A 112,870-nucleotide genomic window follows, 5' to 3' on the forward strand; every position below is an offset into this window, starting at 1 on the left:
CGGCATACGGCGGGATCTGGTTGTCGAACTCGGTCTCGATCCACCGCGTGTGCACGGTGAACGGCTTGTCGCCCTCCGGGGCGAACGCGGGGTCCTCGACGACGACGCGGTGGAACGGCAGCACCGTCGGCATCCCCTCGATGGCGAACTCGGCCAGCGCCCGGCGCGAGCGCTCGAGGGCCTGCTGGCGGTCGCGGCCGGTGACGATGAGCTTGGCCAGCATCGAGTCGAACGCCCCGGCGACGACGTCGCCCGAGACGACACCCGAGTCCAGGCGCACCCCGGGCCCAGAGGGAGGGTCGAAGACCGACACGGTGCCCGGCGCGGGGAGGAAGCCGCGGCCGGCGTCCTCGCCGTTGATGCGGAACTCGATCGAGTGGCGCACGGGCTCGGGGTCGTCGTATCCGAGCTGCTCGCCGTTGGCGATGCGGAACTGCTCGCGGACGAGGTCGATCCCGGTGACCTCCTCGGTGACGGGGTGCTCGACCTGCAGGCGGGTGTTCACCTCGAGGAAGGAGATGCGGCCGTCCTGGGCCACGAGGAACTCGCAGGTGCCGGCACCGACGTACCCGGCCTCGGACAGGATCGCCTTCGACGCACGCCGCAGCTCGGCGTTCTGCTCGTCGCTGAGGAACGGCGCGGGCGCCTCCTCCACGAGCTTCTGGTGCCGGCGCTGCAGCGAGCAGTCGCGGGTGGAGACGACCACGACGTTGCCGTGCTGGTCGGCGAGGCACTGGGTCTCGACGTGGCGCGGCTTGTCGAGGTACTGCTCCACGAAGCACTCGCCGCGTCCGAAGGCGGCGACCGCCTCGCGGACAGCCGAGTCGTACAGGTGCGGGATCTCCTCGATGGTCCGGGCGACCTTGAGGCCGCGACCGCCGCCCCCGTATGCCGCTTTGATGGCCACCGGGAGTCCGTGCTCCTTGGCGAAGCCCACGACCTCGTCGGCGTCGGCGACCGGGTCGGCGGTGCCGGCCACGAGGGGGGCATTGGCGCGGGCGGCGATGTGCCGGGCCTTGACCTTGTCGCCGAGGGAGTCGATGGCGTGCGGCGGCGGCCCGATCCAGGTCAGCCCGGCGTCCATGACGGCCTGGGCGAAGGAGGCGTTCTCGGAGAGGAAGCCGTAGCCCGGGTGCACCGCGTCGGCGCCTGCCTTCCTCGCGACCTCGATCAGCTTCTCCTGCACGAGGTAGGAGTCGCCGGGGGTGGTGCCGCCCAGGGCGTAGGCCTCGTCGGCCACCCGCACGTGCAGGGCGTCCCGGTCCGGCTCGGCGTACACCGCCACCGACGTGAGGCCGCTGTCGGCGCAGGCACGGGCGACACGGACGGCGATCTCGCCGCGGTTGGCAATGAGGACCTTGGAGATGGGCGCCATGTCGCGGAGCCTAGCCGTTTCCGCCACGGCATCCGCAGGGTGCGGGATGTGGCCTCCGCGACAGTCCGCGGCCGCGACCTCCCGTGCTGGCGGCGGGCCCTATCGTGTGGCGCATGAGCCCCGCCGACGACGACGCCCGCGCCCTGCGCAACCTCGAGGAGACGGTGGAGCGGGACTTCTCCCGCGCCATGTCCTACGGCGACTACCTCGAGCTCGACCGGCTGCTGTCGGCGCAGCACCCGCGCAGCGTCCCGCCGCAGCACGACGAGCTGCTCTTCATCATCCAGCACCAGACCTCCGAGCTCTGGCTCAAGCTGATGCTGCACGAGCTGCGCTCGGCCCGGGAGCTGCTCGCGGCGGACGACCTCGCCCCGGCGCTCAAGCGGCTCGCCCGGGTCAAGCACATCCAGGTCGTCCTCACGGGGCAGTGGTCGGTGCTCGCCACCCTGACGCCGAGCGAGTACGCCCTCATCCGGCCGTTCCTTGCCACCAGCTCGGGGTTCCAGTCCTGGCAGTACCGAGCCGTCGAGTTCCTGCTGGGCAACAAGAACGCCGAGATGCTGCAGGTCTTCGACCACGACGAGGCGGCCCGCTCGATGCTCGCCGAGCTGCTCCACCAGCCGAGCCTCTACGACGAGTTCCTGCGCCACCTCGCGCGGACCGGGTATGCCGTGCCGCAGCGACTGCTCGAGCGTGACTGGTCCCAGCCCTACCGGTTCGACGAGGCGCTGGTCGACACCTTCGCGGGGGTCTATGCTGCGCCGCACGACCACTGGGGCGTCTACGAGACCTGCGAGGAGCTCGTCGACATCGAGGACAACTTCCAGCAGTGGCGGTTCCGGCACCTGCAGGTCGTCACCCGCACCATCGGGCACAAGCGGGGGACCGGTGGGTCGTCCGGCGTTGACTTCCTGCGCCGGGCGCTGGACCTGACCTTCTTCCCCGAGCTGTACGCCGTCCGCACCCGGGTCTGACGGGACGGCCGTGCCGGGGGCGGCGCTACAGGACTGCGCTGTGCGCCAACCCCGCTCCGGCTGCTGCAACGAGGCCGCTGACGAACGTCCCGATGATGAACCGCTCGGCGGCACCCGAGCTGGTGCCTGCCTGCAGCTCGGGGTACCTGGCGAGTCCCTTGACCGCCAAGGTGATGGCTACTCCCTCGGGCCACCCGGCGAGCAGGGACGCGTAGATCGCGACGCGTTCGAGGACCCCGATCCAGATGCCACCCCGCAGCACCCCGCTGGGGCTGATCTCGGGCTCCGCGGGGCTCTCCGACCGGTGCGAGCGGTCCACCAGCCAGAACACGAGGGAGACGAGCAGGTGCCCCGCAAGCAGGGTGAGCGCACCGATGACCGTGACCGACACGACCTGCATCATGCGCCCGCTCCCGTCTGGTCCAGCAGCCACTCGAGGCTGCGTGACGCGCGTTCGGCCTCACGGTAGGCCGCTGCCCGCAGTCGCTGCGTCACGGCCGATGCGGACACGCCGAGCGCGCCGGCGGCCTCGGCCCGGCTGCCCCCGCGCACGAGGTCGACGACCTCCCACCCCTCAGGGGTCCGACGTCGCCAGGTCGAGACCAGCAACCACAGGACCCCCTCAGACTGCTGGACGAGGAGGTCACCGCCGCCTGCGAGGAGGTGCTGCTCGCCCGTCGGCTCGCCGCCCGCCCAGGCCACGGCGCAGTCGGCGGGCGAGCTGCGCGCGCGCTCGATGGCATGACGGGCAGCAAGGAATGCCGGCCCCGTGGCCTCGCGCGCCGAGCCGGACAGGCCGCTCGACCGGTCCGACGACACCCCGACCCCGATCCGCCACTGTCCCTGCCGGGTCAGCGTCTCAACGGCCCGGACGACCCCGGAGGAACGGTCGAGGACGCCCTGGAGCTCGTCGCCGACCGTCCGCTCGAACGCAAGGACGAGGCCCTGAGTGGGGCCCACGGCAGCATCAAGGGCCGCAAGCGCCTCCGGCACCCTGTCGCCGACGCGCCTGCTGTGGACCTGGTCGGCGGTGAGGACGAACATGACTGAAGGCTACAGCCTGAACTGGCTCCAGTTAAGCCTCAAGGCTGAACTCTCTGATCTCGTGCCCCGCCACGACGGTGCGCCGTCTCCTGGCGTCGTCGGCGTGCCTTCTCCTCGGTGTCGAGCCGGGCGGCATCCTCGGGTCTGGGCGCCGAGCCGCCGAGTCTCGCGGGGAGCCACCAGGACCCGGGTGGCTGCTCCTCGGGCGGGTGCGCGGCGATCGCCTCCTCGAGCATCCGGCCCATCACCGCGCGCAGGTCGGCGGTGTCGGCGACCGGGTCCGTCGCGGCATACCTCCTCGGGGTGCCCACGCGGATGGTGATCGTGCGCCCGCGGCTGAGGTCGCGCGGATGGTCCTTGGTGAGCAGGCGCTGGGTGCCCCACAGGACCACCGGTACGACGGGGACGCCGGCCTCGGCGGCGATGCGCACCGCACCCGTCTTGAACTCCTTGAGCTCCATCGACCGGGAGATCGTGGCCTCGGGGAAGATTCCGACGACCTCGCCGTCGCGGAGGTACTCGACCGCGGTCGCCAGCGACCGCCCGCCCTCGGCGCGGTCGACCTCGATGTGGTGGACCGACCGCATGACCGGCCCGATCCACCGGTGCTTGAACAGCTCGCGCTTGGACAGGAACCGCACCAGCCGACCGGACGGGTCCGCTGCCAGCCCGCCGTAGACGGGGTCGAGGTAGCCGACGTGGTTGAGCGCCAGCACCACCCCGCCGTGACGGGGGACGTTTTCGGCGCCCGTCAGCGCGATCCGCTGCCCCAGCAGCCGGATTCCTGCCTTGGCCGCCAGCACGATCGGCGGGTAGGTCAGGTCGCGCACGGCCCCTCCTGCACGTCCCGGGCCGGAGCGCTCGCCGGCCTCCCTGCCGACGGTAGCGGGCCCCGGCATACTTCCGGGCATGGCGCGGGTCATCCACACGGCACAGGCCCTCGTCGACGTCGTGGTCGAGGTGGACGCGCTGCCCCGTCGTGGCGGCAACGCCGTGGCCCGCAGCTACGCGCGGTATGCCGGCGGTGCCGTGAACATCCTCGTCGCGGCCGCGCGGTCGGGCGCCGACGCCGTCCTCGCGGGTGCCGTGGGCGAGGGGCCGAACGGTGACCTGGTGCGGTCGGCGCTGGCGGCGGAGGGGGTGCAGGTCTCGAGCCCGGTGGTCGCCGGCCTCGACACGGGGATCTGCGTCGTCATGGTGGAGCCCAGCGCCGAGCGCACCTTCGTCACGACCCAGGGGGCCGAGCGGCGGATCAGCGTCGCCAGCCTCGGGACGAGCCGGCCGGGGGGAGGGGACCTGGTCTGCGTCAGCGGGTTCTCCCTGGTGGGGCGGACCCGGGACCCGTTGCTGGAGTGGCTCGACGACCTCGACGACCACGTGGTGGTCGTGCTCGACCCGGGTGCGGCGTTCGGGGACCTGGCGGCGGCGCTGCAGCAACGGGTGCTGGACCGGACGTCGGTCTGGACGAGCAACGCCGAGGAGGCCCAGCAGCTGACCGGGTGCGCCGACCCCGCGGACTCGGTGGCTGCGGTCGCCGAGCGGCTCGCCGGCGACGCGGTGACGGTGGTCCGCGACGGCGCGAAGGGGTGCCACCTGCGGGTGGACGGGCGCACCGAGGCGCTGCCCGGGTACCCGCAGGACGCGGTCGACACCAACGGGGCCGGCGACACCCACACGGGGGTGCTGGTCGCCGAGGTCTCGAGGGGCACCGACTGGGTGACCGCGGCGCGGCGGGCCAACGCCGCGGGCGCGATCAAGGTGACCCGGCGTGGGCCTGCCACCGCGCCCACGGCCGCCGAGATCGACAGGTTCCTCGCCGCCCAGGACCACTGACCGGGGCCCACCCGGCCCGGTGGTGGTGGCCGGCCGCCGGTCCGGGAGGCCGCCCGGTCGCCCGCTCATGCGTCGAGGAGTCAGGACATGCCGACGTCGGGTCGGTGACTTCAGCATGTCCTGACTCCTCGACGCCGAGCCCTGGGCTGGAGGCGAGCCGGGGTCAGCGGACGAGGTCGAGCAGCGCCATCGCGCCGAGCCCGGTCGCGGCGGCGCAGACCAGCACGAAGGAGGCGGTCCACAGGCCGCGGGGCACCCGGGTCAGGGCCGCGAGCACGGCCGGGTCGCTGCCCCGGTCACGGCTGCCGACGACGGCGCCCAGGTGTCGCCAGGCCCCGACGAGGAGCACCACGCCGAGCGCGACGAGCACCGTCGCCTGGAGCCGGTCGTCGCGCCACCACCACAGGGCCGCGTTCCCCGCGAGGGCGGCCAGCATGACGACGGCGGTCAGCGCCGAGCGCGCCCGGACCAGCGCGACCACCAGCACGACGATCCCGGCGGTGACCATGGGGGCGGACCAGCCCCGACCGGCCGCCCAGACCATGACCGCCCCGAGGACGGCCGGTGCCGGGTAGCCCGCCCAGGTCGTCAGCACACGGCCCGCGCCTCGGGCCGGACCCACCGTGACGGCGTGCCCGGACATGTCGCCACGCAGCACGAACCCGGTGAACCGGCGTCCCACGGCCAGGCCCACGAGGGCGTGCCCCAGCTCGTGCACCAGCGTCACGACCACCCGCAGCGCCTGCCAGACGGGTGCGACGCCGACGACCACGAGGGCGGCGCCGAGCGCGGTCAGCACGGTCGGGGTTGCCAGGGCGACCCCGTGCGTCGGCACGACCCGTGCGCCGACCTCGTCCCAGTTCACGCCGGCGAACCTAGTCGACGGCGCTGGGCACCTCCTGTGCCGGGCGGTCCCGTGCCGGGCGGCCCCGTGCGAGGGCGGCGCTCAGTGCAGGCGGTCGAGGTCCTCGCGGCAGCGGCGCTCGAACTCGTCGAGCTCGGTGAGGGCGTCCTCGAGGTCACGCCGGCGCTGTTCGAGGTCGGTGCGGCGCTCGTCGATCTGGCCGAGCACGTACTCGAGCTGGCTGGCCTTGCCCCGCGGCCGGTCGTACAGGTCGATGATCGTGCGGATCTCCTCGAGCGGGAACCCGAGCCGCCGCCCGCGCAGGATCAGCCCGAGCCGGGTGCGGTCGCGGCGGTGGTAGACCCGCTGGGTGCCGCGGCGCTGGGGGGAGATGAGGCCGAGGTCCTCGTAGTGCCGGACCGTGCGGTGGGTGACCCCGAACTCCTCGGCGACCTCGCGGATCGTCCAGGTCCGCTGCTCGGTCGTGGTGGGGCTTGGCATACCCGCGAGTATTGCTTTACGTTTACGTCAACGTCAAGCAATGACGGGTATGCCGCGCGGCCGGGCGACCCCCGAAGGCGCACCCACGAAGGAGAAGCGATGTTCGAGCTGAGCAAGGAGCACGAGGACTTCCGCAAGGTCGTGCGGGAGTTCGCGGAGGCCGAGGTCGAGCCGCACATCGCGCAGTGGGACAAGGACCACCACTTCCCGTCCGACCTCGTGCCGAAGATGGGCGAGCTCGGGCTGTTCGGTCTCGTGGTGCCCGAGGAGTTCGGCGGCATGGGCGACGACGGCGACTTCACTTCGCTCTGCGTCGCGATCGAGGAGCTCGGCCGAGTCGACCAGTCGATCGGGATCACCCTGTCGGCCGGCGTGGGCCTGGGCATCAACCCGATCCTCACCTACGGCACGCAGGAGCAGAAGGAGCGCTTCCTGCCCGACCTGGTGGCCGGCCGGGCGCTGGCGGGCTTCGGCTTGACCGAGCCCGACGCCGGCTCCGACGCCGGGGCCACGCGCACCAAGGCGGTACGAGACGGCGACGAGTGGGTCGTCAACGGTGCCAAGGCGTTCATCACCAACTCCGGCACGGACATCACCTCGGTCGTCACGGTCACCGCCCGCACCGGCACCAACGACGACGGCTCGGCCGTCCTCAGCGCGATCATGATCCCTTCGGGCACACCGGGTTTCACGGTCGAGCCGGCCTACGACAAGCTCGGGTGGCACGCCTCCGACACCCACGGGCTCACCTTCGAGGACTGCCGCGTCCCGGCTTCGAACCTGCTCGGCAACGAGGGCGAGGGCTTCAAGCAGTTCCTCAAGACCCTCGACGACGGCCGCATCGCCATCTCCGCGCTCGCGGTCGGCATGAGCCAGCGGATGCTCGAGGAGACGACCGAGTACGCGAAGACCCGCAAGGCGTTCGGCAAGCCGATCGGCGTCAACCAGGGCATCTCGTTCCAGATCGCCGACCTCGCCGTCATGGTCGAGGCCTCGCGCCAGCTGACCTACAAGGCCGCGTGGCTCAAGGACGAGCTCGAGCGCGGCCGCCGCTCGGTCAGGGAGGTCAAGCAGGCGGCCGCGATCTGCAAGCTGTACTCCACCGAGGCGGCCGTCACCGCGACCCGCATCGCCACCCAGGTGTTCGGCGGCAATGGCTTCATGGAGGAGTACCCCGTCGCGCGCTTCTACCGCGACGCCAAGATCCTCGAGATCGGCGAGGGCACCTCCGAGGTGCAGCGCATGGTCATCGCGCGCCACCTCGGCCTGCCCACCGCCTGACCACGGCGCAGAACCCAGTGCCCCGCAGCGCTTTCCGCCGCCAACCGAAGTTCGAGAGGGTATGCCGGTGACCTCCACGCCAGCGTCGTCCACCCGGTCCGCGTCCAGCGGGCCCGGTTCCGCACCGTTCGCCGTGGGCGGTGACTCGGGCTCGGACCCCAAGGTGACGGACGTCCGCGAGCGGCTCGCCGCGGCATACGACGCCTCCGCCTCGGCGCCGGAGAAGGCGCAGGCCAAGCTCGACAGCCAGGGCAAGCTCTACGTCCGCGACCGGATCGCCCTCCTCTTCGACGAGGGCTCGTTCGTCGAGGACGGCCGCTACGCCAACGCGACCGCGACCGGTCTGCCCGCCGACGGCGTCGTCACCGGGCGGGGGACCGTCGACGGCCGCCCCGCCATCGTCATCGCCAACGACCCGACCGTGAAGGCGGGCTCGTGGGGCGCTCGCACCGTGGAGAAGATCGTCCGGGCGACCGAGATGGCGCTGCGCGAGGAGCTGCCGGTCTTCTGGTTCGTCGACTCGGCCGGCGCGCGGATCACCGACCAGGTCGAGATGTTCCCCGGCAGGCGGGGTGCCGGCCACATCTTCCACAACCAGGTCGCGTTGTCCGGCAAGGTCCCACAGGTCTGCTGCCTCTTCGGGCCCAGCGCCGCCGGCGGGGCGTACATCCCGTCGTTCACCGACCTCGTGATCATGGTCGAGGGCAACGCCTCGATGTACCTCGGCAGCCCGCGCATGGCCGAGATGGTCGTGGGGGAGAAGGTGTCGCTCGAGGAGATGGGCGGCGCGCGGATGCACTGCACCGTCTCCGGCGTGGGCGACCTGCTCGTGTCCGACGACGCCGAGGCGATCGAGATGGCCCGGCTCTACTTCTCCTACCTGCCGGCCTCCTGGCGCTCGGAGCTGCCGACGTACGCCCCGGAGGGGCCTTCCCGCCCGCTGACCCGGCACACCGTGCCCGAGCGCGAGAGCCAGCCGTTCGACATCCACGAGGTGATCGACGGCCTCGTCGACGACGAGTCGTTCTTCGAGGTCAAGCCGCTGTTCGCGCCCGAGCTGGTCGTGGGATTCGGCCGGATGGCCGGCGAGACCGTCGGCATCGTCGCCAACAACTCGGCGGTCAAGGGCGGGGTCCTGTTCACCGACAGCGCCGACAAGGCCGCGCGGTTCATCTGGCTGTGCGACGCGTACTCCATCCCGCTCGTCTACCTCGCCGACGTGCCCGGCTTCATGATCGGGTCCGAGGTCGAGCGCGGCGGCATCATCCGGCACGGCGCCAAGATGGTCTCGGCCGTCTCGTCGGCCACCGTCCCCCAGTTCTGCGTCATCGTCCGCAAGGCCTACGGCGCAGGGCTCTACGCCATGGGCGGCCCGGGCTTCGCGCCCGACGCGACGATCGGGCTGCCGACGGCACGGATCGCGGTCATGGGTCCGGAGGCTGCCGTCAACGCGGTGTACGCCAACAAGATCGCCGCCATCGAGGCCGAGCAGGGCACCGAGGCCAGGGACGCGTTCGTCCAGCAGATGCGGCGCGAGTACGAGGAGGACGTCGACCTCGAGCGGCTTGCCGCCGACCTCGTCCTCGACCAGGTCATCGAGGCCGACGCGCTGCGGGACGAGCTGCTCCTGCGGCTGCGCTACGCCAGGGGTCGCGAGCGCCACTTCGCCACCAAGCGCCGCGACATCCCCCCGGTCTGACCGGGACCCACCCCGCAAACCAACGGTTGCGCGGCATACCGCGGGTTGTCGTCCCACGGTTTGTCGAGCAACCGTTGTTTTGCGCGGGGAAGGTGCCGCCCCTCGGGTCAGGCGCCGCGCAGGCCCTGGGCGCCCCGGAAGGCGGCGGCGCGCAGCTCGCGCCACGGCACGCCGACCTCGGCGAGCAGCTCGCGCAGCAGCGGCAGGGACAGCCCGACCACGTTGCTCGGGTCGCCCTCGATGCCGGCCACGTAGGGCGCCCCCAGGCCGTCGAGGGTGAACGCGCCGGCGACCCGCAGCGGCTCGCCCGTGGCGACGTACGCCTCGACCTCCTCCTCGTCGACCCGGGCGAAGTGGACGGTCGTCGCCGCGGTGGCACCGAGCGTCGCGCCCGTGCCGCCCTCGTCGTCGTCTCGGGTGTCGACGACCCAGTGCCCGGTGTGCAGCACCCCGGAGCGGCCGCTCATCCGCGACCAGCGCGAGACGGCCTCCGCGACCGACGCGGGCTTGCCGTGGATCTCCCCGTCGAGCTCGAGCACGGAGTCGCAGCCGAGGACGAGGGCACCGTCGACCTGGGCCGCGACGTCCTCGGCCTTGGCGCGTGCCAGCAGGAGGGCGACGTCCTCGGCCTCCAGCTCGTCGCCGTGGATGTGGCGGGCGTCCCGGACGACAGCGTCCTCGTCGACCTCGCTGACGACGATGCTGGCCTCGACCCCGGCCGCGAACAGGAGCTTCTTGCGGGCGGGGGAGGCGGAGGCGAGGACGAGGTGCACGGTCACGGGCCCAACCTAGCCGGTGCCGTACCGGCGCTCAGCCGACCTGCTCGTCGACGAAGCACCACCGCCACGCCTCACCCGGCTCGAAGCTGCGCATCACCGGGTGCCCGGTCTCCTCGAAGTGCTTGTTCGCGTGCTTGTTGGGCGAGGAGTCGCAGCAGCCCACGTGCCCGCAGTCGAGGCACAGCCGCAGGTGGACCCAGGTGTCGCCGAGCTCGAGGCACTCCTGGCAGCCGTGGGGGGTCAGCGGCGGCACGAACCGGTCGTGGTGGGCCGCGAGGTGCTCGCACTCGTCGACCGCGCGCTCCGGTGGCAGCAGCGGGTCCGCGCGCAGCTCGTCCGAGCGCTCCTCGATCCGGTCGAGCATCGACTCCTCGAGGTCGAGCTGGGCCAGGACGTGGGTGAGGATCTCCTGGTCGGCGTTGCCCGCGTCGCGGATCCTGAGCAGCTCCTCGCGCTCCGCGGTGAGCATGTGCATGCGCAGCCGGCGGTATGCCGCGCTGGGCGTCTCGCTCGCGTCCTCCCGGCCCTGCCCGAGCCGCTCCCAGACGATGTTGGTGCGGTTCTCGGCCCGGCGCCGCAGCTGTTCGATGGTGCCCTCGTCCGCCTCGTCGTGCTCCTCGAGGGCCTTGAGGCCGGCGGCCACGGAGGCCTGCAGGATGGTGGCCTCCTGCAGGGCGTCCTCGCGGGGGTCGGGTCCACGGACGCCGAGCCGCCGGGCGAGCCACGGCAGCGTGAGGCCCTGCAGGAGCAGCGTGCCCACCGTGACGGACATGGCGGCAAGCACGAGGACCGGCCGCTCGGGTGTCTGCTCCGGGAGGGTGAAGGCCGCCGCGAGGGTGACGACGCCGCGCATGCCCGCCCACGAGATGACGGCGCTGCTGGAGGGCCTGAACTGCGCTCCGCCACCCTTGAGCCGGGACTCGACCCACTTGAACGGGAAGACGTAGAGCGGCCGCAGCACCACCACGGTCACGACCACCAGGGTGCAGATCCCGATGAGCCGGCCCAGGCCCACCCCCGAGCGGAGGGCGTCCTCGACGAGGCGGCGCATCTGCATGCCGAGCACGAGGAAGACGACGTTCTCGAGGATGAACTGGATGGTCCGCCAGTTGATCCGCTCGCTCAGCCTGGACGAGGCGTTCTGCACCACGGGCGACTTGTGCCCGAGGACGAGGCCGGCGACGACGACGGCCAGGACGCCGGACCCGTGGAAGTGCTCGGCCGGGAGGTAGGCGAGGTAGGGGACGATGAACGACAGCGACGTGTCGATCACCGGGTCGGTGACCTTGCGCCGCACGAACGCCACGGCCATGGCGACGACCGCGCCGACGCCGACGCCGAGGACCACCGCCAGCCCGAAGTCGACGGCGGTGGAGGCGAACGTGACGCTCCCGACTGCCACGATCGCGGCCGCGGCGGTCCGCAGCGACACCAGCGCGGTGGCGTCGTTGAGCAGCGACTCGCCCTCGAGGATCGTCACGATCCGGCGCGGCAGGCCGATCCGGCGCGCCACCGCCGTCGCGGCCACCGCGTCGGGTGGGGCCACGACGGCTCCGAGGGCGAAGGCGACCACGAACGGGACCCCCAGCGCCCACCAGGTCACGAGGCCCACGCCCAGGGCCGTGAACAGCACGAGCCCCACGGACAGCGCGAGGATCGGGCTGGCGTTGGCCCGGAAGTCCACGAGCGACGTACGGATCGCCGCGGCATACAGCAGCGGGGGAAGCAGGCCCACGAGGACGAGCTCGGAGCTCAGCGCCGGCTGAGGGACGGCGGGGACGAAGCTGATCCCCACGCCCACGACCAGCAGCGCCAGGGGTGCCAGGAACCCGAACCGCTGGGCGAGCCCGGCGACGAGGATGACCGCGGCGACGATGGCGACGATCGCCGTAGCTGCTTCCACGGGGGGAATCCTCGCACCCGCCGGGGTGCCCCGCCGACTCCCGTCTCACGGGAGCGAGGCCGTCCGCGCTGCTGCACCGGCCCTGCCGCCCCGGCGCCACGCGCGACGACCCCGGGCGGCGCAGTGACCGGCGACCGTGACCAAGGGCCCTGTCCCGACTGCCCTCGCGCCGTGAGCATCGGACGCGACGGAGGTGGACATGGGACCCGACGACCCGGACCTGACGCCCCTGGCCCCCCTGGGGCTGGGGCGGCTGCGAGCCGGCCCACAGCGTTCCCAGCGGCCGGTCTACGTGGACCTGCTGCCGCCCTGCAACGCGGGGTGCCCGGCGGGGGAGAACATCCAGGGGTGGCTGGCGCTGGTGCGGGCGGGACGGCACGAGGACGCGTGGCGGCTCCTCACCACCGACAACCCCCTCCCGGCGGTGCACGGTCGCGTCTGCTACCACCCGTGCGAGGGCGCGTGCAACCGCGTCGAGCTCGACGACGCGGTCTCCATCCACGGGGTCGAACGGTTCCTCGGCGACCTGGCGATCGAGTCCGGCTGGCGGTTCGACCCGCCGCCGCCGCGGCCCAGCTCCCGGCGGGTGCTCGTCGTGGGCTCCGGACCCAGCGGCCTCAGCGCGGCGTACCACCTCGCCCGCCTGGGGCACGAGGTGGTGGTCCGGGACAACGGACCGGAACCCGGCGGGATGATGCGCTACGGCATCCCCTCCTACCGGCTGCCGCGTGCCGTGCTCGACGCCGAGATCGCGCGGATCGCCGCCCTGGGCGTGGTCTTCGAGCAGGACCACCGGGTCACCGACCTCGCCGCCGAGATGCACGACGGTGGGTTCGACGCGGTGTTCGCGGCGGTGGGAGCGCACCTGTCCAAGCGGGTGGACATCCCCAACGAGGACGCCAGCCGGGTGATCGACGCCGTCTCGTTCCTGCGGGGTGTCGAGTCCGGCGAGCAGGGCTCGCTGGCCAGCCGCCACGTGGCCGTCTACGGCGGCGGCAACACCGCCATGGATGCCGCCCGGGTGGCCCGCCGGCTCGGTGCCGACGACACCGTGATCGTCTACCGGCGCACCCGGGAGCAGATGCCGGCCCACGAGGAGGAGGCGGCCGACGCCGAGCGCGAGGGCATCCGCATCACCTGGCTGCGGACCATCAGCTCGATGAACGAGCACGAGCTCACCGTGGAGGTCCAGGCCCTCGACGAGAACGGCCGGCCCCACGGGACGGGCCAGTTCGAGAAGCTCGCCGCCGACACCGTGATCCTCGCGGTCGGCCAGGAGAGCGACACCGGGTTCCTGCGCTCGGTTCCCGGGGTGCGGCTCGACGGCGACACCGTGCGGGTGGACCCCGTCACGCTCATGACCGGAGCGCCCGGCGTGTTCGCCGGCGGCGACGCCGTGCCGAGCGAGCGGACCGTGACCGTCGGCGTGGGCCACGGCAAGAGGGCCGCCCGCAGCATCGACGCCTGGCTCGCCGGCAAGCAGCACGCGCCGCAGCCGAAGCACCCGCCGGCCGACTTCGGGAAGCTCAACCTCTGGTACTTCGGGGACCACGGCCGGCGCGAGCAGGCCGAGCTCGACCCCGCCGAGCGGGTGCACGCGTTCGTCGAGGTGACCGCCGGGCTGACGCCGGAGGAGGCCGCCTACGAGGCGGGGCGGTGCCTGTCGTGCGGCAACTGCTTCGAGTGCGACGGCTGCCTCGGCGCCTGCCCGGAGGACGCGGTCGTCAAGCTCGGCGCCGGCCACCGGTACCGCTTCGACTACACCGCCTGCACCGGCTGCGGCACCTGCTACCGGCAGTGCCCGGTGCACGCCATCGAGATGGTGGCCGAGCCGGTCGCCGCGGAGCCGGACCCCCTCGGTGGGGGGATCTGACGTGCGGGCGACCGTCGACGGCAACGAGGCCGCGGTGGGGGTGGCCTACCGGCTGAGCGAGCTGTGCGCCATCTACCCGATCACACCGTCCTCGGCCATGGCCGAGCTCGCCGACGAGTGGGCCTCGCGCGACCGGCCCAACATCTGGGGCAGCGTGCCCACCGTCATGGAGATGCAGAGCGAAGGCGGGGCCGCCGGGGCCCTCCACGGCGCGCTGCAGGGAGGGGCGCTGAGCACCACCTTCACCGCGTCGCAGGGCCTGCTGCTCATGGTGCCCAACATGTACCGGATCGCCGGCGAGCTGACCTCGACCGTCTTCCACGTGGCCGCCAGGGCCCTCGCGGCCCAGGGCCTGTCGATCTTCGGCGACCACTCCGACGTGATGGCGGTGCGCCAGACCGGCTTCGCACTCCTGGCGTCGGCGTCGGTGCAGGAGGCGCACGACCTCGCCCTCGTCGCGCACGCGGCGACGCTGCGCTCGCGGGTGCCCTTCGTCCACTTCTTCGACGGCTTCCGCACCTCCCACGAGCTGGCGACCGTCGAGCTGCTGCCGGACGACGTGCTGCGCGCGCTGGTGCCGGAGGAGCTCGTCCGCCAGCACCGGCTGCGGGCCCTCAGCCCCGAGCGGCCCTTCGTGCGCGGCACCGCGCAGAACCCCGACGTCTACTTCCAGGCCCGCGAGACGGTGAACCCGTTCTACGCCCGGACGCCCTCCATCGTGCAGTCGGTCATGGACGAGCTCGCCGAGCGCTGCGGGCGGGCCTACCGCCTGGTGGAGTATGCCGGGCACCCCGAGGCCGAGCGGGTCGTCGTCGTCATGGGGTCTGGAGCGCAGACCGTCCGGGAGACGGTGGCCCACCTCGTCGCGAGGGGGGAGCGCGTCGGCGTGCTGCAGGTGCGGCTGTACCGGCCCTTCCCCGCCGAGCAGGTCGTGGCGGCGCTCCCGGCCTCCGTCCGCACGGTGGGGGTACTGGACCGCACCAAGGAGCCGGGCTCGGCGGGGGAGCCGCTCCACCTCGACGTCGTGGCAGCACTGGCCGACGCCCACGGGAGCGGCCGGCGCGCCACCCTGCCGCGGGTCGTGGGTGGCCGCTACGGCCTGTCGTCCAAGGAGCTCACGCCGGGCATGGTCGTGGGGGTGTTCGACGAGCTCGGCAGGCCGGAGCCGCGGCCGAGGTTCACGGTCGGCATCGTCGACGACGTCACCGGCAGCAGCCTGCCGTGGGACCCCGACCTCGACATCGAGGACCCGGCCACGGTGCGCGCGGTCTTCTTCGGCCTGGGCTCCGACGGCACCGTCGGGGCCAACAAGAACACGATCAAGATCCTCGGCGCCGATCCGCACCTGTACGCCCAGGGCTACTTCGTCTACGACTCCAAGAAGTCCGGCGGGCAGACCGTCTCGCACCTGCGCTTCGGGCCGCGCCCCATCCGGGCGCCCTACCTCGTGCACCGGGCCGGTTTCGTCGGCTGCCACCACCTCGGGCTGCTCGAGAAGGTCGACGTCCTCGACCGGGCGGCTGACGGTGCCACCCTGCTGCTCAACGCCCCGCAGCCACCCGATGAGCTCTGGGACGCCCTACCCGCGAGCGTGCAGCAGCAGGTCATCGACAAGGGCCTTCGGCTCTTCACGATCGACGCCGACCGCGTCGCGCGCGAGTGCGGCCTGCCGGGCCGCACGAACACGGTGCTGCAGACGTGCTTCTTCGCGATCTCCGGTGTGCTGCCGCGTGAGCGGGCCGTCGAGCAGGTGAAGGCCGCCATCCAGCGGACCTACTGGAAGCGTGGCACCGCGCTGGTCCGCCGGAACGAGGAAGCCGTGGACGCCGCCCTCGCCGCCCTGCACCGGGTGCCGGTGCCGGCGGCGGTGACCTCCCGGCGGGTGTCCGCGTCCGCCGTCCCGGCGACGGCACCACCGTTCGTGCGGGAGGTGACGGGCGCGATGATGGCGGGCCGCGGCGAGGCCCTCCCCGTGAGCGCGCTGCCGGTGGACGGCACCTTCCCCAGCGGCACCACGGCCTACGAGAAGCGGCGCATCTCCGACCTGGTCGCGCAGTGGGACCCCGACACCTGCATCCAGTGCGGCACCTGCTCGTTCGTGTGCCCGCACAGCGTCATCCGCTCGAAGTACTACGACGAGCAGGACCTCGCCGGCGCGCCTGCCGGCTTCGCGTCGGCGCCGCTCGATGCGGTGGGGCTGCCGTCGACGCGGTACACGCTGCAGGTCTACGCGGAGGACTGCACGGGCTGCTCGCTGTGTGTCGAGGCGTGCCCGGTCAGCCCGGTCGGGAGGCCGGACCGCAAGGCGATCAACCTCACCCCGGCCGCCGAGCGGTTCGACGTCGAGCGCGAGAACATCGCCTTCTTCGAGACGCTGGAGGTCAACGACCGGGCCCGCGTCGACTTCGGCACGGTGCGCGGGACGCAGTTCCTCCAGCCGCTGTTCGAGTTCTCGGGAGCGTGCGCCGGCTGCGGTGAGACGCCGTACCTCAAGCTCCTCACCCAGCTCTTCGGCGAGCGGGCGATGGTGGCCAACGCGACCGGCTGCTCCTCGATCTACGGCGGCAACCTGCCGACGACCCCCTGGACGAAGAACGCCGCCGGGCGCGGACCCGCCTGGTCGAACTCGCTGTTCGAGGACAACGCGGAGTTCGGGCTGGGCATGCGGCTCGCCGCGGACCTGCACACGCGGCTGGCGCGCGAGCGGCTGGCCGAGCTCCGTGACCAGGTCGGCACGGACCTGGTCGACGCGATCCTGACCGCCCCGCAGGTCCGCGAGCACGAGCTGGTCGCCCAGCGCGACCGGGTGGCCGAGCTGCTGGGCCGCCTGACCGACCTCGACGGACCGGCGGTGGCGGACCTGCGCAGCGTCGCGGACCACCTGCTGCGGCGCAGCCTGTGGATCGTCGGGGGTGACGGGTGGGCCTACGACATCGGCTCCGGGGGGCTCGACCACGTGCTCGCCAGCGGTCTGGACGTCAACGTCCTCGTCCTCGACACCGAGGTGTACTCCAACACCGGCGGGCAGTCCTCCAAGGCGACGCCGCTCGGCGCCGTGGCGAAGTTCGCGGCGGCGGGGAAGACCGCGGCCAAGAAGGACCTCGCCCTGCAGGCGATCGCCTACGGCAACGTGTACGTCGCCCGGGTCGCGATGGGCGCCGACCCGCAGCAGACCCTCACGGCCTTCAGAGAGGCCGAGGCCTACGACGGGCCGTCGCTGGTCATCGCCTACAGCCACTGCATCGCCCACGGCATCGACATGAAGGACGGGCTCGACCAGCAGTACCGCGCCGTCGCCAGTGGCCACTGGCCGCTGGTGCGCTACGACCCGGTGGCGCGGGACCACGGTCGCAACCCGTTCCAGCTCGACTCGCCGAGGCCACGAATCCCGTTGGCGGACTATGTCTACCGCGAGCTGCGCTACCGCCTGCTGCGCAACTCCGACCCGGCCGAGGCGGAGCGCCTGCTCGGGCTCGCCCAGGAGGCGGTGGACCGGCGCTGGGCCACGTACGAGGAGATGGCGACGCGTGGCCCGGCGGCCTTCGCCGCCGACGCCAGGAGGACCAGGTGACCGACCTCGGGACGCGCTACCTCGGGCTGGGCCTGCGCAACCCGCTCGTCGCCTCCGCCTCCCCGCTCTCGCAGACCGCGGAGGGTGTGCGGGCTCTCGCTGGTGCGGGAGTCGGTGCCGTGGTGCTGCCGTCGCTGTTCGAGGAGCAGGTGCGGCAGGAGCAGCTGCACGACCTGCGGGTCACCGAACCGCACGACGAGTCGTTCGGGGAGGCCCTGTCGTACTTCCCCAGCCGGGCCGGGTCTCCCGGCGAGGGCGCCCACTACCTGCACCTCGTGGAGCGCGCGGTCGGTGCGGCCGGCGCCCTGGGGGTGCCGGTCGTCGCCAGCCTCAACGGCTCGAGCCCGGGTGGGTGGGCCCGCTTCGCCGCGTCGCTGCAGGACGCCGGGGCGGCGGCGATCGAGCTCAACGTCTACCTCGTCCCCGGGGACCCGCACCTCTCTGGCCGTGACGTCGAGGACTGGCACGTCGAGATCCTCCAGGCCGTCCGCGACGTCGTGTCCGTCCCCGTGGCGGTGAAGCTCAGCCCGCACTTCAGCTCGGTCGGCCAGATGGCCCTGCGGCTGGACGACGCCGGGGCCGCCGGCCTGGTGCTGTTCAACCGGTTCCTGCCGCCCGACGTCGACCTCGAGACGATCTCCGTGCACCCCCACCTCTCCCTGTCGAGACCGGAGGAGGCACGGCTGCCGCGCACCTGGATCGCGATCCTGCGCCGCCGCGTGCGCGGCTCGCTGGCCGCGACGACGGGGGTGGAGACCGGCGAGGACGTGGTGAAGTACCTGCTCGCCGGCGCGGACGTCGTCATGACGGCCTCCGCCCTGCTGCGGCACGGGGAGGCGTACGCCGCGACCCTGCTCGCCGGGCTCGAGGACTGGATGGTGCGCAAGGGTTTCGCCTCGGTCGAGGACCTGCGCGGTCTCCTGGCCGTACCGCTCGGCACGGACGCCACGGAGTACGAACGGTCTGCGTACGTCAGCGCCCTGGACGGGGCGCGGCGCACCTACGGCGACCTCCGGATGCGCGACGACGCCTGACCCGCACGGGCCGACCGGCTCGGGCGGCCCGTGCGGACCCTAGGGGCTCGACCGGCCTTGACCGCCGTGGCCTCACAGCTCGCCGAGCACGGCCTCCCGCAGGGTGTCGAGGCCGACGCCCCCGATGTCGAGCGCGCGGCGGTGGAAGTCCTTGAGCGAGAACGCCTCGCCCTCGCGCTCGCGGACCTGGTCGCGCAGCTGCATCCAGAGCCGCTCGCCGATCTTGTACGAGGGCGCCTGGCCCGGCCAGCCGAGGTAGCGGTCGAGCTCGAACCGCAGCCACGCCTCGCCCTGGTTGGCGTGCGCGGTGAGGTACTGCCACGCCTTGTCGTAGGTCCACTCTCCGCCACCGACCTCCTGCGGCGCCTCGAACCCGCAGTGCACGCCGATGTCGATGACGACCCGGGCCGCGCGCAGCGACTGGCTGTCGAGCAGGCCCATCAGGTTGCCGGGGTCGTCCATGTACCCGAGCTCGTCCATGAGCCGCTCGGCATACAGCGCCCAGCCCTCGCCGTGCCCGGAGGTCCACGCGGCCATCCGCCGCCAGGAGTTGAGCAGCTCGGAGCGGAACACCGTCTGGGCGACCTGGAGGTGGTGGCCCGGGACGCCCTCGTGGTAGACGGTCGTGAGCTCCTTCCAGGTGCCGAACTCGGTGACGCCCTTGGGCACCGACCACCACATGCGGCCCGGCCGGGAGAAGTCCTCCGACGGCCCGGTGTAGTAGATGCCGCCCGTCTGGGTCGGGGCGATGAGGCAATCGATCGTGCGGACCGGGTCGGGGATGTCGAAGTGCGTGTCGGCGAGGTTGGCGATCACCTCGTCGGCGCGCTCCTGCATCCACGCCTTGAGCGCGTCGGTGCCGTGCAGCTGGTAGGCCGGGTCGGCGTCGAGCGCGGCGATGGCCTCCTTGACGGTGGCGCCGGGCTTGATCTGCTCGGCCACCTGCTCCATCTGGGCGGTGATGCGGGCGACCTCCTCCTGCCCCCAGCGGTAGGTCTCCTCGAGGTCGACCGTGGCCCCGAGGAACGAGCGCGACAGCAGCTGGTAGCGCTCGCGCCCGCACGCGTCCGCCTCCGGCGCCCGGTCGAGCAGGTTCTCGCGCAGCCAGGTGCCGAGCTCCCCGTAGGCCGCGGACGCCGCCCGCGTCGCCTCGGTGAGTGCCGTGGTGGCCCCCTCCGAGAGGTCGCCGTCGTCGTCACCGCCCGACAGCCGCGCCCCCGCGACGAGCGTCGCGAAGTAGCCGTCGTCGGCAGTCAGGTCGGCGCACTGCTGGATGCAGGCCTCGACCTGGCGGCGCGGCGCCACGTTCCCCTTGTCGGCGGCGGCGAGCAGGCTCTCCTTCCACTGCTCCAGCGCGGCGGGGATCTTCGTCATCCGCCGGCTCAGCACCCCCCAGTCCTCGTCCGTGGCCGTCGCCATGAGGTCGAAGCAGCCGCGGATCTCCTGCAGGGGAGAGGCGATGACGTTGAGCGCCATCTCGTCCAGGCCCGCGGCGTGCGTCTCCTCGGCCAGCCCGAGCCGCTCGCGCATGGCGGCGAGCGTGACCCGGTCGATGTCGTCGACGGGCGCCGCCGCCTCCAGGCGGGACAGGGTCTCGCGGCGCAGGTCGGCGTGCGCCTGGTGGCCGGCCGGCGAGAAGTCGTCCAGCTCCTCCTCGTGACCCGGGATGCCGAGGTACGTCGCGGTGATCGGGCTGAGGGCCACCTCGGCCGCCAGGTACTCGTCGGCGATGCGGTCGATGTCGGTCGGAGGGCGTGGAGTGGTGTCGGTCGTCACAAGTCGGGAACGTATACCAGCCGTCAGGGGGAGGCATCGGCAATAACCGGGCGATTCCGCCGCGCTCGGCTCGTAGGGTGGCGGCATGAGCGCCTCGGTCCTGTCCCTCAACCTCGGCGCGCCCGAGCCCAGCACCGCGAAGAACGTCGGGGTCACCGGCATCGGCAAGGCACCGGTCGACGCGGCCCGGGTGCGGGCCCCCGGCCCCAAGCACGGTGGCCTCGGCAGCGGCCTGGTCGGGGACTTCCTCGGCGACACCAGGCACCACGGCGGGGACAGCCAGGCCGTCTACGCCTTCGCCCGCGAGGAGCTGGACTGGTGGGCTGCGGAGCTGGGGCGGGACCTGCCGAACGGCATGTTCGGCGAGAACCTCACCACGACCGGCCTCGACGTCGACGGGGCCCTCGTGGGCGAGGTCTGGGCCGTCGGCGAGGAGGTCGTGCTCGAGGTCTGCGGGCCCCGGATCCCCTGCGCCACGTTCACCGCGCGCATGGGTGAGCGGGGCTGGGCCAAGCGGTTCGCCGCGCGGGGCCGCACCGGTGCCTACCTCTCGGTGGTGGTGCCCGGCACGATCCGCAGCGGTGACCCGGTCGTGGTGAGCTCGCGGCCCGAGCACGACATCACGGTGCCGGTGACGTTCCGGGCCTTCATGGGCGACCTCGACGCGGCCCGGCGGGTCCTGGACTCGGGCTGCCTCGTCGAGACCGAGGCCGCCGAGCTGCGCGACATGGTCGAGCGGCGCACCCCGGCGGGCGTCGAGCTCGACGCCTGAGGCGGGTCAGCGGACGCGGCCGTAGGTGACCGCGCTCGTCCACAGCCGCACCTTGGCGACCCGCTTGCCCGGCTTCGGTGCGTGCCAGATGTAGCCGGCACCGGCGTACACGGCCACGTGGTAGATCGTCCGCCCGCTGTGGAAGAACACGAGGTCACCCGGCCGGGCGCTGCTGCGGCTGATCCGGGTGGCGGCGGCATACTGCTGCTGGGCCGTCCGGGGCAGCAGCTTGCCGGCGCGGGCGTAGGCGTAGAGCGTCAGGCCCGAGCAGTCGAACCCGGTGCGCGGGCTGGTGCCTCCGTACCGGTACGGGACTCCGACCTGGGCGGCGGCGACACGGGCGGCGGAGGAGACGGTCCCGAGCGAGACCGCGGCGTGCGCCTTCGGGGTGGCGGCGGGGCTGACGACGAGCCCGAGACCGAGGAGGAGGGCGAACAGGTAGGGCGCCCAGGAGGTGGGCAGGGCACGGCGAAGGGAGCTGGGCAGGGACATGGAGGGTGGCCAATCTTCGGACCGCCTGCGAAGAGTGACCTGTCGGGTTCGGGCTACCGAACTGCCCGGCCGTGGCTGCTGCCAGCGGCTTCACCCCGAGGAAGCGCTCGTACCGCTCCCGCCCTGCTGGGTTCTCCGTCCCCGACACTCTCGGCAAGAATCTCTTGCCATCCGCACGGGTGTCGGGGCTCGGCGACCGGGCGGACCGCCCCACCCTGGCTGGTGGGGACTGGCTTCCACGGTAGGTCGGGGTCCGGTGAGGACCTAACCTCGCGGCGGATACCGGCCGAACGGCCCAGGCGGCCGCGGGGGCGTTGGGACTAGTGCAGGTGGGGGGGCGGGTGGCCTACCGGGGCCAGCCGGACGCCCGCCAGGCGCCCGGTCCGGGGGCCGCAGGGCGGCGCACCGCACGCTCGCGCGAGGCCCACTGCGACACCGGCCGCGGCGCCGGCGCCGGGTCGTCGGCACCAGCGGCCGCGGACAGCACCGCGAGCAGGGCGGCGACCTCCTCCGGGGTCGCGTCGCCCCGCACCAGCCGCAGCGGCGGCCGGTCCGTGGTCGGGTCGCACGTCCCCGCGGTGCCGTCCTGCCCCGGGTCGTCGCCCTCCTGGCGGCTCACAGCGGGATGTTCCCGTGCTTCTTGGGCGGCAGCGTCTCGCGCTTGGTGCGCAGCGCCCGCAGCGCCTTGATGACGTTCAGCCGGGTGTTGCTCGGCGTGATCACCGTGTCGACGTACCCGCGCTCGGCCGCGACGTAGGGGTTGGCCAGGGTGTCTTCGTACTCGGTGATGAACCGCTGGCGCACCTCGTCGACGTTCTCCCCGGCCTCGGCCGCGGCTGCGAGCTGGCGGCGGTAGAGGATGTTGACCGCGCCCTGGGCGCCCATCACCGCGATCTGCGCGGTGGGCCAGGCGAGGTTGATGTCGGCACCGAGGTGCTTGGAGCCCATGACGTCGTACGCGCCGCCGTAGGCCTTGCGGGTGATGACCGTGACGAGCGGGACGGTCGCCTCGGCATACGCGTAGATGAGCTTGGCGCCACGGCGGATGATGCCGTCCCACTCCTGGTCGGTGCCCGGCAGGAAGCCGGGGACGTCGACGAAGGTGAGCACCGGGATGTTGAACGCGTCGCAGGTCCGCACGAACCGGGCGGCCTTCTCGGAGGCGTCGATGTCGAGGGTGCCGGCGAACTGCATCGGCTGGTTGGCCACCACCCCCACGGAGCGGCCCTCGACGCGCCCGAACCCGCAGACGATGTTCGGCGCGAACAGCGGGTGCACCTCGAGGAACTCGCCGTCGTCGAGCACGTGGTCGATGACCGTCTTCATGTCGTACGGCTGGTTGGCGCTGTCGGGGATGAGGGTGTCGAGCTCAAGGTCGTGGTCGGTGACGGTGAGGTCGGCCTCCTCCTCGAAGGCGGGTGGGTCCTCGAGGTTGTTGCTGGGCAGGTAGGAGATGAGCGCCTTGACATAGTCGATGGCGTCCTGCTCGTCACTGCCCATGTAGTGCGCCACACCGGAGCGGGTGTTGTGGGCCTTCGCGCCGCCGAGGTCCTCGAACGACACGTCCTCACCCGTGACCGTCTTGATGACCTCGGGACCGGTGATGAACATGTGCGAGGTCTGGTCGACCATCACGGTGAAGTCGGTGACGGCGGGGGAGTAGACCGCGCCGCCGGCGCACGGGCCCATGACGAGCGAGATCTGCGGGATGACCCCGGAGGCGTGCACGTTGCGGCGGAAGATCTCGCCGTAGAGCCCGAGGCTGACCACGCCCTCCTGGATGCGCGCGCCGCCGGAGTCGTTGAGCCCGATGACGGGGCAACCGACCTTCATCGCGAAGTCCATGACCTTGCAGATCTTCTCGCCGAAGACCTCGCCGAGGGACCCGCCGAACACCGTGAAGTCCTGCGCGAACACCGCGACCGTGCGCCCGTCGACCGTGCCGTAGCCGGTGACGACGCCGTCGCCGTACGGCCGGTCCTGGTCCTGCCCGAACGCGGTCGAGCGGTGCCGCGCGTACTTGTCCATCTCGACGAACGACCCCTCGTCGAGCAGCATGTCGAGCCGCTCGCGCGCCGTCTTCTTGCCCCGCGCGTGCTGCTTCTCGACCGCCCGCTGCGACCCGGCGTGCGCGACCTCGGCGACCCTGCGCTTGAGGTCCTTGAGCTTGCCGGCCGTGGAGTGGATGTCGATGTCGTCCGGGACGTCCGTGCCGCCCGTCGTGGTGAAGCTGTCGAGGGGATCGGTGGTCGAGGCCATGGCGGCGAGCCTAGCCTTGCCCTCATGCGCGGACCGCTCGACAGTGAGGCATTGCACGAGGCGTTGGTCACGTCCGGGAGGCCGTGGACCGGGGTCGACGTGCACCCGGCGCTCGGCTCGACGAACGCCGAGGCGGCGCGGCTCGCCCGCCCCTTCCACGTCGTCCTGACGGACCACCAGCAGGCCGGGCGCGGACGGCTGGGGCGCACCTGGGAGACGCCGGCCCGCACTTCCGTGACGATGTCCGTCCTGCTGCCGGCACCGGAGACGGACCGGGGGTGGATGCCGCTCGTCGCCGGCCTGACCGTCCGGGACGCCGTGGCCGAGGTGACCGGCCTCGAGGCCGCGCTCAAGTGGCCCAACGACGTCCTCCTGCCCGCGGACGGTGAGCGCAAGGTCTGCGGCATCCTCTGCGAGCTGCAGCCGACCGGTGTCGTCGTGGGGCTGGGCGTCAACGTGGACCAGTCCCGCGAGGAGCTGCCCGTGGAGACCGCCACCTCGTTGCGCCTCGCGGGCGCCGAGGACGTGCGCCGCGAGGACCTCGTCGTCGCCGTCCTCACCCGCCTCGACCACTGGTACGGCCTGCTGCGCGGCGGTCCGCAGCAGCGCACCCAGGTGCACGCGGCCTACCGGAGCGCCTGCGTGACCATCGACCGCGACGTCGAGGTGCACGTCTCGGGCGGTGACGTGCGGCGGGTGCGGGCGGCCGGGGTGGACGCCGAGGGCCGCCTCGTCGTGCGCGGTCCGTCGGGGGAGTATGCCGTGGCGGCCGGAGACGTGGTCCACGTGCGGTCCGCCGCTGGCTAGGGTGGCGGCGTGACGGACGCCGGTCGACACCGCATCGTGCGGCCCGAGGACCTGGCGGGGCTCAGCCCCGACGACCTCGAGGCCCGGCTGCTGGGCCGACCGGCGACGATGGGCCGGCGCGACGTCAGCCGTGGGGCCGAGGTGTCCCTGCTGTCGGCACGCAAGTTCTGGCACGCCCTCGGGTTCCCCATCGTGGAGGACGAGGACGCCATGTTCACCGAGGCCGACCTCATGGCGCTCAAGGCGGTCGCCCGCCTCGTGCGCGACCAGGAGCTCGACGAGGCGACCGCGCTGGCCATGACCCGCGCCTTCGCGCGCACCGCCGACCGGCTCGCGGTCTGGCAGACCCAGCTCATGGCCGAGGCGCTCGCCGCCCCTGACACCGAGGCCGCTCTCGACGAGGCGGACGCCCGCGCCGTGCCCGACCTCGCGGCCGCCCGCGCGTCGGCGCTCAAGCTCGTCGACATGGCCGACGAGCTCGAGCCGCTGCTCGTCTACGCGTGGCGGCGCCACCTCACCGCCGCGATCTCGCGCATGCTCGCCGACGCGGACCCGCAGTCGTCGTCCGAGGGGGTGGTGCGGGTCGTGGGGTTCGCCGACCTCGTCAACTTCACCTCGCTGGTGCGCCGGATGACCGAGCGGCAGCTGGCGGTGATGGTGCAGCGGTTCGAGGCCCTGGCCACGGACGTCGTCACCGCGCACGGGGGACGAGTGATCAAGACTGTCGGCGACGAAGTGCTCTTCGTGCACATCGAGCCCTCCCCGGCCGCGGCCATCGCGCTCGACCTCGTCGACCTCATGGGCGAGGACGAGCTGCTGCCGGACGTGCGGGTGGGGATGGCCTTCGGGCCGGTGCTCTCGCGCCTCGGGGACGTCTTCGGCACCACCGTCAACCGGGCCAGCCGGCTCACGAGCGTGACCCCCGGCGGCGGCGTCCTCGTCGACGACGCCTTGGCGCGGGCGCTGGCCAGCCTGTCCGGCTTCGAGACCACGGCTCAGCGCCGCCGCGTCCTGCGCGGGATCGGCCCGGTCACGCCCAGCGCCCTGCGCCGGGCGGCTGGCGGGCGCGCGTCGGTCCTGGCCGACCTCGACCTGAGCTCCCCCACGAGAGGAACGACCCCATGACGAGCGAGCTGGTGCGGATCGAGCGGCACGGGGAGGACGGGCACGTCGCCGAGCTCGTGCTCGACCGACCCGAGGCGATGAACGCCGTCTCCACCGAGATGGCGCACGCCCTCGGCCGCGCCACCCGCGAGGTCGCCGGCGACCGCTCGGTGCGGGCCGTCGTCGTCAGCTCGACCCACCCGAGGGCGTTCTGCGTCGGGGCCGACCTCAAGGAGCGCAACTCCTTCACCGACGAGCAGCTGCGCGCCCAGCGCCCGCTGGCGCAGGCGGCATACCGGGGCGTCCTCGACCTGCCCGTCCCGGTGGTGGCGGCGGTCGACGGGTACGCCCTGGGCGGCGGCTTCGAGATCGCGCTGTCCTGCGACCTGGTCGTGTGCGGCGAGGAGGCGGTCGTCGGCCTGCCGGAGGTGTCGGTCGGGGTCATCCCCGGCGGCGGGGGTACGCAGCTCCTCACCCGGCGGGTGGGCTGGAGCCGGGCCGCGCGGATGGTCTTCACGGCCGAGCGCTTCACCGCCCGCCAGGCGCACGAGCTCGGGGCCGTGGACGAGGTCGTCCCCGCGGGCACGGCCCGGGACCGCGCCCTCGAGCTCGCGACCGTGGTCGCCGGCAACTCGCCCGTCGGGGTGCGCAACGCCAAGGCGGCCATGCGGCGCGGTTTCGACACCGACCTGGACGCCGGACTGCGGATCGAGGACGACCTGTGGGCCGCCACTGCCTTCTCCGGCGACCGGGCCGAAGGAGTGGCCGCGTTCAACGAGAAACGCCGACCGCAGTGGCCCGGTCGCTGAAGACGCGTCGCTTTGCCTACGATCACCCCCATGACCCGAGTGCTCCTCGCTGAGGACGACCCCGCCATCTCCGAGCCGCTCGCCCGCGCGCTGCGCCGGGAGGGCTACGACGTCGACGTGCGCGCCGACGGACGGGCAGCGCTCGAGGCCTCCGCGGACAACCCCGACCTCGTCGTCCTCGACCTGGGCCTCCCGTACGTCGACGGCCTCGAGGTCTGCCGCCGGATCCGCGCCGAGGGCCGCACCGTCCCGGTGCTCATCCTCACGGCCCGGGCCGACGAGGTGGACACGGTGGTCGGCCTCGACGCCGGCGCCGACGACTACGTGACCAAGCCGTTCCGGCTGGCCGAGCTGCTGGCGCGCGTGCGGGCGCTCATGCGCCGCAACCCGGCGGACGCCCCGAGCGCGAACGAGCTGGTGCGCATCGACCCCGAGGGCCGGCGCGCCTGGTTCAAGGACGAGGAGCTGCAGCTCACCGCCAAGGAGTTCGACCTGCTGCGGGTGCTCGTCCGCGAGCAGGGCAAGGTCGTCTCGCGCGAGCAGCTCATGCGGGAGATCTGGGAGACCGCGTGGTTCGGGTCGACCAAGACCCTCGACATGCACATCTCCGTGCTGCGCCGCAAGCTCGGCGACGACGCCGCGCAGCCGCGCTACATCGCCACCGTGCGCGGTGTCGGGTTCAGGTTCGAGCGCGACGACGTCTGACCCCGCCCCATGCGCCACCAGCTGATCCGCTCGACCGTCCTCGCCGTCGGGCTCGCGATCGTCATCACGATGGCCCCGGTCGGTTTCGCGATCTGGAACGCCACTGTCGGGGAGGGCCGGGGCGTCGTCGGCCGCTGGCTGGCCGAGGGCACCCCGTCGCAGACCTCGATGCGACTGGCGGGGGTCGTCCTCGCCCTGGCGGTCCTCGCGCTCGCCGCCGGGGTCCTCGTCGCCATCCGCCAGGCGCACCACCTCTCCCAGCCGATGCGCGCCCTGGCGGACCGGGCCGAGCGGCTCGGGGCGGGTGAGTCGCGGATCCAGCCGCTGCACTCGGGCATCGCCGAGCTCGACCAGGTGTCGCAGGTGCTCTCCCGCAGCGCCCAGCGGCTCACCAAGTCGCTGGCCTCCGAGCGCGACTTCGCGGCCGACGCCTCGCACCAGCTGCGGACCCCGCTGACCGCGCTGCTCATGCGGCTCGAGGAGATCTCGGTGACCGACGACCTCGAGGTCGTGCAGGAGGAGGCGAACATCGCCATCGCCCAGGTGGAGCGGCTGACCCGGGTGGTCGACGACCTCATGGCTCGGACCCGACGTGGCGGTGACGAGCCGAAGGCCACCGTGTCGCTCGACTCGGTCATCGCGGCGCTGCAGCGCGAGTGGCAGCCGGCCTTCGAGCAGGCCCGGCGCAGCGTGCACGTCCACGGCGAGCGCGGGCTCGTCGTCCAGGCCAAGCCGGTCGACCTGTCCCAGGTGCTGTCGACCCTGCTGGAGAACGCGCTCGCCCACGGTCGGGGCACCGTGGACGTCCATGCCCGGCGGAGCGGCCCGTCGGTGGTGGTCGAGGTCAGCGACCAGGGCGAGGGCGTGCCCTCGACGATCGCGCCGCACATCTTCGAGCGGTCGGTCACCACGACGGGCACCGGCCTGGGGCTGGCACTCGCCCGCGACCTCGCGGAGTCCAACGGTGGCCGGCTCGAGCTGATCCAGGCCCAGCCCGCGATCTTCGCGCTCTTCCTCAGCGAGTCCGACGCCGCCTGACGGCACCCCTGCTCAGCCGCGGCGTCCAGACCGGCGGCTGCCCGGGCACACGTGCGCCCCGGCAGACGTGCCTCCCGGCATCCGTCCCTCCCGGCGGGTCGTCCCTGCAAAACGGCAGTTGCGGGCATGAGACGGCACTCCAGAACTGCCGTTTCACGTCAGCAACTGCCGTTTTGCCGGGAAGGGGTGCCCGGCGTGACCGCCAGCCCGGCCTGAGGGGCGGCCCGAGAGGCGCGGGGCCCGTCCACTCAGCGGTGGTCGGCGAGGGGGGAGGTGTCGACGAGCGGCTCGCGGCGGAAGACGAACTGCCGGTAGGCCCAGAACCGGAACAGCGTCCCCAGGGCGATGCCGATGACGTTCGCGACGTTGTCCGCGGCCAGCGACTTCAGGCCGAACCCGTAGTGGGACAGGGCGATGCAGCCGGCGCCGATGAGCAGGGCGACGCCGTTGGTGAGGAAGAACAGGCCGGCCTCGTGGTGCGCCGGCCGGTTGCGGCGGTGGCGGAAGGTCCAGGTCCGGTTGCCGATCCACGCCACCGCGGTGGCGACCGAGGCCGAGACGACCTTGGCGCCGGTCGGCTTGTCCTCCATGACGGTGTGCCGCAGCACGTTCATGAGGCCCACGTCGACGACGAACGAGACGGCACCCACGACGCCGAACTTGATCATCTCGCGGTAGAGCACCCCGATGGCACCGCGTGCGCGGTCGAGGACAGGGGTGTGGGCCACCGCAGCAGGGTACCGGTGCGACCTGTGCCCGGCCGCCGGTCGGCGCAGGAGCCGCCGGTGGGCCCGGGTGCCGCCGGTCGGCGCAGGACCGGTCCACGTGGGAGGCGCGAGACCACCCGGTCCGGCCGCCTCGATATCCTCGCCGCGTGACCTCCCCCCAGCGCGCCCCCGGCGGCTTCCCCGTGGTCGGCGTCATCGGTGGCGGCCAGCTCGCGCGCATGTGTGCGGGACCGGCCGCCGAGCTCGCCGTCTCCCTGTCGGTCCTCGCCGAGGCGCCGGATGCGGCCGCCGCGCAGGTGATCCCGTCCGCCCCGGTGGGGTCGCACACCGACGTCGACGCGGTGCTCGCCTTCGCCGAGGGGTGCGACGTGGTCACCTTCGACCACGAGCACGTGCCGCCGGAGGTCCTCGAGGCGCTGGAGGAGCGCGGCGTCCCCCTGCACCCCAGCCCCGCCGCCCTCGTCTTCGCCCAGGACAAGCTGGCGATGCGTCACCGGCTGACCGAGATCGACGTCGCCTGCCCGGCGTGGGCGCAGGCCCGGACCGTCTCCGACGTCGAGACGTTCGCCGAGCAGGTCGGCTGGCCGATCGTCGCCAAGACACCCCGGGGCGGGTACGACGGCAAGGGCGTGCGCGTCGTCGGCTCCACCGGGGAGCTGGCCGACTGGCTGGCGCAGGCCGAGACCGACGCCGCGCAGGGCAGCGGACCGATGCGCGACGGCCTGCTGCTGGAGGAGAAGGTCGACTTCGTGCGCGAGCTCGCCGTCCTGGTCGCCCGCAGCCCGTCCGACCAGGCCGCTGCGTGGCCGGTCGTCGAGACGGTCCAGACCGACGGGATCTGCACCGAGGTGCTCGCCCCGGCGCCCGACCTCGACCCGCACCTGGCGGCGGTGGCGACGGAGGCGGCGCTGCGCATCGCGGAGGACCTCGGCGTCACCGGGGTCTTCGCCGTGGAGATGTTCGAGGTGCGCGACCCCGAGACCGGCACACCCGAGTACGTCGTCAACGAGCTGGCCATGCGCCCGCACAACTCCGGCCACTGGTCGATGGACGGCGCGGTGACCGGGCAGTTCGAGCAGCACCTGCGGGCCGTGCTCGACCTCCCGCTCGGCTCGCCGGCGCCTCGGGCGTCGTGGACCGTGATGGCCAACGTGCTCGGCGGCGAGTACCCCGAGCTCTACCCGGCATACCGGCACGTCATGGCCCGCGACCCCGGGCTCAAGGTGCACCTCTACGGCAAGTCCGTCCGGCCCGGTCGCAAGATCGGTCACGTCAACGTCAGCGGCACCGACCTCGCCGACCTGCGCGAGCGCGCCCAGCACGCCGCCGACTACCTCACGGGAGTGGTCACCGAATGAGCGACGCCACCGCCACCCGGCCGCTCGTCGGCCTCGTCATGGGCAGCGACAGCGACTGGCCGGTCATGGAGCAGGCGGCGCTGGCGCTCGAGGAGTTCGGCGTGCCCTACGAGGCCGACGTCGTCTCCGCGCACCGCATGCCCGACGAGATGATCGCCTACGGGCAGCAGGCCGCCGGGCGTGGACTGCGCCTCGTCATCGCCGGGGCCGGGGGAGCCGCCCACCTGCCCGGGATGCTCGCCGCCATCACGCCGCTGCCGGTCATCGGCGTGCCGGTGCCGCTCAAGCACCTCGACGGCATGGACTCGCTGCTGTCGATCGTCCAGATGCCCGCGGGCGTGCCCGTCGCCACCGTCTCGATCGGCGGGGCCCGCAACGCCGGTCTGCTCGCCGTGCGGGTGCTGGCCGCCGGCGAGGGTGCGTATGCCGAGGGGCTGCGCGAGCGGATGACCGCCTTCCAGGCGTCGCTGCGCGACGCCGCCCACGCCAAGGGGACCGCCCTGCGGCAGCGCACCGCCCGCTGAGGGGTGCTGCCACCCCAGCCCACCGGGCCTCATGGGGCCGCCGTCAGCGGGCCATCCCGGCCGAGCGCACGGTCCGCCACTCGATGCGGGGGCAGGTGTCCATGACCACCGACAGCCCGGCGTGTCGGGCACGACGTGCGGCAGCCTCGTCCACCACGTCGAGCTGCATCCACACGGCGTCGATCTGCAACCGCTCCCGGTGCGCGATGGCCTCGTCGACGACCGCACCCACGTGGTCGGAGTTCACGAAGCAGTCGACCACCTTGAGGTCCGTGCCGTCGGGGATGTCGCCGAGCGAGGCGTAGGCGGGCGAGTCGTGGACCTCCTGCGCCGCGGGGTGCACGGCGACCAAGCCCTTGCCGAGCTCCATCTTGAGCCAGCGAGCCACGTCGTACGCCGGGCGGTCGCGGTTCGGCGAGAGCCCCACGACGGCCCAGGTGCCGGGGTCGATGAGGAGCTCACGGATGAGGTCGGGGTCGTTCTGGTGCTTCAGGCTCACCATTCCAGCATCACACGGTTCGCCCCCGTCGCAAGCAGCCCCCCGCCTACCATCGTGGCGTGACGATGATCCACGACTCGGCAGACGTCGCCGACAGCGCCCGCATCGGTGAGAACACCCTGGTCTGGCACCTCGCCCAGGTGCGTGAGGAGGCGGAGGTGGGCGCCGACTGCATCGTCGGTCGCGGCGCCTACGTAGGTCCAGGGGTGCGGATCGGAGACCGCTGCAAGCTCCAGAACCACGCCCTCGTGTACGAGCCCGCGGTCCTCGAGGACGGTGTCTTCGTCGGACCAGCCGTGGTGTTCACCAACGACTACTTCCCCCGGGCCGTCAACCCCGACGGGTCGCTGAAGACGGGGGACGACTGGGATGCCGTGGGCGTGGTGTGTCGTGAGGGTGCCTCGATCGGCGCGCGATCGGTGTGCGTCGCCCCGGTGACCATCGGCCGCTGGGCCCTGGTGGCAGCGGGATCGGTGGTCACCCATGACGTCCCCGACTTCGCTCTCGTGGCCGGGGTCCCCGCACGTCGGATCCGCTGGGTGGGACGGGCCGGCGTGCCCCTGGAGGGAGGCGACCAGGGGCGCTGGACCTGTCCGACAACCGGGGAGTCCTATGTCGAGGATGACGGTGTCCTCCGCCTCCATGGCGCCCCATAGGGCCGCAGCGACGGGTCGGTCAGCGCGGGGCCCCGTGCAGTCCTAGGGTGAGGGGCGCACCCAAGAACTCTCCCCGAGGAGCACCATGAAGTTCGGACTGTTCATCCCGCAGGGCTGGAAGATGGACCTCGTCGGGATCGAGCCGAGCCAGCACTGGGGCGTGATGGCCGGGCTGGCGCGCCGGGCCGACGCCAACGAGGACTGGGCGTCCATCTGGGTCTACGACCACTTCCACACCGTGCCGGTCCCCAGCGAGGAGGCCACCCACGAGGCGTGGACGCTGATGGCCGCCTTCGCCGGCGTGACCGGCCGGGTGCGGCTCGGGCAGATGTGCACGTGCATGAGCTACCGGAACCCGGCCTACCTGGCGAAGGTCGCGGCGACCGTCGACGTCGTGTCCGAGGGCCGGCTCGAGATGGGCATCGGCGCCGGCTGGTACGAGCACGAGTGGAAGGCCTACGGCTACGGGTTCCCGGGTGCGGGTGAGCGGCTCGCCCGGCTCGACGAGGGCGTGCAGATCTTCCGCCAGATGTGGACCGAGGGGACGTCCACCTTCGCCGGCAAGCACTGGACGACCGACGGCGCGCTGTGCCGCCCGCTGCCCCTGCAGGGCACGGCCCAGCCGGGCTCGAAGGCCAACAACATCCCGATGTGGGTCGCGGGCGGCGGCGAGAAGGTGACGCTGCGGATCGCCGCGCAGTATGCCGACTACACCAACTTCGGCTCCGGGGTGCCGGAGGACTTCCAGCACAAGTCCGAGGTGCTGCGCCGGCGGTGCGACGAGGTCGGCCGGGACTTCTCCGAGATCACCCGCACCACCAACCTCGACATCGTCATCGGTGCCGACGAGCGGGAGATAGAGGACCGGCTGGCCTGGCTCGACGACCACATGAAGGGCGCCGGTGTCCCGGACGCCCAGCGCGAGCGCCGGCTGGGCGAGCTGCGCCGGTCTCCCGGCGTCGGGACCGCCGAGCAGCTCGTCGAGCGGCTGCGCGAGCTCGAGGGCCTCGGCTTGCGGTACCTCATCAGCTACTTTTACGAGGCTGCGTACGACACCACCGGGATCGCGATGTTCGAGCGCGACGTCATGCCCGAGCTGCTCGACCACGAGGAGCACGGACACCTGTGGCACCTGCGGCAGGAGCTCTGAGCCGCAGGCCCACCGGCCCGGTCCGCCGGGGCCGCCCGGGCCGGTGGGCGTGGCGGGAACCACAGCGGGGAGCGGTGCCGACTCGGCATACCAGCGGGTAACCTGAGCGACTGTGAGTGGGAACCCGAACTTCGACCTCTTCCGGATCTCCGAGGACCACGAGGCGCTGCGCGAGGCCGTGCGCGCCGTGGCCGAGGACAAGATCGCGCCCTACGCCGCCGCAGTCGACGAGGAGGCGCGCTACCCGCAGGAGGCGCACGACGCCTTGGTCGCGAGCGACTTCTTCGCCCCGCACATCGCCGAGGAGTACGGCGGCGTCGGCGCCGACGCGCTCGCGACCTGCATCGTCATCGAGGAGGTCGCCCGGGTCGACGCGTCCGCGTCGCTGATCCCGGCCGTCAACAAGCTCGGCACCATGCCGCTCATCCTCGCGGCGAGCGAGGACGTCAAGCAGCGGTACCTCCCGCCCGTGGCCGAGGGCCGCTCGACGTTCTCCTACGGACTGTCAGAGCGCGAGGCCGGCTCCGACACGGCGGCGATGCGGACGCGCGCGCGCCAGGACGGTGACGGGTGGGTCCTGAGCGGGCAGAAGTCGTGGATCACCAACGCCGGCGTCTCCGACTACTACACCGTGCTCGCGGTCACCGACCCCGAGGGCCGGCGCGGGGCCAACGTCACGGCCTTCGTCGTGGAGAAGTCCGACGAGGGGTTCACCTTCGGGGAGAAGGAGCGCAAGCTCGGCATCAAGGGCAGCCCCACCCGCGAGCTGCACCTCGACAACGTCCGCCTCCCGGGCGACCGGGTCGTGGGCGAGGTCGGCGCCGGCCTCAAGATCGCGCTCGAGACCCTCGACCACACCCGCGTCACCATCGGCGCGCAGGCCGTCGGCATCGCCCAGGGTGCCCTCGACCACGCCGTCGCGTACGTCAAGGAGCGCAAGCAGTTCGGCAAGCACCTCGCCGAGTTCCAGGGCCTGCAGTTCATGCTCGCGGACATGGCCATGAAGGTCGAGGCAGCCCGCCAGATGGTGTATGCCGCGGCTGCCAGGTCCGAGCGCAGCGACCAGGACCTCACCTTCTTCGGCGCCGCCGCCAAGTGCTACGCCTCGGACGTCGCCATGGAGGTCACGACGGACGCGGTCCAGCTGCTCGGGGGCGCGGGGTACGTCCGCGACTTCCCCCTCGAGCGGATGATGCGCGACGCCAAGATCACCCAGATCTACGAGGGGACCAACCAGATCCAGCGCGTCGTGATGGCCCGCCAGCTGCTGGCCCGGGGGCGCTCGGCCTACTGACCCGCTGGCCGCCCGCCCGCTGGCCGCCCGCCCCGTGGCCTGCCACCCTGGTGGCAGGCCACGAGGTGACCAGCGCACCGGAGGTGTCAGCGCCGTCCGTCGCTGGGGCCGCCGACGTGTTCGTGCGCCAGGACGGCGTGCTCCTGGGCCGAGTGCTCGAAGGCCTCCTCCTGGTCCGCCGGTACGGGCTGGGCCACCTGGTCCGAGAAGTACAGCCGGGTGGCCCTGCGGCGCAGCCTGCCCGTCCACCCGGGCTGGCCGTCGAGCAGGTCGTGGCCGTCGACGGGGGAGCCGGCCGCCGCTCGGGCGCGGTAGCCCACGGTGACGGACGGCCCGACGGCGCGGCCGTCGCTGTGACCGTCGAGGACCACCTGCGGCTGCTCGTGCGAGATCGCGGCCCAGCGCTCGTACGCCGAGAGTGGCTCGTGCTGCTCGAAGAAGCCACCGCCCGCCGTCCGGACGAGCCTGCCGGTCTCGGCCCCGTGGACGACCTCGCCCCGGTCGCGACGCTGCAGGCCCAGGCAGATGCGGTAGGCGACCCAGGCGACGGCCGGTGGGGCGAGGAACACGGCGACCCGCAGGGTCCAGGTGATGGCCTCGATGGACAGGTGGAGCTTGATCGCGATGATGTCGTTGCCGCCGGCGAGGAACAGGCAGAGGTAGAACGTCAGGGCGCCCGCGCCGATCGCGGTGCGGGTGGCGGCGTTCCTCGGCCGGTCCAGGAGGTGGTGCTCCTGCGGACCGGCGTGCGTCGCCCACCGCTCCAGGAACGGGTAGGCCACGGCGACGACGTAGAGCGTCGGGATGAGCAGCACCCCCGGTAGGAGCACGTTGAGGCTCAGCGTGTGGCCGAACGCCTGGAACTCCCAGGAGGGCATGAGCCGCAGCGCCCCCTCGGCGAAGCCCATGTACCAGTCGGGCTGCGACCCCGCGGACGCGGCCGTCGGGTCGTAGGGGCCGAACATCCAGATCGGGTTGATGGTGACGAGCCCGCCCATGAGGGCGCAGACGCCGAAGACGATGAAGAAGAAGCCGCCGGCCTTCGCGGCATACACCGGCATCAGCGGGTAGCCGACCACGTTGCGGTTGGTACGTCCCGGGCCGGGCAGCTGCGTGTGCTTCTGTACGAAGACGATGAGCACGTGCGCCAGGGCCAGCCCGACCAGGATCGCGGGGATGAGCAGGATGTGCGCGGCGTACAGGCGCGGGATGAAGTCCTCGCCGGGGAAGGGGCCGTTGAAGACGGCGAAGGCCAGCCAGGAGCCGATCACGGGGATCGACAGCATCAGCCCGTCGGCGATGCGCAGGCCCGTCCCCGACAACAGGTCGTCCGGGAGCGAGTAGCCGGCGAAGCCCTCGACGAGCGCGAGCAGCCACAAGGTCAGGCCGATCACCCAGTTCAGCTCACGCGGCTTGCGGAACGCGCCGGTGAAGAACACCCGCATCATGTGGACGGTGATGGACACGACGAACATGAGGGCGGCCCAGTGGTGGGTCTGCCGGATGAGCAGCCCGCCGCGGACGTCGAAGGACATGTCGACGGTGGAGCGGTACGCCTCGCTGACGGTGAGCCCGTCCAGCGGCACGTAGGACCCGTGGTAGACGACCCGTGCGTCACTGGGCACGAACCAGACCGTCAGGAACGTCCCCGTCACCAGGAGCACGACCAGCGAGTACAGCGCCATCTCGCCGAGCATGAACGACCAGTGGTCGGGGAAGACCTTGCGCATCAGGTGGCCCACCGGCTTCGCAGCCCCCGTGCGGTCGTCCAGCCAGCCGGCGACGCCGCCGACCGCGCTCATGACGGCGTCCCCGAACGGGCGCCGGCCGCGAGCAGGTCCGCGGCACGCGCCGCCACGCTCATGATGGTGAGCGCCGGGTTGGCGCTGCCCTGCGTCGGCAGCACGCTGCCGTCGGTGATGTAGAGGTTCGGCACGGCGAAGGTCCGGCAGGCCGCGTCCACCACGCCGTGCTCCTCGTCGGCGGCCATCCGCGCACCACCGACCAGGTGCGCGTACCGGTCGATCGTGATGACCTCGTCGGCCCCGGCGGCGCGCAGGATCGACTCCATCACCTCGCGCGCCGCCTTCATGAGCAGGCGGTCGTTGTCGCCCTGCGAGTAGGAGAAGTGCGCCACCGGCAACCCGTGCCGGTCCTTCTCCTCGGCGAGGGTGACCCGGTTGTCCGGGCGGGGGAGGAACTCGCACAGTGCGCCCAGGCAGGCCCAGTGCGGGTAGTCGCTGAGGTACCGCCGCAGGTCGTCGCCGAAGTGCCCCTGCGCCGCGACGTGCTCGGCCCAGGTGATGGGCAGCGGCGAGACCGTCTGGATGGAGAACCCGCGCCGGTAGGGCTTGGCCGGGTCGGTCTCGTAGAACTCCTCCGTGCTGACCTCCGGAGGCGGCCCCTTCCACATCCGGATCTCGTCCTCGAAGCGGCCCGCGGTCTGCGGCGCGCCCTGCACCATGAGGTAGCGCCCGACCTGGTCGAAGTCGTTGCACAGGCCGTCGGGGAAGCGGGAGGACGCGGAGTTGAGCAGCAGTCGCGGGGTCTCGATGGAGTACCCGGCCACCGCGACGACCCGCGCCCGCTGGAAGCGCTGCCGTCCCCGCCGGACGTAGTGCACGCCGGTGGCGCGGCCGGTGCGCTCGTCGACCGCGACCGCGGTGACCATGGAGTCCGCGCGGACCTCGGCGCCGTGCGCGAGCGCGTCGGGGACATGGGTGATGAGGGGCGAGGCCTTGGCGTTCACCTTGCACCCCTGGAGGCAGAAGCCGCGGTAGATGCAGTGGGCGCGGTGCCCGAAGCGGCCGTTGGCGATCGCCACCGGCCCGACCCGAATGGGTATGCCGAGCGCCTCGGCACCGCGCTGGAAGACCTCACCGTTGCCACTCACCGGGTGCGCCGAGTGGGGGTACCCGTGCGGGTCGCCCCAGGGCCAGTCCTGCCCGGCGACCGGCAGCTCGGCCTCGATGTCCGCGTAGTACGGGCGCAGGTCCTGGTACGAGATCGGCCAGTCGGCCCCGACGCCGTCCCGGGTCAGGGTCTGGAAGTCGCTAGGGTGGAACCGGGGCGTGTAGCCGGCGTAGTGCACCATCGAGCCGCCGACGCCGCGTCCGGAGTTGTTGGAGCCCAGGGGGACCGGGTCGTCCCCGGAGATCACCCTCGGCTCGTTCCAGTACAGGTGGTGCGAGCCGGCCTCGTCGCTGACCCAGTCGCGCTCGGGGTCCCAGAACGGCCCGGCGTCCATCGCCACCACGCGCCACCCCCTGCGGGCCAGCCGCTGCGTCAGCGTGGCGCCGCCTGCGCCGCAGCCGACCACGAGGAGGTCGACCTCGTCCTCGTCGTCGAAGGTCCGCATGTCGGCCCGCAGCCGGTGGTTGACGTCCCGGCCGTCCGCCGGCACGAGCCAGGCGGACTCGTTGCGGTCGCGGACAGCGCGCGTCGACAGTCCCTTCATCGCCCGCTCCCACGGTCGACGGGGTCGAGGCCGGGACGGGCGTCGGCGACCTCCCACGGCTCGAGGGCGCCCACGCCGAGGTGCTTGTACCCGCGCGGGTAGGCCGGGCCGCCGAACCCGATCTCGTCCCATGCCCACGGGTGGGAGTAGAACGCGGTCACGGAGTAGCGGGTCCACAGGCTCCACACCGACCCGGCCGGCAGCCCGCGCCAGGTGCCGGTGGCGTGCTGCACCGCCCGCAGGGTCGCCTCCTGGTCGTCCCAGCCGAGCTCCGCGAAGCCGGTGTCGAAGGCGTCGTCGGCGTCGAGGTCGAGGCCGTGCAGGCTCTGCCGCCAAGCCTTGCCGTCCTCCGGCATGTCGGCGTAGTGCCAGCCGTCGCCCTGGCCCTCGGCCAGCCGCTCGTCGATCATGGCGACCACCGGGACCCGCGGGTCGCGTCGTTGCCCCAGCAGCTGGTCGGTGAGCGCACAGGCCACTCCCTCCTCGCGGGGGGTGAAGAACCGCAGGGTGGGTGGGATCCCCACCCGAGGCGCCACGACGCCCGTGGTGGCCGCGTCCCAGTGCGGTGCCTGCGCGAGCGTGTCGAAGCCCGGGTAGCGTCCACCGCCGTGCTCGGCGGCGAGTGGCAGGCGCAGGCCCCGGTCGCGCGGCCCTCGGGCGCCCTCGTCGCGCCCGCCCATCAGTCCTCTCTCCGCAGCACTGCGGCGAGGAGTCCCATGCCCCCCACGAGGGTGACCAGCAGGGGGGCCATGAGTGGCGGGCCCATCTCGACGTTGTAGCGCCAGTTGCGCCACCCACCCGGCTTCTGGGCGACGCCGCGGGCGTGCAGGTAGGTCCCCTGCAGGCCGTTCGCCACGATGGCGGCGGACGCGATGGGCAGCGCGGTCTTGGCCGCGCGCCGGCTGAGGACCCCGGCGATGCCGGCAGCCGCCCCGACCGGGCCGAGGGCCACGGGGGACCACATCCAGGGGTTCCCGAAGCTCGCCTTGTCGTGCTCGAAGTAGATCTCCGCGGCCGTGACGACGGCACCGGCGGCCGTCAGGGCGGACAGGGCGCGCTCGAAACGCCCGTGCTGCACCTCGTGCAGCCACCGGTCGATTCCGTGGACGGTCCCGGCAGTGGGGCGGTGGGACGGTGCTCGCATGGCGACTCCTCGTGGCAGGATGCGATCTGCAACGATTGCGTTGTTGCAACTGCTTTTCACCATGACACGGGCGCGATCGTTGAGCAACCGCAATGGTTGAGCGCTCGCAACCACTGGCATACTCGGGCCATGACCCCGCCCCGCGCACGCGTCGACGACCCGGACCAGCAGGCGGACGCGGTCATGCGGGCCGCGCGGGTCCTCATGGCGGTGGTAGCGGAGTCGGTCGCCGAGGTCGAGGACCTCGTGTCCGTGACGCAGCTGCGCGTGCTGGTGGTGGCTGCGGCGCGCGGGCGGATGAACCTGGGGGAGGTGGCGTCGGCGCTGGGGGTGCACCCCTCGAACGCGACCCGGACCGTGGAACGACTGGTGGTGGCAGGGCTGCTCGAGCGGACCGACAACCCCGACGACCGGCGGTACCTCGCCCTGGAGCTGACCCCGGAGGGCAGGGCCGTCGTGGAGCGCGTCATGGCGTACCGGAGGGCGTCCATCCTGGCCGTGATGGCCAACATGTCGGACGCTCGTCGGCGGTCGCTGGCCGGCGCCCTCGAGGCGTTCGCCGAAGCGGCGGGGGAGCCGCCCCGGGGCGAGGAGGGCTACCTGCTGGGGTTGCCCACCTGAGTGCCGGACGGGACGGCGGGACGTGGTCACCGCGGTCCCGTTCAGCGGGCCCGGCCCAGTCGGGCCCGGTTCGGACCGGCCCGGGCAGGCCGGCCGGTCCGACGGGTCCGGCCACGGAGGGCTCGGTCAGAGCGGCCGGTGCGGGGGCAGCTCGAGGCCGACGTCCCGCATGGCCGGGCCGCTGACGACGTAGACGTTGCCGGCGGCCACCTCGAAGGCGGCGGCGTCCAGCCAGGCCGCGGGTGGCGCCTCCAGCCCTGCTGCCCGGACCTGGTCGACGAGCACCCGGCGGACGTGGTCCACCTCACCGCCCCCGGCCTCGAGATAGGTGTCGTAGACGGCCTGCTGGAGGCGGGCGTTGCGCTGGCGCCGGGTGACGGGGTCCCCGTCCAACCCGTCGTCGGCCGGCAGGCTGACCCCGAGGGGGTGGGGTGGAGCAGGCAGGTCGAGCACGTCGTCCGTCGGGGCAACCGGCCGAGAGCGGCCCGGTCGAGCCCGCCGGGGAGCGGCGTCCGAGGTGGTGCCCAGCAGGGCCGTGACTGCCGCGTCCGCCAGGGCGACCCGTCCCCACCCGGGCGCCCACGCCGCCAGCACCAGCATGCCGCCGGCGTGCACCAGGTCCACCGAGCGGCCGAGCCGCCGCACCTGCGCCCCGTCGTCGCGGGCGAGGACCACGGCCTGCACGACCTGCCCCAGCCCCAGGAGGCGGGTCGCCAGCTCCGCCCGTCCGTCCGCGCGGGACCCCGGCACGACCCGGGTGGCAGCCCGCGGGGCCAGGAGCAGCACCGCGCCATAGGCCAGCCTGGCGGCGTCGGCCGCCCTCACCGGGGCCACCGGCCGGGCCCGTTGCACCCTGCGGCGCCTGAGCGCGCGCCTGAGAGATCGGTACTCGGGATGGATGGCGAGGCCCTTCGCCCTGTGCTGCCGAAGGTGCGGTCCATGGGGCCCGTTCTACCACGCAACCATTGCGAGAGGGCAACCGAATCCGGCGGTACCGACGACTTCCACCCCTCGCCCGCGTCGGCGTGTGGGCGCTCGAGGCCGCGGTGCGCCGGCTCAGCCGGCGGAGGGCTTGCCGTCGGTGCCGGCCGGTGGCGCCTCGAGCGGCTTGTCCTCGCGCAGGTCGGCGAAGAGGGCCTTGGCGCGGGCCGTGTTCCACTTCACCGAGGAGCCGGCGTTGGTCTGGTAGTTCAGGCTCTGGATCGGCACGACGAGGCTCAGGCCCTTGTCCTGCGACACGGCCCGCATCGCCAGCAGGACCCGGCTCGCGTCCCGCATGGAGGTGTCGTCGCCGACGATGAGGCCCTGGGCGGCGGCGTGGGTGAAGTTCCAGTAGCGGGTCGGCACGAGCACGGTGGAGGGCGTGGCCGCCTTCTTCATGATCGCGCCCAGGAACTGCCGCTGGCGCTCGGCGCGGCCGATGTCGCCGCGCGGGTCGGAGTAGCGCGCGCGGACGTACCCGAGGGCGTTGCGTCCGTCGAGGAGCTGGCAGCCCTTCTGCAGGTTGATGCCGGCCTTCTTGTCGTTCATGTGGAACGGCACGCAGATGTTGACCCCGCCCACGCTGTCGACGACGCCGGCGAACCCGGCGAAGCCGATCTCGACGTAGCCGTCGATGTGCAGGTCGGTGACGTTCTCCACCGTCTGGACGAGCAGCTTCGGGCCGCCGAAGGAGAAGGCGGCGTTGATCTTGTTGCTGCCGTGGCCGGGGATCGGCACGTAGGAGTCGCGCGGGATCGAGATGAGCACCGGCTTGCCGCCGCTCTGCGAGGTGTGGACCAGGATGATCGAGTCCGTGCGGCGGCCGACCGCGTTGCCGGTCGCGTACTCCTTCTTCTGGGCGCTGGACAGGCCCTCGCGGCTGTCGGACCCGACGAGTAGGTAGTTGAAGCCCTTCCCAGCGGCCGGCCGCGTGCCTGCGGGGGTGGTGTCCTCCCTGGTGACGGAGTTCCACGCGTGGATCGGGGTGTACACCATGAAGGCCAGCCACGCCGCCACGAGCAGCAGGACCAGGCGCACGACCGGCACCCGGCGCCGGCGCCGCGGCCCGTCGTCCTCCCAGTCCTGCTCGACGGGCGGCGCGGGACGCCGGCCGCCAGACCCGGGCCGGGCCGCGGCCGCCTCGGGCCCCACGGCGCCACGGCCGGGGCGGGGAGAGCCGCCCGCCGGGCGGGCTCCCGACCGCCGCCGTCCACGGACGTCGACGGTGTAGACCTCGCCGGTGTCGTCGGGGTCGCCGCCCGAGGCGCCACGCTGGGGGATGGCGCGCGCGTCGTCGGGGCCGGCTGTGCGTGAGGACATGCCGACCAGTGTCGGGGGAGTGGCTGGGAGTGGCAAAACGCGTCGTCCGATGTGAGCAGGGGCACCCGGGACGAACCGGTCAGCAGTCCCACGACGCGCCGACACTCGGAACATCACTCAGGTCACACAAATCACACTGGTCACGCGGATACTGGTCCACCATGAGCAGGACCCTCGTGGCGCCCCCGGACGCAGACCCCGACGTCCGACTCGCGGGCCGCCGCGACCGCAGCCTCGCGGACGCCGACGTGCTCGGGCCCCGCATGCACCGCCGCCGCGCGTTCACCCTCGTGCTCCTCACCCTGCTGGTGCCGGGGAGCGCCCAGCTCGTCGCCGGCAACCGCCGCCTGGGTCGGTTGGCCCTGCGGCTGTGGCTCGTCGCGGTCGTCCTCGTCCTCGCCCTCGGCCTGCTCCTGCTCGCCAGCCGGTCCACGGCCATCGGCCTGCTCGGCCACAGCTGGGTGCTCACGACCCTGCAGGCCCTGCTCACGGCATACGCCATCGGGTGGGCGGTGCTCTTCGTCGACGCCTGGCGCCTGGGCCGTCCCAGCTCGATGGTGATCCGCGCCCGCCGCTGGCTCACGCTCGTGACGGCGGCGCTGCTCGTCGTCACCTCCGGTGGCCTCGTGTATGCCGCCAACACCGTGGGTGCCGGCCGCGACGCGATGAACTCGCTGTTCACCGGCAAGGACGCGGTGCCACCGTCCAAGGGGCGCTACAACATCCTGCTGCTCGGGGCGGACAGCGGCGGGGACCGGATCGGCACCCGGCCCGACAGCATCCAGCTGGTCAGCGTCGACGGCAGGACCGGGCGGGCGGTGACCTTCGGCTTCGCGCGTGACACCGAGAACATCGACTTCCGCCCCGGGTCGACGATGGCCCGGTTGATGCCGGGCGGCTGGAACTGCGGGGACCAGTGCCTCCTCAACGGCCTGTACACCTGGGGCCACGAGCACCGGGCTGAGTTCCCCGCCGGGACCAGGGACCCGGGACTGGTCGCGACCCGCGAGGCGGTCGAGGCGCTCAGCGGGCTCGACGTGCAGTACTACGTCATGGTCGACCTCAAGGGCTTCAGCAGGATGGTCGACGCCGTCGGCGGCCTCGACGTGACCGTGAAGTACCGGACGCCGATCGGTGGCGGGACCTCGCCGATCGTGGGCTGGATCGAGCCGGGCCGCCAGCACCTCGACGGCTGGCACGCGCTCTGGTATGCCCGCTCGCGGCAGGGCTCCACCAACTACGAGCGGATGGCCCGCCAGCGCTGCGTCATGACCGCCATGGTGGACCAGCTCGACCCGCAGACGGTCCTCACCCGGTTCCAGAAGATCGCGGCGGCGAGCTCGACCCTCATCCAGACAGACCTGCCGGCGTCCGAGCTCGGCCGCTTCGCCGACCTGGCCCTGCAGACCCGGGCCCAGAAGATACGCAGCGTGAACTTCGTGCCCCCGCTCATCAAGCCCTGGGACTACGACCCCGCGGTGGTCACGAGGACGGTGCAGTCGGCGATCGCCGCCTCCGAGAGCGCCTCGAGCGCCAGTGCCCGGGCCAAGCCGGCCGCGGTGGCCAAGCCGCACCGCACGTCCGCGGGCACCAGCTCCCAGGCGTCCGCGCCCGGTGGCACCCACGGCACCGCGGTCCTCGACCCGGCGAAGGCTGCGGGCAACGCGGCGGAGAGCGACCTCTCCTCCGTATGCTCGGCAGCCTCATGAGCAGCACGCCCCCCGATCCCACCGCTCCCGGCTCCGCCCCGCTCCAGCCCCCGGGCCCCGACGGGCCCGTCGGCGTCGTCATGCCGATCCTCAACGAGGCGCGCCACCTGAGGGAGGCGGTCGACGCCGTCCTCGCGCAGGACTACCCCGGCCCGATCCGGCTCGTCCTCGCGCTGGGCCCCAGCCACGACGACACCGACCGCATCGCGGAGCAGATCGTCGCGGCGGACCCCAGGGTGCGCACGGTCGCCAACCCCTCCGGCCGCACGCCGGAGGCGCTCAACGCCGCCATCGCCGCGCTCGACGACGTGGACGTGGTGGTCCGCGTCGACGGGCACGGGGTCCTTGACGGCGACTACGTGCGGACGGCGGTGGAGCTGCTCGCCTCCACGGGGGCGGCCAACGTGGGCGGCCTCATGGATGCCGAAGGTGTCACCTCCTTCGAGCGGGCCGTGGCGGCCGCCATGACCTCCCGTCTCGGCGTGGGGGCGTCCCGCTTCCACACCGGCGGTGAGGCCGGTCCGGCGGACACGGTCTACCTCGGGGTCTTCCGGCGCGAGTGGCTGCGCCGGATGGGCGGCTACGACCCTCGGTTCACCCGGGCCCAGGACTGGGAGCTCAACCACCGCATCCGCGAGGCCGGCGGCCTCGTCTGGTTCTCACCCAGGCTGCGCGTCGCCTACCGGCCGCGTCCCACGCTCGGTGCCCTGGCCCGCCAGTACCGCGACTACGGGCGCTGGCGCCGGGTGGTCGCCCGGACGCACACCGGCACGATCAACGCTCGCTACCTCGCCCCGCCCGCCGCCCTGGTCGGCGTCGTCGTGGGGCTCGCCGGCGGCTTCGTCTGGTGGCCCCTGTGGCTGGTGCCGGCGGCATACCTCGTCCTCACCACGGTCGGGGGGCTCACCGTGCGCGACCCCCGCCTGCACCCGCGCGACCGGGCCTGGCTGCCGCTGGTGCTGCCGACCATGCACCTGGCCTGGGGATGGGGCTTCCTCACGAGCCGCGTGCGGATCGACGCAGAACCGGCCGCCTGAGGGCGGTCAACTAGGATCGGCCGGTGCCGTCGGCAGGTTGCCGGCAGCGTTACCCCCCGGAAGGCCCCTTGCTGCATGCCCCTGCTGAGCGTCATCGTCCCGATCTACAACGTCCGGGACTACCTTCGGGCGTGCCTGGAGTCGCTGGCAGACCAGACCTTCACCGATCTCGAGGTGGTCCTGGTCGATGACGGCTCCACGGACGGGTCGGGCCAGCTGGCCGACGCGATGGCGGCAGGGCGGCAGGGGTGGCGCGTCCTGCACGTGGAGAACGGCGGCCTGGGCAGGGCACGGAACATCGGTTTCGACGCGTCGACGGGTGACTACGTCGCGTTCGTCGACTCCGACGACCTGGTCCCGCGCGACGCCTACGAGCTCATGGTGCACGCCGTGCTCGAGAGCGGCTCGGACCTGGTCTCCGGCGGTGTCCTGCGCTTCGACGGCGCCAGCACCTTCCCCTCGCCGCTGCACAGCCGGGCGATCAGCCGCACCCTGATGCGCACCCACATCACCGCAACGCCCGAGCTCGTGTACGACACCACCGCCTGGAACAAGGTGTACCGCCGGGATTTCCTGCTCGAGCACGGCCTGCGGGCGCCCGAGGGGGTCCTCTACGAGGACATCCCTGTGACCCTGCCCGCGCACTTCCTCGCCTCGTCCGTCGACGTGCTGGCCGACCCCGTCTATCTCTGGCGCGAGCGGCAGACTGCCGAGCAGTCGATCACCCAGCGACGGACCGAGATGCGCAACCTCGTGGACCGGATGAATGCGGTGACCTCGGTCGATGACTTCCTGCAGTCCCGCAACGAGGTGGCCGGCAAGGCGGCCCACGACCAGAAGGTGCTCACGGTCGACATCCCGCTGTTCCTCGACGTGCTGCACGACGGCGACGAGGAGTTCCAGCGCGCGTTCTTGGACCTCGTCGGCGGCTACCTCGACCGCGTCAGCCCGGCCGTGCTCGCCAAGCTGCCGCCGGTACGCCGGCTCCAGTACCACCTGGTCGGACGGCGGCTCCTGCCCGAGCTGCTCGAGGTCCAGGAGTTCCAGCGGGTCCCTGCGAACAAGGGTCGATTCGTGCGCCAGGGCGTGCGCCTGTTCGCCGACCTGCCCTACCGCACCGACGCGGCACTGGCGATCCCGTCGTGGATCTACGAGGTGACTCGGTCCCAGCCCCTGCGCACCGGGTTGCGGTCAGTGACCTGGAGCGGTTCCGACCTCGTCCTCGACGGACACGCCTTCATCCACCGCGTCTCCTATGCCTCTGCCCTGTCGGCGGTGCGTCGCTTCCGGCTCCGCGAGGTCGGTGGGGGCGGGTCACCGCATCGCCTGCGGGCCCGGCGCGTGCGCCGGCCCGATCTCACGGCCCTGACGGTCGGGGCCGCGGTGTCGTACGACGCGGCCGGCTTCCTCGTGACCATCCCGGCTGCCGCGATGGACCTGGCGCCCGGCCGCACCAGTGCCCGGTACGAGGTCGTCGCCCAGGTCGCGGCGCGGGCGGCCCGCCGCGGCTCGACCGTGGGGAACCCCGGCCAGCGGGCAGCACGCCACCCGCGCCGAGCCTTCTTGCCGTCGGGCGCGCTCGCGGTCCCGTCCTACGACAACCGGGTGCTGCAGGTCGACGTCCGCCGGGTGCCGGCGGTCGTGACGGGCGTGCGCGGCGTCCACCAGGAAGGCCATGAGGCCGTGGAGATCTCCCTCGCGGCGGTCGACCAGTCGCTCGACGGGCGAGCCCTGTACCTGCGCCGCACCGACTCGCTGCACGGGCTCGTCGTGCCCATCGAGGTCCCCGCCGGCTCTCGCGTCGGGGCGACCTCCGGGCAGGCGGCCGGGCCCCAGGCGGCCGGGCCCCAGGCGGCCGGGCCCCAGGCGGCCGGGCCCCAGGCGGCCGGGCCCCAGGTGGCCGGCTCGCACGCCTCGGGCACCGCCACCGTCGACGTCCGTGACCTCGAGGTGAAGAGCACCTCGCTCGGGGACCGTGAGTGGCTCCTCGGGCTCACCGACGCGGGTGCGGCGGCGGACGCCGAGCCCCAGTTCCTGCTCGACCTGCACCCGGACACCGAGGACACGTTCCTGGCCGTCGAGGGTCGCAGCCTGGCGCTGCGGCAGGACGGCGTGGACCGTGCCCGGCTGCTCGAGTCGAGGCCTGCGCTCGTCCTCGAGCGGTTCGCGTGGACCCGGGACGCGCTGCGGCTCGAGGGTGGCGTCGTCGGTCTCACGACCGGCGCCCTGAACCTCGTCCACGTGTCTGGGGTCCGACACACCGTGGCCGTCGTCACGGACGGCGCCCACTGGCACGCCGACGTGCCGCTGCGCGGAGCGCCCGGCAGCCCCGCGGTGCGCTGGCTCGTGCCCGGCCTGTGGCGCGTCTCCACCGAGCTCGACGACGAGGGCCAGCGGGACCGCCGGGTCGTCGTGGGCGGCCGTGCCGAGGTGGCTCTCGGAGCCGCGGGCGAGGTCGAGGGTGTCACCGCCCAGCTGGTCTCCGGGTCACGGCACGAGCTCGGCATCCTCGTCGACGCCGAGGGGGCGATGCGTGACCGAGGCGCGCTCCGCCGGGGCCGCGCCCGCCGCTACGACTACCGCGTGCACCGGCGGCTCCCGCTCGAGGACATCGTGTTCTTCGAGGCCTGGAAGGGCAAGCAGTACTCGGACAACCCGCGGGCCATCTACGAGGAGCTGCTCCGCCGGGGCGACCCGCGCCGGCTGGTGTGGGCGGTGTCGGACCACAGCGTGGAGGTGCCCGAGGGCACCGACGTCGTGCTCGTGGGGACCCGCGACTACTACCGGGCGCTGGGCCGGGCCCGGTGGGTCGTCAGCAACGACTCGATGCCGCCGCACTACGTCAAGCGTCAGGGCAGCCACTACGGGCAGACGTGGCACGGGACGCCGCTGAAGCGGATCGGCTTCGACATCGAGAACCTCCAGATGTCGAACCAGAACTACCTGGTGCAGTTCGCCCGCGAGGTCGAGAAGTGGGACGCGCTCGTGTCGCCCAACGCGTACTCCACCGACATCTTCCGGCGCGCCTTCCGGTTCGACGGCGACGTGCTGGAGATCGGCTACCCGCGCAACGACGTCTTCCACCGCCCCGAGGAGCGCGAGGCCAGGGCCGCCGCGGCGAGGCTCCGTCTGGGCATCCCCGAGGACAAGCGCGTCATCCTCTACGCGCCGACCTGGCGGGACAACGTCTACGACGCGCACGGTCGCTACCAGTTCACGATGAAGCTCGACCTCGAGCAGCTGCACCGCGCGTTCGGCGACGACAGCGTCCTGCTGATCCGGGGTCACCACCTGGTCCAGTCCTCGGTGGACGCCTCGATGTTCGGCGACTTCGCGCTCAACGTGTCCGCCTACCCCGACATCAACGACCTGTACCTGCTGGCGGACGTTCTCGTCACCGACTACTCGTCCGTGATGTTCGACTTCGCCAACACCGGACGACCGATGATCTTCTTCGCCTACGACCTGGAGAGCTACCGCGACGACCTGCGCGGCTTCTACAGCGACTTCGAGCAGGAGGCCCCCGGCCCGGTCGTCACCACGACCGTCGAGGTCGTGGCGGCCCTGCGCGACCTCGACGCCCTGCGAGCGCAGTCAGCCCGGCGGTACGCCGCGTTCCGCGCGAAGTACACCTCGCTCGAGGACGGTCACGCGGCGGCTCGCTTCGTGGACCGGTTCCTCTCCGACTCCGGCCATGGCTGAGCCGGCCGCGACACGCGTCATCGGCCGGCGCCACGCAGCCGGCGTCGGTCTGGCCTCGTTGGCCTCGGCCGTGGTGTCGTACGTGGTGCTCGTCCTGGCAGCGCACCGCCTGTCGCCGGCCGACAACTCGTTGTTCCTTGCCTATTGGGCTCTGTTGTTCGGGGCGTTCGGGGTGGTCACCGGGTTCTCCAGCGAAGCGACTCGCGCGGTCCACCGCAGCTCGCCCACCGGAGCGAGGGTCGTGCCGGGCGCTGTCGGGCTCGCAGCCCTCATCGGGCTGGTGATCGCCGCGTCAGGGATCTGGTGGGCACCCCACGTCCTGGACGCAAGGCATGCGTGGCTGGCATGGGTCGTGGCCGCCGCAGCGGTTGCGTACGCCGGTCAGTTGTCCCTGCAAGGAGTGCTCACCGGGCGTCGTCGGTGGTCCGGCGTCATCGCCATCACCGGGTTGGACGCTGTGACCCGACTCGTGGTCGTGCTCGCCGTGGTGCTCGTGGCTCCGTCCCTGCCGACGCTGGCTGTGGCCAGCGCTCTCTCCGCGTTCGCCTGGCTGCTCCTCCTCGTCTTCCGACGCGTGCGGAGGGGGGTGTCGACCCGTGGGGACGTCGACCTCCGCGGGTTGGTGTCCAACCTCGGTCACGCGGCGACGGCCAGCTCCGCCAGTGCCTTGTTGGTCGTCGGCTTCCCGGTCCTGATCCGGCTCCTGTCGACGCAGCAGGAGTACCTCACCTCGGCCAGCCTCCTCCTGGCCATCTCGCTCACGAGGGCACCCCTCATGGTCCCGCTCAACGCGTACCAAGGTGTGGCCCTGACGCACGTGATGGCGCACCGGGACCGGGGCATAACAGCCATTTACCCGATCGTCGCCGTCGTGCTGGGCGCGACCGCAGCGGCGTCCGCGCTGGCCGACCTGCTCGGCCCGACGGTCCTCCAGCTGGTCCTGGGTGCGGCCTATGCGGTCGACGGATGGGTGCTCGCGTGGCTCACGGCGAGTGCAGGGCTACTGGCCCTGCTGACGGTCACCGGTGCCTGTGTCATCGGGCTGGGTCGGCACCGTGTCTACGCGGCGGGATGGGCGAGCGCGACCGTGGTGGCGATCGCGGTGTTGGCGGCGCCGTGGTCACTGGACGTCCGGGTTCCGGCCAGTCTGACCCTGGGGCCGCTCGTGGGCCTCTTCATCCACGTGGCCGGGTTGCGCGCGGACCGCACCCGGGGCGTGGTGACACTCTCGACCCCCACGGCAGGAGAGGCAGATGCCTGACCCGGACGTCTCCGAGACGAGGACGGCACCCGCTCGCACGGCCGGGGCCCGGCCTGACGTCAGGGTGAGTGTGTGCATGGCCACCTACCGCGGAGCGCAGTTCGTCGCCGAGCAGATCGAGTCCATTCTCGATCAGCTCGGCCCCCACGACGAGCTCGTAGTCGTCGACGACGCGAGCCCCGATTCCACCCCGGATGTGGTCGCTGGCTTCGCTGACCCACGAATCCGGCTCTTCCGCGAGGTGCACAATCGCGGGTACGTGCGCACCTTCGAGAGCGCGTTGGAACGAGCAAGGGGCAAGTACCTCTTCCTGTCGGACCAGGATGACGTCTGGCTGCCGGGGCGGCTGGACGCGATGGTGGCTGCCCTCCAGCACGCCGCGTTCGTGTCCACCAGCGTGGCGGTCCTCGGGGACCCGGATCCCCAACCTCGCTTCCGGCTGAGGGCTCACGACTCCACCCGGTACGCCGCCAACATCGCGGCCGTGATGGTGGGCGTTCGGCCCTACCACGGCTGCGCGATGGCCTTCCGTCGTGACGTCTTCCTTGCCGCGGTGCCGTTCCCACCTTGGCTCAGGGAGTCACACGACCTGTGGCTGGCCCTGGTCGCCAACTGCCTGCACGAGAACCTGCACCTGGAGCAGGCCACCGTGGCCCGGCGACTGCACGGAGACAACCAGACCCCGCTCGGGTGGCGACGGCTGGACGTGATCCTTCGGGCCCGGGCGATGATGGCTCGGAGCCTCCTCGAGACGTGTCGACGGGCCCGGCGCATCGACCGCTCACGCACCCGACAGGACTCGAACCGGCCGAGCCGCTGAACCCGCCCACGGGCCGGAGGCTCGGCATCAGGCCGCTTCGAGCACCCAGGCGACCTGGTCGCCGCGACGCTGGGCGTTGAGGGCCTGTGCCTCGCGCTCCCAAGCCCGGATCTGCGCTGCGGTGAAAGACGACTTGTCCGGGTGGAGGAAGTGCGAGTTGCCTGCCGCGAGGGGAATGCCGGCGCGCGCCTGCTCGCTGGCCCAGAACTGGAAGCTGGTCGAGTCGTCGACCTCGGCAACGACTCGGAGGCCCGCGTCCGTGCTCGCGATCTCCATCCCGGGGCGCGAGAAGACCGTGAGGTGGCGCGGGGGGTCGAGCTGCATCCATGAGTTGCCGTAACGGTCCCACGCCTCGCTGGACACAGTCGGCATGCGCACCAGCACGCGGCCGCCCTCACGGAGGCGGGTCCGGGCGGCCGCCAGGGTCGCACGGGGGTCGGGCACGTGCTCCAGGCTGTGGTGCAGCATGATGAGGTCGTAGGTCTCCTCGACCTCCTCGAGTCCGCGGCTCAGAACGCAGGCCCCGGTCCGGAACTCGCGGTCACCCTCGTTGAAGGGGTCAACGCCGTGCACCGTGCGGACCCCGACGAGACTCAGCGCGTACACGAGGGCGCCCGAGCCGCAGCCGACGTCGAGCACGGCTGAGGACCGGCCTCGCGGCAGACCAGCAAGGCGGACGGTCTCGAACAGAGCGATGGTCGTGTGGAGCTGGCGCACAGGGATGCGCCGGGCCAGAGGCGCGAGCCGGTCTCGTCCGAAGATGACGGACCGCCCCAGCGCCCTGACGGCCTGGGCCACTCCGGGACGTCCCATGACTGCTTCCGGGTCCATGTCGAAGGAGTAGTACTTCGTGGAGTAGTAGTCAGCCAGGTCCTGCGGTACCCGGGCGATGTACAGGGTCGCGCAGGCGTCGCACTGCACGTACTCGAACTCCTCGGCGAGCCCGAACATCATCTCCGGCACACAGACACTCGTGCTGCTCTCGGACGACAGGCACGCTGGACAGGGGCGAGGGGTGGGCATGGGTGACGAATCTAGCCCAGCGCCGGGAGTGCTGAGCGCGTCATCCTCGGATCAGGCGGTTCTTCGACCAGCGCCAGTACCGGGTCAGCGCCGCGTTGACCAGGGACATCCCTGGGGGTGCCTTGACCATCGGGGGGCTGATGGTGCCCTGCATGAGCTGCGCGATCAGCCGGTCCGGCACTCGGACGGTCGCCTGCACCCGCTGTCGACGGCGACGCAGGTAGGCGACATGGGTCGCGAGCCACCACCAGGAGCGCAGTTTCTGCGGCCCCCACCCCTGCAGGAGCGCGAGGAGGAGAAAGGCAGGCTCGGTCACGACCACCGCAGGGAGCACGAGTCGCAGGATCCCTGACGGGTAGTCGGTGAGGAGCGTGATGAGACGGTTCCGCTCGATGAGGTACATCTTCGACGGGTTGCGCGAGAACTCGTAGTGGTGTTCAGCGACGGCCAGGGGCAGGAACTCGACCCTGGAGCCCACGAGCCAGGCACGCAGGCTGAGGTCGGTGTCCTCGTGGTAGGCGAAGTACGTCTCGTCGAAGCCGCCCAGCTGGTCCCACAGACCTCGACGCAGGGCGAAGAGGCCCCCGGTCGCGACCGCAACCGGACCTCCCTGTCGGTGGTCGGCGACGGGGTCACCATGCGAGCCGGCCCACGTCACGCCGAGGAACGACAACGGATTGCCGACCGAGTTCACGGTGGTGGGCTCCTCGGCGAGCACCAGGCACCCACCCACGATGCCGGCACCGGGGTCGGAAGCGGCCTGGACCAGCGCATCGACGGCGCCCTGACGAACCACGGCGTCCGAGTTGACGAAGACGAGGACCTCTCCCGAAGCCTCCGCGGCACCGAGCTCACAGCCCCCGGCGAACCCGGTGTTCGACCCGGTGCCCACGACCCGGGTGACCGCAGGCAGTGTCCGGTCCAGGAGCGGGGGATTGGTCACGCCGTTGTCGACGAGCACGAGCTCGTCGGAGTCGTCGATCCCTTCGGCGATGGCCGCCAGGCAGGCCTCGAGCTCCGGTTCGTCGCCGAATCCGAGCACCACGACCGAGGCGCGCGTGGGCGTCATCGTTCCTCCATGGGTGGACTGCGTGTTGGTGGGGGCGCCGGACCTGGTCCTGTAAACTCCGGGCCACCGTGGGGTTCGACAGACCAGCCTAGTGAGGTCGGCACACGGGATAGGGCCGCTCCCCAGCGAGCCTTGAGCGAGAGGCGGTCATGGCGAACGAGGACGTCTGGGTCATCGTCCCCACCTACAACGAGGCGCGCGTCGTCAGAGGCGTGCTCGAGGAGCTCTTGGTCCACTTCCCGAACGTGGTCGCGGTGGACGATGGCAGCGTCGACGCCTCTGCTGCGGAGATCGTCGCCACGAGGGCACGGCTGGTCCGGCACCCGATCAACATGGGGGCCGGGGGGGCCCTGCAGACCGGGGTCGACTTCGCCCTCCTGGACCATGGGGCCCGGTACTTCCTGACGTTCGACGCAGACGGCCAGCACCGCGTCTCCGACGCCGTCGCCATGGTCGAGCACATCCGCACCCACGAGGTCGCCGTGCTGCTGGGATCGCGATTCCTCGGAACCGCCAACAACATGACCCGGGGCCGCCGTCTGCTCCTCCTGGCGGCACGGTGGTTCGAGCGCCTCACCACGGGCATCAACCTGACCGATGCCCACAACGGGCTCCGGGTCTTCAACCGTGAATTCGCTCAGGTCCTCAACATGAAGATGGCCGACATGGCGTGGGCCAGCGAGTTTCTCGCGCGGATCGCCGAGAGCAAGCTTCCGTATGCGGAGTTCCCGGTGACCGTCGACTACACCGATTACTCGCGGTCCAAGGGGCAGCGGTCCATCAACTCGGTCAACATCGGAGTTGACATCATGCTCAACAGGTTGTTGAGGGGGCACCGCTGATGCAGTCGATCAAGATCGTCCTGATCGTGTGCTTCCTCCTGGTCATCGTGGGCTTCTTCCGGAACCGACGACGGGTGGAGCTGCGCGCGGGGACCCGCATCCTTGCGCTGGCTCTCTTCGCCTTGGCCGTGGCGTCCGTGATGGACCCCGACATCACCATGATCGCCGCCCGCGCCCTCGGCGTGGGTCGAGGTACGGACCTCATCCTCTACGCCCTCGTGGTCGTCTTCACCCTGACGACGCTCGGCCTGTACTTCCGACTGCGAGAGGCCGACCAGCGGGTCCTGGACCTGGCCCGAATGATCGCCATCACCGAGGCGGTGCAAGCCGACGGGCTCCCGGACGGCCAGGCCCTGGGGCGACGGTCGACGCGTGGCATCCCGTCGGCGACGGTCGGGGCGTCGGACGCCGGGGTGGCAGCGTCCGAGGCCGAGGTGCCAGCGCCTCCCGACGAGGTCGCTGCGGACCGGCAAGCGGACCATCCCCACGCCCCTCCGGGAGGAGACGAGTGACCTCCAACGCCCAGTCCGTCCAGGCCGGCGCCGGGCACGAGACGACATCCGAACGAGAGCCGGCGAATCAGCCCGGTGATGCGCTACGGGGGACACCCTGGAGCCGCACCGAGTACGTCGTGGCCGTGCTGGTCGGCCTCGTCGTCTCGGCTTTGGGGATCGTCTACCGCACCGAGATCGTGCCGACCGACCCTTGGCACTACGTCCGCGCCGCAGCGTCGTTCCCCAGCGACACCTGGGCACCCCTCGGCTACACCCGTTACGGGATGATCCTCCCGATCGGTCCTCTCTACCTGCTCTTCCGCAACGCACAGATCACCTACTACTTCTGGCCGATCCTTGCCTCTGGCCTGTTGGCGGGGACCGTCTACCTTCTCGCGCAGCGGCACTGGGGAAGGGTGGCAGGCCTGCTCGCCGTCGTCCTGCTGGTCTCGAACCCGATCGTCTTCGTGAACCTCTCGCGTGGGTATCCCGACCTGATGTCCACCGCCCTGTTCTGTCTGGCTCTGGTCCTGAGCCTGCTGGCGCGTCAGCGGATGGTGGAGGGTGCGCGAGCCCCCATCACTGTCCTGTTGGCGGTGGGCTTCTTCCTCGGTTGGGGCTTCGAGACCCGCGAGACGTCGATGTTGACGTGGCCGATCATCGCGCTGGTGCTGTGGCGCCGCGAGCAGCTGTTGAGGACTGCGGCCCTGGTCATGATCCCGATCGCCGGCTGGGCGGCGATCGACATCCTCATCGGCGCTGTGGCGTACGGAGACCCGCTCCTGAAGCTCCACACCTTCACGCGACAGGACCTCGCCGCGACGACGAACCCAGCGGACATCGCAGCCCAGAAGCAGTTCGTCGGCCGGGCACGCTCGTACTACCTGACTGTGATTCCCGACACCATGCGCGGCATCACCGGGGGGCCGTGGATGCTGGGAGTCGGCGCGCTTGCCCTCGTCGGATTCGTGGTCCGCAACCGCGCGGTGCAACTGATGTCCGCGTGGTTCGTCCTCGCCTACCTCACCTTCGTCGGCATCGGCGGCTTCTTCGTGCCTTCGCACCCAGCCGGCCGCCTGGACGTGCAGCGGTACTGGATCGCCTTCTTCCCACCGGCCGCCATCGCGGCCGCGTCGGTGGTCGCGACGCTGGCCGCGCTGCTGACGGCGCGGGTCGGAGCTCCTCGGCTCCGGTTGCTGGGGGCTGCTGCACTCGCCCTGGTCGTCGCAGCCGGACCGGTCGTGACCATGTGGCGCAGCGCCGTCCAGGACCCGGTCTACGCGCCCAACGGGGCGACGGCACTGCAGGAGATGCGCACCTTCATGACGTCGTCCGGAGTCAAGAAGGGCAGGGTCTGGACCGACTGGGAGAGCGCGCGGATCATGCCCATCTACGAACGGGGACCTTGGGGCGGCGAGAAGAGGTGGACCGCGACGTTCAAGAGCCTCACCGGCAAGAACGCCAACCCCCGCAGTGGTGACTACGTGGCGATCTTCAGCCCGCGTGATGCGACCTGCTCGTTCTGTCGGCTCGCGCTTGCTCCGTGGCTGAAGAAGTACCCCACCCTCCCGGCGAGCTGGACGCCGGTCTTCACCGCCAGCTCCGACAACCTCACCGTCTACCGCGTCCAATGACCGACACGAGCCTCGCACTCGTGGTGGCAGTGCACGACGTCGAGCCCTGGCTCAGGGAGTGCTTGGCCTCGGTCGCCCGTGAGGCACCCGCCGGAACCCAGGTCGTGCTGGTCGATGATGGCTCCACCGACGGGTCGGGGCGGATCTGTGACGAGTTCGCTGCCGAGCGTCCGGACTGGACTGTGCTTCACCAGCGCAATGTCGGGCTCGGCGCGGCGCGCAACGCGGGGTTGGACATGACTCGAGCCACCTACGTGGGCTTCGTGGACGGTGACGACGAGTTGCTGCCCGCATACGCGGAGATGCTCGAGCTGGCCCTGGCCGAGGGCCTCGACCTCGTGACCGGCGCGGTCCTCAGGACGGACGGGACCCGGTCCTGGCCGTCGGGGCTGCACGCCCGGGCACTGGAGGGGCTTGGCAGGACGGCATCGCTTGCCGAGGACCGCGGCCTCGTCTACGACACCACGGCGTGGAACAAGGTCTACCGGCGCTCGTTCCTCGTCGACCACGGTCTGCGGTTTCCCGAGGGGGTGCTCTACGAGGACATCCCGCTGACGATTCCTGCCGCACACCTCGCAGGGCGCGTCGGGATCGTGCACGACCCCGTGTACTCGTGGCGTGCCCGCACCGTGGGCCTGTCCATCACCCAGCGTCGGTTCGAGCTCCAGAACCTCGTCGACCGTCGGAAGGCGGTCGCGTCCGTCGACGCCTTCCTGGAGGCCCGCGGGCTCACGGAGGTGCGTGCCGCCCACGACGACAAGGTCCTCAACATCGACCTGCCGCTCTACACGGCGGCCCTCCCGGAGGCCGACGAGGCCTACCGGCAGGAGTACCTCGCCTTCATCGATGCACTGGCACCGTCCCTTGACCCCCTCCGGCTCGCCTCTCTTCCTCCCACCCTGCGTCTGTATGTCGAGCTGGCCCGGCGAGGTCGCCTCGACGACCTGGTGCGAGCCGTCCGAGGTCGCCGGGGGCCGAGGCCGTGGGCGGTGGACGACCGCGGCCTGGTCCACAAGATCAGGGACGACTGGGCGGTCTACGGCTTGGAACGCGAGCTCCAGCTGGCGAGCCGGTCACAGGTCGCGCGTCGAGCCACGGTCCGGGTCGCCCGACTGGCGGCCCGAGAGGCCGGATTGCGGTCGTGGGTGGGCCGGATCCCGCGGCGAAGGGGACGCTGAGTGGTGGCGTATCCTCGGTCGGCGCGAAGGACATCCGGGTCGGCCGGTGGACCGCGCCACCGCGACGACGAAGGATCGATGTTGGGGAACAGGCTGAAGGCCATCGCCGCCAAACGCAACGTGCTCTGGACCCTTGTCATCCGCGACCTTCGGGTGCGCTATGCGCGCAGCATCCTCGGCTACCTGTGGACCATTCTCGACCCCTTGGCCATGGCCGCCGTCTACTTCGTGGTCTTCACCTACATCTTCAAAGCCCGGCGCATCGCCGAGCACCCCTACTTCCTCTACCTGCTCATCGGCCTCCTCGCCTGGCAATGGTTCAGCGCCTCCCTCACGGAGACCTCCCGCGCCCTGCTGCAGGAAGCAAAGCTGGTCCGGTCCACCAACCTCCCGCGTGAGCTGTGGGTCATCAAGGTGGTCGTGGCCAAGGGGATCGAGTTCGTCCTGTCCCTCCCGATCCTGGCGGGCTTCACGCTCTACTACGTGCTCGTCGGACAGGCGCACGTCAGCTGGGACATGGTGCTGTTCCCCCTGGGCCTCGTCCTTCAGTTCCTTCTGCTCATCGGGGTCGGTCTGCTCCTCGCGCCGGTTACCGCACTGGTCACCGACACCCAGAGGGTCGTGCGGATCTTTCTGCGGCTCTTCTTCTACTTGACTCCTGTCATCTACGGGCTGGCCTCGGCCCCCAGGTCGCTGCGTCAGCTCCTCACGCTCAACCCGATGACCGGGATCCTCGAGCTGTATCGCTCGGGCTTCTTCCCCGGCGAGACGAACTGGGCGGCGGTCGGTGTGGCGGCCGTCGTCGTCCTCGTCACGCTCGGTGCGGGGGCCGTGACGTTCGCACGCCTCGAGCGTGCGGTACTGAAGGAGATCTGAGATGCATCCGGTCATCACGGCCGACCGGCTCGGGATCGAGTTCTATCGTTCCCGTCGGCGAAAGATGCAACTGCGGGAGATGGTCTTCAAGGGACGCAGCAGCGCTCCTCGTCAGACCTTCTGGGCCCTCAAGGACGTCTCCTTCGCCATCGAGCCCGGGGAAGCAGTCGGCCTGGTGGGGGCCAACGGCGGCGGGAAGAGCACGCTCCTCAAGATGATCGCGGGCGTTCTGCTCCCGGACACAGGCTCCGTTCGCGTCGACGGTGGAGTCGCCCCCCTGATCGAGCTCACCGGTGGTTTCCTCGGCGAGCTGTCGGCCCGGGAGAACATCTACCTCACCGCGGGACTTCACGGGCTTTCCAGGGAGCAGGTCGCCGACCGCTTCGACGACATCGTCTCCTTCGCCGGACCCCAGGTACGCGACGCCCTGGACACCCCCTATCGGCACCTGTCGTCCGGCATGCAGGTCCGGCTGGGGTTCTCCGTCATCACCACGCTCGACGAGCCGATCGTCCTCGTCGACGAGGTGCTCGCCGTCGGTGACCGTGGGTTCCGGGAGAAGTGCTACCAGCGCATGGAGGCACTTCTCGCCAGCGGCCGGACCTTGTTCCTCGTGTCGCACTCCGAGGCAGACCTCCGGCGATTCAGCACGCGTGGGCTCTACCTCAAGTCGGGCTCTCTGGTCATGGACGGCCCCATGGACGACGTCCTGGAACGGTACAACGCCGACCTGGACACCGGCGCGTGACAGGGAATCCGGTCGGAGTCTCGAGTGCTCGCGAGATCCATGGGCTGAGTGCCGGCGGGCAGGTCGTCGTGATCGGGCGTCCCGGTTCCGCGGCAGCAGCGGTCCGCGCGCTGTGCAGCGTCGACACAGCCACGCAGGTCGATGAGACGGACCTCACGAGAGCCCTGATGGGGCTCGCGGAGGTCGCAGCGGAGTCCGTTGAGCACCCGCTCGTGGTCGTCGACGGGGGACTGGACCTTTCCGTGCCCGCCCTCCTCGACCTCCTGGACCGGCCTGGTGTCACGACAGCGGCCCTGACGGCAATCTCGTGGGAGGTGCAGTCGGGAGTCGAAGCCATGACCCCGGTGCGCACCTCCGCGGACGGATCCCTGCTCGAGTCCGTCGGCTCGAGCTTCCACGTGGTCTCCGCTCCGACCCACGTGCTACCCGGGGTGCTCCGCGTCGCAGGCGCGGACCGGGCCGCGGCCGCCGCCGCCTGGTCCAGAGCAGCCGCTGACGCACAGGAGCTTGCCACGGGTGACCCTGGTGCGATGGAGCACAACGGCGGCGCCTTCGCGTACGCGCTCGTCGCCCTGGTGCGGACAGGTGCCGCGGTCGGCGCCGTCCCCACGTCGAACTACACGTGGCACAACAGGCGTCGCGGTGCGACATGCGCCGGGTGGGGCGGGTCCGCCTGGGACGAGCGCCTGCGTGCCTCGTCCAGGGGGAACGACGGCTTCGTCTCGACCATGCTGGTGCGTCCCCTGTCCCGCCGCGTCACGAGGCTTGCCCTGGCGCGCGGCTGGAGGCCGGACGCCGTCACGGCCACCAGCCTGGGCATGGGCGTGGCGAGCGCGCTCCTCGTCCTGACCGGTTCGCGGTGGTGCTCGGTCATCGGCGCGGTGCTCCTCCTTGCAGCGCTGGTGGTGGATTGCGTCGACGGCGAGGTGGCTCGGTTCAGTCGCCGATTCAGTGCCTTCGGCGCGTGGCTCGACGCGTTGGGTGACCGGGTCAAGGAGTACTCGGTCATCGCTGCCCTCGGCGCGGTGATGGTCCGCAGCGGTCAGGACGGGTGGGTTCTTGCCGCAGCCACGATGGCCGTCATCACCCTCCGGCACCTGGAGGACAGCGCCTACTCCCGTCGCCAGGAGGCGGTGCGACGGCCCCGTGTCGACCGTGTGCCCTTCAGCATCCGTAGCGACCGGGGCGGCGCCGTCCGCACCGTTCTCCCCGCGCTGCCGACGCCGACCGCGGTGCGCACCGACTGGGCGAAGAAGGTCGTGCACCTTCCGATCGCCGAGCGGTACGTCCTGCTCGCCCTCGGCCTGGTCGCCCTCTCGCCCCGCGCGACCTTGTGGCTCCTCCTCGGGGCGACGGTGCTGTCGGTGGCCTGGACGAACGGCGGCCGCACGATGAAGGCGCTCCTGGGGCGTGACGCCTACCAGGAGCAGCAGGAGGCGGGCACCCATCACAAGGGCGGGCTCGAGCACGAGCTCGACCTCGGCCTGCTGGCGACGGTGCTGCCGCGAGGGTGGGCTCTGCCCTTCCCTGTGGGAGCAGTGTGCGCCGCCGTCGCGCTCACGGCAGCACTGGCCGGGATGCTTGCCGACCTCACCCCGGGGGTTCTGGCTGGTGGCGTGGCCATGGCAGTTCTCATCCCGCTGGCCTGTTCACCGCCTCTGCAGCACCGACTGGCGTGGCAGGCGCCCAGCGCCCTGTGGGCGGCCGAGGCCCTGTTGGCGACCCTCGTCATGGTCCACGACGTCCACGTCGGGGGTCGGGGCCCCTTGTTCGCCTACCTCGCGGCCGTTGCGTACCACCGGTACGACGTGGTCTACCGGTTGCGCGATCTGGGCGCTGGCCCCCCACAGTGGTTGGTCTGTGCAGGACTGGGGGTCGAGGTGCGCCTTCTGCTCATCCTGCTCGCCGGTGTGACGGCCGACTCGGTCGATCTCGGCTGGGCGGCGGCCCTCGCCGCCGCGTACCTGGGGCTGCTCTTCCTGGGGGAATCCGTGTCGACCTGGTATCGCCGGCTGCGGGTTCCGTCGCAGCCGACCACGGTGCGAGTCGAGACCGAAGGATGACCATGGCCCACGACCCCAACGACAACAGGCCGACGCTCGCCGATCTTCGCGCCGTGGTGCAGCCGCCCGAGCACATCGCCCGGTACAACGCCGAGCACTGGTCTGGCGCCCTGTACATGAGGCACCTGTCCCTGCGCGCGACTCTCCTGTTGCTGCGCACCGGAGCCAGCGCAAACACCGTCACCGTCCTGATGGTGCTGGTCGGGGTCCTCGGCGCCGCCCTGCTGCCGTTGCCGGGCCTGCTCGGGCCTGTCCTCGTCGTCCTGGCGATGCAGGCGCAGATCCTGCTCGACTGCAGCGACGGCGAGGTCGCACGGTGGCGGCACCGGTTCTCACCCGCCGGGATCTACCTCGACCGGATCGGGCACTACCTCACAGAGGCGGCACTGCCCATCTTCCTCGGGCTGCGCGCTGACAGCTGGAACTGGCGACACCCGGCCGACGTCGGTGGCTGGGCCCTCCTCGGCAGCCTGACCGCTGTGGTCGTCATCGTGAACAAGGCGTTCACCGACCTGGTCGTGGTGAGTCGTGCCAAGACTGGCCGGCCGCTCCTGAGCGACACGGAGGGGACGGCCCTGCCCAAGGCCGGCAGCCTGGCCGCGGCGCGAAGGGCCTTCAGGTACGTTCCGGTCTTCCGCGCCTTCGTCGCAGTCGAGTTCTCCCTGTCGTGCCTGGTGGCGGGTGCCGTCGACGTGGCGGTCGACGGGCTGAATGGCTCGCAACTGTTGTTGGCGATCCTGGCGCCCCTCGCTGTCATCACGGCCGGTGGCCACCTCGTCGGCGTGCTGACCAGCTCGCGCCTGGACTGACCGATGTCATCCTTCACGCTCTGGCAGTGGGCTCGGCTCCCTGGGCCGGTGGGTGGTGTCACGGCGGTGGTGACGGAGACGACCAGCGAGCTCCGGAGCCGTGGTGTTCGCGTACGCCAAGCCAACACGGCGAGCCTGGGGGGCATCGCCAGGGCGATTCCGTACGTGTGGGAGCGGCGAAGTGTCCACGTCCTGCACATCACCAGGCTCTGGCGCAGCACTGTCCTCGCGCCGCTCTTCGCGGTGCTTCCGGGAACTACCGTCCTCGTGCTCCACTCGGGGTCAGCTCGGGCCCAGCTCGCTGGCATGCCGGCGCTCCTGCGCCACGTGGTCCTCACCGGTCTGCGTGCCTACCAGGTCATCCTGCCCGTCAACGGCGACGTCGTGTCCGAGCTCCCTGCCGGTCTGCGTCGGAGGGCCACCGTGGTGGTCCCCAGACGGATCCAGGCTGTGGGCCGGCCAGGTCCTGGGACGCCAACGGTGCCACACCGGCTCGCGGTGGCGACGAACTCCGGACTTCCCCACTACCGGGCCGCCGTGGCGGTGCGGGCCGCGGAGCTGGTGAGGCGTTCCTGGCCCGACGCGGAACTGGTGATCCTGGCCTATGACCGTGAGACGCCCGCCCTGCAGGACCTCCGTCGTCAGGTGGCGGAGCTTCCCTGGGTCCGGGTGGAGATGAACCTGTCCGAGGCCGCCGTCCGCGAGGAGCTCGAGGCCGCCGAGGTGTTCCTGCGGCCAACGTCGTGGGACGGGGACGCGCTCATCGTCCGAGAAGCGCTGATGGCGGGTGCAAGGGTGGTGGCCAGTGACACCAGCCCACGGCCGGCCGGGGTGGAGCTGACGGCCCCCACGCCGGAGGCGTTCGCTGCCGCGGTGCTCGAGGGGGGAGCGCCGTCCGACGGCGCGGGACTCGGGGCCGTCTCGTTGCTCGATGTCCTGTGCGAGCTCGCGGCCGGGTTGCAGTAGGGACACGCTTCGGGCAAAACCGGCATCCACGGTGACGGCGTGCGGCTAGCCTGACCGGGTTCTCCGACCTCGGGGTGCGCCCCCACGTCCCCCGCCTCCCCAGGAGCTTCCATGCGTTCTCGTGTCCCAGTCGTGACGGCAGCGGTCTTGTCGGTGCTCGCCGGCCTCGGCTTGGCCGGTGCGCCCCAGGCGAGTGCTGCGGGTCCTTCGGTGGTCATCGTCGGCCACGGGTGGGGTCACGGACGCGGCATGGGGCAGTGGGGAGCATATGGGTACGCGGTGGACCACGGTTGGACCGCCGCGATGATCCTGGACCACTACTACGGAGGGACGTCCGCGGGGTCGCTCGGCGCCCCGTCGATCCGGGTGGCGCTGACCTCGCTCGACGGAGCGCTCAACTCCACCTCGCTGGCAGGACAGTGGATCACCAGCACCAAGGAGTTCACCGTCGGCGGGATCACCATCGAGGCCGGGTCCGCGGCGCGAGTGGTGCGCACCTCTTCCGGTGCCTGGCAGCTGTACGCCACCTACCAGGGGTGCTCCGCGCCCCGGAACATCGGTCCCTACGCGCTGACCGACACGGTGATCAAGCTGACGCCGAAGGCCGGGACCACGGCCGACGACACCCTGGTGACCTGCGGCAACGGGAAGGGGTACAGGGGAACCCTCGAGATGGTGCAGGACGGATCCACACGACGGCTGGTCAACGAGCTGCCACTCGAGGAGTACCTGCGTGGGGTCGTCCCGTCCGAGTCGCCGGCAGGGTGGGCCGACGCCCGGGAGGGGTGGGGCATCGAGGCCCTGAAGGCGCAGGCGGTTGCCGCCCGCAGCTACGCCTGGTCGGAGCGCCGCTGGTCGTATGCCAAGACCTGCGACACCACCACCTGTCAGGTCTACAACGGCGCCACCCGCAACGGCGTCCTCGTGGCGGACCCTCGCACCGACAAGGCGATCGGTGCCACGGCCGGCCAGGTCCGGGTGATGAAGTCGACCGGGGCCGTCGCACGGACCGAGTTCTCCGCCTCCACGGGGGGATACACCGCCGGAGGGACGTTCCCGGCCGTGCCGGACCTCGGCGACCGGTGGGCGCCAGAACACACGTGGACGGTGACGCTCGATGGGTCGGTGCTGGCGAGCAGGTACGCCCTCGGCACGTTCAAGTCGTTGAGGGTGACCCAGCAGAACGGCCTGGGAACCACCGGAGGCCGCGTGACCCAGGTGGTCATCGCCGGATCCACCGGCACGCGAACCCTCACCGGCACGGCGTTCCAGGCGGCCTTCGGCCTGAAGTCCGACTGGTTCTTCCCGGTGGTCCAACCGAGCCAGCAGGTCACGAGCCTTGCCTACGTGAAGAGCGCCTTCGGCCCTGAGGTGTATCGGCAGTTCGGGGCAGGTCAGTGGAAGGACCACGCGTGGGTCACCGCCACGGACTACGCAGCGGTGGGTCGGCCCCGGGTGAGCGCCATGCCCACCCGGAACGTGAAGTACGCCTGGTCGCCCACCCAGTACGCCGTCATCGACTGGCCCACGGAACCGTTGGGCCAGACCAGGATGCTCACGTGGGACCAGTGGAAGGCTGCCGGGTTCCCCACCCCGCAGGTGGTCGGACTGGTCTACGGCACGCTCTTCTATCGAACGGCTTCCGATCCTGCGATCTACGCGGAGGCTCCGGACGGGACCTTGCACCACATGAGCCAGGCGGAGATGCGGGCAGCGGGCTGGCCGGCGTACGTCACGCGGTAACGGGGCGGACAGCCGGCCGGCCCCGCTCGTGCTGCACGAGCGGGGCCGGCCGGCTCCTCCCCTTCTCGACGGCCGGGTGTTCCACCCGGCCGTCGCCGTCAGCCGAGGTTCACCGTCGTGACCCCCGTGGTGCGGTTCCAGCTGATGGACCCGCGCTCGAAGGTCTGCACGACCCCGGTCGAGTTGGCGGCTTCGCCCGCGATGGGGAACCCGAGCGGGGACGCGGGGCCGCCGTAGGTGATGTACCGCGACCCGATCGCGCCGATGACCGGCCACGTGCCGGTTGCGGGATTGGTGTAGATCCGACCACGCTGGAACTGCTGGAACGCCCCGGTGAGGACGGTGGATCGGTCGGCCTGCGGGTAGCCGAAGTAGGCGGTCGGGCCGCCGTTGGCCCAGTACGCAGTGTCGACGTCGCCCAGCGTGGCGTGCGCGCCGTGGGTGCTGGTCCACAGCACGCTGCCCCCTTGGAACCGTTGGGCAGCACCGGCGGAGTTCGGGTTGTACTCCTCGCCCGTCGGGAACTGCAGGGTGCCGGCCGAACCGCCCACGGCCACCCAGTAGTTGCGCACACCACCCCGTATGCCGTGCGTGCCCGTCGCGCTGCTCCAGAGCATCGACCGGCTCTGGAGGTCGACGCGCGCTCCGCCGGCGATACCGTACTCGTCGCCGAGGGGGTAGCCCCATGCGGCGTAGCCGGCGTTGTTCCAGTAGAACGAGTTGAAGCCGGCGCCCATGCGGAACGCGCCCCTCGGGGTCGCGTACAGCGCCTGCCCGCCCTGGAAGGGTGTCTGGGAGCCGTACGGCAACACTCGCTCACCGCGGCTCGGCGAGCCGAGCGACCCGCTGGCACCGCCCATGGCGACCCAGCGGCGGTAGACGGCTGAGCCGGTGTACGACTGTCGCGCGGCCACGCCGTTGCGGATGGCTCCGAGCTGTCCGTAGAGCCAGGCGCCGGGACACGACGTGGGCCACAGGTCCCGGTGCCCCGAGATGGTGTTCTTCGTGACCTTCTGCCCGGCGGGGTAGAGCGACCCGCCGCCGGCGCTGGTGAGGACCGACGTCCCCTTCGCCGGGATGTAGAACCCGTCAGCCCGCCAGGCCAAGACACCTTGCAGTGCGCTCATGCCCGCGCTGGGGAGGGAGGTGCTGGTGTAGTCCCCCAGGACCGAGACGCCGAAGGTGTTCGTGTTGAACCCTCCGGTGTGGGCCCCGATCACGGGGCTGTCCACACCGCCGGCCCTGCCCTCGAACACCTGACCGTACTTGTCGACCAGCATGTTGTAGCCGATGTCGCACCAGCCGAGGCTCTTGGCGTGGTAGGCGTAGATGCCACGGACCAGTGCAGCGGACTGGGATGCCGTGTAGGAGTTGGTGCCGGCGGTGTGGTGGACGACCATCGCGAGCGTTGTCGGGCTGTACGAGGGGGAGCAGGTGCGCAACGACTCGTCGGCTCCCCACCAGCTGCGCCAGATGATCCGGGGCTGCGGTGCGCTCGCCTGGGCGCTGCCAGGTGGTGCGGTCGCAGGCGCGTCCGCAGGACTCGTGCCGGGGTCCACCAGCTCGAGTCGGGCACGCTCGGCCACCGGTCGGTCCGCTGCACGGTAGCGGACCTGGACCGTCGTCGTCCCCGGCCCGAGCCAGAGCGGGTCGGTGCCGACGCGCTCCACTCGGCCCGCCTTGGCGGCCACGGGGTCTGTGTCTTCGGAGACCTCGAGCGGAGTCCATGCCGTCCACCGTGAGCCTTGTCGTGCCCGGACGCTGAGGGTGGTGCCGGGGGCCGGGGCGTCGTTCTTGTCCCAAGTCAGAGCAACCATGTCCGCAGAGGTGCTGACCGCCGTGATGGTGTCGGGGAGAGACCGGGACGTGGCCGAGGGCCGAGTCAGGCCGCCGGCCCCGTCAGCGGCGGTGGCAGATCGCTCGCTCGCCCCGGACAGCGACTGGTGGCGGACGCTGGGAGCCACCGGGTGGGGGACAGCGCGGGAGTGGCCTCCCATCACCGGCGCGATGGTGACGCCGGTGGTCAGGACCAAGGACGTCACCGCCAGGCGGGGGCCGGTTCGGGTGACGAAGCGACGGAGGGTGGCGCTCGGGGTGTGCGCGGGGGAAGCCATGGGTGGTCTCATCCGTGTCGGTTGCATTTGTCCGCATCCGATGGTGCCCGTTCGGGTCGTGCTGCCGCGACCCCCACACCCATCGTTACCCGATCTTGACGGTGCGCGACCTCACGACGACTGGGGCCATGCCGTCACCCGAGGTCGACGGTGAACGACGGCTCGGTGCGCTCGCGGACGTCCTCCTCGGTGACGCCGTCGGCGAGCTCGCGCAGCACCAGGCCGTGGTCGGTGACGTCGAGGACGCACAGGTCGGTGATGATCCGCTGGACCACGCCGCGGCCCGTGTAGGGCAGCGAGCACTCGTTCACGATCTTGTACGAGCCGTCCTTGGCGTTGTGCTCCATCAGGACGATGACCTTCTTGGCGCCGTGGACGAGGTCCATCGCCCCGCCCATGCCCTTGACCATCTTGCCGGGGATCATCCAGTTGGCGATGTCGCCCTTGGCGGAGACCTGCATCGCGCCGAGGATAGCGGCGTCGACCTTGCCGCCGCGGATCATCCCGAACGAGGTGGCGGAGTCGAAGAACGAGGACCCACGGCGCAGGGTCACGGTCTCCTTGCCGGCGTTGATCAGGTCGGGGTCCTCCTGCCCCTCCAGGGGGTAGGCCCCGACGCCGAGGATGCCGTTCTCGGACTGCAGCACGATCTCGACGTCGTCGGGGACGTAGTTGGGAACCAGGGTCGGCAGGCCGATGCCGAGGTTCACGTACGAGCCGTCGGACAGCTCGCCGGCGGCCCGGGCCGCCATCTGCTCACGGGTCAGTGCCATCTCAGGCCTCCTGCGCGGTCGGGGTGGCGGCGTCGGGGCGGGGTCGGACGGTGCGGCGCTCGATCCGCTTGTCGGCAGCCTGCTCCGCCGTCAGCGGCAGCACCCGGTGCACGTAGATGCCGGGCAGGTGGATCGTGTCGGGATCGAGCTCACCCGGCTCGACCAGCTCCTCCACCTCGGCGATCGTGACCCGTCCCGCCATGGCGGCGAGGGGGTTGAAGTTGCGGGCCGACTTGTTGAAGACGAGGTTGCCGTGCCGGTCACCCCTCCACGCCCGCACCAGCCCGAAGTCGGCCACGATCGCGTGCTCGAGGACGAACTCCTTGTCCTGCCCGTCGACGGTGAAGACCTTGGTCTCCTTGCGCGGTGACTGCTTCACCACGGTGCCGTCGGCGTCGTACCTCCACGGCAGGCCGCCCTCGGCGACCTGGGTGCCGGCGCCGGTCACCGTGTAGAACGCCGGGATCCCCGACCCGCCGGCCCGCAACCGCTCCGCCAGCGTGCCCTGCGGGGTCAGCTCGACCTCGAGCTCGCCGTGCAGGTACTGCCGCTCGAACTCCTTGTTCTCCCCGACGTAGGAGGACACCATCCGGGAGATCCGCTTGTCCTTCAACAGGATCCCCAGCCCCCAGTCGTCGACGCCGCAGTTGTTGCTGATCGCCTCCAGGCCGCTCACCCCCGCGTCGTGGATCGCCGCGATGAGCACGCTCGGGATGCCACACAACCCGAAACCGCCCACCGACAGGGAGGAGCCGTCGACGATCCCGTCGATGGCCTCGGCAGCAGAGGAGACGACTTTGTCCATGTGGGGACTCTAGTGGGCAGGTCCGCACCGACCTGCGTGGTCCCTCCCCACCCTCCGACCGGGGCGGCGTGGTCGGAGCACACGGCGGACCCGTCCGTGGCGGCGTGCTCCACGGTCGCGCCGCTGTCGGTGGGGCCGGGACAGCGGCGAGATCCCTTCGCCCTCGTCCGAACGGTTGAGGGCGGGGGGAATTCCACGTCTGTAGTTATGCGCACGGGCTTGTGACGCCTGTGAACTGCTGGGACAAATGTCTCGCCGGTCGCCTCCACGGACCGGGTCCTTCGTCAGCCCGCCGCGGCCCTGCGGCTCGAATCCTCGGAGCGTCAGCAGTGCGAGCGTCCTACGCGGTCCGCGCCATCGGCGTGGTCACCCTTCCCGCCATCGCCCTCCCGCTCGCCGCGGCCTCCGCGTCGGCTGCCGGCGCGAGGATCCCGGCGCCCCCGTCCAAGTCCCTCCCGAGCGGCCTCGACCTCGCCGAGCCCTACGTCGGCCAGAGCACCTGCGACCCCGTCGCCAAGCCGTACGTCATCGCGTTCGGCGAGCTGCTCAAGAGCCACTACGCCCCGGTGACCCGCACGACGTACGGGATCGGCCGCAACTGCAACAGCGGCGTGACCGAGCACTCCGAGGGCCGCGCGCTCGACTGGATGGTCAGCGTCAACGACCCCGTGCAGAAGGCGGTCGCGGACTCGGTGACGCAGTGGTTGTCGGCGCCGGACGCCCAGGGCCGTCCCGGTGCGATGGCCCGCCGCTTCGGGATCATGTACATCATCTGGAACCACAAGATGTGGCGCGCCTACGCGCCCGAGCGCGGCTGGGCTCCCTACACCGGATCCGTCCCGCACACCGACCACATCCACTTCTCGTTCTCGTGGGACGGGGCCTACGGCAGGACGTCCTGGTGGACCGGGAAGCCCCTGGCCGTCGTCGGGGGCCGCCCGGGTACGCCCTTGCCGACCACGCCCCCGGCGCCCCCGTCGGCCACCTACACGGTCCTCGTCCAGGGAGCCTCGGGAAGCGATGTCGTCCTGGTGCAGAAGGTGCTCGGGGTGGCCGCCGACGGGGCGTTCGGCCCCAGGACGCTCGCAGCCCTGCTCGCGTGGCAGAAGGCGCAGAAGCTGCCCCCCACGGGCCAGCTCGACGCGGCCACGTGGGCTCGGATGATCGCCCTCAGGCTCGTCCCAGCGCGGCCGCTCGCATCAGCTCCGCCCCAGGCGCCGAGCCCGGCTCCGACGCCGGTCCCTGCTCCGGTCGTCCCCAAGCCTCCGACGACCCCCGCCACGGCCGTGACGAGTGCGCTCGCGGCCTACACGGGCACCACGCTGCGGCGGGGCTCCTCGGGCGCGGCGGTCGCCGCCCTGCAGAGGGCGCTCGCAGTCCCCGCTGACGGCGCCTTCGGGCCGCAGACGGAGGGCGCGGTCAAGGCGTTCCAGGCCAGGCGCAACCTCCCCGCCAACGGCGTCTGCGGCCCGGCAACGTGGGCGGCGCTCGTCGGGCAGGGCCGGTCGAGCGGCTCGGGCCCCACGGCTCCCCCCGTCACCACCTCGGCCACGGTGCCCAACTCGGGCACGGGCTCCGCAGGTGCTGCGGGCACAGTGTCCCGGGACGCGACCCGTACGGCCACCGAGTACACCGCCCTGATCACGACGGTGTTGCGGTCGGGGTCGAGGGGTGCAGCGGTCAAGAGCCTCCAGCGCGCCCTCGGCGGGGTCGCGGTGGACGGCGCCTACGGTCCACGCACCGTGGCAGCGGTCCAGGCGTTCCAACGTGGGCAGCGGCTGCCGGTGACCGGTGTGACCGACGCCAAGGTCTGGCGTGCGCTCGAGCGACGCGACCACCCCCTGACCGCCTACTACGACACGGTGCTGCGCGCCGGCTCCCGCGGCACCGCGGTGACCGTCCTGCAGAGGGCGCTGCGGGTGACGCCCGACGGCGCTTTCGGACCGCAGACCGCCGCGGCGGTCAAGGCACTGCAGGGTCGTGCCAGGCTCGCGCGGACCGGCACCGTGGCCACCCTGACCTGGAAGGCCCTCGAGGGCGAGCTCCGCCGGCGCTGACCCCAGCGCGCGGGGAGACCCCGATCCGTCAGGCGTCGGACTCGTCAAGGGTGACGCCCTCGGTGGCGAGCCGGTCGGCGCGTCCCCCCGCTGGTGCCGAGCCTCTCGACAGCACGACCGACCCGTCGACCGCCCAGGCCGCCAGCGCGAGCTCGAGCAGCCGGCCCAGGTCGCCGCCCGCGACGTGCACGCGGGTCCCTGTCGGCCAGTCAGGGCGCGGGACGACGTCCTCGTAGGCCGTCGTGCGGCCGGGCGCGACCGCCGCCGGGCCACCGGGCGCGGGCTCGTCGAGCGCGAGGAACTGGTCGCCGTACGTCGAGAGCTCCCTGGCCTCGTCCATGGCGTCGGCCGGCAGCGGGGCAGCCGCCGTTCGGGCGAGCGCCGCGAGGGTGACGACGACGACCGGGCAGCTCGCCGCACCGGCCGCTTCCGGGTCGTCGGTGACGAGGAGGTCGGCCGGCTCGTCGTCGAGCACGACCGTGGCGCCGACGGACCAGGCGGCCAGGGCCCAGTAGAGCGAGCGCCAGTGCGGCGGCAGGGCGATCCGCACGGTCGAGCCGACGCCGAGGTCCCACTCCTCCTGGAGCGCGTTCGCCGCCTTGTTGACCCAGTTGGCGAGGACCTTGGCGCTGAGCTCGATGCGCTCGCCCTGCGAATGGCCGGGTGTGTCCTCGTAGAACGTGACCCGGGGGCGCCCGGGGTCGCTCGCCAGCATCCTCGCGAGCAGGTCGGCCGGCGGGGTCGACATCAGGCGTTGTTGGCGATGTGCTCGATGACCTCGGTCGTCGACACCGACGGCGTCCGCGGGAAGTACACGACCTCGCACAGGTCGGAGACGAAGTCGAAACGCCCCTTCCAGTCGTCCCCCATGGCGAGCACGTCGGCCCGGTGTTGAGCGATGTAGTCCCGTTTGAGCTCGAGGCTCTCCTCGATGAAGACCTCGTCGACCATGCGCAGGTTGCTCACGATCTCGACGCGCTCCTCCTGGGAGAACACCGGCGCCCGTCCCTTCTTGCGCAGGTTGAGCTCGTCCGCGGAGACGCCGACGACGAGCCGGTCGCCGAGCGAGGCTGCGCGCTGGAGGATCCGGATGTGCCCGACGTGGAGCACGTCGAAGGTGCCGAAGGTGATGACGGTGCGCCCCTCAGCACTCAGGTCGGGGGAGGACTCGTAGGGGTGCTGGTCGTCGGCCATGGCGCGAGGCTACCGCCCGGCGGCACGGTCGCCCGTCAGGCGGCTACCCGTAGACGTGGGCCGGCGCTGCCGGCCCGGTCGGGCGCGCTAGCGTTGCGGGCTGTGAGCAGCCGCGCGCCCCGCAGCTATCCCTACACCCCCGACCCGGGCGACCTGCCGCTCCTGAGGGGTGAGGCGTGGGGCGGCTGGCTCGTCTCCCGCCTCGTCGTGGGCGGGGCCGCCTGGCTGGTCCTGGGGGCGCTGGCGGCCGGGGTGCTCGCCCTGCTCGGGTGGTGGCAGCCGTGGGTCGCCGGACCCGTGCTCCTCGTGCTGGCCGTCGCGGCGGCGGCCGTCGCCGCGCTGGTGCCCGTCCGTCCGTTGCCGGTCTGGACCACCGCCCTGCTCCTGCTGCTTGCCGTCGGGGCCAGCGTCTGGGCCGGCCTGACGCACTCCGAGCAGGTGCTGCCGCGACGCGACTCCGGCTCCTACTTCCAGTCCGCCGTCCAGCTGGCCGGTGGTCACGCCCGGCCCATCGAGGTGCCGGCCCGCTCCGTCGGAGGTCCCGACGTCCTGCGCCTGCCCGGCGTGACCCTAGCCAGCCCGGCGTTCTACTCGGTGGGGACGCCCGAGCACCCTGCCATCCAGCCGCAGTTCCCCGTGGGGCCGAGCGCGTGGTACTCCGTGGCCTGGTGGGTCGGCGGTGCCGGGGCGACGTTCTGGCTCCCGGCCCTGCTCTTCGGCCTCACCGTGCTCGGGGTCGGACTGCTCGGGTCGCTGCTCGTGGGACCCCGGTGGGGGCCGCTGGCCGCGCTCGGCACCGCCCTGCTCTTCCCCCTCGTCCACGTGGCCCGCTCCACCTACTCCGAGCCGGTCGCCCTGCCGGCGCTGGCCGCCTCGCTGGTGGCGCTCACCCTGGCGGCGCGCACGGGGGCGTCCGACGCACCGGCCGCCCGGCGGGCGGCGGTGGCTGCCGGCCTCCTGCTCGGTGGGGGCATCGTCGTGCGCGTGGACGCACTGCGCGAGGTCGTGCTGCTGCTGGCCGTGGCCGCGCTCGCGGGCGCCCAGCGACACGCCTGGGCGCGGACGCTCGTCGTGAGCACGCTCGGCGCCTCGGCCGTCGCGTTCGGCCTCACGTGGCTGACCTCGTCGCAGTACCTCGGCAGCATCGCCGGCTCGCTGCTGCCGCTCGTCGCCCTCGGCGTCGTGGTCGGCCTGCTGGGGGTGCTGCTCGTCGTCGGCTCGCGGAGGGGCTGGTCCGCGGGGACCCTCGTCGCGGCCTGGCTGCCGCGGGTCCTGGCCGGCGTCGTCGTGCTGGTCGGGGCGTTCCTCGCCTCGCGTCCGCTGTGGCAGACGGTGCGCCAGTCCGCGGCCGACCCCGGTGCCCGCGTGGTCGCCGGTCTCCAGTCGCGGCAGGGCCTGCCGGTCGACGGCGGCCGGACGTACGCCGAGCAGTCGGTGGCGTGGCTGGCGTGGTGGGTGGGACCGGTGGCGCTCGTCCTCGCCCTGGTCGCCACCGCGGTGCTGGCGCACCGCGCCGCGTCGGCGTGGGTGGAGGGCCGCGACCTGCCCGCGTGGACGGGACCGGCCGTCGTCGGGGTCGGCTCGACGCTGCTCACGCTCTACCGCCCGGGCATCACGCCCGACCACCCCTGGGCCGACCGCCGGCTCGTCATCGCCCTCCCGACGGTCGTGCTGCTCACGGTGGCGTGCGCCGCCGTGGTGTCGCGGTGGTCGACCCGCCGCCTGCCGTATGCCGTGAACGTCGCCGTGAGCCTGCTGGTGGCCGTCGCGCTCGTCGTCCCCGCCGGGCTCGCCACCTGGCCGCACCGGGACGAGCGGGTCGAGCAGGGGGAGCTGGCCGCCGTCGACCGGGTGTGCTCGGCCCTCCAGCCGGGGGACGTGGCGATCATGGTCGACTCGCGGGCCGCGAACGAGTGGCCGCAGGTGCTGCGCGGCTACTGCGGGGTGCCGGCGCTGTCCACGACCACGGCCCTGCGGCAGGACCCGCCGCGCCTGCGCTCGACCCTCGCGCGGGTCGGCGCGTCCGTCGAGCGCAACGGCGGCCGGCTCGTGCTCGTCGCCGCCGACGGGCCCTCGACCCTCTCGGACCTCGGCCTGCGCACCGGCACCCAGGCGGTGGACACGACGGTCAGGGAGGACCCCCGGCTCCTCGAGCGACGTCCCGACCACCTCGTGGACCTCCCGGTGCTCGTCTGGCTCGGCCGGCTCGGCGGCTGAACCTCCCCGGTCAGCCGCGGCGGGCGAAGGCGTCCGCGGCGAGGCGGCGCACCGCGGCATACGTGCCCCGGTCGGCGGCCACGACGATGCCGGGGGTGAGGGCGGTCGGGGAGTAGGGCGTGCCGTCCGGGTGGCCCACGGCGCCGCCCGCCTCCCGGACCATGAGCGCGCCGGGGGAGTGGTCCCAGGGGCTGTTGCGCGCGTAGAGGATGTAGTCGGTCGCGCCCTCGATCAGGCGCGGGTAGTCGACGCCGCAGCACACCCAGGAGCCGGTGAGCGGTGGCAGGTCGCCGAGGCTGTGACCGCGCAGCGGCCAGATCGAGGTGACGCCGTGCGGTGGGGCGTCGTCCGCCACCGGCTCCCGGGTGACCCGGTCGCCGTTGCGCCAGACCCCGGCGCCCTTCTCGGCGACCCAGCCGACCTCGTGCTCGGGCTGCCAGATCCAGCCGCGCACCGTCTCGCCGCCCTTGACCTCGCTGACCATGACCGCGTGGTCGGGGGACCCGTGGACGAAGTTCTTGGTGCCGTCGACGGGGTCCACCGTGAAGGCGTGGTCGGCCGCGACGAACTTGGCCAGGGCGGTGGGGTCGGTGGCGGTCCGCTCCTCCCCGAGGACGAACGCGCCCGGGTATGCGGCGGAGAGCTCGCGGGTGAGGATCGCCTCGGACTCCTGGTCGGCGACCGTGACGAGGTCGCCCGGGTTCTTCTCCATCACCTCGCCGTCGGCCAGCGACCGGAACCGCGGGGTGATGACCTCGGCGGCCACGGTCTTCAGGAGGTCCAGCACCTCGTCGGTGTCCACGGCCCAACCGTTCCACACCCTGTGCCACCGCACGAACTCGGGGCGCAGCGGGTCCCGGTCGGCCGGCCGACGACCAGCTCGCGACCGGGACCGGCGTGTCGGCGCGGACACGCCGGCCCCGCGGTCGAGGTGGTCGTCCGGCGGCCGCCGCCCGCCCGGCCGGTAGGCTCGCGGGCGAGATGAGCGAACCTACCCAGACCTTCCCGGTGCCCGAGAGCCCGGCGACCGAGGTCATCAGCACCGGTCAGCCCGAGACCACCGTCACGCCCGCGGTCGGCGGGGCACCCGAGGCCACCGTGACGCCAGCGCCCACCGTGACGCCCGCATCCTCCCTGACGCCCGCGGCCGGGGACGTGCCCGTGCACCCGGCCGACGCGGCATACCTGCCGGCGACGGAGGTCGCCACGCGCCCAGCCGGCGACGACCCCACGAAGCCCTACGTCACCATCGTCCTGCCCTGCTACAACGAGGGCCGGCACGTCATGCGCGAGATCGAGCGGATCACCGCGGCGATGGACGCCAGCGAGCTGACCTACGAGCTGCTGTGCATCGACGACGCCTCGACCGACGACACCCTCGAGGTGCTCCAGCGCGCGGCCCTGGACTACCCCGCCATCCGCGTGATGCCGTTCCGCCGCAACGGCGGCAGCGGCACGGCCCGCCGGATCGGCACCCAGCAGGCCCTCGGCGAGATCGTGGTCTGGACCGACGCCGACATGACCTACGAGAACGAGCGCATCCCCGAGCTGGTGCGGATCCTGCGCGACGACCCGACGTACGACCAGGTCGTCGGCGCCCGCACCACCGAGGAGGGCACGCACAAGTGGGCCCGGGTCCCGGCGAAGTGGCTCATCCGCAAGATCGCCGAGAAGCTCACGAACCAGACGATCCCCGACCTGAACTCCGGCCTGCGCGCGTTCCGGCGCGAGGTGTCGCTGCCCTACCTGCGGCTGCTGCCGCCCGGGTTCAGCTGCGTCACCACCATCACCCTGGCGTTCCTGTCCAACCAGCACGACATCAAGTACGTGCCGACGAGCTACGCCAAGCGCGCCGGGGAGAGCAAGTTCCACTTCGTCCGCGACGCCTACCGCTACATCCTGCAGGTGCTGCGGATGGTCATGTACTTCGACCCGCTCAAGGTCCTCATGCCGCCGGCCCTCTGGATGATCGTCATCGGCGTGCTCAAGGCCGTCGTCGACATGGTCCGCCACCCGTTCTACTTCCCGGCGAGCACGGTGCTGCTCATCGTCAGCGGCATCATGATCGGGTCGCTGGCGCTGCTGTCCGACCTGGTCGTGCGCTCGCGGGCGGGTGTGTGAGCACAGCGTCGCTCAAGGTCGCGGTCGTCGGTCCGACCCACCCGTACAAGGGCGGGGTCGCCGCCCACACGACCAGCCTCGCGCACGAGCTCGCCGACGCCGGCCACGACGTCACCCTGGTCTCGTGGTCGCACCTCTACCCCAGCCGGCTCTACCCCGGTGAGCAGTCCGTCCCCGGGGGTGCCCCCGACGTCGAGCCGTACCCGCGCACCGTCCGGGCGCTGAGCTGGGCCCGCCCCGACACCTGGGTGCGCACCGGCCGGCGGCTGCGCTCCTTCGACGTCGTGCTCGTCGTCCACGTCATCCCTGCCGTGGTGCCTGCCCACCTCGCCCTGCTGCGCGCGGCTGGTGTCGGGCGGCGCGCGACCACCGGTGGCGCCCGGGCCAGCCGGCCCGGCCGCGCCGGCCACCCGCGCACCGTCGTCATCGCGCACAACGTCCTGCCGCACGAGCCGCACCGGGGCGACCGCGAGCTCATGCAGCAGCTCCTCGGCCGCGTCGACGCGGTCCTCGTCCACAGCGACGACCAGGCCCGGCTGGCCCGCGAGCTGCACGCCGCCCACGTGACGGTCGCGGTGCTGCCGCCGCACCTGCCCGGCGGCCCCCCGGTCGACCGCCCCGCCCACGAGGGCCCGCCCCGGTTGCTGGCGCTGGGCCTGGTCCGCGAGTACAAGGGCGTGGACCTGCTGATGGAGGCGCTCGCCGAGGTGCCCGGCCCGACGCTGACCGTGGCGGGGGAGATGTGGGGCGCGAGCGGCGAACGGGTCAAGGAGCTCGCCCGTGACCCGCGGCTGCGGGACCGGGTCGAGGTGCACGGCGGCTACGTGCCCGCCGACCGGCTCGCGCCGCTGCTCGCCGGCCACGACGTCCTCGCCCTGACCTACCGCAGTGCCACGGCGTCGCAGAACGCCCTGCTCGGCCAGCGCCACGGCCTGCCCGTGCTCGCCACCGACGTCGGCAGCTTCGCCAGCCAGGTCCGCGACGGCGTCGACGGGCTCGTCGTCCCCCCGAACGACCCCGAGGCCCTCGTCACCGCGCTGCGTCGCCTCGCCGAGCCCGGGTATGCCGAGCAGCTGCGGGCCGCCGTGCGGCCCCCGGACCTGTCCGGGCCCTGGGCGAGGTACGTGGGCGCGATCGAGGCGCTCGCGAGCGTCGAGCCCGCGGCGGAGCCCCACCCCGCGGACAGGGACGGCGACGAGCCGCAGCCGACCGGTGCGGCGGCGGTGGCCGGACGGCTCGGCCGCAGGCTGACCACCGGCGTCCGGGGCCTCGTGGCCGCCGCGCGTCCCGACGTCGAGCTCGGGCCTGGCGACCTGCCCGAGTGGATCCGCCCGTCCGACGTCCTCGCCGACGCCGAGGACGCCGACGACGCCAGGGCGTTCGCCCGCGCGCTCGGCCTGCCCCGCTGCTCCGACGGCATCGCCGCCTGGGCGGCCCTGGGCACCCTCGCGGCGATCGTCCGGGTGCGCGACGACGGCCGCCGCAGCGCCGTCATCGTCGACGAGAGCGGCAGCCGGTCGCCGCTGTCCCGCTGGGCGCGCGCGATCGGCTTCGCACCCGTGGAGCTCGAGCTCACCGGACCCCGTTCCAGCGTCGAGGTCCTCGACGTGGACACGGCCTCGCTCGACGTCATCACCCGGCTGCACCCCGGCGGCTGCGACGCCGACGACGTCGACGAGGCGATGAGCCAGGCCTCGTGGGCGCTGCGCTCCGGTGGGCTGCTCTGCCTCACCCTGCCGATCGGCCACCCCGGCGCCGACGGAGCCCTCGGCCCGGCCGACGTCCGTGGCGTCCTGGCCCGCGCGCACGACCTCGGCTTCGTCCTCGTCGGCGACCTCGACGGCGACATGACCGAGCGGATGCGGCGGGCGAGCGGCGCCTCCCACCGCACCGACGCGGCATACGGGCTCCTGCGGCTCACCCTGAGGCGGAGGTGATGACGCGCGCCCGGGTGTTCACGGGCCTGCGCATCGCGCTCGCGGTCCTCGTGGTGGCGGCGGTGTCGGTCGCCGTGGCGCGCAACTGGGCCGAGGTCTCGCAAGACATCGACCGCATCGACGGGGGCACGTTCGCCCTCGCCGCCGTGCTCGTCTGCGTCCCGCCGGTCCTGACCATGCTCGGGTGGCGCGTGCTGCTCGCCGACCTCGGCACCCCGCTGCACGTGGCGCCGGCCGGTGGCGTCTTCTTCGTCGGCCAGCTGGGCAAGTACCTGCCCGGTGCCGTCTGGAGCATCGTCGCGCAGGCCGAGATGGGGGCGCGGCTGGAGATCCCCCGGCGCCGCTCGGCCGTGGTCGCGTTCCTCAGCGTCGCGCTGGCGGCCGTCTGCGGGCTCATCGTCGGGCTGCCGGCCCTGCCGCTGCTCCTCGGGCTCGGCGGGGGCGCGGCGACGACGGGCTGGGTCCTGCTGCTCGTGCTGCCGCTGCTCGCCGTCGTGCTGTGGCCGCGGCTGCTCAACTGGGGGATCGCGCTCGTGCTGCGGGTGCTGCGCCGCGAGCCGCTCGAGCACACCCTGTCGGGACGGGCCGTGCTCACCGCCAGCGTGCTCTTCATCGGCGCATGGCTCGCCTCCGGCTCGCACGTCCTCGTGCTGGCCCGGGCCACCGGCACCGGGTACGACGAGGGCCGGCTGCTGCTGGGGACCCTGAGCGGGTTCGCGCTCGCCTCCTCGCTCGCGATGTTCAGCGTGGTGCTCCCGGCGGGCGTCGGGGTGCGCGAGGGGCTGCTCGTGCTGATCCTCGGGCCGGTCACCTCCACCTCCGCCGCGACCGCCGTGGTGGTGATCTCGCGGTTCCTCACGGTCGTGTCCGACGTCGTGTTCGCCCTGCTGGGGTGGGGGTACGCCCGCTCGCACCACCTGCTCACCTCGCGGGAGGAACGGGTGCACGACCACATCGTCGTGCCCGAGGAGCAGGAACGATAGGTTGCGCCAATGACGACTCCAGACCAGGCCCCGGCCTCGGGACAGGTCGCCGCGCCGCCGGGGGGACCGCTGCTCGCCGTCGCCAAGCGTGCCGCCGAGCACGTCCTGTGGGCCCGCGTGGCGGTCCAGCGCCGGGCCGAGGCCAGGCGTGGGTATGCCGCGAACCGGCCCGTCCCGCGCTCGGTCCCGCCCACCGCGGTCCTGCGGACCGCGGTCGACTGGCAACGGGCCGTGGCCGAGGGCAAGCGCCTGCGCCTCCCGTTGCACCGTGACCAGCCCAAGAACTGGGACGCCCTCGGCGCCGTGGGGGCCGTCCTCACCCTCGCCGACGACGGCTCGCGCACGGCCAGGGTCATGGACGCCGGCAGCGCGCGCTACTCGCCGGTCCTGCCGTGGCTGCGGCTCTACGGGCTCGGTGGGGAGCGCGGCTCCCTGCTCGGCATCAACCTCGAGTTCGGCGACGAGGTGCGCCGCGACGGTGTGGTGTTCCGGCACGGTGACGTGACCGCGACCGGACTGCCCGACGCCTCGCTCGACGCCATCACCTGCATGTCGGTGATCGAGCACGGCGTGCCGCTGGAGGGCTTCCTGCGCGAGAGCGCCCGCGTCCTGCGCCCGGGTGGGGTGCTGTGCGTGTCCACCGACTACGACCAGGACCCGCCCGACACGACCGGCCGCACGGCCTACGGCACGCCGGTGAAGATCTTCGGCCCCGCGGACATCAGCGCCCTCGTCTCGACGGCCGACGCTGCCGGGCTCGAGCTCGTCGGCGACCTGTCGACCTCGGACGCCCTGTCGCACGCCGAGCGCCCCGTGCACTGGGACCGCGTCGGCCTCGACTACACCTTCATCCTGCTCACCTTCCGCCGCCGGTAGCCGCTCGGACGCACCGATGCCGCCCGCGGTCCGCGGGCGGCATCGGTGTCGTCGGGGCCGTTCCCGAGGGGTCGGGCCCGGCGCCTGGGCGTTCGGCCGCGCCGGGCTCGGCGTCAGGCGGCGCCGGGCTCCTGGGTGTTCTCCTTGGGGTACTTGGAGATGAAGTCGATGACGACCTGGCCGGAGAGGTCGCCGCACGCCTGGCGGTGACCGGCGTCGGAGGCCCAGTGCGAGAGCACGTACGGCGTGCCGGCCGGGAAGGCGCCACGGCTGGGGTCCCACTCCACGACCTTGAACTTGCCGGAGGCGTCGGGCTGCTTGTCCGCCTTGTCGGCGATCTCCTTGAGCAGCGCGGTGTCCTTCACCTTCGTCCCGTCGTACCAGAGGATCGTGTAGCCGTGCTCGAGGTTGTGCACGAGGACCTCGAGCGGCGGCCGGTCGGCGGCGGTGTAGAAGTCCCGGCCGCTCACGTCTGGAGTGGCGAAGTGCGGTCCGTGGCTCGGCGGGACCGTGTCGTACTTCACCGAGGTCTCGTCGGGCTTGTTGGTGCCCGGCCCCACGTGCTCGCCGCTGCCGGAGTTCGCGTCGGTGGTGATGGGCTGGCACTTGGCGGCCGCGACGGAGACGCCGAGGTTCGGCAGCTGCTTGGCCTTCGCGTCGTTGACGGCGAACAGCACCACGCCACCGAGGGCGGCGAGCAGCACGAGGCAGCCGACGATGATCATTCCTGCGACCCGGCGCTCCTTGGCCTTCTGCTGCTGCTGGATCTCGGCCAGTCGGGCCTTGCGGTCCTGGCTCGCACGCTTGTTGCTCACGGGTTCCTCGGGGAGTCGGGGGCGGTTCGCGCAGAGTCTACGGTCCCCGCCGGCGGGCCCGGCCGGGGTCCGGGGGGACCGGCGGACGGTGGTCTGTCAGGGCAACGCGCGACAATGCCGTGGTGTCCCCGTCAGCCGAGTCGACCCGTGTGTGGCGACCCGGCCGCCCGACGGCGGTCGGCCTCGTGCTGGCGGCGTTCCGCCGCGGTGCCGGCGACCCGACCTTCCAGTCCGACCGCGGCGACGGCTGGTGGCTGGGCCTGCCGACCCCGGCGGGTCCGGCCACGCTGCGGCTGGTCCAGCGGTCCGACCTCGCGGAGGTGCACGCCACGGCCTGGGGGCCCGGCGGGCAGTGGGCGCTCGAGCACGTGCCGTCCCTGCTGGGAGCCGACGACGACGACAGCGACTTCGAGGCGCACCACCCGCAGGTGGCCCGGGCCCACCGCCGGTATGCCGCGTGGCACGTCCCGAGGTCGGGCCTGGTCCTGCACGCCCTCGTGCCCGCGGCGATCGAGCAGAAGGTGACCGGGCAGGAGGCGTTCGCCGGGTACCGCGTGCTCGTGCGGCGCTTCGGGTCGAGGGCGCCGGGCGCCGGCACGGACCGGCGGCTGTGGGTGGCGCCGGACGCCGCGGGCTGGGCGGCGATCCCGTCGTGGGAGTGGCTGCGCGCCTCTGTCGACGGCGCACGGTCGGGCACGGCGGTGCGCGCCGCCAAGGTCGCGGGCCGGCTGGAGCAGGCGGTCGGCCTCCCCCCGCAGGAGGCCGGGCGGCGGCTGCGATCCGTGCCGGGGATCGGGGTGTGGACCGCTGCCGAGACGGCCCAACGGGCGCTCGGTGACGCCGACGCCGTGAGCTTCGGGGACTACCACGTCGCGAAGAACGTCACGTGGGCCCTCACCGGTGAGGCGCTCGGTGACGAGGAGATGGCCGAGGTCCTCGAGCCGTACCGGGGTCACCGGTACCGCGTGCAGCGGCTGCTCGAGCTGAGCGGGGCGATGCGTCCCCGCCGAGGGCCGCGGATGGCACCCCGTACCCACCTGCCGAACCGCCAGCGCTGACGCCCTCGGGCGATCGGTGCGGTGCCCTGCCCGGATACGTGAAGGGTCGGAGGCGGACCCCGGCGTCGAGCCCGGCCGGGGTGCAGGGGCTCAGGCGGTGGGCAGGTGCAGGACGACCTCGACCCCGGCCGGCTCCGGCGGGTCCTCGACCTCGACGCCCTCGCCCCACAGCGCCGTCCGCAGCCGGCTGACGGCCACGCCGAGCTGGTAGGCCGAGTCCGCCTGGACGCGCAGGTGGCCGGCACCGACGTCCACGGCGGCGTCCGGGCAGCCGCGCAGCGCCACCCGCACGGCGCGGGCCACACGATCGCCCACCGCCTCGGGGGCCACGGAGGCGATGCCGTCCTCGAGGGCGGCGGGCGAGCCCGGCGGGACGCCCAGCGCGGACCGGACGGCCTCGACCCGGCCGAGGCCGAACCAGTCCTCGCGCCCCGTGCGCACCAGCCTGCGCGCGCCCGCGCCGACGACCTCGGTGGCCCAGCCCGAGCCACGGACGACCGCGGCCGGGACGTGCGCGACCTTGCCCTTGACGAGGTCGGCGGCGGCCGCGAGCTCGTCCGCGACGGCCCGGCTGGTGACGCTGAGGGGAGCGCCGTCGGCGTCCACGCCGCCGCGCAGGTCGTCCGTGACCTGCACCCCCGCCGCGCCGAGGGCGAAGTCGGTCTGACCCACCCGCCACGGCCGGCCTGCGGTGTCGCTCACGACCACGCCGAGCCGGGTCAGACCGGTGAGCACCAGCAGCCGCTCGCGCAGGCGCTCCGCCTCGGCGTCCGGGTCGTCCGGCAGCAGCAGCAGCCCGTCCACCCCGCCGGTGTTCGAGGCGTCCACCCCCGCCGCGGCCATGACCGGGCCGCTCGTGGCCTGGACGATCCGGGTCAACCGGTCGCCGGCCATCCGCTCGGCCACCACGCGCACGGTCTGCCCGACGACGGCGGCGGAACGGTCGCGCGTGTCGGCCCACAGGCCCAGCGACTTCGACACCACCTTGCTCGAGACGACGACCACGTCGCCGTCCACGAGGTCCACGGGCATGGCCGCGCAGGCGGCGACGAGCAGTGCCGCCAGGTCGTCGTCGGCCCGGACCTCCGGGACGCCCTCGACCCCGATGACCTCCAGCCGCACCTCAGGCGCCCTGCAGCCCGAGGGCCAGGTCCAGGGCAGCGCCCGCGATGTCCGCCGCCGCGTCGCGGTCGCTCATGAGCAGGGGCCGCCCCACGACCGTGGCACGGGGGAGCTTCACCGCGTCGACGTCGTCGGGTGCCACGAGCCAGCCGTCGAGGAAGTCCTCGTACAGCCCGGCCACCGCGCCCGCAGTGGACTCCACCCCGATGGCCGAGAGGCACGCGTCGGCGTGGCCGCGCACCGGCATACCGCCGATGAGGGGGGAGACGCCGACGACGGGCGCGCGGCTGCCGCGCAGCGCGTCCCGGACGCCGGGGACGCCGAGGACGATCCCGATGGACACCACCGGGTTGCTCGGGGGCAGCAGGACGACGTCCGCCTCGCGGATCGCCTCGAGCACCCCGGGGGCGGGGGTGGCCCGGTCCATGCCCACGGCGAGGAACTGCTCCGCCGGCACCTGGGCCTGCATCCGCACCCACCACTCCTGGAAGTGCACGGCCCTGCGGCCGTCGCCGTCCTCGACGACGACGTGGGTCTCGACGGGGGAGTCGGTCATGGGTAGCAGGGTGATGCCCCGCCCGGGCAGGCCCCACCGCTCGGCCAGGCGCGCGGTGACCTCCGAGAGGGTCAGCCCCTGCCCGAGCCACTGGGAGCGGACGACGTGGGTGCCGAAGTCGAGGTCGCCGAGGGCGAACCACTGGGGCTCCGCGCCGTAGGCCGCGAGCTCGCCCTGGAGGCGGTGGCTCTCGTCGGCGCGGCCCCAGCCCTGCCCCTCGTGGACCGCGCCGCCGAGCGTGTACAGGAGGGTGTCGAGGTCGGGGCAGACCCGCAGGCCGAACAGGGTGATGTCGTCACCGGTGTTGCCGACGACGGTGAGGGTCGTGTCCGCGAGGTCGGGGGTGCGGTCGAGGTGGTCGCGCAGGCCGCGCAGGAAGCGGGCCCCGCCGACGCCACCGGCCAGTGCCGTGATGCGCATGCCCCGCAGTCTGTCAGTGCCGCCCTCGAGCCGGTCACGAGGGCGGGAGACAACCCCCATGGCCCCCACAGCAACCGCACAGGGACCGCCACCACGGTGGGGACATGTACCGAAGCCTCGACCGAGGAAGGACCCGGCGATGACCCCCCGCACCCATCCGCTGACCACGGCCCGACGGTGGACCACCGGGGCGATGCTCGCGGCCACCGCCGTCAGCACCGCCCTGGGGCTGCACCTGGCCCAGGACCAGGGGAGGACCACCGCAGCCGGCAGCTCGCGCGGCACCGGGACGAGCGACTCCTCGGCGGCGACCGGCTCCGCGAGCCCGTCCTCGAGCTCGGCCACGACGTCCGCCGCCACGGCGAAGGCCAGGTCCACGGCGAAGGCCAAGGCCACCGCCAGGGCGAAGGCCAAGGCCCCCACCTCGACGCGGTCGACGTCGTCCTCGTCCTCGAGCGGCTTCGGGTCGGTCGGCTCCGTCGGGTCGGGCTCCGGCTCGTCCCAGGCGACCTCGAGCGGGTCGTGACCGGCCGGCACGACGCCGCCGGCGTCTTCACCGCGGCGGCGACGTTCCGGGCGATCGGCAGCACCCACCGCGTGGTCGTCACCCGCCCGGAGACGCTCGGGGACGCCATCGTCGTCGCCCGGACCCACCTGGCCGAGCTCGACCTGGCGGCCTCTCGCTTCCGGCCCGACTCGGAGGTCGGCCTGCTCGCGCGCCGCGCCCAGGTCGGGCCGGTGTCGTCCCTGGTGTCCGGCGTGCTGGCCGACGCGCTCGAGGCCGCCCTCACCGCGGCGCGGCTGACCGGCGGGCTGGTCGACCCCACCGTCGGGGCGGCCGTCGTGGCCAGCGGCTACGACGACGACCTCGACGTCGTCCGCGCCGGTGACCGCCCGCTCCCCCCGGTGCCGTCCCAACTTGGGGCCTGGCAGGACGTCCGGCTGGAGCGCGAGCTCGGCCGGGTGAGCCTGCCGCAGGGTGTCCTGCTCGACCTCGGGGCCACGGCCAAGGCCCACGCCGCCGACGTCATCGCGGACCGGCTCGCGGCCCGGCTCCCCGGCGGCTTCCTCGTCTGCCTCGGCGGCGACATCGCCGTCTCCGGCGAGCTGCCCGCGGGCGGGTGGCAGGTGGGGGTCGAGGGGACGCTGGGCGAGGTCCGCCAGGTCGTCACCGGGACCGGCCAGGCGTTCGCCACGTCCTCCACGACCCGGCGCACCTGGACCCAGGGAGGCCAGCCGCGCCACCACATCGTCGACCCGCGCACGGGCCGCACCGCCTCCAGCCACTGGGAGCAGGTCACCTGTGCCGGGGCCACCGCGGTCGAGGCCAACGCCGCGTCCACGGCGGCGGTCGTCCTCGGTCCGGACGCGCCCGCCTGGCTGGCCCGGCACGGCATACCGGCACGGCTGGACCGCGCCACCGACGGCGCCGTCACCACCACGCCCGGCTGGCCCGAGCCGGCCCGGCACGACCTCGCCGGGAGCGCGGCATGAACGAGCTCCTTTGGTACACCTCGCGCGCGACCGGCATCGCCAGCCTGGCCCTGCTCACGGCCGTGCTCGTGCTGGGGGCGCTCACGGCCGGCCGCCGGGCGCCGCACCGGGTCTCCCCGGCCGTCGTCATGGGGCTGCACCGCTCGCTGGCCCTGGGGACGACGACGTTCCTGCTCGCCCACATCGCCACCGCGGTCGGGGAGACCTACGTCAACATCGACCTCGTCTCGGCCGTCCTGCCGTTCACCTCGGGGTACCAGCCGCTGTGGGTCGGTCTCGGCACCATCGCCTTCGACCTCGTGCTCGCCCTCGTCGTCACCTCGCTGCTGCGCCACAGCCTGCCCGAGCGGCTCTGGAAGGCCGTCCACGTCCTGGCCTTCGCCCTGTGGCCCACCGCCGTCGTCCACGGCTGGGCCATGGGGACCGCGAACCAGCCCCTGCTGCGCGGCACCACCCTCGCCTGCGCCGCCATCGGCCTCGGCGCGCTGGCCTGGCGCGCCGTCACCACCCACCACGACCGCGACCGCCGTCGTGCCGTCGCCCTCCAGGAGTGGACATGAGCCTCATCGCCCAGCTCGACGCCGCCGGCCTCACCGGGCGCGGTGGAGGGGCCTTCCCGACCGCCACGAAGATCCGGGCGGCCCACCAGCACCGCGCGTCGCTCATCGTCAACGCCTGCGACGGTGAGCTCGGCGCCGCCAAGGACGCGTTCGTCGTCGAGCACCACCTCGACGAGCTCGTCCGGGGCGCCCGGGCCGTCGCCGGCAAGCGGGTCCGGTTCGCGGCGCACCGGGACTCGGCGACCCTGGCCCGGCTGCGCGCGGCGCGGCTGCCCGTGCTGGAGGTGCCGCACCGCTACGTGTCCTCGGAGGAGTCCTCGCTCATCTCGCTGGCCCACGGCGGGCTCGCCCGGCCGATGACGAAGCGGGCCCCCTTCGTCGGCGGCGGAGTCGACTCCGCCGGGCGTCGCATCGCCCCCACCGTCGTTCTCAACGCCGAGACCCTCTGGCGGGTGGCCCAGGTGCTCGACCACGGGGCGGAGTGGTTCCGGCTGCACGGCACGGCCGCCGAGCCCGGCCCGCGCCTGGTCACCGTGAGTGGCGCCGTGCACCGCCCCGGCGTCGTCGAGACCGCCGCCGGCGTGCGCCTGGCCGACCTGGTCGAGGCGGCCGGCGGGCCCCTGCCGGAGGGCCCCGTCGTCGTCGGCGGCCTCGGTGGGGTGCTGCTGTCGGCCGGCGAGGCGCTCTCGCTGCGGTGGTCGCGCGAGGACCTACTGCCGTACGGCACGACCACCGGCCCGGGGGTCGTCCACGTGCTCGACCCCGGCGAGTGCCCGGTCCACGAGGTGGCCCGGTGGCTGCGGTATGCCGCGGGCGAAAGCGCCGGCCAGTGCGGGCCCTGCATGTTCGGCGTGCCCGCGCTCGCCGGTGACTGGGAGGTCCTGGCCGCGGGGGCGCCCTCGCGCAGCTGGGATGCCGCCCTCGACCGGGTGGGGCGCCGAGCGGACCTCCTGCGCGGGCGCGGTGCCTGCCGGTTCCCGGACGGGGTGGCCGGCTTCGCCGCCTCGGCGGTCCGCGTCCTCGCGGACCACCTCGAGGAGCACGCCACCGGCCGCTGCTCCACCTCGGCGGGGGTGGCGGCGTGAGCGCGGGGACCTCCTCGCGCAACCGCGCCCCGGAGCTGCGGGTCGACCGCGTGGCGTGCAGCGGGCACGGGATCTGCGCGAGCCTGCTGCCCCGGACGGTCGCCATCGACGAGTGGGGATATCCGCTGGTGGCGGCCGGTCCGGTGCGTGACGACGCGGCCGACGTCGAGGCCGCCGTCAGGCTGTGCCCCGCCCGCGCGCTGTACCTCACCGGCCGCGGGTGAGGGGAGGCGGGGCTGCCCGGGTCCTCCGATCGGGCGAATATCAGACTTCGGCTTGACTAACCGCGTATGACACGCGTGTAATTCCAGTGTTGTGACGAGCCGGTCACGACGACGGCGAACCGGGTCGAGGAGGAAGCCGTGCAGGAACTTCAGTTGATCGCCCTCGACGGGGGCGACGAGGGTGAGCTGTCCTGGCAGGAGCGCTCGCTGTGTGCCCAGACCGATCCCGAGGCGTTCTTCCCCGAGAAGGGCGGCTCCACCCGCGAGGCCAAGAAGGTCTGCGTGGGCTGCGAGGTCCGGTCCGAGTGCCTCGAGTACGCGCTGGCCAACGACGAGCGGTTCGGCATCTGGGGTGGGCTGTCCGAGCGCGAGCGCCGCAAGCTCAAGAAGCGTGCGGTCTAGCCGCCCGAGCGGCGGCTCCCCCGTGACGAGCGCATGACGCTTGCCCCACCCCAGCACGGCCTGACCGACCCCACGGGTGGGCCCGTCGCCCGCGCCGTCGTCACGGCGGTCCTGGTCCTGCGCGGACCGGGCTCGGCCCTCGAGGAGACCCTCGACTCCCTCGCGCGCCAGACCCGGAGCCCCGAGCGGCTCGTCGTGGTCGACGACGGCACCGACGGCAACGCCGTCGAGCGGGTCCGCGCCCACGACGGCCTCGCCGAGGCCGTCCCCGAGATCCTCTTCGTCACCCTGCCCCACCTGCGCTCGGTCTCCGCCGCCGTCCGGGCGGCGCTGGCGCAAACCTCCCACTCACCACCGACAGCCTCACCACCGACAGCCGGCCCCGCCGCAGGAACCGACGCCGACCCCGCCGCCACAGGAGCCCCCGGCCACGACATCGGGACCGGCCCGGACGCCGTACCGCACGTGTGGGTGCTGACCAGCGACAGCGTGGCGGCCCCGATGACCCTGGCCCGCCTGCTCGACGCCGTCCGGCGCAGCCCCTCGGTCGGGCTGGCCGGCCCCAAGCTCCTCGACTGGGACCGCCCCGGTGCGCTGCGGTCGGTCGGCGTGCAGCTGACCCGCTCGGGCCGGGTCATCCCGACCCCCGCCCCGGGGGAGCCCGACCAGGGCCAGTACGACCGCCGTACCGACGTCCTGGCGGTCCCCGCGACCGGCATGCTCGTCGAGCAGGAGCTGTTCGAGCGGCTCGGTGGACCGGACCGTGCGCTCGGCGACTTCGGCGGCGACCTCGACCTCGCCTGGCGGGTCCACCAGTCCGGCCGCCGGGTCGTGGTCGTCCCGCGGGCCACGCTGCGGACCGGCGCCCCGGACCTCGAGGGCGACCAGCCGGCCGCTGCGGAACCCTCGGCCCGTCGGCGCCGGGAGGCGCGCCGGGCTGCGCTGGCCCGCTGCGCGCTGTGGGCGCTGCCCCTGCTCGGCCTGTGGATCGTGGCGACGAGCGCGCTGGCCGCAGTGGCGCTGCTGCTCGCGAAGCGGCCCCGCGCCGCGTGGGCCGAGCTGTCCGACGTGGGTGCCGTGCTCACCCCCGGCCGGGTGCTGGGTGCGCGCTGGCGCTCGCGCGGCACCCGCCGGGTGCGCCGACGCGACCTGCACGGTCTGTTCGTCCCGCCCCGCACCGTCCTGCGGCACACCACCGACCTCATCCACGACCAGGTCGGCGTCGACGACGCCGACCTCTCGAGCGAGGAGGGCGTCGAGTCCGGTCCCGTGGCCGACGAGGCCCAGGACCTGCACGTCCTGGGCTCGACGTGGCTGTCGCGGGGCGCCCGCAACCCCGGCCTGCTGTCGGTGCTCGTCATGGCTGTCGTCGCGGTCGTGGGGACCCGTCACCTCGGGGGGAGCTGGGTCGACCGGATCGGCTCCGGCCTGAGCGGCGGGGAGCTGCTCGGCGGCCGCGCCACGGCGTCCTCGCTGTACCACGCGTGGCTCGACGGCTGGCACGGCGCCGGCCTCGGTCAGTCCGGTGAGGCCGGCCCGCACCTCGTCGTGCTCGCCGGCCTGGCCTGGGTGGTCTCGCACGTCCCGTTCGTCCCCGCGCCGGCCTCCCCGGCCGGTGCCGCGACCGCCCTGCTGGTCACGGGCGCCCTGCCCCTGGCGACGCTCACCGCCTACCTCGCCGGCCGCGTGGTCACGCACTCGCGCTGGCCACGCGCCCTCGCCGCCCTCGCCTGGTCGACGACGTCGGTCCTGGCCTCGGCCGTCGGCGGCGGCCGCCTCGGGGGCGTCGTGGCAGCCGTCCTGCTCCCCCTCGTGGCGGCGGGCGTCGTGCTGGCCGCCCGGCGCACCGGGACGGCCACCGCGACGGCGGCGACCGTCCTGGCAGCGGCGGTGCTCGGCGCCTTCGCCCCCGTCCTGCTCCTGCCGGTGCTGCTGGCCGGCCTCGGCCTGGTCGTGGTCGGTCCGGGGAGCGGCCGGTGGCGTGGCCTGGCGCTCGTCGTCGGCCCGTTGGCCCTGCTGGGTCCCTTCGTCGGCAGCGTGCTGGCGCGGCCCGAGCTCCTCGTCACCGGCCCCGGCCTCGCGGTGTGGGGCACCTCCCAGGCCGCGCCCTGGCAGCTCGCCCTGCTCCACCCGGGCGGACCCGGCTCGTTCCCGGTGCTGCTCTCGGCGCCGGTGGTCGCCGCGGGCATCGTGGCGCAGCTGCGCCACGGGCGCCGGGGCGCCGCGGCCGGCGCCCTCGTGCTGCTCGGCCTCGTCGGGCTCGCGTATGCCGTCGCCGCCCCCCGGATCGTCCTCGGCGCCGTGCCGGACGGGCTCCCTCGAGCCGGCCAGCCGGTGACGGTGTGGGCCGGCACCGGCCTGCTCGTGTGGGCGCTGGCCCTCATCGCCGCGGCGCTGCTCGCTGCCGACGGGCTGCCCGTGCGCCGCGCCCGCGGCGGCTGGCCGGCCCTCCTGCGCTGGCCAGTGGCCGGGGCGCTGGTCGCGGGCGTGCTCACGAGTGCCGGATGGACGGCCTGGCACACCGTGGGCTCCACCCTGGGGGCCTGGTCCGACCCGCGACCCGCTGTCGCGGTCGACCAGGCCGAGAGCGGCATCTCCAACCGCATGGTGCTCGTCGGGCCCGACGGCGAGGGCCTCGCGTACCGGCTCGTCGGCCGTGAGCCGGGCGACGTCGCCCGCGCCGTGCCCGACCGCACCGGCCGGGCCGACACGGCTCCCCTCTCCGCGGCGGTCTCGGCCCTGTTCCAGGAGGGCGACGCCCCGACGACCAGCCCCACCGCGACGCTCTCGGACCTGGCGGTGGGCTTCGTCGGGCTGCGGGCCGACGCCGACGACCCCCGGGTCCGCGTGCTCGACGCCACCGGGGGCCTCAGCCGGCTGGGGGAGCACGACGGCACGATCTTCTGGCGGGTGCTCCCCGGCGGTGGCAGGGCCGGCGAGGACAGCCTCGCCCCCGCCCGTGCCCGCCTGGTGACGAAGTCCTCCGAGCAGGTGGTCCCGTCCACCGGCGACCACGGCCGGCTCGACGCGCAGGTGGTGGCCCCGCAGGGGACCACCCTGGTGCTCGCCGAGCCGCTGCAGTGGACCCGCCACGCGCGGGTGACCAGCGACGGGGTCGTGTTGGCCCCCCGCGGCGACGGCGCGGCATACCCCGTCCCGGCCGGCTCGCACCGGCTCGTGGTGACCGTGCTCCCCAGTGACACGTACTGGCGGTACCTGCAGGGCCTGGCGCTGCTGGTGGCGCTGTTCGTGGCCATCCCGTTCGGCAACCGCGCGTCCCGGAGGCGTCCATGACCGTCCCCGTCGCCGCGCTCGTGCGGACCGCCCTCGTCGCGGCCGCCGCCGCGGGTGTCGTCCTCGCCGCCACCCGGTACGACGGTGCGTTCGCCGTCGGCTCGCACGCCGGCCAGGGCTCCTCCGTCCCGGCGAGCGCGCCCGTGCGCGAGGCGTCGCTGCTGTGCCCCGGCCCCGAGCTGCGCGGCGTGCCCGGTCTCGACGACGAGTCCCTCCCCGTCGGGGTGTCCGCGGCGACGGCGCCCCAGCGGGTCCTGGGGTCCCTGCAGCCCCAGGGCAGCGGGGGCAGCGTCACGCTGCGGTCCATGCCCGGCGGCAAGGCACTCGGAACGCCCGCGGCGGACCGGGCGGCCGGGACCTCGGCAACGGTCACGACCGGTGCCGGCGTGCAGGTGCGGGCCACCCAGGACCTCGCGCCCGGGCTCGCAGGCGCCCAGTCGTGGCTGGTCTCCACCGGGGACCGCCGGGCGCTGTCGGTGACGGCCTGCGGCGACCCGGGCTCGGACCTCTGGCTGCTCGCCGGTGGCGGTGACCCCGGACGCCAGGAGCGCCTCGTGCTCACCAACCCCGGCGGCAACCCCGTGTCGGTGGACGTCACCCTGCACGGAGCCGACGGCCCGGTCGCCTCGCCCGGCGGCACGGGACTGGTCGTCCCGGCGCACGGCCGCACGGCGTTCCTGCTCGACTCGATCTCCCCGGACCTCGCCAACCCGGCCGTCCACGTCGTCGCCCACGGCGGGGTCGTGGGCGCGGTCGTCGCCGACACGTGGCTCGACGGCACCCGTCCCGCTGGGTCGGACGACGCGCTGCCCACGGCGGCGCCGTCCCGCGAGCAGGTGGTCCCGGCGGTCTCCGTCTCCGGGACGGCCACCCTGCGCGTGGTCGTCCCGGGCCGCGACGAGGCGGTCGTCCAGGCACGGGTGCTCACCGAGGACGGGCCCCGTGCCCTGCCCTCCGGCGGCGTCGTGCGCGTCGAGGGCGGCTCGGTCCACGACATCGACCTGTCCAAGCTGCCCACCGGCTCGGCGGCCATCCAGGTGCGTGCCGACCACCCCGTGGCGGCCGGCGTGGTGGTGGTGCGTGACGCGCCGGGCCAGCCCGGCGACCTGGCGTGGACGTCGTCGACGCCACCGATCAGCGGAGTCGCGGGTCTGCCCCTCGACCGGCCCGCGGGTGCGCCCGACGGGCTGTCCCTGCACCGGACCCTGCTGCTGACCGGGACCGGCGACACCGTCGGCGCCGAGGTCGTGACGGTCGACGGCAACGGGACCGCGACGTCCACCCGGGTGAGCATCGGCGCCGACGCCACGACGAGCGTCGACGTCAGCGCTGCCGCCTCGGTCTGGGTGCACCGGGTCTCCGGTGCCGGTGCACTGCGCGCCGGGGTCGTCTCCTGGGCCAACGACGCGTCGGGGACGCTCATCTCGAGCACCCCACTGCGCGACGCGGCGCTGCGCTCCACGACCGTGGCGGTGCGCGAGGCCCCGCTGGGCTGAGCGCCGCGTGGGTGATGGCGGGTCGCGCGGCCGCGGGCCGGTGCCGAGGGCTCCGCTCAGCCGGGGCTGGAAGGGCGAGCCGCCGGCTCGCCGGAGTCAGTCCTCGTCGTAGCGCGGGTCGAGCTGCTCGGGGTTCAGGCCGAACAGGGCCGCGACCTGCTCCACGACGACGTCCTGGACCACGGCGGCGAGCTCGCGGGCGCTCTCCGACCGGTTCTCCACCGGTCGCCGGTAGACCACCACCCGCGCGGGCTGGCGCCCGTGGGCCGGGAAGGTGCGCCCGAGCGGGACCCCGTCGCGCTCCCACGGCGCGGGGTCGGAGGGCGGCACGTCCTCGACGGCGAACTCCACGTCCCGGATGCGGGGGCCGATCCGGCCCTCGAGCCGGGCGGCGGTGTCGAGCACGAGGTCGTCGAACTGCTCGCGGCGGGTCGCCATGGCCGGCACCGCCGGCCACGCCAGCGGACCCCTCAGGCCACGGCCGCGCCGGTCGCGGGTGCGGCCACGGCCCTGCCCGGCTGCGCCTCGGGTCGAACTCACCGTGCCACCCTACGGCGTGCCGGGGCGGCGCTGTCGGAGCCGTGGCATACAGTCCTCGCGTGAGTCTGTCGAGAAGGTGCTCGCGCACCGCGTGCCCGAAGGCCGCCATCGCCACACTCACCTACGTCTACGGCGACCAGACCGCGGTGGTCGGGCCGCTGGCGACGTACGCCGAGCCGCACACCTACGACCTGTGCGGCGACCACGCCGAGCGGCTCACCGCCCCCCGGGGCTGGGAGATCGTGCGCCTGTCGGGCGAGTACGTCGAGCCGGAGCCCTCGCACGACGACCTCCTCGCGCTCGCCAACGCCGTGCGCGAGGCCGGTCGCCCCAAGCTCGGTGAGCCGGTGGCGCCCTCGCGCGTCGTCGGCCAGAACGACGAGGGCGGCTCCGGAGCCGTCGAGACCAGCCGCCGGGGGCACCTGCGCGTCCTGCGCGACCTCTGATCCCCGGGTCCCGGTCCCACCACGCCCCGCTAGGGTCTGTGCCGTGCCCGTTCCCGTGCTGACCGACTTCGTCAAGGCCTATGACGTCCGCGGCGTCGTCCCCGAGCAGCTCAATGTCGACGTGGCGTGGGCGATCGGTGCCGCGTTCGCGCGGCTCGTCTCCGCAGACGGAGCCGGTGGCGTCGTGATCGGCCACGACATGCGGCCGTCGTCGCCGGAGCTGTCGCGGGCCTTCGCGGCCGGGGTGACGGCCCAGGGCCTCGACGCCACCCTCATCGGGTTGTGCAGCACCGACGGCCTCTACTACGCCAGCGGGGCGCTGGACCTGCCCGGCGCGATGTTCACCGCCTCGCACAACCCGGCCCGCTACAACGGCATCAAGCTGTGCCGTGCTGGTGCCCGCCCGGTCGGCCAGGACTCCGGGTTGGCGACGGTCCGCGACACCGCCCAGGCGCTGCTCGACGCCGGCACCTCCCAGGGGGCCGCTGACCTCGAGCCCGGCGCGGTCACCGAGCGCGACGTCCTCACCGACTACGCCGCCTTCCTGCGCGGCCTGGTCGACCTGTCCGGGGGGCGCCCGCTCAAGGTCGTCGTCGACGCCGGCAACGGCATGGGCGGTCACACGGTCCCGGCGGTGCTGGGCACGGGCGCCGGCCTGCCCGCGCTGCCGCTCGAGGTGGTCCCGCTCTACTTCGAGCTCGACGGCACCTTCCCCAACCACGAGGCGAACCCGCTCGAGCCCGAGAACCTGCGGGACCTGCAGGCCGCCGTGGTGCGCGAGGGCGCGGACCTCGGGCTGGCCTTCGACGGCGACGCCGACCGCTGCTTCGTGGTCGACGAGCGCGGCGAGCCGGTGAGCCCCAGCGCGGTGACCGCGCTCGTCGCCACCCGCGAGGTGGCCCGCGAGGTGGCGGACGGCCGCGACGCCGGCGACGTCGGGATCGTCTACAACGTCATCTCCTCCGCGGCGGTCCCCGAGATCATCGGCGAGGCGGGGGCGCGCGGCATTCGCACCCGGGTGGGCCACTCGTTCATCAAGGCGGAGATGGCCCGCGAGGACGCGGTCTTCGGCGGGGAGCACAGCGCCCACTACTACTTCCGCGACTTCTGGTTCGCCGACACCGGCATGCTCGCGGCGATGCACGTGCTCGCCGCCCTCGGCGAGCAGGACGAGCCGCTCAGCCGGCTCACGGCGGCATACAGCCGGTATGCCGCGTCCGGCGAGATCAACTCGACGGTCACCGACGCGGGCGCCGCCACCGAGCGCGTGCGCAAGTGGGCGGCCGGCCGGGGTGCCGAGTTCGACGAGCTCGACGGCCTCACGGCGACCCACGCGGGCGCTGACGGCGACCCGATGTGGTGGCTCAACCTCCGCGCGTCCAACACCGAGCCGCTGCTGCGGCTCAACGTCGAGGCGGCGGATGCAGACACGATGGCACGGGTGCGGGACGATGTCCTCGCCCTGGTGAGAGGAGAACGAGGATGACTCAGGACACAGGGGCAACGGCCTCCATCGAGCCCTGGCTGCGCGAGATCCTGCGCTGCCCGGCGTGCCGGTCCGAGCTGGCCGACGCCCAGGGGGCGGCCGGCCCCGAGCTGCACTGCACCAACACCTCGTGCGGCCTGCAGTACCGCATCGACGACGGCGTGCCGGTGCTGCTGGTCGACGAAGCCCGCAAGCCCGGCTGAGCCGAGCGCCGCCATGGCACCGTTCCTCGACGAGGCTCGCATGGACAGCGAGGAGGCGGTCGCCGCCCTCGACTCACGGCAGACCCTGCGCGGCCTGGCGACGGCCGGCGCCCAGGTGCGCGAGGCCATCGCCCTCGCGACGGAGGGTGGCATCGACCGGGTGGCCGGGGGAGAGCGCCCTCGGTCGGTCCTCGTCGCCTCGCTCGGTGGCTCGGCCGTGGTGTGCGACGTCCTCGACCTGCTCGCCGAGCCGGGGTCGCCGGTGCCCGTGTCGGTGCGCCGGAACCTGCCGCTGCCGGGGTGGGTGGGCCCGCTCGACCTCGTCATCGCGGTGTCGCTGTCGGGCCGGGCGGCCGGGCCGCTCGCGCTCGCGGCCGAGGCTGCGCGCCGGGGTGCGGCCCTGCTGACCGTGGGGGCGACGGAGTCGCCGCTCGCGGACGTCTGCGCGCGGGCCCGCGGCGTGCACATCGACATCGGCCGGGAACGTGCGTCCTCACGGACCGCCCTGTGGTCGCTGCTGGCGCCGGTGCTGCTCGGAGCCGGCCGGCTGGGGCTGGTGCACGTCGACGAACGGGTGCTCTCCGACACGGCGGACCGGCTCGACGAGGTGGCAGAGGCGTGCCGGCCCTCGTCGGAGTCGTTCGTCAACCCGGCCAAGGTGCTGGCCACCGACCTCGCGGAGGGCGTCCCCGTCATCCTCGGGGACGGGCCGCTGGCTGGGGTCGCGGCCCTGCGGGCCGCCTCGATGCTGGCGCGGACCGCGCGTGTGCCTGCGACTACCGGCGAGCTGCCGGACGACGCGGCGCAGGTGGTCGCCTGCCTCGACGGGCCGTTCACGACGACCTTCTCCGGCGGCGGGCGGGTTGGCGATGCCGAGGGAGCGGACCGCGGACGGGCCGAGGCCGACATCTTCGCCGACCCCTACCTCGACACGCCGGTGTCGCCCCGGCTCTCGCTGCTGCTGCTGCGGGACGCGCCGGTCGAGCCACCGACCCGCGAGTCGGACGAGGCCGCCCGCCTGGCGGACACCGTGGCCGACGCGGCCCGGGAGGCAGGGGCGCGAGTGTCGGAGGTCGTCGCCGGGCCGGGGGAGCCGGTCACCCGGCTCGCCGGCCTGATGGCGACCTCGGACTTCGCCGCGACGTACCTCGCGCTGGGGCTGGGCCTCGACCCCGGGGTCTCCCCGCACGTCGCCGACCTGGCCGACCGCACCGGCAGGCGCTGAGCCGGCGCACACCGACTGGCTGCCTGCTCAGAGGGACAGGCGCAGGACCTCGGCCGTGGGAAGGGCCGCCAGCTCGGCAGCCTCGACGAGCAGCTTGCTGCCGCGGATGCCGCTGCCGATGACGACGGTGCCGGCGGCGAGGACCGCCTCGTCGACGAGGACGGGCCAGTCGCCGGGCAGGCCGACCGGGGTGATGCCGCCGTACTCCATGGCGGTGAGCTCCACGGCCTCGTCCATGGGGGCGAAGCTGATCTTGCGGACGTCGAGGTGACGGCGGACGACCCCGTTGATGTCGGCCCGGTCGGTGGCGAGCACCATGACCGCCGCCCGCCGCAGCTCCCCGGCGCGCTTGCCGGCCACGACGACGCAGTTGGCGGAGTGGGCCGGGTCGCTTGCGTACGCCTCGCAGAAGGCAGCCGTGTCGGCCAGGGTCGGGTCGATCGGTGCGACGCGGGCCGAGGGGGCGTGGGCGAGGGCGGCGGCGACGGGTTGGGCGAGGAGCTCCGGGTGGTCGGCCGCAGGAGCCCAGGACAGCGTGCCTTCGGGGGTGGCCATGCGGCCGAGGGTAATAGGGGGAGCGGGCGTCACAGCGCCTGCGGCTCCGAGCGTGCACACTATGGCGTGGTCGGTGCGTCGAGCCAGCTCCGCGGGGCGTCGCTCGGCACTATCACGCAGCTCGGCCCGGAGCCCTGTGTGCGTGGGCTCCTCGACGACACGACCCAGGTGTTTGAAGCGCTCATCCACGGAGATGCCGCCGCCTGACCCTGGACAGCCGCCAATGCGTCGGAGACGCGAGCCGTCCTGGTGAGCGTGAGCGCGTGGTACCACTGGTCAAGGTTCGCGCCGCTCCGGTCATCCCTCGTTGGCAGGTACATCGTCGTCGCTGACGGTGGCAGCCCGCAGGGAGGCTGCTCCAGGAGGGCCACGAGCTGTGCCGCATCCACTTGGCGGTCTCGGTCCGTGAGGGCGGATGGAAGCGAGAGGCCATAAACGATCGCGGGTGCTGGGATGTCGAGGTCCAGGAGACCCCAGCCCAGGGTGCCTGCGGCGAGGACTGCCGTGGACCTGACCCACACTGGACCGCGCCTGGCACCTGACTCGTCGAGGTGTCGGCACAACTGCACAACACATGCGATCAAAGCGAATAGGGATATTCCCGTTGCCAGCTTCCACCAGTAGTAGGAAACCTGACCGACCGAAGCCAGTTGGTAGCCGGCCAACGCCGAGAGCTCGACGCAGCTCACTACGGCCGTCAGCAGGAAGTACCGTCCTCGCTCGGTATGAACACCCCTCTTGGCATCCAGGTGGCTGAGAAGGACGAGGGTGCCAAGCAGCAGGATCGGCACCAGGGGGTGAGGGCGCGTCGACTCGCCCTCGGCGGTGATGGCTGGGGATGCATGCCGGTCGAGCCACGCAACTCGCGCCGCCAGTCCCAGTGCGGCAGCCGCCCCCAGGACAACCCACGCACGCGCGGCTCGCGTGCCGTTGCGGAGCACGTCGAGGGACTTGAGCGCGGCGAGCAGGCCGATCGCCGGAGTCAGCAGGACCCAGCTGAGGCTCACCACGGCGCCGCTCACACAGACGAACGTGGCCCGAGCCTTGCTCCGCTCACAGCACGCGAGGACGAGACTGGACGCTACCGAGACCGCTACCAACAAGAAGGTGCTGTGGCCCAGGAAGAGCAGTCGTGCCCCGGGGACCGCCGTCACGGCCACGCCGGTAGCGATGGGCACCGCGAGTGCACGCCGTGCCCGATGAACGGCACGAAGTGACGCAAGGGTCGTTGTGGACACCAGACAGGCACTGGCCACATAGATCCCCCACTGGAGGTGCGCGTACCGGTCGAGTTCCACGAGCGCGCTCCCCGGTGCTGCTCCCCAGACTGCTTCGGCGACGAAGGCCATCGAAGAATGTGGCCACTGGACGTAGTTCGTGAAGTCCCAGCGGCTGCCGTCGGCGGGGCGGACCCCGAGGGGGCTCGCGACACCGGAACTGCGCTGCAGGTAGTACATGAAGAAGTGGCCCGCGTTGTCCCATCCGCGCAAGAGCACCGAGAGGAGTGCCTCCGGCGAGCGATCGCAGGCGAAGGGCCAGGCCGCCACGCCCGCAACGACCCCGGCAGTGAGACTGGTGAGGTCACTGAGCGTGACCCGCGGACGGAGTCGCGCCTTGGAACCTGGAGCGAGCCGCCACAGCACGAGGCTTCCCACCAGCAACGCAACCACGGCAGGCGCCCTGGTGGCGCCGAGCAGGCTGGGTGGGAGCCACATCGTCACCGGAAGCCACGCCACCACGGCCACCAGGTTGATGGCGATACGGCGTGCGAGGTCTGGAGCCGACGGAACGGCAGCGATGCAGAAGAGCCCCACGATGGCGGGAGCCGGTGGGGGAAGGGCCTGGCAGAGCCCCCCCACCACGAGGGTGGTCAGGATGCCGACCGTCAGAGCCTTCCTGCGAGAAGGACCTCCCGACAGACGCGCCACCCGCCGCGGCAGTGTCCGGACGCCGACGCCGACATCGGGCACGACGACGTCGACCGGAACCCCCATGGACCATCCCCCACTGCCAGAAGCTTGCACTCGCGGTGAAAGCTAGGCGTGTCCGGGATCACGAATGACGCAAGTGCCACATTGTGGCCCAAACGGGTGAGGTCCTGGGGGTCCGCACGGACCCTGGCCGGCAGTCGGCTGGGGAGTGGCGCGAGCGACCACGCAGGTCTGGTCGCGAGTCAGGCGCCAGTCCTCGGGTGTGTGGTTCCCGCGCTCCGGTGTGTGTCACCCCTCAGCCGATGCGCGCCGGTGAGTAGGCCGAGCACGACACTGCCCACGATGATTCCCAGAACGGCCGAGCCCACGGTGTTCGTGAGCCACCCGAGCACGCCACCGAGGGGGCCGGTGGCGTCGTGGACCGCCTCCTCGGCGTGGTGCACCCACGAGTACGGCGCGTGGACCCCGAGGTCGTCGAGGCCCACCAGCAGGATGTGGCCGCCCACCCAGACCATCGCCGCGATGCCCACGACCGAGAGCGTGGCGAGCAGGCCCGGCATACCCCGGACGAGGCCGCGGCCGACGGCGCGCGCTGCACCCGACCCCGTCTGCGACAGGTGCAGCCCCACGTCGTCCATCTTCACGATGAGGGCCACCACGCCGTACACGAGCAGGGTGATGAGCAGCGCGACGATGACGAGGATGACCGCCCGGCTCACGAACGGCTCGCCGGCCACCTCGTTGAGCGAGATCACCATGATCTCGGCGCTGAGGATGAAGTCGGTGCGGATGGCGCTGCTCGTGATCTGCTTCTCGTCGGCGGCCGGCTCCTCACCGGCCCCGGAGGCGTGCTCCTCCTTGTGTCCGGCCAGGCGCTCCCAGATCTTCTCCACGCCCTCGAAGCACAGGTAGGTGCCTCCGAGCATGAGCAGCGGGGTGAGGGCCCACGGCAGAAACTGGCTCAGCAGCAGGGCCGCCGGCAGGATGAAGAGGAGCTTGTTGCGCAGCGAGCCGATGGCGATGGTGCGGATGACGGGCAGCTCGCGCGCGGGAGCAATACCCTCGACGTAGCGCGGAGTGACCGCGGTGTCGTCGACGATCACGCCCGTGGCCTTCACGCTGGCACGGCCGGCAGCCGCCCCCACGTCGTCGATGGAGGCAGCAGCGGCCTTGGCCAGCACTGCGACGTCATCCAGTAGTGCGAAGAGTCCGCCGGCCATCAGTCGACCGCCACGGCGGACTCGTCCCGGGCGCGGACCAGGAGGTCGGTCGTCACGGGAAACACCTTAGTGCGCCGTGCAGTGCCGGCCGGCAGGGGAGCGTGCGGGGGCGCCCGGTCAGGCCGGTCCGGGGGCCCCTACGTTCTCCTCGTCATCGTCGTCCTCGTCGCCCGGGGCCACCCGAACGTCCTGGCTGTTCGGGATCGGCTCACCACCGGGGTCGACCTGGTAGTCGCCCTTGACCTTGTCCCACGCCTCCAGCTTGTCCTCGTCGACATCGAGCTCGACCGACTCGGGTGCGGGCTCGGGGGAAGGACCCACCTCGCTGTCGACGACCTCGTGCGGTACGCCGCTGCTGGGCTCGCTCATCACTGCTCCTCGATCGGGAGGGTTGGGCCGGCCTGCTGTGGTCGGTGCCCTGTCCACCGTAGGCGTGAGCCGCGAGGGTCGCCTTCCGACCTTCTCGGTTGGGTTGATGCTTCCGTGCTCCGGTAGAGTGGGAGGTCGCCGGCGCGGGTGATACCCCGCTCTCGTGAACGCCCAGATGGGCTGCGCCGGGTCCGCACATCGTGAAGTCAACAACAGGAGATCCCTCATGTCCTTTGACTACAAGGTTGCCGACCTGGGCCTCGCCGAGGCCGGCCGTCACCAGATCCGACTCGCCGAGCACGAGATGCCCGGTCTGATGTCCCTGCGCGAGGAGTTCGGCGAGAGCCAGCCCCTGGCGGGCGCCAAGATCGCCGGCTCGCTGCACATGACCGTGCAGACCGCCGTCCTCATCGAGACGCTGACCGCGCTCGGTGCCGAGGTCCGCTGGGCCTCCTGCAACATCTACTCCACGCAGGACGAGGCCGCTGCGGCCGTCGTCGTCGGCAAGGGGACTCCCGAGGACCCCCAGGGTGTCCCGGTCTTCGCCTGGAAGGGCGAGACGCTCGAGGAGTACTGGGACTGCACCGACGAGATCCTCACCTGGCCCGGTGGTGAGGGCCCGAACATGATCCTCGACGACGGCGGCGACGCCACCATGCTGGTCCACAAGGGCCGTGACTGGGAGCAGGCCGGCACCGTGCCCGCCACCGACGAGCAGGACTCCGAGGAGTTCGCGATCTTCAAGGCGCTCGTCCGGCGCACCATCGCCGAGGACCCGCAGAAGTGGACGATGGTCGCCGCCGGCATCAAGGGCGTCACCGAGGAGACCACTACCGGTGTGCACCGGCTCTACGAGCTGGCCCAGACCGGCGACCTGCTCTTTCCGGCGATCAACGTCAACGACTCGGTCACCAAGTCCAAGTTCGACAACAAGTACGGCGTGCGCCACTCGGTGATCGACGGCCTCAACCGCGCGACCGACGTCCTCATCGGTGGCAAGGTCGCCGTCGTCGCCGGCTTCGGCGATGTGGGCAAGGGCTGCGCCGCGGCGTTGGCCGGCCAGGGCGCTCGCGTCATCGTCACCGAGATCGACCCGATCTGCGCGCTGCAGGCCGCGATGGAGGGCTACCAGGTCGCCCGCCTCGAGGACGTCCTCGACACAGCCGACATCTTCGTCACCACGACCGGCAACTTCGACATCATCACTGCCGACCACATGACGAAGATGAAGAACAAGGCGATCGTGTCCAACATCGGGCACTTCGACAACGAGATCGACATGGCCGGCCTGGCCAAGGTCCCGGGTGTCACCAAGACTCAGATCAAGCCCCAGGTCCACGAGTGGACGTTCGAGAACGGCAACTCGATCATCGTGCTGTCCGAGGGCCGCCTGATGAACCTCGGCAACGCCACCGGTCACCCGAGCTTCGTCATGTCGAACTCCTTCGCCAACCAGACGATCGCGCAGATCGAGCTGTTCACGAAGAACGACGAGTACGACAAGCAGGTCTACGTCCTGCCCAAGCATCTCGACGAGAAGGTCGCCCGCCTCCACCTCGACGCGCTCGGCGCCAAGCTCACCGAGCTCACCAAGGAGCAGGCCGAGTACATCGGCGTCGACGTCGCCGGACCGTACAAGCCGGAGCACTACCGCTACTGATATGTAGGGGTGTCCTGTCAAGAGGGCATGGTGAGGCGCCGCCGGGCTGGTTGCTCGGGGGCGCCTCGTCGTTCCTCGCGGGGCCGGGGGCGCGTGGTATGCCGCCCGATCACCGCCCACGCTGAGCGTGGGACCCAGAGCGGGCGGCATACCGGGTTCCTGGGTCGGCTCGGCGTCACGGCGGAAACCGTTCCCGGCCTCGGCCGCAGGAAGCGCCCCTGACACCGGGATCGTCCGAACGGTTCTGATGCGGTAGTACCTCTGTTCGCGGAGCCGCGCCGCCCCTCCCGCGCGAGGTGCGCCTCCTGTTCACTGCTGACAGCCACCAGCGCGTCAGAAGGGATCGATGGGATCGTGGGTACCACGAGCACGCTGATCCGCCCTGCCCGCAGGAGCGCCTCGCCGCGCATCCGCGTGTGGTCCGGGGTATGGGCACCGGTGGTGGCCTTCATCCTCGTGAGGCTCCTCGATGCCCTTGCCTTCACCGTCGGCGCACGAACGCAGTTCGCCTTGGACTCGGGCAAGTGGGTTCCGCGGGTTGGGAGTGACCCGTCCTACTTCATCTACCGCGACAGTCCTGCCTCTCCGGGGTACTGGACCGTCGTCACCAACTGGGACGGACAGTGGTACTGGAAGATCGCGCAGGAGGGCTTGCACAGCGGTGCTGGGGCCAGCCCCGTGGATCTCTGGGCATGGGCCTTCGGGCCGCTCTTCCCGCTCACCGTCGGGGCCGTCATGGACGCCACCGGCCTGTCGTTCCCGGTCGCGATGACCGTCGTCAACCTGACGTGCTCGCTGGCTGGTGTCCTTCTCCTCTGGGACCTGGTGCGACGTCGGGCGGGTTCCTGGTGGGCCGCGTGCGCCGTGGCGCTCTTCCTCTGCTTCCCGTCCGGGGCGCTCTTCCAGGCCGGTTACAGCGAGGCCATGGGTCTTGCCCTGCTCATGGGAGCGCTGTGGCTGCTGGACCGGCGCTTGTACTGGTGGGCACTGTTGCCAGTGGTGGCGCTCGCGTACACCCGCATCGTCACCCCCCCCATCGCGTTGGTGGCACTCGTCCACATGGTGGTGACATGGCGCCGCAGGAGCATCATGCCGGCGCGCCCGTCCCAGGTGGCGGGCCTCGGCGCCGTGGCGGCGGCATCGGTCGCCGGGGCCTACCTCTGGAGTTGGACTGCGGCGATCGTCGGAGGAGCTGGAACCGGCGCCGTCGAGAGAGCCAGCAACGTGGCCGGCGCCCCGCAGACGAGCTGGCTGCTGGGCAGCCACGAGAAGCTGGGACCGCTCGGAGTCCTCGCGATGGCGGGTCTCCTGGTCGTGCTGGCAATGACCGCGACGACGGCCACCTCGCGTCTACTGGGTCTGGAGCTCAGGACGTGGCTGGTCGCCTACCCGCTCTTCGTGCTGGCCGTGACGCCGGTGACCACCGGGATCATTCGGTATCTGGTCCTGTGCCCCCCCATTGCCATGTTGCCGCTACTCGTGGCGCCGCCCCATGACCGTCGAAGGCTCGGGATCATCACGGCCGTCGCCTGTGCCGTGATGTTGAGCGGCCAGTGGTGGTACGCCACCCACGCCCTCGTGCTGTCCCTGCACGGCGCGATGATGCCGTGACCTCCTGCTCCAGGTGACGTGGCGCTCTTCCCGGGCCGACCTCGTGTGTGATGATTCATCCGGGAACCGCTTGACCAACTGTTGGGGAAAGGCTGACGCGTGAACGGTCGCGTGCTCATCGTCGACGACGACCTGGCACTCGCCGAGATGCTGGGGATCGTCCTGCGCAACGAGGGCCTCGAGGTCACGCACGTGGCGGACGGCGCGGGCGCGGTCGCGGCGTTCCGTGACTCCAAGCCCGACCTCGTCCTGCTCGACGTGATGCTGCCGGGCCTTGATGGCATGGAGGTGTGCCGGCGGATCCGCGCGGAGTCCGGGGTCCCGATCGTCATGCTGACGGCCCGCACCGACACCGTCGACGTCGTCGTGGGGCTCGAGTCGGGCGCGGACGACTACGTCGTCAAGCCGTTCAAGCCGCAGGAGCTCATCGCCCGCATCCGCGCGCGCCTGCGCCGCGGCGACGAGCCCGAGCCGGAGCGCCTCGAGATCGGTGACCTCAGCATCGACGTGGCCGGCCACTCGGTGCGTCGCGACGGGCAGCCGCTCTCGCTCACGCCGCTCGAGTTCGACCTGCTCGTCGCGCTGGCCCGCAAGCCGTGGCAGGTCTTCACCCGTGAGGTGCTGCTCGAGCAGGTCTGGGGCTACCGGCACGCCGGTGACACCCGGCTGGTGAACGTCCACGTGCAGCGCCTGCGCTCCAAGATCGAGAAGGACCCCGAGCACCCCGAGATCGTCGTCACGGTCCGCGGGGTCGGGTACAAGGCGGGACCCGGGTAGGCGTGTCGCTCCCGCCGGGCTCCACCCCCCCCAGGCCGTCGGACACGCACGAGGGAGCGGCAGCCGCAGCCCTCACCCGCGTCCGGCGGCTGTTCGACCGTGCCCGTCCGGTCGTGGCGAGCTGGCTGCGTAGGCTGGCACACGCGTGGCGGCGGTCCCTGCAGTTCCGCGTCGTGACGAGCACGATGCTGCTCGGGCTGGTCGTGGTCATGCTCCTGGGGTCGTGGTTGTACTCGTCCATCTCCGACGGCCTCGAGCAGGACCGCATCGACACGGCGCAGGTCGAGGCCGCCCGCCTGACGAGCGACATCCAGCGGCAGTTCGACGGCACCGACCGGACGAACAGCGCCGCCCAGCTGAACCTGTTCGCCCGCGACCTCATCCAGAAGACGGCCGCCCAGGCGGGCGACAGCGAGCGCTACCTCGTCTTCACCCGGACCCTGGGGAACACCCGCCCCACGTTCGTGCAGACGGTCGAGTCCGGAGCCGTCGGGCTCGCGGACGTGCCCGACGACGTCCGAGCAGCGGTCCGCAACGACCCCCGCCGGCAGCAGGTCCGACTCATCGGGGTCACCGACCCGGCGACCAGGCAGCGCGTGCCGGCCGTCGTGGTGGGTTCGCAGGTCGAGGTGCCCGTCGCAGGCGCCTACGACGTGTACGCCATCTACCCCATGCAGCGGGAGGAGGCGACGCTCAACCTCATCACCCGCACCTTCGCCATCGGGGGAGTGGCGCTGGTGCTGCTGGTCGGTGCCATCGCCTGGGTCGTCACGAGGCAGGTCGTCAGTCCGGTCCGGCGCGCGGCCGGGGTCGCGGAGCGGCTGTCCTCGGGCCGGCTCAACGAGCGGATGCGCGCCCGGGGCGAGGACGACCTCGCCCTGCTGGCCAAGTCCTTCAACGAGATGGCGGACAGCCTCCAGGCACAGATCCGCCAGCTCGAGGGGCTGTCCCGGGTGCAGCAGCGGTTCGTCTCCGACGTCTCGCACGAGCTGCGCACCCCGCTCACGACGATCCGGATGGCAGCCGACCTCATTCACGACTCGCGGGGCGAGTTCGAGCCCGCCGTCGGGCGGTCGGCGGAGCTGCTGCACGCCGAGCTGGACCGGTTCGAGGAACTGCTGGCGGACCTGCTCGAGATCAGCAGGTTCGACGCCGGCGCAGCAGCCCTCGAGGCCGACGAGGTGGACCTGCGCGACGTCGTCGGCCGTGCCGTCGACTCGACCCGCGCCCTCGCCGAGCGCTGGGGCTCGGTCATCACCGTGAGAGCGGGCGAGGGCCGGATGTCGGCCGAGGTCGACGCCCGCAGGGTCGAGAGGATCCTGCGCAACCTGCTCGTCAACGCCGTCGAGCACGGTGAGGGCAGGCCGGTGGACGTGGCGATCGCGAGCAACGCCGCCGCGGTGGCCGTCACGGTGCGGGACCACGGAGTCGGCCTGCGCCCGGGAGAGGCAGCCCTGGTGTTCAACCGGTTCTGGCGCGCCGACCCGGCCCGAGCGCGCACCACCGGCGGCACCGGGCTCGGGCTGGCGATCTCCCTCGAGGACGCCCGGTTGCACGAGGGCTGGCTGCAGGCCTGGGGCGAGCCGGGGAACGGCTCGTGCTTCCGCCTCACCCTTCCGCGCCACCAGCAGGTGCCCATCAACGAGTCCCCGCTGCCGTTGAAGCCCCACGACGGACGGCTCCCCGCCGCAGCCGAGCGTGCCCTCCTCACCAGGACCCCAAACGTCGCCCGCACGCCCGCCGAGGGCAGCCCCACCCTCCCGAGGAGCCCTCGGTGAGGCGCGGCCGGGGTGTCGCGCTCGCCTGCGCCGCGACGTTGGGGCTGTCGGCCTGTGGCGGCCTGGCCACCAGCTCCCCGGTGCGCCCAGGGCTCGAGGTGGGCGCCGTCCAGGCGAACGAGGTGCGTGTCCTGCCACCCGGCCCCACGGACGGCTCGAGCCCCGTCGACGTCGTGACGGGGTTCATCCGGGCGGGCGCCGCGACGGACGACGAGTACCAGGTGGCCCGGTCGTACCTCGCGCCGTCCCCGGAGTCCACCTGGCGTCCGGACGGCTCGGTGATGGTCTTCACGGACGAGTCCTCGTTGACGATCAGCCAGGTGCGACCGGGCGTCGTGCGTGCCACCGCCCGCACCACGGGCGCCATCGACGCCTCGGGCCGGTATGCCGAGCGCCCGCCCGGGTCCGTCGTGGAGGTGGAGTTCGGGCTGCGACAGGTCGACGGCCAGTGGCGGATCGAGCGGGTACCCGACTCCTTCGGCACGTGGCTCAGCGAGTCCGACACCGACCGGCTCTACGACCCGTTCAGGATCTACTTCGAGTCGGCGACCGCCCGAGAGCTCGTGCCCGACGTGCGCTACTTCCGCCTCGCCAGCGGCCTGGCGACCCGGCTCGCGCGGGCCCTGCTCGGCGGTGTCCCGGCATACCTGGCCGGCGCGGTGCGGACCGAGCTCCCCGCGGGGGCCCACCTGGCGGTCGACGCCGTCCCGATCGACAGCGGCACCGCGACCGTGGACCTCGCCGCCACCACGCCCGTGACCGACCCGGCGCGACGGCAGGCTCTTGCCGCGCAGGTGCTCGCCACCGTCACCCAGGCGCCCGGTGTCGACAAGGTGGTGCTGCAGGTCGACGGCACGACCCTTCAGGTCCCCGGGCGCGCCGGCGAGCCTCGACTCGTTGAGTGCACTCGGCTTCCTGCCTGCGAGCGCACCTGCGGTCAAACCGATCCTGCGTACGGGGCGGTCCCTGGTGCGGGTCGACCCCGAGCAGGTGGGGGATCCGGCACGCAACGCGCCGTCGCGATCCGGATCCAACCTGCCGGAGGTGCCGGAGGGCTGGGCCTACCTGGCGCAGTCGCGGACCGGGCAGGAGATCGCAGCGGTCAGCGGTGACCGTCGCCAGCTGACCAGGTGGCGGGGAACCACGCAGCTCAACGTCGCCGAGGTCGACGGCGACCACCTGACGGCACCGACGTACGACGTCCGGGACGTCCTGTGGGTGGGTGGTCGCGCGGCCACGAGTGGCCGCATCTGGGTCCTCAACACCTCTGCCCAGTCGGTCGACCGGTCGCCGGGCCCCCCGACGCCCGTGTCGACTCCGTGGCTCGGCAACCGGACGGTCGTCAGCGTGCGGCTGTCGGAGGACGGCCAGCGGGCGGCGGTCATCAGCACCACGCCCTCTGGCCAGAACCCGAGGCTGGACGTCGCGGGGGTCCGCCGCCAACCGGACGGCACCCCGACCGCGCTGTCGACGCCGCTGAGCCTCGCACCGTCCCTCACGCTGATGCGCGACGTGGTCTGGGTGGACGACTCGACCCTGGCGGTCCTGGGCCGCAAGGCGGCGAACCAGGTGATCCGCCCGTGGTTCGTGCCCCTGGGCGGGCCCATCACCGCAGGTCCCGGGCTGACCGGTGCCGTCGCCATCACCACGGTCAGCGGTGAGCGGCAGCTGGTCGTGACCACCGACTCCGACGAGGTCTACATCAGGGCGGGCAACAACTGGCAGACCGTGGGCAAGGGAAGCGGCTTCCTCGTCGCGGCCCGCTGATCCCGCTGGGACGTCGAGTGTCCACAGGGGGAGTCAGGGCATGGCGATCTGTTCACTGATGGGTCCGACCACCAGGAAGTACCGGATCCAGTACCACTGCAGGTAGAGGCCAACCAGGGCCAGCACGGTCAGGGTGAGCCGGTGCGACCACGGCGTGGGGCGTCGCTCGGGCAGCACCCAGAAGAGCGGGAAGGCCAACAGCATGAGTCGGAAGATGCTGATGGCCGCCGGGGCGACGGCGAAGAGGTACATGGGGTATGCCGCGGCCCAGGCGCGAAGCTCCGGGCCCCACGCGGGGCCGTCTCTGCGCAGGGCAAGCCACAGCATGGATGCGGCCACCAGCGTGACGACGACCACGCCCACGGGGCCGGCGAGGTCGACGCCCACGCTGAAGAGCCCGAACGGTCCCGTGGTGGCGGTGCGGCGCCACGCCCGCTGGGTGTCGGTGAAGGCGGTGAGGTGGCCGGTGCTGATCGCGACGACTATGGGCCACGCGCCGGTGATCGCCACACCGGCCAGCAGGGTCAGGACGGACCGGCGCTCCCATGCACCGCGTCGTCGCCTCTCGACCACCGCCGTGACGAGCAGCACGACCAGGAAAGGCGCCACAACATGCCGTGTCAGCCCCAAGCCGACCAGGGCCACCACCGTCAAGGCATAGCGGCGACGCCTCAGCAGCAGTAGGGCGAGCGCGATGAAGAAGAGAGCGGGTCCCTCGGTGTAGGCGATCTGCAGGACAGGCGCCGCCATGCTCGTGCAGAGCAGCAGGGTCGTCGCGCGAGCAGGAAAGGCTCCAGCAGTCTCGGACACGAGCCGGTGAACCAAGACCACGGCCGCCAGCGACATCAGCACTGTGAGGGTCGTCCCCACGACTGCGAAGCTCCCTCCCGTCACGGCCATGAGTGCCTTCACCGTCAGGGGGTAGAGCGGAGCGAAAGCCCACTCGCTGCGCCAGACCATCCCCTCCTGCACCGGCAGCGTCGAGGGGTAGCCGTGCTGGGCGATGGCGGCGAACCACTGGGCATCCCAGTTCGTCGCAACACCCCAGTACCCTGGTGAGGCCGGGGTAGCGACGGTGACCTGGTAGTCGGTGATCGAGGGGTCCAAGGCGATCTGGTGGCGTGCCGCCGTCATGATCATGACGGCGTCGACGAGGCGCGTCAGGACGAAGACGACGACCGGCCACACCCACCACCGGGCTGCCAGGGGGCGTGGTGCCCGGCCGGGGGCGTCGAGGAGCGATCTCCGCTCCGGGGCTGCCCGGTCCGGGACGATCCGTTCGACGACCCTGGCGATGACGCTCATCTCGGCCCTCCCGGTGCCGTCAGGAGGACGAAACCGGGGCTGCTGGCCACCATCCGCCAGTCGCCCTGGTGCACCAGGGCGTCGCCCAGGGCAGACGCCCGGGTGACCAGGGCGTACCGGGCGTCGACATCGTCCACGAAGGACTGCCAGCCCGGCGCACCCCCGACGGCGGCGATGTAGCGGTGCAGGTAGTCGTGTCCGTACGACTCCATCCGCAGGTCGGCGGACGGGACGAGCTCGGGGTGTGCCCACAGCAGCCATCCGCTGACGCCGAAGTCCACCATCACGGTGCTGCCCCGCGGGACGGCGTCGAGCGCGCGGTCGACGCCGCCCATCCCCGCCGGGTAGACGAAGGCAGCCGTTCCCTGGGGGCCGGCGGCGACGACGGCGGCGGCTGCGACCGTCGCGACCAGGCCGCCGGAGAGCCACCGGACCTCTCGTCCCGTGATGCGTTCGCGGACACCCGACATCCCCTCCTGCAGTGCGGCGGTGAGCAGGGGGGCTGCCAGGATCGCGCCCAGGGGCACCAGGCGCCACATGGCGAGCACCAGCGCGGCAGCCAGGGCGAGCCACGCGTACTGCCACGAGGGTCGACGGGCCGGGCGCAGGAGCCACAGCACCGCGGTGAGGACGATGGCGCCGACGGCGACCACCGCGAACACGTTCGTCACGGGAGTGGCCGCCCACTCCTCGGCCACGTCCGCGGCGTTGCCGGCAACGGTGAGAGGCGCCAGGAGCAGACGTGGACCCAGGGGGGTCACCCCTACCGCCGCGATGGTCCCGATCTGCAACCACCCCAGGCGCAGCAGGTGGCCGCGCAGATCCGCGCGACCGGCCTTCGACGCCAGGAGGCAGGCGCTCGTGACGAGACCGAGCAGGATGCCGAACATCCACAGCCCGTGGCTGCAGGCCCACAGCCAGGTGAGGGGGATGAGCCACCACCGCGGCCGCAGGTCGCGGGCCGTCCCCAGCCAGGCATGGACCGCCACGGCGAACAGCACGAAGCTCACCAGCTGGGGCCGCGGGTTGAGACTGGCACTGGCACCGAGCACCGCCACGCTGGCGGCGAAGACGGCGGGGAGGCGGCCCCCCAGCCGGCGGCACGCGGCATACACCACCACGGTGAGCAGGACGACGGCGGCGGCGCGCAGCCACAGGACGCCGCCCAGGCCCGCCCATCGGTAGGCCTGCGCCGCCACTGCCTCGGGCAGCCACTGGGTCGCGAGGTAGGGCCTGTCCATGAAGGTCGCCCAGGGGTCCCGTCCGTACAGCTGGTGGGTGTCGAGCACGTGCTCACCGACACGGAGGTGCCACCACACGTCCGGCTCCGAGAAGGGAGCGAGGCCGCGGACGAGGGCCAGCCCGAGCAGGATCACCGTCGCGGTGGAGGTGAGCAGCGCCGGGACCCGGCGCTCGGGGCTCATCGCGCCTCCATCAGGACGTACCCGTGGTCGCGGGCCACGAGTCGCCAGTGCCACTGGCCGGAAAGGGCCGAGACGAGGGGGGCGTCGTCCTTGAGCAGGGCCGCCCGGGTGCCGGAGTCGCGCAGGTATGCCGTCCAGCCGGGTTCCGCCCTCGTCGCCGCGATGAAGCCGCGGATCCGCGCCGGGGTGTAGGCCTCGACCCGGATGTCGAAGACCGGCCGGGTCGTCGGGGCGACGAACATCATCCAGCCGGACAGGTCGCCGTCCGAAAGGACGCGGGTCCCCGACGGAAGCGCCCGGAGCGGGGCCACGAGCCCGCTGGGCACGCCGTTCGCGTGCTGGGCCCGGAGGGCGGCGAGCGGGACCGACGCGACCACGGCCACCAGGGCTCCGGCGCCGAGGGCGACCAGCTCGGTGCGGCGCAGCCCCTGGGGACCCGCCACCCTCCCCCTCGTCGTCAGGTGCTCCTCGAGCGCCTCGGCAACGAGGAGCGCGCCCAGGACGGCGCCGACGGGGACGGTGCGGCGCATGACGAGGGTCAGGACGACGGCGACGCCCCAGACGAGCAGCTGCCAGGTCACCGGCCGGCGCCCGGAGCGGACCCACAGGGCGAACACGAGGGCCAGCACCACGAGCGTCAGGGCCACCGACGGCGTGCGCGCGGACGAGGCCATCCACTCGCTCACGAACTGCCGGCCGTTCCCGCCCACGGTGAGGGGTGAGACCGTCAGCCGTGGGCCGAGGGGGGTGAGGGCCGTCGCGGCCAGGCATCCGAGGAGGCACAGGGCCATCCGAGTCCGCTGGGCCGCCGTGAACGCCCGGGACACAGTGAGCCCCGTGACGATGACCAGCCCCACGCCGAGGCCGATCGACCACACCCCGTGGACGCAGGCCGCGAGCCATGTCAGGGGGACGAGCCCCCACCGCGTGCGGCCGTCGTGGGCGGTCCGCCACCACGCGCCGATCATGACGACGAGGAGCACGAAGCCGGCCAGCTGCGGTCGCTCGGTCAGCGCGGGCCACGACCCGGCGAGCGCCGCGAGCGTCGCGGCCAGGGCGACGGCCGGCCGGGCGACCGACCGCACGGCGCAGAGCAGGGCGAGGGCCAGCAGCACGATGCCCACCGTGCGGACCCACGCGACAGCCGGGAGACCCCATGTCGCATACATCCAGGCGGTGACGACGGACGGCAACCACTGGGTCGGCTCGTAGTGCCCCTGTGCGAAGGGCGCCCAGGGGTCCACGGCACCGAAGCGTCCGCCGTCGAGAAGGTACTGACCCACCTTGAGGTGGAGCCAGGGGCTCGGGTCGGAGACTGCACGAGTGGCCAGCGCGCCGGCGGCCAGCACGACTGCTGCGGCCAGGGTCCAGACGAAATCGGGCAAGCTCCGCATTCGGGGCGTGCGGAACATGGCACCCACCCTTGCGCGCGCGCGAGCGGCGGGGCAAGCCGACAGCCGGTCCATCACCCGTTCGTCCGATCTGCACGGTGCAAAGGTCTAGCCGGGAGTGGCTTGACAGGGGATTCGCCACACCCTGCCCGATTGGGAGTCTTGCTGCCGCAGACGCCCGTCTGCCCACCTTGTTGGTCTCGAAAGGACTCACAGACATGACCAAGTTCGTCGCCAAGCTCCAGGCCCGCCTCGCCACCCGCGAGCAGGGCGCCACCGCCGTCGAGTACGGCCTGATGGTCGCGCTCATCGCCATCGTCATCATCGCCGCGGTCACCCTCCTCGGTGGCAACCTCAAGGGCCTCTTCCAGAACGTGGCCACCTCGGTCTGACCGCGCATCCCGACAGACGCAACTGTCAGCAGGATCCGCCGGCTGACACCTCGGAGGGAGAAGCCAGTGTTCAAGTCCATCAAGCGGTTCGCAGTGCGTGACGAGAAGGGTGCGACAGCCGTCGAGTACGGCCTCATGGTCGCACTGATCGCCATCGTCATCATCGCCGCGGTCACCCTTCTGGGTGGCAACCTCAACAGCCTGTTCAACTCGGTCGCCACCAGCGTCTGAGACACACGAGCGGCATCGACGGGTCGTATGCCGCGCACCCGAGGAGAGGTCATGCACGTCTTTGTCAGCACTGATGGTCTCGTCCAGGACGAGACCGTCCGGGACGGTTCCTCTCGGCAGTCATGGGTGCGCGGTCTCCGCGGTCGCCGGGGCGCCAGCCTCGACGACCGCGGAGCGACCGCCGTGGAGTACGCCATCATGGTCAGCCTCATCGCTGTCGTCATCGTCAGTGCAGTCGCGCTGTTCGGGCAGAACATGGTCCAGCTGTTCGGCGTGCCTAGCAGCGCGCTCTGATGCGAACTCGCCTTCGCGCCGGCCTCGGCGAACGCGGCGCAGCAGCCGTCGAGATGGCGCTCGTCCTGCCAGTTCTGCTGCTGATCCTGGGAGGCGTCATCGACTTCGGCCGGATGTACCTGGGTGAGGTCATCGTCACCAACGCGGCGCGGGACGGCGCCCGCATGGCTGCGACGAAGGCCTACAGCTCGGCGGATGTGGACCTCCAGGCCCGCAAGGCCACCGGTGGCCTGACACCGTTCGTCGCCCCGGGGGTGACCGTGACCACCTGGCCCGGCAATGGAGCAACCGGCACCACTGTCTGCCAGGTCGACACCAGTCCCGGCTCGTCCAGTGCTCCGGTGGCCAAGGTGACGGTTACCGCCACGAACTTCCGGTGGCTGATGCTCAACGTCGTCCCCCGGCTGGTCGGCGGGAACATCGCCCCACCGACCATCACTGCCACTGCTTCGATGCAGTGCTCGTAGAGGAGACACGATGCAC

General features: G+C 72.6%; 102 protein-coding genes (2 of these 102 cut by a window edge). 63 read left to right on the plus strand and 39 right to left on the minus strand.

The window, feature by feature from the left end:
• On the minus strand, positions 1-1,375 hold the 5' portion of the coding sequence (locus tag ACYVDO_RS00780; protein ID WP_460932044.1) for an acetyl/propionyl/methylcrotonyl-CoA carboxylase subunit alpha. It extends 395 nt beyond the left edge of the window; the window shows 1,375 of its 1,770 coding nt (coding positions 1-1,375); the start codon lies at positions 1,373-1,375; its stop codon lies off the left edge, out of view.
• Between the two features lie 113 nt (positions 1,376-1,488).
• On the opposite strand from ACYVDO_RS00780, the gene ACYVDO_RS00785 reads away from it, so the two are divergent.
• Positions 1,489-2,349 carry a tryptophan 2,3-dioxygenase gene (locus ACYVDO_RS00785; protein ID WP_460932046.1) on the plus strand — a complete coding sequence of 287 codons (861 nt, stop codon included), beginning with the start codon at positions 1,489-1,491 and terminating at the stop codon, positions 2,347-2,349.
• A 25-nt stretch (positions 2,350-2,374) separates the two neighbouring features.
• Here ACYVDO_RS00785 and ACYVDO_RS00790 read toward each other — a convergent pair whose 3' ends face one another.
• From ACYVDO_RS00790 to ACYVDO_RS00800, 3 genes are read right to left on the minus strand one after another with little or no spacing between them, the layout of a single operon-like run.
• The gene (locus tag ACYVDO_RS00790) at positions 2,375-2,752 is read right to left on the minus strand and encodes a hypothetical protein (RefSeq protein WP_460932048.1); all 378 of its coding nucleotides are present in this window, start codon (positions 2,750-2,752) and stop codon (positions 2,375-2,377) included.
• Positions 2,749-3,393, minus strand: coding sequence for a hypothetical protein (locus tag ACYVDO_RS00795; protein WP_460932050.1), 645 nt, complete (start codon positions 3,391-3,393; stop codon positions 2,749-2,751). Before ACYVDO_RS00795 ends, ACYVDO_RS00790 begins: the two co-directional genes overlap by 4 nt.
• Before the next feature lie 38 nt (positions 3,394-3,431).
• Positions 3,432-4,223 (minus strand): lysophospholipid acyltransferase family protein, encoded by a 792-nt coding sequence (locus ACYVDO_RS00800; RefSeq protein ID WP_460932052.1) that lies wholly within the window; start codon positions 4,221-4,223, stop codon positions 3,432-3,434.
• Positions 4,224-4,302: 79 nt separating this feature from the next.
• On the opposite strand from ACYVDO_RS00800, the gene ACYVDO_RS00805 reads away from it, so the two are divergent.
• On the plus strand, positions 4,303-5,226 hold the full coding sequence (locus tag ACYVDO_RS00805) for a PfkB family carbohydrate kinase (protein ID WP_460932054.1): 924 nt from the start codon (positions 4,303-4,305) through the stop codon (positions 5,224-5,226).
• Between the two features lie 163 nt (positions 5,227-5,389).
• Here the strand turns inward: ACYVDO_RS00805 and ACYVDO_RS00810 are convergent, their stop codons facing one another.
• Entirely contained in the window at positions 5,390-6,091 is a 702-nt protein-coding gene (locus tag ACYVDO_RS00810; protein ID WP_460932056.1) for a M50 family metallopeptidase, read from the minus strand.
• An 81-nt stretch (positions 6,092-6,172) separates the two neighbouring features.
• Positions 6,173-6,571, minus strand: a complete 399-nt coding sequence (locus ACYVDO_RS00815; RefSeq protein ID WP_460932058.1) for a MerR family transcriptional regulator — start codon at positions 6,569-6,571, stop codon at positions 6,173-6,175.
• 99 nt (positions 6,572-6,670) lie between these two features.
• Here ACYVDO_RS00815 and ACYVDO_RS00820 point away from each other — a divergent pair, with 99 nt between their 5' ends.
• Positions 6,671-7,852: an acyl-CoA dehydrogenase family protein gene (locus ACYVDO_RS00820; protein ID WP_460932060.1), complete on the plus strand. Its 1,182-nt coding sequence runs from the start codon at positions 6,671-6,673 to the stop codon at positions 7,850-7,852.
• A 61-nt stretch (positions 7,853-7,913) separates the two neighbouring features.
• Positions 7,914-9,551, plus strand: coding sequence for an acyl-CoA carboxylase subunit beta (locus tag ACYVDO_RS00825; protein WP_460932061.1), 1,638 nt, complete (start codon positions 7,914-7,916; stop codon positions 9,549-9,551).
• Positions 9,552-9,658: 107 nt separating this feature from the next.
• Here ACYVDO_RS00825 and ACYVDO_RS00830 read toward each other — a convergent pair whose 3' ends face one another.
• Positions 9,659-10,324 carry a Maf family protein gene (locus tag ACYVDO_RS00830; RefSeq protein WP_460932662.1) on the minus strand — a complete coding sequence of 222 codons (666 nt, stop codon included), beginning with the start codon at positions 10,322-10,324 and terminating at the stop codon, positions 9,659-9,661.
• 37 nt (positions 10,325-10,361) lie between these two features.
• Complete coding sequence (locus ACYVDO_RS00835) at positions 10,362-12,233, minus strand: Na+/H+ antiporter (RefSeq protein ID WP_460932063.1); 1,872 nt, start codon at positions 12,231-12,233, stop codon at positions 10,362-10,364.
• A gap of 199 nt (positions 12,234-12,432) precedes the next feature.
• On the opposite strand from ACYVDO_RS00835, the gene ACYVDO_RS00840 reads away from it, so the two are divergent.
• Genes ACYVDO_RS00840 through ACYVDO_RS00850 form a run of 3 tightly spaced genes read left to right on the plus strand, consistent with a single transcriptional unit; the run spans position 12,433 to position 18,711 of the window.
• Entirely contained in the window at positions 12,433-14,106 is a 1,674-nt protein-coding gene (locus ACYVDO_RS00840; protein ID WP_460932065.1) for an NAD(P)-binding protein, read from the plus strand.
• A 1-nt stretch (position 14,107) separates the two neighbouring features.
• Positions 14,108-17,677: a pyruvate:ferredoxin (flavodoxin) oxidoreductase gene (gene nifJ / locus ACYVDO_RS00845; protein ID WP_460932067.1), complete on the plus strand. Its 3,570-nt coding sequence runs from the start codon at positions 14,108-14,110 to the stop codon at positions 17,675-17,677.
• The gene (locus ACYVDO_RS00850; RefSeq protein ID WP_460932069.1) at positions 17,674-18,711 is read left to right on the plus strand and encodes a dihydroorotate dehydrogenase-like protein; all 1,038 of its coding nucleotides are present in this window, start codon (positions 17,674-17,676) and stop codon (positions 18,709-18,711) included. The genes nifJ and ACYVDO_RS00850 overlap by 4 nt, the downstream gene beginning before the upstream one ends.
• Positions 18,712-18,783: 72 nt before the next feature.
• Here the strand turns inward: ACYVDO_RS00850 and ACYVDO_RS00855 are convergent, their stop codons facing one another.
• The gene (locus ACYVDO_RS00855) at positions 18,784-20,487 is read right to left on the minus strand and encodes a DUF885 domain-containing protein (RefSeq protein WP_460932071.1); all 1,704 of its coding nucleotides are present in this window, start codon (positions 20,485-20,487) and stop codon (positions 18,784-18,786) included.
• A gap of 85 nt (positions 20,488-20,572) precedes the next feature.
• On the opposite strand from ACYVDO_RS00855, the gene ACYVDO_RS00860 reads away from it, so the two are divergent.
• Positions 20,573-21,259, plus strand: a complete 687-nt coding sequence (locus tag ACYVDO_RS00860; RefSeq protein WP_460932073.1) for an MOSC domain-containing protein — start codon at positions 20,573-20,575, stop codon at positions 21,257-21,259.
• 6 nt (positions 21,260-21,265) lie between these two features.
• Here the strand turns inward: ACYVDO_RS00860 and ACYVDO_RS00865 are convergent, their stop codons facing one another.
• From ACYVDO_RS00865 to ACYVDO_RS00875, 3 genes are all read right to left on the minus strand, one after another.
• Positions 21,266-21,751 carry a C40 family peptidase gene (locus ACYVDO_RS00865; RefSeq protein ID WP_460932075.1) on the minus strand — a complete coding sequence of 162 codons (486 nt, stop codon included), beginning with the start codon at positions 21,749-21,751 and terminating at the stop codon, positions 21,266-21,268.
• A gap of 346 nt (positions 21,752-22,097) precedes the next feature.
• On the minus strand, positions 22,098-22,370 hold the full coding sequence (locus ACYVDO_RS00870; protein WP_460932077.1) for an acyl-CoA carboxylase subunit epsilon: 273 nt from the start codon (positions 22,368-22,370) through the stop codon (positions 22,098-22,100).
• Entirely contained in the window at positions 22,367-24,010 is a 1,644-nt protein-coding gene (locus ACYVDO_RS00875; protein ID WP_460932079.1) for an acyl-CoA carboxylase subunit beta, read from the minus strand. Before ACYVDO_RS00875 ends, ACYVDO_RS00870 begins: the two co-directional genes overlap by 4 nt.
• 24 nt (positions 24,011-24,034) lie before the next feature.
• On the opposite strand from ACYVDO_RS00875, the gene ACYVDO_RS00880 reads away from it, so the two are divergent.
• From ACYVDO_RS00880 to ACYVDO_RS00900, 5 genes are read left to right on the plus strand one after another with little or no spacing between them, the layout of a single operon-like run.
• Positions 24,035-24,817 carry a biotin--[acetyl-CoA-carboxylase] ligase gene (locus ACYVDO_RS00880; protein ID WP_460932081.1) on the plus strand — a complete coding sequence of 261 codons (783 nt, stop codon included), beginning with the start codon at positions 24,035-24,037 and terminating at the stop codon, positions 24,815-24,817.
• A gap of 9 nt (positions 24,818-24,826) precedes the next feature.
• On the plus strand, positions 24,827-25,942 hold the full coding sequence (locus ACYVDO_RS00885; RefSeq protein WP_460932083.1) for an adenylate/guanylate cyclase domain-containing protein: 1,116 nt from the start codon (positions 24,827-24,829) through the stop codon (positions 25,940-25,942).
• Entirely contained in the window at positions 25,939-26,730 is a 792-nt protein-coding gene (locus tag ACYVDO_RS00890) for an enoyl-CoA hydratase/isomerase family protein (RefSeq protein ID WP_460932085.1), read from the plus strand. Before ACYVDO_RS00885 ends, ACYVDO_RS00890 begins: the two co-directional genes overlap by 4 nt.
• 30 nt (positions 26,731-26,760) lie before the next feature.
• Positions 26,761-27,435: a response regulator transcription factor gene (locus ACYVDO_RS00895; protein ID WP_460932087.1), complete on the plus strand. Its 675-nt coding sequence runs from the start codon at positions 26,761-26,763 to the stop codon at positions 27,433-27,435.
• Positions 27,436-27,444: 9 nt separating this feature from the next.
• Positions 27,445-28,473, plus strand: coding sequence for a sensor histidine kinase (locus ACYVDO_RS00900; RefSeq protein ID WP_460932089.1), 1,029 nt, complete (start codon positions 27,445-27,447; stop codon positions 28,471-28,473).
• Positions 28,474-28,721: 248 nt separating this feature from the next.
• Here ACYVDO_RS00900 and ACYVDO_RS00905 read toward each other — a convergent pair whose 3' ends face one another.
• Complete coding sequence (locus tag ACYVDO_RS00905) at positions 28,722-29,201, minus strand: GtrA family protein (RefSeq protein ID WP_460932091.1); 480 nt, start codon at positions 29,199-29,201, stop codon at positions 28,722-28,724.
• Positions 29,202-29,347: 146 nt separating this feature from the next.
• Here ACYVDO_RS00905 and ACYVDO_RS00910 point away from each other — a divergent pair, with 146 nt between their 5' ends.
• Entirely contained in the window at positions 29,348-30,559 is a 1,212-nt protein-coding gene (locus ACYVDO_RS00910) for a 5-(carboxyamino)imidazole ribonucleotide synthase (protein WP_460932093.1), read from the plus strand.
• Entirely contained in the window at positions 30,556-31,083 is a 528-nt protein-coding gene (gene purE / locus ACYVDO_RS00915; protein WP_460932095.1) for a 5-(carboxyamino)imidazole ribonucleotide mutase, read from the plus strand. The genes ACYVDO_RS00910 and purE overlap by 4 nt, the downstream gene beginning before the upstream one ends.
• 43 nt (positions 31,084-31,126) lie before the next feature.
• On the opposite strand, the gene ACYVDO_RS00920 is transcribed toward purE, so the two are convergent.
• Positions 31,127-31,585: a CoA-binding protein gene (locus tag ACYVDO_RS00920; protein ID WP_460932097.1), complete on the minus strand. Its 459-nt coding sequence runs from the start codon at positions 31,583-31,585 to the stop codon at positions 31,127-31,129.
• Positions 31,586-31,647: 62 nt separating this feature from the next.
• On the opposite strand from ACYVDO_RS00920, the gene ACYVDO_RS00925 reads away from it, so the two are divergent.
• The 3 genes from ACYVDO_RS00925 (at position 31,648) to ACYVDO_RS00935 (ending at position 34,682) form a co-directional block, all read left to right on the plus strand.
• Positions 31,648-32,238, plus strand: coding sequence for an acyltransferase (locus ACYVDO_RS00925; protein WP_460932663.1), 591 nt, complete (start codon positions 31,648-31,650; stop codon positions 32,236-32,238).
• 85 nt (positions 32,239-32,323) lie between these two features.
• On the plus strand, positions 32,324-33,388 hold the full coding sequence (locus ACYVDO_RS00930) for an LLM class F420-dependent oxidoreductase (RefSeq protein ID WP_460932099.1): 1,065 nt from the start codon (positions 32,324-32,326) through the stop codon (positions 33,386-33,388).
• Between the two features lie 112 nt (positions 33,389-33,500).
• Positions 33,501-34,682: an acyl-CoA dehydrogenase family protein gene (locus ACYVDO_RS00935; protein ID WP_460932101.1), complete on the plus strand. Its 1,182-nt coding sequence runs from the start codon at positions 33,501-33,503 to the stop codon at positions 34,680-34,682.
• Between the two features lie 86 nt (positions 34,683-34,768).
• Here the strand turns inward: ACYVDO_RS00935 and qcrB are convergent, their stop codons facing one another.
• Genes qcrB through ACYVDO_RS00955 form a run of 4 tightly spaced genes read right to left on the minus strand, consistent with a single transcriptional unit; the run spans position 34,769 to position 39,283 of the window.
• Positions 34,769-36,484, minus strand: a complete 1,716-nt coding sequence (gene qcrB, locus ACYVDO_RS00940; RefSeq protein WP_460932103.1) for a cytochrome bc1 complex cytochrome b subunit — start codon at positions 36,482-36,484, stop codon at positions 34,769-34,771.
• Positions 36,481-38,139 carry a GMC family oxidoreductase gene (locus ACYVDO_RS00945; protein ID WP_460932105.1) on the minus strand — a complete coding sequence of 553 codons (1,659 nt, stop codon included), beginning with the start codon at positions 38,137-38,139 and terminating at the stop codon, positions 36,481-36,483. The genes qcrB and ACYVDO_RS00945 overlap by 4 nt, the downstream gene beginning before the upstream one ends.
• Positions 38,136-38,819, minus strand: coding sequence for a gluconate 2-dehydrogenase subunit 3 family protein (locus ACYVDO_RS00950; protein ID WP_460932107.1), 684 nt, complete (start codon positions 38,817-38,819; stop codon positions 38,136-38,138). The genes ACYVDO_RS00945 and ACYVDO_RS00950 overlap by 4 nt, the downstream gene beginning before the upstream one ends.
• Positions 38,819-39,283, minus strand: coding sequence for a hypothetical protein (locus ACYVDO_RS00955; RefSeq protein WP_460932109.1), 465 nt, complete (start codon positions 39,281-39,283; stop codon positions 38,819-38,821). Before ACYVDO_RS00955 ends, ACYVDO_RS00950 begins: the two co-directional genes overlap by 1 nt.
• 129 nt (positions 39,284-39,412) lie before the next feature.
• Here ACYVDO_RS00955 and ACYVDO_RS00960 point away from each other — a divergent pair, with 129 nt between their 5' ends.
• Positions 39,413-39,904 carry a MarR family winged helix-turn-helix transcriptional regulator gene (locus ACYVDO_RS00960; protein ID WP_460932111.1) on the plus strand — a complete coding sequence of 164 codons (492 nt, stop codon included), beginning with the start codon at positions 39,413-39,415 and terminating at the stop codon, positions 39,902-39,904.
• Between the two features lie 126 nt (positions 39,905-40,030).
• Here the strand turns inward: ACYVDO_RS00960 and ACYVDO_RS00965 are convergent, their stop codons facing one another.
• Together ACYVDO_RS00965 and ACYVDO_RS00970 are read right to left on the minus strand one after the other, a co-directional pair.
• The gene (locus ACYVDO_RS00965) at positions 40,031-40,738 is read right to left on the minus strand and encodes a hypothetical protein (RefSeq protein WP_460932113.1); all 708 of its coding nucleotides are present in this window, start codon (positions 40,736-40,738) and stop codon (positions 40,031-40,033) included.
• Between the two features lie 222 nt (positions 40,739-40,960).
• Complete coding sequence (locus tag ACYVDO_RS00970; RefSeq protein WP_460932115.1) at positions 40,961-42,205, minus strand: LCP family protein; 1,245 nt, start codon at positions 42,203-42,205, stop codon at positions 40,961-40,963.
• 161 nt (positions 42,206-42,366) lie between these two features.
• Here ACYVDO_RS00970 and ACYVDO_RS00975 point away from each other — a divergent pair, with 161 nt between their 5' ends.
• The 5 genes from ACYVDO_RS00975 (at position 42,367) to ACYVDO_RS00995 (ending at position 50,734) form a co-directional block, all read left to right on the plus strand.
• Entirely contained in the window at positions 42,367-43,914 is a 1,548-nt protein-coding gene (locus tag ACYVDO_RS00975; RefSeq protein ID WP_460932117.1) for an LCP family protein, read from the plus strand.
• Positions 43,911-44,951, plus strand: coding sequence for a glycosyltransferase family 2 protein (locus tag ACYVDO_RS00980; protein WP_460932119.1), 1,041 nt, complete (start codon positions 43,911-43,913; stop codon positions 44,949-44,951). The genes ACYVDO_RS00975 and ACYVDO_RS00980 overlap by 4 nt, the downstream gene beginning before the upstream one ends.
• A gap of 75 nt (positions 44,952-45,026) precedes the next feature.
• Positions 45,027-48,653, plus strand: a complete 3,627-nt coding sequence (locus ACYVDO_RS00985; protein WP_460932121.1) for a bifunctional glycosyltransferase/CDP-glycerol:glycerophosphate glycerophosphotransferase — start codon at positions 45,027-45,029, stop codon at positions 48,651-48,653.
• Positions 48,646-49,914, plus strand: coding sequence for a hypothetical protein (locus tag ACYVDO_RS00990; protein ID WP_460932123.1), 1,269 nt, complete (start codon positions 48,646-48,648; stop codon positions 49,912-49,914). The genes ACYVDO_RS00985 and ACYVDO_RS00990 overlap by 8 nt, the downstream gene beginning before the upstream one ends.
• Positions 49,915-49,990: 76 nt before the next feature.
• On the plus strand, positions 49,991-50,734 hold the full coding sequence (locus ACYVDO_RS00995; RefSeq protein ID WP_460932125.1) for a glycosyltransferase: 744 nt from the start codon (positions 49,991-49,993) through the stop codon (positions 50,732-50,734).
• A gap of 27 nt (positions 50,735-50,761) precedes the next feature.
• Here the strand turns inward: ACYVDO_RS00995 and ACYVDO_RS01000 are convergent, their stop codons facing one another.
• Together ACYVDO_RS01000 and ACYVDO_RS01005 are read right to left on the minus strand one after the other, a co-directional pair.
• Positions 50,762-51,688: a class I SAM-dependent methyltransferase gene (locus ACYVDO_RS01000; protein ID WP_460932664.1), complete on the minus strand. Its 927-nt coding sequence runs from the start codon at positions 51,686-51,688 to the stop codon at positions 50,762-50,764.
• 109 nt (positions 51,689-51,797) lie between these two features.
• Positions 51,798-52,826, minus strand: a complete 1,029-nt coding sequence (locus ACYVDO_RS01005; protein WP_460932127.1) for a glycosyltransferase family 2 protein — start codon at positions 52,824-52,826, stop codon at positions 51,798-51,800.
• 149 nt (positions 52,827-52,975) lie between these two features.
• Between ACYVDO_RS01005 and ACYVDO_RS01010 the strand changes: the two genes are divergently transcribed.
• The 10 genes from ACYVDO_RS01010 (at position 52,976) to ACYVDO_RS01055 (ending at position 64,179) form a co-directional block, all read left to right on the plus strand.
• Positions 52,976-53,668 carry a glycosyltransferase family 2 protein gene (locus tag ACYVDO_RS01010; RefSeq protein ID WP_460932129.1) on the plus strand — a complete coding sequence of 231 codons (693 nt, stop codon included), beginning with the start codon at positions 52,976-52,978 and terminating at the stop codon, positions 53,666-53,668.
• Positions 53,668-54,180 carry a DUF2304 family protein gene (locus ACYVDO_RS01015; protein ID WP_460932131.1) on the plus strand — a complete coding sequence of 171 codons (513 nt, stop codon included), beginning with the start codon at positions 53,668-53,670 and terminating at the stop codon, positions 54,178-54,180. Before ACYVDO_RS01010 ends, ACYVDO_RS01015 begins: the two co-directional genes overlap by 1 nt.
• A gap of 119 nt (positions 54,181-54,299) precedes the next feature.
• Positions 54,300-55,796 (plus strand): ArnT family glycosyltransferase, encoded by a 1,497-nt coding sequence (locus ACYVDO_RS01020; protein ID WP_460932133.1) that lies wholly within the window; start codon positions 54,300-54,302, stop codon positions 55,794-55,796.
• On the plus strand, positions 55,793-56,974 hold the full coding sequence (locus ACYVDO_RS01025; protein ID WP_460932135.1) for a glycosyltransferase: 1,182 nt from the start codon (positions 55,793-55,795) through the stop codon (positions 56,972-56,974). The genes ACYVDO_RS01020 and ACYVDO_RS01025 overlap by 4 nt, the downstream gene beginning before the upstream one ends.
• Before the next feature lie 78 nt (positions 56,975-57,052).
• Positions 57,053-57,850 carry an ABC transporter permease gene (locus ACYVDO_RS01030; protein ID WP_460932137.1) on the plus strand — a complete coding sequence of 266 codons (798 nt, stop codon included), beginning with the start codon at positions 57,053-57,055 and terminating at the stop codon, positions 57,848-57,850.
• Between the two features lies 1 nt (position 57,851).
• Entirely contained in the window at positions 57,852-58,598 is a 747-nt protein-coding gene (locus tag ACYVDO_RS01035) for an ABC transporter ATP-binding protein (RefSeq protein WP_460932139.1), read from the plus strand.
• A gap of 167 nt (positions 58,599-58,765) precedes the next feature.
• Complete coding sequence (locus ACYVDO_RS01040) at positions 58,766-60,661, plus strand: DUF5941 domain-containing protein (RefSeq protein WP_460932141.1); 1,896 nt, start codon at positions 58,766-58,768, stop codon at positions 60,659-60,661.
• A 2-nt stretch (positions 60,662-60,663) separates the two neighbouring features.
• On the plus strand, positions 60,664-61,470 hold the full coding sequence (locus tag ACYVDO_RS01045; RefSeq protein WP_460932142.1) for a CDP-alcohol phosphatidyltransferase family protein: 807 nt from the start codon (positions 60,664-60,666) through the stop codon (positions 61,468-61,470).
• Positions 61,471-61,518: 48 nt separating this feature from the next.
• Positions 61,519-62,436 (plus strand): glycosyltransferase, encoded by a 918-nt coding sequence (locus ACYVDO_RS01050; RefSeq protein ID WP_460932144.1) that lies wholly within the window; start codon positions 61,519-61,521, stop codon positions 62,434-62,436.
• A gap of 279 nt (positions 62,437-62,715) precedes the next feature.
• Positions 62,716-64,179 (plus strand): SpoIID/LytB domain-containing protein, encoded by a 1,464-nt coding sequence (locus tag ACYVDO_RS01055; protein ID WP_460932146.1) that lies wholly within the window; start codon positions 62,716-62,718, stop codon positions 64,177-64,179.
• A 98-nt stretch (positions 64,180-64,277) separates the two neighbouring features.
• Here ACYVDO_RS01055 and ACYVDO_RS01060 read toward each other — a convergent pair whose 3' ends face one another.
• The 3 genes from ACYVDO_RS01060 to ACYVDO_RS01070 all read right to left on the minus strand — a co-directional run bounded on the left by ACYVDO_RS01060 (position 64,278) and on the right by ACYVDO_RS01070 (position 67,871).
• Entirely contained in the window at positions 64,278-65,870 is a 1,593-nt protein-coding gene (locus ACYVDO_RS01060) for an N-acetylmuramoyl-L-alanine amidase (RefSeq protein ID WP_460932148.1), read from the minus strand.
• 557 nt (positions 65,871-66,427) lie between these two features.
• Positions 66,428-67,066, minus strand: coding sequence for a CoA transferase subunit B (locus ACYVDO_RS01065; RefSeq protein WP_460932150.1), 639 nt, complete (start codon positions 67,064-67,066; stop codon positions 66,428-66,430).
• 1 nt (position 67,067) lies between these two features.
• The gene (locus ACYVDO_RS01070; RefSeq protein ID WP_460932152.1) at positions 67,068-67,871 is read right to left on the minus strand and encodes a CoA transferase subunit A; all 804 of its coding nucleotides are present in this window, start codon (positions 67,869-67,871) and stop codon (positions 67,068-67,070) included.
• A gap of 329 nt (positions 67,872-68,200) precedes the next feature.
• Between ACYVDO_RS01070 and ACYVDO_RS01075 the strand changes: the two genes are divergently transcribed.
• Entirely contained in the window at positions 68,201-69,928 is a 1,728-nt protein-coding gene (locus tag ACYVDO_RS01075; RefSeq protein ID WP_460932154.1) for a peptidoglycan-binding domain-containing protein, read from the plus strand.
• 28 nt (positions 69,929-69,956) lie between these two features.
• On the opposite strand, the gene ACYVDO_RS01080 is transcribed toward ACYVDO_RS01075, so the two are convergent.
• Together ACYVDO_RS01080 and ACYVDO_RS01085 are read right to left on the minus strand one after the other, a co-directional pair.
• Positions 69,957-70,676, minus strand: coding sequence for a TIGR03089 family protein (locus tag ACYVDO_RS01080; protein ID WP_460932156.1), 720 nt, complete (start codon positions 70,674-70,676; stop codon positions 69,957-69,959).
• The gene (locus tag ACYVDO_RS01085) at positions 70,676-71,122 is read right to left on the minus strand and encodes an adenylyltransferase/cytidyltransferase family protein (protein ID WP_460932158.1); all 447 of its coding nucleotides are present in this window, start codon (positions 71,120-71,122) and stop codon (positions 70,676-70,678) included. Before ACYVDO_RS01085 ends, ACYVDO_RS01080 begins: the two co-directional genes overlap by 1 nt.
• A gap of 102 nt (positions 71,123-71,224) precedes the next feature.
• Here ACYVDO_RS01085 and ACYVDO_RS01090 point away from each other — a divergent pair, with 102 nt between their 5' ends.
• Entirely contained in the window at positions 71,225-73,339 is a 2,115-nt protein-coding gene (locus tag ACYVDO_RS01090; RefSeq protein WP_460932160.1) for a hypothetical protein, read from the plus strand.
• A 10-nt stretch (positions 73,340-73,349) separates the two neighbouring features.
• Here the strand turns inward: ACYVDO_RS01090 and ACYVDO_RS01095 are convergent, their stop codons facing one another.
• Positions 73,350-74,141: an inositol monophosphatase family protein gene (locus ACYVDO_RS01095; RefSeq protein WP_460932162.1), complete on the minus strand. Its 792-nt coding sequence runs from the start codon at positions 74,139-74,141 to the stop codon at positions 73,350-73,352.
• Positions 74,142-74,320: 179 nt separating this feature from the next.
• On the opposite strand from ACYVDO_RS01095, the gene ACYVDO_RS01100 reads away from it, so the two are divergent.
• From ACYVDO_RS01100 to ACYVDO_RS01115, 4 genes are read left to right on the plus strand one after another with little or no spacing between them, the layout of a single operon-like run.
• Positions 74,321-75,460 (plus strand): glycosyltransferase family 2 protein, encoded by a 1,140-nt coding sequence (locus ACYVDO_RS01100; protein WP_460932164.1) that lies wholly within the window; start codon positions 74,321-74,323, stop codon positions 75,458-75,460.
• A complete protein-coding gene (locus ACYVDO_RS01105) occupies positions 75,457-77,397 on the plus strand; it encodes a glycosyltransferase family 4 protein (protein ID WP_460932166.1) in 1,941 nt (646 codons plus the stop codon). The genes ACYVDO_RS01100 and ACYVDO_RS01105 overlap by 4 nt, the downstream gene beginning before the upstream one ends.
• On the plus strand, positions 77,397-78,380 hold the full coding sequence (locus tag ACYVDO_RS01110; protein WP_460932168.1) for a lysylphosphatidylglycerol synthase domain-containing protein: 984 nt from the start codon (positions 77,397-77,399) through the stop codon (positions 78,378-78,380). The genes ACYVDO_RS01105 and ACYVDO_RS01110 overlap by 1 nt, the downstream gene beginning before the upstream one ends.
• A gap of 9 nt (positions 78,381-78,389) precedes the next feature.
• Positions 78,390-79,256 carry a class I SAM-dependent methyltransferase gene (locus tag ACYVDO_RS01115; RefSeq protein WP_460932170.1) on the plus strand — a complete coding sequence of 289 codons (867 nt, stop codon included), beginning with the start codon at positions 78,390-78,392 and terminating at the stop codon, positions 79,254-79,256.
• A 113-nt stretch (positions 79,257-79,369) separates the two neighbouring features.
• On the opposite strand, the gene ACYVDO_RS01120 is transcribed toward ACYVDO_RS01115, so the two are convergent.
• A complete protein-coding gene (locus ACYVDO_RS01120) occupies positions 79,370-80,071 on the minus strand; it encodes a DUF3105 domain-containing protein (RefSeq protein ID WP_460932172.1) in 702 nt (233 codons plus the stop codon).
• Positions 80,072-80,193: 122 nt separating this feature from the next.
• Here ACYVDO_RS01120 and ACYVDO_RS01125 point away from each other — a divergent pair, with 122 nt between their 5' ends.
• On the plus strand, positions 80,194-81,129 hold the full coding sequence (locus tag ACYVDO_RS01125; protein WP_460932174.1) for a DNA-3-methyladenine glycosylase family protein: 936 nt from the start codon (positions 80,194-80,196) through the stop codon (positions 81,127-81,129).
• Positions 81,130-81,219: 90 nt separating this feature from the next.
• On the opposite strand, the gene ACYVDO_RS01130 is transcribed toward ACYVDO_RS01125, so the two are convergent.
• Together ACYVDO_RS01130 and cofD are read right to left on the minus strand one after the other, a co-directional pair.
• Positions 81,220-82,251: a coenzyme F420-0:L-glutamate ligase gene (locus tag ACYVDO_RS01130; RefSeq protein ID WP_460932176.1), complete on the minus strand. Its 1,032-nt coding sequence runs from the start codon at positions 82,249-82,251 to the stop codon at positions 81,220-81,222.
• A 1-nt stretch (position 82,252) separates the two neighbouring features.
• Positions 82,253-83,227, minus strand: coding sequence for a 2-phospho-L-lactate transferase (gene cofD / locus ACYVDO_RS01135; RefSeq protein ID WP_460932665.1), 975 nt, complete (start codon positions 83,225-83,227; stop codon positions 82,253-82,255).
• Between the two features lie 522 nt (positions 83,228-83,749).
• On the opposite strand from cofD, the gene ACYVDO_RS01140 reads away from it, so the two are divergent.
• The 7 genes from ACYVDO_RS01140 to ACYVDO_RS01170 all read left to right on the plus strand — a co-directional run bounded on the left by ACYVDO_RS01140 (position 83,750) and on the right by ACYVDO_RS01170 (position 91,782).
• Positions 83,750-84,721 (plus strand): FAD:protein FMN transferase, encoded by a 972-nt coding sequence (locus ACYVDO_RS01140; protein WP_460932178.1) that lies wholly within the window; start codon positions 83,750-83,752, stop codon positions 84,719-84,721.
• The gene (locus ACYVDO_RS01145) at positions 84,718-85,281 is read left to right on the plus strand and encodes a ferric reductase-like transmembrane domain-containing protein (RefSeq protein ID WP_460932180.1); all 564 of its coding nucleotides are present in this window, start codon (positions 84,718-84,720) and stop codon (positions 85,279-85,281) included. Before ACYVDO_RS01140 ends, ACYVDO_RS01145 begins: the two co-directional genes overlap by 4 nt.
• Positions 85,278-86,366, plus strand: a complete 1,089-nt coding sequence (locus ACYVDO_RS01150) for an NADH-ubiquinone oxidoreductase-F iron-sulfur binding region domain-containing protein (RefSeq protein WP_460932182.1) — start codon at positions 85,278-85,280, stop codon at positions 86,364-86,366. Before ACYVDO_RS01145 ends, ACYVDO_RS01150 begins: the two co-directional genes overlap by 4 nt.
• Positions 86,363-86,590 carry a ferredoxin gene (locus ACYVDO_RS01155; RefSeq protein WP_460932184.1) on the plus strand — a complete coding sequence of 76 codons (228 nt, stop codon included), beginning with the start codon at positions 86,363-86,365 and terminating at the stop codon, positions 86,588-86,590. Before ACYVDO_RS01150 ends, ACYVDO_RS01155 begins: the two co-directional genes overlap by 4 nt.
• Before the next feature lie 138 nt (positions 86,591-86,728).
• Positions 86,729-86,992, plus strand: a complete 264-nt coding sequence (locus ACYVDO_RS01160; protein ID WP_310149452.1) for a WhiB family transcriptional regulator — start codon at positions 86,729-86,731, stop codon at positions 86,990-86,992.
• Positions 86,993-87,025: 33 nt separating this feature from the next.
• Positions 87,026-90,286 (plus strand): glycosyltransferase, encoded by a 3,261-nt coding sequence (locus tag ACYVDO_RS01165; protein WP_460932186.1) that lies wholly within the window; start codon positions 87,026-87,028, stop codon positions 90,284-90,286.
• Positions 90,283-91,782, plus strand: a complete 1,500-nt coding sequence (locus tag ACYVDO_RS01170; protein WP_460932188.1) for a DUF5719 family protein — start codon at positions 90,283-90,285, stop codon at positions 91,780-91,782. Before ACYVDO_RS01165 ends, ACYVDO_RS01170 begins: the two co-directional genes overlap by 4 nt.
• A gap of 96 nt (positions 91,783-91,878) precedes the next feature.
• Here ACYVDO_RS01170 and ACYVDO_RS01175 read toward each other — a convergent pair whose 3' ends face one another.
• Positions 91,879-92,322 carry a metallopeptidase family protein gene (locus tag ACYVDO_RS01175; protein WP_460932189.1) on the minus strand — a complete coding sequence of 148 codons (444 nt, stop codon included), beginning with the start codon at positions 92,320-92,322 and terminating at the stop codon, positions 91,879-91,881.
• Between the two features lie 59 nt (positions 92,323-92,381).
• Between ACYVDO_RS01175 and ACYVDO_RS01180 the strand changes: the two genes are divergently transcribed.
• Genes ACYVDO_RS01180 through ACYVDO_RS01195 form a run of 4 tightly spaced genes read left to right on the plus strand, consistent with a single transcriptional unit; the run spans position 92,382 to position 95,682 of the window.
• A complete protein-coding gene (locus ACYVDO_RS01180) occupies positions 92,382-92,768 on the plus strand; it encodes a DUF3499 domain-containing protein (RefSeq protein WP_460932191.1) in 387 nt (128 codons plus the stop codon).
• Positions 92,769-92,811: 43 nt separating this feature from the next.
• Entirely contained in the window at positions 92,812-94,254 is a 1,443-nt protein-coding gene (locus ACYVDO_RS01185) for a phosphomannomutase/phosphoglucomutase (RefSeq protein WP_460932193.1), read from the plus strand.
• Positions 94,251-94,457 carry a Trm112 family protein gene (locus ACYVDO_RS01190; protein ID WP_460932195.1) on the plus strand — a complete coding sequence of 69 codons (207 nt, stop codon included), beginning with the start codon at positions 94,251-94,253 and terminating at the stop codon, positions 94,455-94,457. Before ACYVDO_RS01185 ends, ACYVDO_RS01190 begins: the two co-directional genes overlap by 4 nt.
• A 40-nt stretch (positions 94,458-94,497) precedes the next feature.
• Positions 94,498-95,682, plus strand: coding sequence for an SIS domain-containing protein (locus ACYVDO_RS01195; protein ID WP_460932197.1), 1,185 nt, complete (start codon positions 94,498-94,500; stop codon positions 95,680-95,682).
• Positions 95,683-95,709: 27 nt separating this feature from the next.
• On the opposite strand, the gene ACYVDO_RS01200 is transcribed toward ACYVDO_RS01195, so the two are convergent.
• From ACYVDO_RS01200 to ACYVDO_RS01215, 4 genes are all read right to left on the minus strand, one after another.
• The gene (locus ACYVDO_RS01200) at positions 95,710-96,237 is read right to left on the minus strand and encodes a YbaK/EbsC family protein (RefSeq protein WP_460932199.1); all 528 of its coding nucleotides are present in this window, start codon (positions 96,235-96,237) and stop codon (positions 95,710-95,712) included.
• A gap of 59 nt (positions 96,238-96,296) precedes the next feature.
• Positions 96,297-98,231, minus strand: a complete 1,935-nt coding sequence (locus tag ACYVDO_RS01205; RefSeq protein WP_460932201.1) for a hypothetical protein — start codon at positions 98,229-98,231, stop codon at positions 96,297-96,299.
• A 179-nt stretch (positions 98,232-98,410) separates the two neighbouring features.
• On the minus strand, positions 98,411-99,388 hold the full coding sequence (locus ACYVDO_RS01210) for a DUF808 domain-containing protein (RefSeq protein ID WP_460932203.1): 978 nt from the start codon (positions 99,386-99,388) through the stop codon (positions 98,411-98,413).
• A 117-nt stretch (positions 99,389-99,505) separates the two neighbouring features.
• Positions 99,506-99,757, minus strand: coding sequence for a hypothetical protein (locus ACYVDO_RS01215; RefSeq protein ID WP_460932205.1), 252 nt, complete (start codon positions 99,755-99,757; stop codon positions 99,506-99,508).
• Positions 99,758-99,983: 226 nt separating this feature from the next.
• Here ACYVDO_RS01215 and ahcY point away from each other — a divergent pair, with 226 nt between their 5' ends.
• The 6 genes from ahcY (at position 99,984) to ACYVDO_RS01245 (ending at position 107,350) form a co-directional block, all read left to right on the plus strand.
• On the plus strand, positions 99,984-101,417 hold the full coding sequence (gene ahcY, locus ACYVDO_RS01220; protein WP_460932207.1) for an adenosylhomocysteinase: 1,434 nt from the start codon (positions 99,984-99,986) through the stop codon (positions 101,415-101,417).
• A 354-nt stretch (positions 101,418-101,771) separates the two neighbouring features.
• Positions 101,772-103,028, plus strand: a complete 1,257-nt coding sequence (locus tag ACYVDO_RS01225; RefSeq protein ID WP_460932209.1) for a hypothetical protein — start codon at positions 101,772-101,774, stop codon at positions 103,026-103,028.
• Between the two features lie 99 nt (positions 103,029-103,127).
• The gene (mtrA, locus tag ACYVDO_RS01230) at positions 103,128-103,805 is read left to right on the plus strand and encodes an MtrAB system response regulator MtrA (RefSeq protein ID WP_460932211.1); all 678 of its coding nucleotides are present in this window, start codon (positions 103,128-103,130) and stop codon (positions 103,803-103,805) included.
• A gap of 173 nt (positions 103,806-103,978) precedes the next feature.
• Complete coding sequence (gene mtrB, locus ACYVDO_RS01235; RefSeq protein ID WP_460932213.1) at positions 103,979-105,583, plus strand: MtrAB system histidine kinase MtrB; 1,605 nt, start codon at positions 103,979-103,981, stop codon at positions 105,581-105,583.
• Positions 105,580-106,695, plus strand: coding sequence for a GerMN domain-containing protein (locus ACYVDO_RS01240; protein WP_460932215.1), 1,116 nt, complete (start codon positions 105,580-105,582; stop codon positions 106,693-106,695). Before mtrB ends, ACYVDO_RS01240 begins: the two co-directional genes overlap by 4 nt.
• Positions 106,628-107,350 carry an LpqB family beta-propeller domain-containing protein gene (locus tag ACYVDO_RS01245; protein ID WP_460932216.1) on the plus strand — a complete coding sequence of 241 codons (723 nt, stop codon included), beginning with the start codon at positions 106,628-106,630 and terminating at the stop codon, positions 107,348-107,350. Before ACYVDO_RS01240 ends, ACYVDO_RS01245 begins: the two co-directional genes overlap by 68 nt.
• A gap of 33 nt (positions 107,351-107,383) precedes the next feature.
• Here ACYVDO_RS01245 and ACYVDO_RS01250 read toward each other — a convergent pair whose 3' ends face one another.
• The 3 genes from ACYVDO_RS01250 to ACYVDO_RS01260 are packed head-to-tail and all read right to left on the minus strand — an operon-like array spanning position 107,384 to position 111,464.
• The gene (locus ACYVDO_RS01250; protein WP_460932218.1) at positions 107,384-108,655 is read right to left on the minus strand and encodes a mannosyltransferase family protein; all 1,272 of its coding nucleotides are present in this window, start codon (positions 108,653-108,655) and stop codon (positions 107,384-107,386) included.
• Positions 108,652-110,079: a hypothetical protein gene (locus ACYVDO_RS01255; protein ID WP_460932220.1), complete on the minus strand. Its 1,428-nt coding sequence runs from the start codon at positions 110,077-110,079 to the stop codon at positions 108,652-108,654. The genes ACYVDO_RS01250 and ACYVDO_RS01255 overlap by 4 nt, the downstream gene beginning before the upstream one ends.
• On the minus strand, positions 110,076-111,464 hold the full coding sequence (locus ACYVDO_RS01260; protein WP_460932222.1) for an SET domain-containing protein: 1,389 nt from the start codon (positions 111,462-111,464) through the stop codon (positions 110,076-110,078). Before ACYVDO_RS01260 ends, ACYVDO_RS01255 begins: the two co-directional genes overlap by 4 nt.
• A 224-nt stretch (positions 111,465-111,688) precedes the next feature.
• Here ACYVDO_RS01260 and ACYVDO_RS01265 point away from each other — a divergent pair, with 224 nt between their 5' ends.
• From ACYVDO_RS01265 to ACYVDO_RS01285, 5 genes are all read left to right on the plus strand, one after another.
• Positions 111,689-111,862 (plus strand): Flp family type IVb pilin, encoded by a 174-nt coding sequence (locus ACYVDO_RS01265; RefSeq protein WP_460932224.1) that lies wholly within the window; start codon positions 111,689-111,691, stop codon positions 111,860-111,862.
• A 66-nt stretch (positions 111,863-111,928) separates the two neighbouring features.
• Positions 111,929-112,093 (plus strand): Flp family type IVb pilin, encoded by a 165-nt coding sequence (locus ACYVDO_RS01270; protein WP_460932226.1) that lies wholly within the window; start codon positions 111,929-111,931, stop codon positions 112,091-112,093.
• A 51-nt stretch (positions 112,094-112,144) separates the two neighbouring features.
• A complete protein-coding gene (locus tag ACYVDO_RS01275; protein WP_460932228.1) occupies positions 112,145-112,387 on the plus strand; it encodes a Flp family type IVb pilin in 243 nt (80 codons plus the stop codon).
• Positions 112,387-112,854 carry a TadE/TadG family type IV pilus assembly protein gene (locus ACYVDO_RS01280; RefSeq protein ID WP_460932230.1) on the plus strand — a complete coding sequence of 156 codons (468 nt, stop codon included), beginning with the start codon at positions 112,387-112,389 and terminating at the stop codon, positions 112,852-112,854. Before ACYVDO_RS01275 ends, ACYVDO_RS01280 begins: the two co-directional genes overlap by 1 nt.
• Positions 112,855-112,864: 10 nt before the next feature.
• Positions 112,865-112,870: the start of a pilus assembly protein TadG-related protein gene (locus ACYVDO_RS01285; RefSeq protein ID WP_460932232.1), read on the plus strand. It continues 1,308 nt past the right edge of the window; only the first 6 of its 1,314 coding nucleotides appear in the window; its start codon is at positions 112,865-112,867; the stop codon falls past the right edge of the window.

The organism is Phycicoccus ginsengisoli, from assembly GCF_054779295.1.

Excerpts from the sequence above, each read along its gene's own strand:
- ACYVDO_RS00785 (WP_460932046.1), top strand. The coding sequence starts at position 1,489 with ATGAGCCCCGCCGACGACGACGCCCGCGCCCTGCGCAACCTCGAGGAG.
- ACYVDO_RS00790 (WP_460932048.1), bottom strand. The coding sequence starts at position 2,752 with ATGATGCAGGTCGTGTCGGTCACGGTCATCGGTGCGCTCACCCTGCTT.
- ACYVDO_RS00795 (WP_460932050.1), bottom strand. The coding sequence starts at position 3,393 with ATGTTCGTCCTCACCGCCGACCAGGTCCACAGCAGGCGCGTCGGCGAC.
- ACYVDO_RS00805 (WP_460932054.1), top strand. The coding sequence starts at position 4,303 with ATGGCGCGGGTCATCCACACGGCACAGGCCCTCGTCGACGTCGTGGTC.
- ACYVDO_RS00815 (WP_460932058.1), bottom strand. The coding sequence starts at position 6,571 with ATGCCAAGCCCCACCACGACCGAGCAGCGGACCTGGACGATCCGCGAG.
- ACYVDO_RS00820 (WP_460932060.1), top strand. The coding sequence starts at position 6,671 with ATGTTCGAGCTGAGCAAGGAGCACGAGGACTTCCGCAAGGTCGTGCGG.
- ACYVDO_RS00825 (WP_460932061.1), top strand. The coding sequence starts at position 7,914 with ATGCCGGTGACCTCCACGCCAGCGTCGTCCACCCGGTCCGCGTCCAGC.
- ACYVDO_RS00840 (WP_460932065.1), top strand. The coding sequence starts at position 12,433 with ATGGGACCCGACGACCCGGACCTGACGCCCCTGGCCCCCCTGGGGCTG.
- ACYVDO_RS00860 (WP_460932073.1), top strand. The coding sequence starts at position 20,573 with ATGAGCGCCTCGGTCCTGTCCCTCAACCTCGGCGCGCCCGAGCCCAGC.
- ACYVDO_RS00865 (WP_460932075.1), bottom strand. The coding sequence starts at position 21,751 with ATGTCCCTGCCCAGCTCCCTTCGCCGTGCCCTGCCCACCTCCTGGGCG.
- ACYVDO_RS00875 (WP_460932079.1), bottom strand. The coding sequence starts at position 24,010 with ATGGCCTCGACCACCGATCCCCTCGACAGCTTCACCACGACGGGCGGC.
- ACYVDO_RS00880 (WP_460932081.1), top strand. The coding sequence starts at position 24,035 with ATGCGCGGACCGCTCGACAGTGAGGCATTGCACGAGGCGTTGGTCACG.
- ACYVDO_RS00890 (WP_460932085.1), top strand. The coding sequence starts at position 25,939 with ATGACGAGCGAGCTGGTGCGGATCGAGCGGCACGGGGAGGACGGGCAC.
- ACYVDO_RS00895 (WP_460932087.1), top strand. The coding sequence starts at position 26,761 with ATGACCCGAGTGCTCCTCGCTGAGGACGACCCCGCCATCTCCGAGCCG.
- ACYVDO_RS00900 (WP_460932089.1), top strand. The coding sequence starts at position 27,445 with ATGCGCCACCAGCTGATCCGCTCGACCGTCCTCGCCGTCGGGCTCGCG.
- purE (WP_460932095.1), top strand. The coding sequence starts at position 30,556 with ATGAGCGACGCCACCGCCACCCGGCCGCTCGTCGGCCTCGTCATGGGC.
- ACYVDO_RS00920 (WP_460932097.1), bottom strand. The coding sequence starts at position 31,585 with ATGGTGAGCCTGAAGCACCAGAACGACCCCGACCTCATCCGTGAGCTC.
- ACYVDO_RS00925 (WP_460932663.1), top strand. The coding sequence starts at position 31,648 with ATGATCCACGACTCGGCAGACGTCGCCGACAGCGCCCGCATCGGTGAG.
- ACYVDO_RS00930 (WP_460932099.1), top strand. The coding sequence starts at position 32,324 with ATGAAGTTCGGACTGTTCATCCCGCAGGGCTGGAAGATGGACCTCGTC.
- qcrB (WP_460932103.1), bottom strand. The coding sequence starts at position 36,484 with ATGAGCGCGGTCGGCGGCGTCGCCGGCTGGCTGGACGACCGCACGGGG.
- ACYVDO_RS00945 (WP_460932105.1), bottom strand. The coding sequence starts at position 38,139 with ATGAAGGGACTGTCGACGCGCGCTGTCCGCGACCGCAACGAGTCCGCC.
- ACYVDO_RS00950 (WP_460932107.1), bottom strand. The coding sequence starts at position 38,819 with ATGGGCGGGCGCGACGAGGGCGCCCGAGGGCCGCGCGACCGGGGCCTG.
- ACYVDO_RS00955 (WP_460932109.1), bottom strand. The coding sequence starts at position 39,283 with ATGCGAGCACCGTCCCACCGCCCCACTGCCGGGACCGTCCACGGAATC.
- ACYVDO_RS00960 (WP_460932111.1), top strand. The coding sequence starts at position 39,413 with ATGACCCCGCCCCGCGCACGCGTCGACGACCCGGACCAGCAGGCGGAC.
- ACYVDO_RS00970 (WP_460932115.1), bottom strand. The coding sequence starts at position 42,205 with ATGTCCTCACGCACAGCCGGCCCCGACGACGCGCGCGCCATCCCCCAG.
- ACYVDO_RS00975 (WP_460932117.1), top strand. The coding sequence starts at position 42,367 with ATGAGCAGGACCCTCGTGGCGCCCCCGGACGCAGACCCCGACGTCCGA.
- ACYVDO_RS00980 (WP_460932119.1), top strand. The coding sequence starts at position 43,911 with ATGAGCAGCACGCCCCCCGATCCCACCGCTCCCGGCTCCGCCCCGCTC.
- ACYVDO_RS00985 (WP_460932121.1), top strand. The coding sequence starts at position 45,027 with ATGCCCCTGCTGAGCGTCATCGTCCCGATCTACAACGTCCGGGACTAC.
- ACYVDO_RS00990 (WP_460932123.1), top strand. The coding sequence starts at position 48,646 with ATGGCTGAGCCGGCCGCGACACGCGTCATCGGCCGGCGCCACGCAGCC.
- ACYVDO_RS00995 (WP_460932125.1), top strand. The coding sequence starts at position 49,991 with ATGGCCACCTACCGCGGAGCGCAGTTCGTCGCCGAGCAGATCGAGTCC.
- ACYVDO_RS01000 (WP_460932664.1), bottom strand. The coding sequence starts at position 51,688 with ATGATGTTCGGGCTCGCCGAGGAGTTCGAGTACGTGCAGTGCGACGCC.
- ACYVDO_RS01005 (WP_460932127.1), bottom strand. The coding sequence starts at position 52,826 with ATGACGCCCACGCGCGCCTCGGTCGTGGTGCTCGGATTCGGCGACGAA.
- ACYVDO_RS01010 (WP_460932129.1), top strand. The coding sequence starts at position 52,976 with ATGGCGAACGAGGACGTCTGGGTCATCGTCCCCACCTACAACGAGGCG.
- ACYVDO_RS01015 (WP_460932131.1), top strand. The coding sequence starts at position 53,668 with ATGCAGTCGATCAAGATCGTCCTGATCGTGTGCTTCCTCCTGGTCATC.
- ACYVDO_RS01025 (WP_460932135.1), top strand. The coding sequence starts at position 55,793 with ATGACCGACACGAGCCTCGCACTCGTGGTGGCAGTGCACGACGTCGAG.
- ACYVDO_RS01030 (WP_460932137.1), top strand. The coding sequence starts at position 57,053 with ATGTTGGGGAACAGGCTGAAGGCCATCGCCGCCAAACGCAACGTGCTC.
- ACYVDO_RS01035 (WP_460932139.1), top strand. The coding sequence starts at position 57,852 with ATGCATCCGGTCATCACGGCCGACCGGCTCGGGATCGAGTTCTATCGT.
- ACYVDO_RS01040 (WP_460932141.1), top strand. The coding sequence starts at position 58,766 with ATGGGGCTCGCGGAGGTCGCAGCGGAGTCCGTTGAGCACCCGCTCGTG.
- ACYVDO_RS01045 (WP_460932142.1), top strand. The coding sequence starts at position 60,664 with ATGGCCCACGACCCCAACGACAACAGGCCGACGCTCGCCGATCTTCGC.
- ACYVDO_RS01065 (WP_460932150.1), bottom strand. The coding sequence starts at position 67,066 with ATGGCACTGACCCGTGAGCAGATGGCGGCCCGGGCCGCCGGCGAGCTG.
- ACYVDO_RS01070 (WP_460932152.1), bottom strand. The coding sequence starts at position 67,871 with ATGGACAAAGTCGTCTCCTCTGCTGCCGAGGCCATCGACGGGATCGTC.
- ACYVDO_RS01080 (WP_460932156.1), bottom strand. The coding sequence starts at position 70,676 with ATGTCGACCCCGCCGGCCGACCTGCTCGCGAGGATGCTGGCGAGCGAC.
- ACYVDO_RS01085 (WP_460932158.1), bottom strand. The coding sequence starts at position 71,122 with ATGGCCGACGACCAGCACCCCTACGAGTCCTCCCCCGACCTGAGTGCT.
- ACYVDO_RS01100 (WP_460932164.1), top strand. The coding sequence starts at position 74,321 with ATGAGCGAACCTACCCAGACCTTCCCGGTGCCCGAGAGCCCGGCGACC.
- ACYVDO_RS01110 (WP_460932168.1), top strand. The coding sequence starts at position 77,397 with ATGACGCGCGCCCGGGTGTTCACGGGCCTGCGCATCGCGCTCGCGGTC.
- ACYVDO_RS01115 (WP_460932170.1), top strand. The coding sequence starts at position 78,390 with ATGACGACTCCAGACCAGGCCCCGGCCTCGGGACAGGTCGCCGCGCCG.
- cofD (WP_460932665.1), bottom strand. The coding sequence starts at position 83,227 with ATGCGCATCACGGCACTGGCCGGTGGCGTCGGCGGGGCCCGCTTCCTG.
- ACYVDO_RS01145 (WP_460932180.1), top strand. The coding sequence starts at position 84,718 with ATGAACGAGCTCCTTTGGTACACCTCGCGCGCGACCGGCATCGCCAGC.
- ACYVDO_RS01150 (WP_460932182.1), top strand. The coding sequence starts at position 85,278 with ATGAGCCTCATCGCCCAGCTCGACGCCGCCGGCCTCACCGGGCGCGGT.
- ACYVDO_RS01165 (WP_460932186.1), top strand. The coding sequence starts at position 87,026 with ATGACGCTTGCCCCACCCCAGCACGGCCTGACCGACCCCACGGGTGGG.
- ACYVDO_RS01170 (WP_460932188.1), top strand. The coding sequence starts at position 90,283 with ATGACCGTCCCCGTCGCCGCGCTCGTGCGGACCGCCCTCGTCGCGGCC.
- ACYVDO_RS01190 (WP_460932195.1), top strand. The coding sequence starts at position 94,251 with ATGACTCAGGACACAGGGGCAACGGCCTCCATCGAGCCCTGGCTGCGC.
- ACYVDO_RS01195 (WP_460932197.1), top strand. The coding sequence starts at position 94,498 with ATGGACAGCGAGGAGGCGGTCGCCGCCCTCGACTCACGGCAGACCCTG.
- ACYVDO_RS01200 (WP_460932199.1), bottom strand. The coding sequence starts at position 96,237 with ATGGCCACCCCCGAAGGCACGCTGTCCTGGGCTCCTGCGGCCGACCAC.
- ACYVDO_RS01205 (WP_460932201.1), bottom strand. The coding sequence starts at position 98,231 with ATGGGGGTTCCGGTCGACGTCGTCGTGCCCGATGTCGGCGTCGGCGTC.
- ACYVDO_RS01210 (WP_460932203.1), bottom strand. The coding sequence starts at position 99,388 with ATGGCCGGCGGACTCTTCGCACTACTGGATGACGTCGCAGTGCTGGCC.
- ACYVDO_RS01215 (WP_460932205.1), bottom strand. The coding sequence starts at position 99,757 with ATGAGCGAGCCCAGCAGCGGCGTACCGCACGAGGTCGTCGACAGCGAG.
- ahcY (WP_460932207.1), top strand. The coding sequence starts at position 99,984 with ATGTCCTTTGACTACAAGGTTGCCGACCTGGGCCTCGCCGAGGCCGGC.
- ACYVDO_RS01250 (WP_460932218.1), bottom strand. The coding sequence starts at position 108,655 with ATGAGCGTCATCGCCAGGGTCGTCGAACGGATCGTCCCGGACCGGGCA.
- ACYVDO_RS01255 (WP_460932220.1), bottom strand. The coding sequence starts at position 110,079 with ATGAGCCCCGAGCGCCGGGTCCCGGCGCTGCTCACCTCCACCGCGACG.
- ACYVDO_RS01265 (WP_460932224.1), top strand. The coding sequence starts at position 111,689 with ATGACCAAGTTCGTCGCCAAGCTCCAGGCCCGCCTCGCCACCCGCGAG.
- ACYVDO_RS01275 (WP_460932228.1), top strand. The coding sequence starts at position 112,145 with ATGCACGTCTTTGTCAGCACTGATGGTCTCGTCCAGGACGAGACCGTC.
- ACYVDO_RS01280 (WP_460932230.1), top strand. The coding sequence starts at position 112,387 with ATGCGAACTCGCCTTCGCGCCGGCCTCGGCGAACGCGGCGCAGCAGCC.